92 protein-coding genes (1 of these 92 running past the window's edge) are annotated in these 115,343 nt (G+C 48.1%); 51 read left to right on the top strand and 41 right to left on the bottom strand.

Annotated elements, in window-relative coordinates; genetic code table 11:
- A protein-coding gene (locus tag G459_RS0115400) for a SusC/RagA family TonB-linked outer membrane protein (protein ID WP_026968437.1) crosses the window boundary here: on the bottom strand, positions 1-728 show its beginning. Its footprint begins 2,506 nt before the window's first position; 728 of the gene's 3,234 nt are visible here — the first part of the coding sequence; it begins with the start codon at positions 726-728; the stop codon falls past the left edge of the window.
- A gap of 352 nt (positions 729-1,080) precedes the next feature.
- On the bottom strand, positions 1,081-1,968 hold the full coding sequence (locus G459_RS0115395; protein WP_026968436.1) for a metallophosphoesterase family protein: 888 nt from the start codon (positions 1,966-1,968) through the stop codon (positions 1,081-1,083).
- Positions 1,969-2,315: 347 nt separating this feature from the next.
- On the opposite strand from G459_RS0115395, the gene G459_RS0115390 reads away from it, so the two are divergent.
- Positions 2,316-2,918 carry a TetR/AcrR family transcriptional regulator gene (locus tag G459_RS0115390; RefSeq protein WP_026968435.1) on the top strand — a complete coding sequence of 201 codons (603 nt, stop codon included), beginning with the start codon at positions 2,316-2,318 and terminating at the stop codon, positions 2,916-2,918.
- Here G459_RS0115390 and G459_RS0115385 read toward each other — a convergent pair.
- Positions 2,879-3,130, bottom strand: coding sequence for a CBU_0592 family membrane protein (locus tag G459_RS0115385; RefSeq protein WP_026968434.1), 252 nt, complete (start codon positions 3,128-3,130; stop codon positions 2,879-2,881). The two genes, G459_RS0115390 and G459_RS0115385, sit on opposite strands and share 40 nt — an antisense overlap.
- Positions 3,131-3,431: 301 nt before the next feature.
- Between G459_RS0115385 and nth the strand changes: the two genes are divergently transcribed.
- From nth to G459_RS27690, 3 genes are read left to right on the top strand one after another with little or no spacing between them, the layout of a single operon-like run.
- Positions 3,432-4,103: an endonuclease III gene (nth, locus tag G459_RS0115380; RefSeq protein ID WP_026968433.1), complete on the top strand. Its 672-nt coding sequence runs from the start codon at positions 3,432-3,434 to the stop codon at positions 4,101-4,103.
- Positions 4,103-5,878, top strand: coding sequence for an asparagine synthase (glutamine-hydrolyzing) (gene asnB / locus G459_RS0115375; RefSeq protein WP_026968432.1), 1,776 nt, complete (start codon positions 4,103-4,105; stop codon positions 5,876-5,878). Before nth ends, asnB begins: the two co-directional genes overlap by 1 nt.
- Entirely contained in the window at positions 5,875-7,095 is a 1,221-nt protein-coding gene (locus G459_RS27690) for a glycosyltransferase family 4 protein (protein ID WP_051315258.1), read from the top strand. Before asnB ends, G459_RS27690 begins: the two co-directional genes overlap by 4 nt.
- Here the strand turns inward: G459_RS27690 and gldB are convergent.
- Positions 7,058-8,062: a gliding motility lipoprotein GldB gene (gldB, locus tag G459_RS0115365; RefSeq protein WP_026968431.1), complete on the bottom strand. Its 1,005-nt coding sequence runs from the start codon at positions 8,060-8,062 to the stop codon at positions 7,058-7,060. The genes G459_RS27690 and gldB overlap by 38 nt on opposite strands.
- Positions 8,063-8,183: 121 nt before the next feature.
- Here gldB and G459_RS0115360 point away from each other — a divergent pair, with 121 nt between their 5' ends.
- The 13 genes from G459_RS0115360 to G459_RS0115295 all read left to right on the top strand — a co-directional run bounded on the left by G459_RS0115360 (position 8,184) and on the right by G459_RS0115295 (position 23,127).
- Positions 8,184-9,188 carry a radical SAM/SPASM domain-containing protein gene (locus G459_RS0115360; protein ID WP_026968430.1) on the top strand — a complete coding sequence of 335 codons (1,005 nt, stop codon included), beginning with the start codon at positions 8,184-8,186 and terminating at the stop codon, positions 9,186-9,188.
- Between the two features lie 119 nt (positions 9,189-9,307).
- Positions 9,308-11,893: an SLBB domain-containing protein gene (locus tag G459_RS0115355; protein WP_026968429.1), complete on the top strand. Its 2,586-nt coding sequence runs from the start codon at positions 9,308-9,310 to the stop codon at positions 11,891-11,893.
- Entirely contained in the window at positions 11,893-12,960 is a 1,068-nt protein-coding gene (locus G459_RS0115350; protein WP_026968428.1) for a hypothetical protein, read from the top strand. The genes G459_RS0115355 and G459_RS0115350 overlap by 1 nt, the downstream gene beginning before the upstream one ends.
- 13 nt (positions 12,961-12,973) lie before the next feature.
- A complete protein-coding gene (locus G459_RS0115345; RefSeq protein WP_026968427.1) occupies positions 12,974-14,272 on the top strand; it encodes a lipopolysaccharide biosynthesis protein in 1,299 nt (432 codons plus the stop codon).
- Between the two features lie 97 nt (positions 14,273-14,369).
- Complete coding sequence (locus G459_RS0115340) at positions 14,370-15,302, top strand: glycosyltransferase family 2 protein (protein ID WP_026968426.1); 933 nt, start codon at positions 14,370-14,372, stop codon at positions 15,300-15,302.
- Positions 15,295-16,074, top strand: coding sequence for a 2OG-Fe(II) oxygenase (locus G459_RS0115335; protein ID WP_051315257.1), 780 nt, complete (start codon positions 15,295-15,297; stop codon positions 16,072-16,074). Before G459_RS0115340 ends, G459_RS0115335 begins: the two co-directional genes overlap by 8 nt.
- Before the next feature lie 105 nt (positions 16,075-16,179).
- Complete coding sequence (locus tag G459_RS0115330) at positions 16,180-17,601, top strand: O-antigen ligase family protein (protein WP_026968424.1); 1,422 nt, start codon at positions 16,180-16,182, stop codon at positions 17,599-17,601.
- Between the two features lie 186 nt (positions 17,602-17,787).
- Entirely contained in the window at positions 17,788-18,180 is a 393-nt protein-coding gene (locus G459_RS30435) for a methyltransferase domain-containing protein (protein WP_026968423.1), read from the top strand.
- A gap of 132 nt (positions 18,181-18,312) precedes the next feature.
- Positions 18,313-19,440, top strand: coding sequence for a glycosyltransferase family 4 protein (locus tag G459_RS27685; RefSeq protein WP_051315256.1), 1,128 nt, complete (start codon positions 18,313-18,315; stop codon positions 19,438-19,440).
- A gap of 68 nt (positions 19,441-19,508) precedes the next feature.
- The gene (locus G459_RS0115310) at positions 19,509-20,336 is read left to right on the top strand and encodes a class I SAM-dependent methyltransferase (RefSeq protein ID WP_245588191.1); all 828 of its coding nucleotides are present in this window, start codon (positions 19,509-19,511) and stop codon (positions 20,334-20,336) included.
- Positions 20,329-21,477, top strand: coding sequence for a glycosyltransferase family 4 protein (locus tag G459_RS0115305; RefSeq protein WP_026968421.1), 1,149 nt, complete (start codon positions 20,329-20,331; stop codon positions 21,475-21,477). Before G459_RS0115310 ends, G459_RS0115305 begins: the two co-directional genes overlap by 8 nt.
- Entirely contained in the window at positions 21,464-22,639 is a 1,176-nt protein-coding gene (locus G459_RS0115300) for a DUF1972 domain-containing protein (RefSeq protein WP_051315255.1), read from the top strand. Before G459_RS0115305 ends, G459_RS0115300 begins: the two co-directional genes overlap by 14 nt.
- 74 nt (positions 22,640-22,713) lie before the next feature.
- Positions 22,714-23,127: an OsmC family protein gene (locus G459_RS0115295; protein WP_026968419.1), complete on the top strand. Its 414-nt coding sequence runs from the start codon at positions 22,714-22,716 to the stop codon at positions 23,125-23,127.
- An 84-nt stretch (positions 23,128-23,211) separates the two neighbouring features.
- On the opposite strand, the gene rlmF is transcribed toward G459_RS0115295, so the two are convergent.
- The 3 genes from rlmF to G459_RS0115280 all read right to left on the bottom strand — a co-directional run bounded on the left by rlmF (position 23,212) and on the right by G459_RS0115280 (position 26,499).
- The gene (gene rlmF, locus G459_RS0115290; RefSeq protein WP_026968418.1) at positions 23,212-24,165 is read right to left on the bottom strand and encodes a 23S rRNA (adenine(1618)-N(6))-methyltransferase RlmF; all 954 of its coding nucleotides are present in this window, start codon (positions 24,163-24,165) and stop codon (positions 23,212-23,214) included.
- A gap of 14 nt (positions 24,166-24,179) precedes the next feature.
- Positions 24,180-24,911, bottom strand: a complete 732-nt coding sequence (locus G459_RS0115285; protein WP_026968417.1) for an SIMPL domain-containing protein — start codon at positions 24,909-24,911, stop codon at positions 24,180-24,182.
- A gap of 106 nt (positions 24,912-25,017) precedes the next feature.
- Positions 25,018-26,499: a M14 family zinc carboxypeptidase gene (locus G459_RS0115280; RefSeq protein WP_084454529.1), complete on the bottom strand. Its 1,482-nt coding sequence runs from the start codon at positions 26,497-26,499 to the stop codon at positions 25,018-25,020.
- Between the two features lie 88 nt (positions 26,500-26,587).
- On the opposite strand from G459_RS0115280, the gene G459_RS0115275 reads away from it, so the two are divergent.
- The gene (locus G459_RS0115275; RefSeq protein WP_026968415.1) at positions 26,588-27,601 is read left to right on the top strand and encodes a dipeptide epimerase; all 1,014 of its coding nucleotides are present in this window, start codon (positions 26,588-26,590) and stop codon (positions 27,599-27,601) included.
- A 72-nt stretch (positions 27,602-27,673) separates the two neighbouring features.
- Here the strand turns inward: G459_RS0115275 and G459_RS0115270 are convergent, their stop codons facing one another.
- Positions 27,674-28,369 (bottom strand): response regulator transcription factor, encoded by a 696-nt coding sequence (locus G459_RS0115270; protein WP_026968414.1) that lies wholly within the window; start codon positions 28,367-28,369, stop codon positions 27,674-27,676.
- A complete protein-coding gene (locus tag G459_RS0115265) occupies positions 28,366-30,066 on the bottom strand; it encodes a sensor histidine kinase (RefSeq protein WP_026968413.1) in 1,701 nt (566 codons plus the stop codon). The genes G459_RS0115270 and G459_RS0115265 overlap by 4 nt, the downstream gene beginning before the upstream one ends.
- Before the next feature lie 223 nt (positions 30,067-30,289).
- On the opposite strand from G459_RS0115265, the gene lysA reads away from it, so the two are divergent.
- The 4 genes from lysA (at position 30,290) to G459_RS0115240 (ending at position 36,278) form a co-directional block, all read left to right on the top strand.
- Positions 30,290-31,513, top strand: coding sequence for a diaminopimelate decarboxylase (gene lysA / locus G459_RS0115260; RefSeq protein WP_026968412.1), 1,224 nt, complete (start codon positions 30,290-30,292; stop codon positions 31,511-31,513).
- 219 nt (positions 31,514-31,732) lie between these two features.
- A complete protein-coding gene (locus G459_RS0115255; protein ID WP_026968411.1) occupies positions 31,733-32,773 on the top strand; it encodes a PorP/SprF family type IX secretion system membrane protein in 1,041 nt (346 codons plus the stop codon).
- A 406-nt stretch (positions 32,774-33,179) separates the two neighbouring features.
- Entirely contained in the window at positions 33,180-35,234 is a 2,055-nt protein-coding gene (locus tag G459_RS27680; protein WP_169725040.1) for a T9SS type B sorting domain-containing protein, read from the top strand.
- A gap of 3 nt (positions 35,235-35,237) precedes the next feature.
- Positions 35,238-36,278, top strand: a complete 1,041-nt coding sequence (locus G459_RS0115240; RefSeq protein WP_026968410.1) for a PorP/SprF family type IX secretion system membrane protein — start codon at positions 35,238-35,240, stop codon at positions 36,276-36,278.
- Here the strand turns inward: G459_RS0115240 and G459_RS27675 are convergent.
- From G459_RS27675 to G459_RS0115225, 3 genes are all read right to left on the bottom strand, one after another.
- Positions 36,275-37,234 carry a mechanosensitive ion channel family protein gene (locus tag G459_RS27675; RefSeq protein ID WP_169725039.1) on the bottom strand — a complete coding sequence of 320 codons (960 nt, stop codon included), beginning with the start codon at positions 37,232-37,234 and terminating at the stop codon, positions 36,275-36,277. The genes G459_RS0115240 and G459_RS27675 overlap by 4 nt on opposite strands.
- A gap of 95 nt (positions 37,235-37,329) precedes the next feature.
- The gene (locus G459_RS29050) at positions 37,330-37,815 is read right to left on the bottom strand and encodes a hypothetical protein (RefSeq protein WP_051315253.1); all 486 of its coding nucleotides are present in this window, start codon (positions 37,813-37,815) and stop codon (positions 37,330-37,332) included.
- Positions 37,816-37,903: 88 nt separating this feature from the next.
- A complete protein-coding gene (locus tag G459_RS0115225) occupies positions 37,904-39,013 on the bottom strand; it encodes a TolB family protein (protein ID WP_035456104.1) in 1,110 nt (369 codons plus the stop codon).
- Between the two features lie 75 nt (positions 39,014-39,088).
- Here G459_RS0115225 and G459_RS0115220 point away from each other — a divergent pair, with 75 nt between their 5' ends.
- Positions 39,089-40,330 carry a M20/M25/M40 family metallo-hydrolase gene (locus G459_RS0115220; protein ID WP_026968408.1) on the top strand — a complete coding sequence of 414 codons (1,242 nt, stop codon included), beginning with the start codon at positions 39,089-39,091 and terminating at the stop codon, positions 40,328-40,330.
- A 118-nt stretch (positions 40,331-40,448) separates the two neighbouring features.
- Entirely contained in the window at positions 40,449-40,958 is a 510-nt protein-coding gene (locus G459_RS0115215) for a hypothetical protein (protein WP_026968407.1), read from the top strand.
- A 247-nt stretch (positions 40,959-41,205) separates the two neighbouring features.
- Here the strand turns inward: G459_RS0115215 and G459_RS0115210 are convergent, their stop codons facing one another.
- On the bottom strand, positions 41,206-41,688 hold the full coding sequence (locus G459_RS0115210) for a thermonuclease family protein (protein ID WP_026968406.1): 483 nt from the start codon (positions 41,686-41,688) through the stop codon (positions 41,206-41,208).
- A gap of 110 nt (positions 41,689-41,798) precedes the next feature.
- Positions 41,799-42,833 (bottom strand): glycoside hydrolase family 43 protein, encoded by a 1,035-nt coding sequence (locus G459_RS0115205; protein ID WP_026968405.1) that lies wholly within the window; start codon positions 42,831-42,833, stop codon positions 41,799-41,801.
- Positions 42,834-43,005: 172 nt separating this feature from the next.
- Between G459_RS0115205 and G459_RS0115195 the strand changes: the two genes are divergently transcribed.
- The 5 genes from G459_RS0115195 (at position 43,006) to G459_RS0115175 (ending at position 48,749) form a co-directional block, all read left to right on the top strand.
- Positions 43,006-45,165 carry a TonB-dependent receptor gene (locus G459_RS0115195; RefSeq protein ID WP_026968404.1) on the top strand — a complete coding sequence of 720 codons (2,160 nt, stop codon included), beginning with the start codon at positions 43,006-43,008 and terminating at the stop codon, positions 45,163-45,165.
- 10 nt (positions 45,166-45,175) lie between these two features.
- Positions 45,176-45,820, top strand: coding sequence for a hypothetical protein (locus G459_RS0115190; RefSeq protein ID WP_026968403.1), 645 nt, complete (start codon positions 45,176-45,178; stop codon positions 45,818-45,820).
- 109 nt (positions 45,821-45,929) lie between these two features.
- Positions 45,930-47,000: a sensor histidine kinase gene (locus tag G459_RS0115185; protein ID WP_026968402.1), complete on the top strand. Its 1,071-nt coding sequence runs from the start codon at positions 45,930-45,932 to the stop codon at positions 46,998-47,000.
- Positions 47,001-47,110: 110 nt separating this feature from the next.
- Positions 47,111-47,863, top strand: coding sequence for a LytR/AlgR family response regulator transcription factor (locus G459_RS0115180; protein ID WP_026968401.1), 753 nt, complete (start codon positions 47,111-47,113; stop codon positions 47,861-47,863).
- A 73-nt stretch (positions 47,864-47,936) separates the two neighbouring features.
- Complete coding sequence (locus tag G459_RS0115175) at positions 47,937-48,749, top strand: DUF4349 domain-containing protein (RefSeq protein WP_026968400.1); 813 nt, start codon at positions 47,937-47,939, stop codon at positions 48,747-48,749.
- A gap of 115 nt (positions 48,750-48,864) precedes the next feature.
- On the opposite strand, the gene G459_RS0115170 is transcribed toward G459_RS0115175, so the two are convergent.
- Entirely contained in the window at positions 48,865-49,764 is a 900-nt protein-coding gene (locus tag G459_RS0115170; RefSeq protein WP_026968399.1) for a sugar phosphate isomerase/epimerase family protein, read from the bottom strand.
- Between the two features lie 117 nt (positions 49,765-49,881).
- On the opposite strand from G459_RS0115170, the gene G459_RS0115165 reads away from it, so the two are divergent.
- Positions 49,882-50,790: a cation diffusion facilitator family transporter gene (locus G459_RS0115165; protein ID WP_026968398.1), complete on the top strand. Its 909-nt coding sequence runs from the start codon at positions 49,882-49,884 to the stop codon at positions 50,788-50,790.
- Positions 50,791-50,799: 9 nt separating this feature from the next.
- Here the strand turns inward: G459_RS0115165 and G459_RS27665 are convergent, their stop codons facing one another.
- On the bottom strand, positions 50,800-51,267 hold the full coding sequence (locus G459_RS27665; protein ID WP_051315252.1) for a DUF4251 domain-containing protein: 468 nt from the start codon (positions 51,265-51,267) through the stop codon (positions 50,800-50,802).
- A 226-nt stretch (positions 51,268-51,493) separates the two neighbouring features.
- On the opposite strand from G459_RS27665, the gene G459_RS0115155 reads away from it, so the two are divergent.
- The 3 genes from G459_RS0115155 to G459_RS27655 all read left to right on the top strand — a co-directional run bounded on the left by G459_RS0115155 (position 51,494) and on the right by G459_RS27655 (position 55,311).
- Positions 51,494-52,612 carry a hypothetical protein gene (locus G459_RS0115155; protein WP_026968397.1) on the top strand — a complete coding sequence of 373 codons (1,119 nt, stop codon included), beginning with the start codon at positions 51,494-51,496 and terminating at the stop codon, positions 52,610-52,612.
- Between the two features lie 216 nt (positions 52,613-52,828).
- The gene (locus tag G459_RS27660; RefSeq protein WP_035456101.1) at positions 52,829-53,929 is read left to right on the top strand and encodes a DUF3500 domain-containing protein; all 1,101 of its coding nucleotides are present in this window, start codon (positions 52,829-52,831) and stop codon (positions 53,927-53,929) included.
- A gap of 71 nt (positions 53,930-54,000) precedes the next feature.
- Positions 54,001-55,311 (top strand): APC family permease, encoded by a 1,311-nt coding sequence (locus tag G459_RS27655; protein WP_035456100.1) that lies wholly within the window; start codon positions 54,001-54,003, stop codon positions 55,309-55,311.
- Between the two features lie 122 nt (positions 55,312-55,433).
- Here G459_RS27655 and G459_RS27650 read toward each other — a convergent pair whose 3' ends face one another.
- From G459_RS27650 to G459_RS30430, 7 genes are all read right to left on the bottom strand, one after another.
- Positions 55,434-59,063 carry an amidohydrolase family protein gene (locus tag G459_RS27650; RefSeq protein WP_035456099.1) on the bottom strand — a complete coding sequence of 1,210 codons (3,630 nt, stop codon included), beginning with the start codon at positions 59,061-59,063 and terminating at the stop codon, positions 55,434-55,436.
- A gap of 345 nt (positions 59,064-59,408) precedes the next feature.
- Complete coding sequence (locus G459_RS0115135) at positions 59,409-60,449, bottom strand: adenylate/guanylate cyclase domain-containing protein (RefSeq protein WP_026968396.1); 1,041 nt, start codon at positions 60,447-60,449, stop codon at positions 59,409-59,411.
- A 1-nt stretch (position 60,450) separates the two neighbouring features.
- Entirely contained in the window at positions 60,451-60,831 is a 381-nt protein-coding gene (locus G459_RS0115130; RefSeq protein ID WP_026968395.1) for a response regulator, read from the bottom strand.
- Positions 60,832-61,233: 402 nt separating this feature from the next.
- Positions 61,234-61,614 carry a response regulator gene (locus G459_RS0115125; protein WP_026968394.1) on the bottom strand — a complete coding sequence of 127 codons (381 nt, stop codon included), beginning with the start codon at positions 61,612-61,614 and terminating at the stop codon, positions 61,234-61,236.
- A 115-nt stretch (positions 61,615-61,729) separates the two neighbouring features.
- Positions 61,730-63,094 carry a sensor histidine kinase gene (locus G459_RS0115120; protein WP_026968393.1) on the bottom strand — a complete coding sequence of 455 codons (1,365 nt, stop codon included), beginning with the start codon at positions 63,092-63,094 and terminating at the stop codon, positions 61,730-61,732.
- 59 nt (positions 63,095-63,153) lie between these two features.
- A complete protein-coding gene (locus G459_RS0115115) occupies positions 63,154-63,531 on the bottom strand; it encodes a response regulator (RefSeq protein ID WP_026968392.1) in 378 nt (125 codons plus the stop codon).
- Positions 63,532-63,550: 19 nt separating this feature from the next.
- On the bottom strand, positions 63,551-65,728 hold the full coding sequence (locus G459_RS30430) for a tetratricopeptide repeat-containing sensor histidine kinase (protein WP_051315251.1): 2,178 nt from the start codon (positions 65,726-65,728) through the stop codon (positions 63,551-63,553).
- Positions 65,729-65,967: 239 nt separating this feature from the next.
- Between G459_RS30430 and G459_RS0115100 the strand changes: the two genes are divergently transcribed.
- The 4 genes from G459_RS0115100 (at position 65,968) to G459_RS0115080 (ending at position 71,328) form a co-directional block, all read left to right on the top strand.
- Entirely contained in the window at positions 65,968-66,228 is a 261-nt protein-coding gene (locus G459_RS0115100) for a hypothetical protein (RefSeq protein WP_026968390.1), read from the top strand.
- Positions 66,229-66,666: 438 nt separating this feature from the next.
- A complete protein-coding gene (locus tag G459_RS0115090) occupies positions 66,667-68,469 on the top strand; it encodes an FAD-dependent oxidoreductase (protein ID WP_026968389.1) in 1,803 nt (600 codons plus the stop codon).
- The gene (locus G459_RS0115085) at positions 68,466-70,301 is read left to right on the top strand and encodes a 2-oxoacid:acceptor oxidoreductase subunit alpha (protein ID WP_026968388.1); all 1,836 of its coding nucleotides are present in this window, start codon (positions 68,466-68,468) and stop codon (positions 70,299-70,301) included. Before G459_RS0115090 ends, G459_RS0115085 begins: the two co-directional genes overlap by 4 nt.
- Entirely contained in the window at positions 70,276-71,328 is a 1,053-nt protein-coding gene (locus G459_RS0115080; RefSeq protein ID WP_026968387.1) for a 2-oxoacid:ferredoxin oxidoreductase subunit beta, read from the top strand. The genes G459_RS0115085 and G459_RS0115080 overlap by 26 nt, the downstream gene beginning before the upstream one ends.
- 76 nt (positions 71,329-71,404) lie before the next feature.
- Here the strand turns inward: G459_RS0115080 and G459_RS0115075 are convergent, their stop codons facing one another.
- The 11 genes from G459_RS0115075 to G459_RS0115010 form a co-directional block, all read right to left on the bottom strand.
- Entirely contained in the window at positions 71,405-73,534 is a 2,130-nt protein-coding gene (locus G459_RS0115075; RefSeq protein ID WP_026968386.1) for a tetratricopeptide repeat protein, read from the bottom strand.
- Between the two features lie 136 nt (positions 73,535-73,670).
- On the bottom strand, positions 73,671-79,577 hold the full coding sequence (locus G459_RS0115070) for a S8 family serine peptidase (RefSeq protein WP_026968385.1): 5,907 nt from the start codon (positions 79,575-79,577) through the stop codon (positions 73,671-73,673).
- Positions 79,578-79,789: 212 nt separating this feature from the next.
- On the bottom strand, positions 79,790-79,984 hold the full coding sequence (locus G459_RS30605; RefSeq protein WP_342664334.1) for an ATP-binding protein: 195 nt from the start codon (positions 79,982-79,984) through the stop codon (positions 79,790-79,792).
- 134 nt (positions 79,985-80,118) lie between these two features.
- The gene (locus G459_RS0115065) at positions 80,119-81,102 is read right to left on the bottom strand and encodes a pepsin/retropepsin-like aspartic protease family protein (protein WP_026968384.1); all 984 of its coding nucleotides are present in this window, start codon (positions 81,100-81,102) and stop codon (positions 80,119-80,121) included.
- Between the two features lie 388 nt (positions 81,103-81,490).
- Positions 81,491-86,032: a hybrid sensor histidine kinase/response regulator transcription factor gene (locus G459_RS0115055; RefSeq protein WP_084454525.1), complete on the bottom strand. Its 4,542-nt coding sequence runs from the start codon at positions 86,030-86,032 to the stop codon at positions 81,491-81,493.
- A gap of 123 nt (positions 86,033-86,155) precedes the next feature.
- On the bottom strand, positions 86,156-86,335 hold the full coding sequence (locus G459_RS0115050; RefSeq protein WP_026968382.1) for a hypothetical protein: 180 nt from the start codon (positions 86,333-86,335) through the stop codon (positions 86,156-86,158).
- A gap of 255 nt (positions 86,336-86,590) precedes the next feature.
- Positions 86,591-90,277, bottom strand: a complete 3,687-nt coding sequence (locus G459_RS0115040) for a sensor histidine kinase (protein ID WP_026968381.1) — start codon at positions 90,275-90,277, stop codon at positions 86,591-86,593.
- Positions 90,278-90,618: 341 nt separating this feature from the next.
- On the bottom strand, positions 90,619-93,153 hold the full coding sequence (locus tag G459_RS0115030) for a M14 family metallopeptidase (protein WP_026968380.1): 2,535 nt from the start codon (positions 93,151-93,153) through the stop codon (positions 90,619-90,621).
- A 136-nt stretch (positions 93,154-93,289) separates the two neighbouring features.
- Positions 93,290-93,730: a MarR family winged helix-turn-helix transcriptional regulator gene (locus tag G459_RS0115020; protein ID WP_026968379.1), complete on the bottom strand. Its 441-nt coding sequence runs from the start codon at positions 93,728-93,730 to the stop codon at positions 93,290-93,292.
- A 105-nt stretch (positions 93,731-93,835) separates the two neighbouring features.
- Positions 93,836-95,047, bottom strand: a complete 1,212-nt coding sequence (locus tag G459_RS0115015; RefSeq protein WP_026968378.1) for a redoxin domain-containing protein — start codon at positions 95,045-95,047, stop codon at positions 93,836-93,838.
- Positions 95,048-95,071: 24 nt separating this feature from the next.
- The gene (locus G459_RS0115010) at positions 95,072-96,379 is read right to left on the bottom strand and encodes a Gfo/Idh/MocA family protein (RefSeq protein WP_035456098.1); all 1,308 of its coding nucleotides are present in this window, start codon (positions 96,377-96,379) and stop codon (positions 95,072-95,074) included.
- Between the two features lie 267 nt (positions 96,380-96,646).
- On the opposite strand from G459_RS0115010, the gene G459_RS0115005 reads away from it, so the two are divergent.
- Positions 96,647-97,579 (top strand): hydrogen peroxide-inducible genes activator, encoded by a 933-nt coding sequence (locus G459_RS0115005; RefSeq protein WP_026968376.1) that lies wholly within the window; start codon positions 96,647-96,649, stop codon positions 97,577-97,579.
- 2 nt (positions 97,580-97,581) lie between these two features.
- Here the strand turns inward: G459_RS0115005 and G459_RS29040 are convergent, their stop codons facing one another.
- From G459_RS29040 to G459_RS0114990, 3 genes are read right to left on the bottom strand one after another with little or no spacing between them, the layout of a single operon-like run.
- Positions 97,582-98,082 carry a copper resistance protein NlpE gene (locus G459_RS29040; protein ID WP_169725038.1) on the bottom strand — a complete coding sequence of 167 codons (501 nt, stop codon included), beginning with the start codon at positions 98,080-98,082 and terminating at the stop codon, positions 97,582-97,584.
- Between the two features lie 52 nt (positions 98,083-98,134).
- Entirely contained in the window at positions 98,135-98,500 is a 366-nt protein-coding gene (locus G459_RS0114995) for a VOC family protein (RefSeq protein ID WP_026968375.1), read from the bottom strand.
- Positions 98,497-98,949 (bottom strand): DUF1569 domain-containing protein, encoded by a 453-nt coding sequence (locus G459_RS0114990; protein ID WP_026968374.1) that lies wholly within the window; start codon positions 98,947-98,949, stop codon positions 98,497-98,499. Before G459_RS0114990 ends, G459_RS0114995 begins: the two co-directional genes overlap by 4 nt.
- Before the next feature lie 130 nt (positions 98,950-99,079).
- On the opposite strand from G459_RS0114990, the gene G459_RS0114985 reads away from it, so the two are divergent.
- The 3 genes from G459_RS0114985 to G459_RS0114975 are packed head-to-tail and all read left to right on the top strand — an operon-like array spanning position 99,080 to position 100,497.
- On the top strand, positions 99,080-99,655 hold the full coding sequence (locus tag G459_RS0114985; RefSeq protein ID WP_026968373.1) for a hypothetical protein: 576 nt from the start codon (positions 99,080-99,082) through the stop codon (positions 99,653-99,655).
- A complete protein-coding gene (locus G459_RS0114980) occupies positions 99,648-99,929 on the top strand; it encodes a winged helix-turn-helix domain-containing protein (RefSeq protein WP_026968372.1) in 282 nt (93 codons plus the stop codon). The genes G459_RS0114985 and G459_RS0114980 overlap by 8 nt, the downstream gene beginning before the upstream one ends.
- A gap of 43 nt (positions 99,930-99,972) precedes the next feature.
- Positions 99,973-100,497 carry a hypothetical protein gene (locus tag G459_RS0114975; protein ID WP_026968371.1) on the top strand — a complete coding sequence of 175 codons (525 nt, stop codon included), beginning with the start codon at positions 99,973-99,975 and terminating at the stop codon, positions 100,495-100,497.
- 134 nt (positions 100,498-100,631) lie between these two features.
- Here the strand turns inward: G459_RS0114975 and G459_RS0114970 are convergent, their stop codons facing one another.
- Positions 100,632-102,518: a DUF4139 domain-containing protein gene (locus tag G459_RS0114970; RefSeq protein WP_026968370.1), complete on the bottom strand. Its 1,887-nt coding sequence runs from the start codon at positions 102,516-102,518 to the stop codon at positions 100,632-100,634.
- 139 nt (positions 102,519-102,657) lie between these two features.
- Here G459_RS0114970 and G459_RS0114965 point away from each other — a divergent pair, with 139 nt between their 5' ends.
- Together G459_RS0114965 and G459_RS0114955 are read left to right on the top strand one after the other, a co-directional pair.
- Positions 102,658-103,440 carry an undecaprenyl-diphosphate phosphatase gene (locus tag G459_RS0114965; protein ID WP_026968369.1) on the top strand — a complete coding sequence of 261 codons (783 nt, stop codon included), beginning with the start codon at positions 102,658-102,660 and terminating at the stop codon, positions 103,438-103,440.
- A 343-nt stretch (positions 103,441-103,783) separates the two neighbouring features.
- Positions 103,784-104,005, top strand: a complete 222-nt coding sequence (locus G459_RS0114955; RefSeq protein ID WP_026968367.1) for a hypothetical protein — start codon at positions 103,784-103,786, stop codon at positions 104,003-104,005.
- A gap of 153 nt (positions 104,006-104,158) precedes the next feature.
- On the opposite strand, the gene gldJ is transcribed toward G459_RS0114955, so the two are convergent.
- Positions 104,159-105,382, bottom strand: coding sequence for a gliding motility lipoprotein GldJ (gldJ, locus tag G459_RS0114950; RefSeq protein WP_026968366.1), 1,224 nt, complete (start codon positions 105,380-105,382; stop codon positions 104,159-104,161).
- A 177-nt stretch (positions 105,383-105,559) separates the two neighbouring features.
- A complete protein-coding gene (gene mfd / locus G459_RS0114945; protein WP_026968365.1) occupies positions 105,560-108,910 on the bottom strand; it encodes a transcription-repair coupling factor in 3,351 nt (1,116 codons plus the stop codon).
- 120 nt (positions 108,911-109,030) lie between these two features.
- On the opposite strand from mfd, the gene G459_RS0114940 reads away from it, so the two are divergent.
- Both G459_RS0114940 and G459_RS0114935 read left to right on the top strand, forming a co-directional pair.
- Complete coding sequence (locus tag G459_RS0114940; RefSeq protein ID WP_026968364.1) at positions 109,031-109,648, top strand: cytochrome c oxidase subunit 3; 618 nt, start codon at positions 109,031-109,033, stop codon at positions 109,646-109,648.
- Complete coding sequence (locus G459_RS0114935) at positions 109,645-110,094, top strand: SRPBCC family protein (RefSeq protein ID WP_026968363.1); 450 nt, start codon at positions 109,645-109,647, stop codon at positions 110,092-110,094. The genes G459_RS0114940 and G459_RS0114935 overlap by 4 nt, the downstream gene beginning before the upstream one ends.
- Here G459_RS0114935 and G459_RS0114930 read toward each other — a convergent pair.
- Positions 110,072-110,551: a Fur family transcriptional regulator gene (locus G459_RS0114930; RefSeq protein WP_026968362.1), complete on the bottom strand. Its 480-nt coding sequence runs from the start codon at positions 110,549-110,551 to the stop codon at positions 110,072-110,074. The genes G459_RS0114935 and G459_RS0114930 overlap by 23 nt on opposite strands.
- 208 nt (positions 110,552-110,759) lie before the next feature.
- On the opposite strand from G459_RS0114930, the gene G459_RS0114925 reads away from it, so the two are divergent.
- The 6 genes from G459_RS0114925 to G459_RS27635 all read left to right on the top strand — a co-directional run.
- On the top strand, positions 110,760-112,016 hold the full coding sequence (locus G459_RS0114925) for a pepsin/retropepsin-like aspartic protease family protein (protein ID WP_026968361.1): 1,257 nt from the start codon (positions 110,760-110,762) through the stop codon (positions 112,014-112,016).
- A 187-nt stretch (positions 112,017-112,203) separates the two neighbouring features.
- A complete protein-coding gene (locus G459_RS0114920) occupies positions 112,204-112,794 on the top strand; it encodes a LemA family protein (RefSeq protein ID WP_026968360.1) in 591 nt (196 codons plus the stop codon).
- A 2-nt stretch (positions 112,795-112,796) separates the two neighbouring features.
- Positions 112,797-113,231, top strand: a complete 435-nt coding sequence (locus tag G459_RS0114915) for a TPM domain-containing protein (protein WP_026968359.1) — start codon at positions 112,797-112,799, stop codon at positions 113,229-113,231.
- Positions 113,212-114,030, top strand: coding sequence for a TPM domain-containing protein (locus tag G459_RS0114910; protein WP_026968358.1), 819 nt, complete (start codon positions 113,212-113,214; stop codon positions 114,028-114,030). The genes G459_RS0114915 and G459_RS0114910 overlap by 20 nt, the downstream gene beginning before the upstream one ends.
- Before the next feature lie 176 nt (positions 114,031-114,206).
- On the top strand, positions 114,207-114,989 hold the full coding sequence (locus G459_RS0114905) for an RHS repeat domain-containing protein (protein WP_026968357.1): 783 nt from the start codon (positions 114,207-114,209) through the stop codon (positions 114,987-114,989).
- Between the two features lie 127 nt (positions 114,990-115,116).
- A partial coding sequence (locus tag G459_RS27635; protein WP_035456096.1) for an IS110 family transposase occupies positions 115,117-115,343 on the top strand: 227 nt, incomplete at its 3' end.

Here is a 115,343-nt window from a genome sequence, read left to right as displayed (position 1 = left end):
TGTCCCCTTTTGGTGGTAATTAAAATAACTCCAAATGCCGCCCTTGCACCATAGATGGCTGCCGATGCCGCATCTCTCAGTACAGAGTAGGATTCGATATCTGCAGGGTTCAATCTCAGGAGGTCATCATTGCTCCCCGCTACTCCGTCAATCACGATCAGCGGGCCGCCGCCATTGATAGAAGTGAATCCTCGGATGTTGATGTTGGGCACCGTGCCGGGCTTCCCGCCTAGGTAGGTGATGTTCAATCCCGGGCTGACTCCTTGAAGTCCCTGAACCAGGTTGGCAACGGGACGGTCGATCAACTGATCGCCCGAAATCTGGTCCACTGCGCCGGTTACATTGATCTTTTTCTGGGTTCCGTAGCCTACGACGACCACTTGCTCCAGCATCGTTTCCTCCTCGGACAGTTGAATCTCAAGGGAGGTTTGGCCGTCCAGTAAATATTCGAGCGTTTCGTAGCCGATAAATGAAAAAAGCAACGCCGAATTGGGGTTGGCTACCTGAATGGTGAATTCACCATTCACTCCTGTGATTACTCCATTTTGGGTGTTTTTTTCCAAAACGGACACTCCCGGAATTCCCATTCCAGAGGGGTCTGACACCACTCCTTTGACCACGGATTGTCCCATGGATTGAGTGGCAAAAAACATTGCCAACATCAGGAGAAGCCCAAGCCTCCTAAATCCAGAACCCGGCGGGCGCTGATCTTGTAGATTTTGTTTCATAGTGGTTAAGGTTAACACTTCCCAAAACCTCGGCAAGCGGAGAGTTGAGGGAGTATGGGTTGAAATTTATATTGAACATTCATTCAATATTAAATACTGTATTTGAATAAAAAAATAGATTTAAGGAATAAATAAGGATTTAACTGCCAGATAATATTCTCATAAAGTGGGCAGTAGCGAATTCACCAAAAAATAAAATGGACGTAACACGCTGGCTTTTTCAAGAAAAAAGGACGGGTGCAGGGGGAATTTTTAAGAACTTCACTTTTTGCAAGCCTTCCAGACCACCCTGCACCCGCCGTTTGTCTAAGATTTATAAAAAAAATTCCTAAACCAGTTCGTTTGACATTTATTAAGCGAGTGGGTAGTAGGTGTTTTTCACCTCTCCGTCTTCGAAAAGCTCAAGGATCGCATAACCCGGAGGGGTTTCCAGATAATATTGTTTTCCAGCCGATTGCTCGTCTCCCTCGCCCCACCAAAATCCACTCAACGAACCGTTGCAGAAATAGTCAACGCCGTTGTACCACGCGCGATCCAACATGTGCTGATGCCCGCTCAGACAGACCTTGACTTTATCTCTGTGGGTGTAGAACAAGGCCTTCAATTCTCTGTGATCCTTATGCTGTCCGCCTACCAGAGCATCTGTGACGGAAGTGATCGGGAAATGAGACATGATCAAAGTAGGAGTATTCGGCGCCAAAGCTTCCAAGTCATTTTTGAGCCATTCCATTTGCTCGGATCCGAGGCTGATTCCCTCGTGATTTCCGTCGATGATGACGAAGTGCCAATTGCCCTTGTCAAAACTGTAGTAGGTGGCGGGGATCTCCAATCTCTTGACAACGTAGGGCTTACCATACATTTCATCCGCCTTGTCAGCTACATCCCACCACGAATCATGGTTCCCGATGCAGCTATAGACCTCAAAGTCGGAGATCTGCCCACGAAACTCATCCCAAGCTTCCCATTGCTCGAGCGTCCGCTCCCTGCTCACCCCGTCATAGGAGGCATCGTTGATGGAGTCTCCGCCGTTCAGAAAGAAGTCCGGCTGGTGCGACTTTACCTTCTTCAGCCAGGCGATAGCTCTTGCGGGGACATTTTCTTCAGGGCGGATATGGACGTCAGTAATATGGGCGACTTTCAGCGGGGCTTTTCTCTCCTCGCTTTCAGCGAAAGTGGCTCCAGAGGCCAAAAAGGCACTTGTCGCCGCTCCGGCTTTGCCGAAAAATTCTCTTCTCTTCATGCTCTAATAGATGTTTTCAGATGAAAAATCAGGCGATTCGTAATTTTATTAGGTAAACCGATACTTTCCCGAGAAATAATTCTTTAAAAGAAAAGGAAAAGATTTGAATACCGGATTTCTGTAAATATATTGAACACTCATTCAATATTATATTTCGAAATATAGGGACGAAGCCCTAAAAAATACAAAAAATCAAGGTTAAACTTGTATTATCAAATCAAAAGAAATCGAGCATGTTGCAAGCGTCACACAATGGGATGAATCTTTGCCATGCGAGATTCTCCCGATCCGCGGCGGCGGACGGGACAGGCTATATGGCCTTTGAGAAAAAATTATAAACAGATGAAATGAAAGAGAGAATCTCCACTGCAAGGAAACGCGAGATCGTCGAAGGGTTTTATAACCTCTCCATTGTCAATGGATTGGAAAACACCTCGATTGCCAAGATTGGAAAACATCTCGATATGCCTCCCAGTTTGATCATGCATTATTTCCCGACCAGGGAAATTCTGATATCAAATTTGATTGATTACATCCTGGAGAAATACCTGCTGATCTATCAGCCCATCATCAAGGACCTGGAGCAAAACGAAAGCGTAGATGCCTCCCTGATTGTGGAGACGCTTTTCTCGAGGAATTGGAATCTACTTTTCGATGATGGGGTTTTCTACAGTTGCTATGCGTTGATTTTCAGAAATGATAAAATAAAAAAGGAATACCGGATCCTCCACGAGAAACTGAGAGAATCACTGAAGGAGATTCTGGACAAGAATAAGGAGATGGAGGGGAAAGACACTGCTGTACTTGCCGAGCAGATTTTTATAGTGGTCGAGGGCGCCTATTACTATCTATCGATGTTTGACGACGAGGCTGCGTACAGTCAAAAGGTGACCTACTTCAAAAACCAAGTCTACGACTTGTTGCGAAAAAAGGAGGCCCAGTTGTTGTAAATCGCCATGAGGGCAATCGCCGCCCATACCCCGTTTGCCAGAATATTGGCCGTGTCTCTGAAGTGTATCGCGTTGACGATCAGGCAAATCGCCCCACTCAGGTTAAAAGCGTGATACTTGATTTGATCTTGCTTTAATATTCCTCTGGATAGCAGATAGTAGGAAAGAATAAACAGGATAGCGCCGATCCAGCCGATTACTTCAAATACCATATTCAGTTGTTTAGTTTTTAGGGCTTGTCGATTTTAAGACAAAATTTCTTCGCTCCAATTTAACGGTAGATCAAGATCCTTGCATCCAAGTGATCTGCAAGGTTTTCAGCGACCTCCTTTTCCGGCTTGAAACAGATGGGATCTGACCCGCAGATTCCATATCGATAGTTCGCTCAAATCCATTTGGCAGATGGTATTTAGGAGTTAAGTTGGCGTAAACTTACACCGCGTTTGGCGTACACAGGAAAATAAAGGCATCAAAAATTAATTACTTTTCCGTTCCAATCAGTCTATTTGCAGCATGCTCAAAAAACAGCGATACGAAGCATTTATCAAACATTTTTCGGAGAATATGCCCGTCGCCGAGACGGAGCTGCACTATGAGAACCCCTTTCAGCTGTTGGTGGCTGTCGTTTTGTCGGCCCAATGCACCGACAAGCGCATCAATATCGTAACGCCTCCTTTGTTTCGGGATTTCCCGACAGCAGCGCATTTGGCAGCGTCCCATTTCGACGAGCTGTATCCCTACATCAAGTCGGTCTCCTATCCGAGTAACAAAACCAAGCACCTCCTGGGATTGGGAAAGATGCTTGTGGAGGATTTTGGCTCCGAGATTCCCGATACGGTCGATAAATTAATCAAGCTCCCTGGTGTCGGTCGCAAGACGGCAAATGTCATCACTTCAGTCGTGTGGAATCAGCCCAATATGGCCGTGGACACACACGTTTTCCGTGTTTCAAGAAGATTGGGGCTTGTCCCGATGACCGCCAAAACACCGCTGGAAGTCGAGAAGCAACTGGTGAAAAACATCCCAAAACAATATATCCATGTGGCGCATCACTGGCTGATTTTGCACGGCAGATATGTATGTGTCGCCCGCAGACCCAAATGCGAAGAATGTACACTGACCCATTTTTGTAAGTTTTTTGAAAAAACTCAGGGTAAGGTAACACTCGAAGACGCTGAATCCTGATGTGTGGCATTCATCTGATTTGGGGGAAAGGAGCAAATCGGGAAGCGATTCAAAAGCTGGTTGACGCTTCCCATCACCGGGGGCCGGATCAGTCCGCGATCTATTCCCCCTGGACCGGCCTCTGGATCGGTGTAAACCGTCTGAAGATTCTCCATCCGGGGCCTGATGCGGATCAGCCTCTTTGGGATGCTGAGGGAAACAGTCTGCTGATTTTTAACGGTGAGATTTACAATTTTCGCGAACTCAGGACATTGCTGTCCAAGATCGGAATTGAGTTTGTCACACAGTCTGACACAGAAGTTTTGCTTTATTACCTGAAGCATTTTGGGCAGGAGGGACTGAAGAAACTCAACGGGATGTTTGCGCTGATTTTTGTTGATTTGGTCAGCAAATCTGTCTTGGTAGCGGTGGACAGGAACGGCGAAAAGCCGCTTTACTATGCCCAAAACCAAGATGCTTTGGTTATTTCCTCTGAGATCAGGGGAATAGCAAGTCTTCAGGATTTCAGTCCGGATTGGGAGCAGATGGAGCACTATTTTTATTTCAGGACGCCCTTGCCCGGCAAGACGTTCCACCGTGGCATCCGTGCTTGGAAGCCGGGGCGATATAGCTTGATTTACAGACACAGTACATTTCGATGGGATACCATCGATGCTCCAAAAGAGCCCGAGGGAATTCCAAGCCAGGCAGTCTTCAAGCAACTTTTAGAAGACGCTGTGCTCAACCAGTTTCACGCGGACGTTCCGGTGGGAATACTCCTAAGTGGAGGTGCAGACAGCAGTTTGCTTTACGCACTTTGGCACCAAAAGACCGGCACAAGCCTAACTGCCTACACAATCCAAGTCGAGAAAAAATACCGTGCAAAGTACCGCGACGCCGACTCGGCCATCCGGCTGGTCCGGCAGATCCCGGCAGATCATCGACTCATCCAGATAGACCAACGGGTTTTTTTCGAAAATTGGGAAGAATACCTGCAGAGCGTCGATCTCCCGATCGGAGACTCAGCGGGTTTCCTGACGTGGATGATCGGTAAAGCAGCGAAGGCCGAGTTTAAAGTTCTGGTCTCAGGCGCCGGGGCAGATGAGCTCTGGGGAGGTTATCAGCGCCACGAGGCCTTTTCCAAGTATTGGGAGCAACATACCTTTTGGAACAATTGGGCTGGGTTTTTTGGGAAATTCACATTAGGAAGAGGATGGAGAAAATATATGTCAGCGATCAGTTCTGAGCCCAATCAAACCTTCCTCAACTTTTCTGCTTTGCAGAACCCTCCAGCCGACATGATCGCTGACTATGCCCGGATTTTCAACAACCAGCTGCCTGAATACAAGCGCATGTTGGACTTTGACAGGCAGGTGTACTTGGTTCAGGATGTGTTGAAAATTCACGATAACGCCCTGATGGCGCATGGAATCGAAGGCCGCTCTCCTTACCTCGATGCATCGATCCTGGGACTTTGGGGGAAAGTAAAAGATCCCGCGCTTCTCTCCGGGAAGCCTTGGATCAAAAATATCCTTCGGGAAAATGAGCTCGGCTGGGTCGCTGATCGACGAAAGTTTGGCTTTGGGCTCCCGCTCAAAGAGTGGCTGAGCGAGAAAGGAGAGTTTTCCAATCGGGTATTTTCCACGTTAAAAAGCTTTGACGGTAGCCATGGCGAGCACTTCTCTGCTCCGGTTCGACAGCTTTTGAAAAACCCGGAGCAAGCCGCCAAATCCCAATTCTTAACGCTCTACAATCTGTTTCTTTTGGCAGAATGGGCGAAATTGCACCGGCTATGAGACTCATCTACATCCATCAGTATTTCCGTACACCCGAGCAGGGCGGGGCTGTGAGATCCTATCACCTGGCCAGGGGGCTGGTGCAGGCGGGATTAGCGGTGGATATGATCACCGCTCATGACGGTCCGGGATATGATCAGCGCTGGATTGACGGGATCCGGGTGCATTATCTTCCGGTAGCTTATGACCAAAAGTTTGGCTTTTTGAAGCGGGTTTGGGCTTTTTGGATCTTTGTGATTGCAGCAAAAAGACTGGTGAAAAAGCTTCCCCGGCCGGATTTGCTGTACATCACCTCTACACCTTTGACGACAGGACTGGTTGGACTTTGGGCAAAAAGGCGACTGGCTTTGCCCTACATCTTCGAGGTCAGAGACCTATGGCCGGAGGCGCCGATCCAAGTGGGAGCGATCCGAAATCCGATTTTGAAAAAGCTGCTCTACTCGTTGGAAAAGCGAATCTACGACCAGGCTTTGAGTTTGGTTGCTCTTTCTCCCGGGATCGCATCGCATCTTCGTAAGACAAGTCCGGAACGGGCGATAGCTCTGATTCCAAATTTTTCTGACCTGGACACCTTTTTTCCAAAAGAGAAAAATCAGCTGCTTACTGCTCAATTCGGATTGAAAGGCGGACTTACAATTGCCTACACCGGAGCCTTGGGTCAGGTGAATGCCTTGGAGGAGCTCTTGGACTTGGCAGAAATGGCGCAAAAACGTCAGAAAAACTGGAACTTCCTGATCATGGGAGCGGGGAGTCATGCAGAAAAATTAAAGGAAATCGCACAAGCCAGAGCCCTCAACCGCGTCCGATTCATTCCTTTTGGGTCAAAAAATGAAGTCAATGACATCCTGAATCTTGCCGACTTAGCCTGGATTTCTTTTGCCCACCTTCCCGTATTGAAAACCAACAGCCCCAACAAGTTTTTTGATGCGTTGGCCGCCGGTAAGGCGATCCTCGTCAACCACAAAGGCTGGGTGTACGATCTGGTCAAGACGCATGAACTTGGGATCTCCTGCCTGCCCGGAAAGATGGAGGCGGCTTTCGCCAAACTTGAAAATCTGGAGCAAAATCCATCTGAATTGGATCGAATGGGGCGAAATTCCAGAAAGCTGGCTGAAAGTTATTTTTCGAGGGAACTTGCGGTGAGCAGACTGCTGGAAGTCGTCGACCCAAAGCCAAACGTTACTCCGGGCGGCGTGGCCGATATCCGGACTGCCTGAAGATCGTCTCCGCATTGGATTCCTTCATCAGATCCGGCAGTGGAATCGCATTGTTCATCTGATAATCGTCCACGATATTCCAGCCCAGCCATCTGCCCAATCGCCCGGGCGCCTTAGTCGAGATCGCATCCGTAAAGGGCGCCTCACCGATGTATTTGCGGATCTCGAAGGGATTGGTCTCGTACAGCAATTCATTTTCCACAAAGTGCGACCAGATAAATTCCTCGTTGTCGTAGCATTCTGCGATTTCGGCTGGGGTGTAGCCAATAATGTATTGCTCCGGTGTGCAGGGCATGATGGCCTTGACAAAGTGATAGGCCTTGCCGTAATAGATCATCTCCGACAGTAGCGTGTTTTCTTTGGGATTGACTGCATTGTACTGCGAAGAAATCGCTAGGACAATCATGGGGACCAAATAAGGCTTCTCATACCGCACAGCCATGTAGCGGGCGATATCCGGCTGAAAAGTATGGTCGGCCGGAAGGAAATAGTCGAGCCCAATCACGATGACGTCCTCTGTCACTACCAAATCGGAGTTGAGACCTGAGACAAACGTGTAAACCTTAGGCGCCTTGAAGTCTGGAAAATAATGTGTGATGTATTTAAAGGCATTTTCCAGGTCTTTTTCAATATCCGAAATGTCGGGATATTCGACTTTCACCGAATCGTACAGCTCTCGCATCGCAGAGTCCTGATGCACTTCCAACAGATTGGCGGCAAGCGAATCCTGGGATAGATAGTCGGCCGATTGAAAATACGCCTGGGTAAAGTCAGGGTACTTTTCCAGGAGAAAAGAGAAGTCTTGGCGGGTTTTTGCTGCGAAAAACTCATCCTCCAAGCGGGTGATTTTCACCTCAAGATCCTGATCCAAGATCTCCGGATCGAGTTCACAGGCTTCCTCTTTTTTGCCGCAGGCGAAAGCCGCCATTACTACTGGAATCAGAAATGCAAATCGGAATAGCCTCATGAGTTCTTAGGTTTCAGCTTCAAAAGTAAGAAATGAATTGTTAATCCATTGAAACGGCGTCAGTAGGAGCTTGGTATCTTTCGGGGTTGCTTCTTCTAGGCTTAATGCCGTATTTTCCGAAGTGAAAAACAAATGGATCACCGGGCTGGCATTTTTTCGATACCTGACTTTGCAAAAAGTCATCAACTACCTCCTGCTAAGATCCTCTTTTCATCTAAGCCAACTCCTCCAAAAGCCGCTGGTGTGGGGAAAACCCACGACCCTGAGCATCGAACCAACGACAAGCTGCAACCTGCGCTGTCCAGAGTGTCCCTCTGGACTGAGGTCTTTTACCCGGCCGACGGGAATGCTGCAGGAGCAGCTCTTTGAGCGGGTGATCGATCAGGTCAAAGGTCATCTTTCCTGGCTTCATCTGTATTTTCAAGGTGAGCCGTTCTTGAATCCCAGATTCATGGAGATGGTCAACTACGCCGATTCAAAGGGCATTTTCACCTCCACCTCGACCAACGCCCATTATCTTGGGGAAAAGCAAGTGACGGAAGTTTTGAAGAGCGGACTCAAGCAGTTGATCGTGTCGATGGACGGAATCACCCAAGAAGTGTATGAACAATATCGGGTCGGGGGAAATCTGGAGAAGGTGCAGGAAGGGTTGAAATTGCTGGTTTCCGAGCGAGGAAAAGCAAAGCAAAACTTTCCGAGAATCGTGCTTCAATTCCTGGTCACCGGACAAAACGAACATCAGCTTCACGCTCTGAAATCCTGGGCAAAAGAGATGGAAGTCGACGAACTCCAGCTTAAAACCACGCAGATCTACGACTTCGAAAGCGGCTCCGACCTGATTCCTTCTGACCTTGGCTACTCCAGATATATTCCGGTTGGGCAAGGCAAATGGGCGCTGAAAAAGAAGCCGGAAAACAAATGCTGGAGAATGTGGCAGGGAGCAGTGGCTACTTGGGACGGCAAAGTCGTGCCCTGCTGCTTTGACAAGGACGCTAGCCATGTGATGGGGGAACTGAAAAATCAGTCGCTGGCCGCCATCTGGGGTTCGATATCCTATTTCAACTTTAGAAAACAACTGCTTGCCGATCGGACTCAGATCGAGATTTGCAGGAATTGTACGGAGTAGCTGGAGTACAAACTGGGCTGAAGCCCAGTTTTTGGTTCTATATTTGGTAGAATTAAGAAATTCACGGATTTTTACCTCCAATAATTGCCCGACTTTCACCCGGAACAGCCATTTAAAACATGATTTTAAACACAAGAATCTGGTATTTTTTTGCCTTAATCGCCCTCCTGATAGGCTCCGTTCCACAGGCCAACGCCCAGCAAAATACTGATTTAACGACTATCAAGGTTGACGAACTCACAGACGATCAAGTAACGGAACTGGTCAAGCGCGCGAGTGACGCAGGGCTGGGAGCGGATGAGTTTCTGCAGATGGCTCAGCTTCGCGGGATGCCTGCCGGGGAAGTCGAAAAGCTTCGCGGCCGGATTCAGGACCTTGACACCACGGGCACCGCCAAGCGAAGCGCCAATGCGTCTAAGCGGGATCCGCGGCAGCAGGTGAATATGAACGAAATCACACGGGGACTGTATGAACCGCAGACGGAGATAGCTATGGCCGCTGGCGGAAATGAAATCTTCGGAACCTCACTTTTCTATCAAACCAACCGACGTCTGAGTTTTGAGCCCAGCTTAAATCAAGCCACCCCGAAAAGCTACATCTTGGGGCCCGGAGACGTTGTTTTTGTAGATATCTACGGTCAATCCGAGCAATATTACGAGGCGACTGTCAATCCCGATGGATTTGTGCTATTGGACAATATTGGCCCGGTGTCGGTATCCGGCAAAAGCATCGAATCGGCCACCGAAATCATCAAAAATCGGGTGAGCAAGTTCTACCCAGGATTAAGCGGGAGCAATCCCAACACCTTTCTTCAGGTGACGCTCGGCAACGTCCGAACGATCAAAGTACATATCCTTGGCGAAGTCAGACTGCCCGGGACATTTACCCTCAGCGCATTTTCTACTGCATTCAACGCGTTGTATGCCGCTGGTGGACCGAATGAAAATGGGACCATGCGCTCCATCAAACTGGTGAGGGACAACAAGCCCATCGCTGAGATCGACGTCTATGACCTACTGATCAACGGCACCGCAAACCTCGACCTACAACTCCAGGATCAGGATGTGATCTTGGTGTCGCCTTTCCAGTCCAGAGTCAAAGTAAAAGGTGAAGTGAAGCGTCCGATGACCTTTGAGATCGGCGCCGAAGATACTTTTGAGGATCTCCTAAGCTATGCAGGAGGTTTTACTGATGTGGCTTTCAAAGACCGCATTGCCATCTCCCGAATCACCGGGAATCAGCGCTCGGTATCCGACGTCTACCAAAATCAATTCAATCTATTTACGCTAAAAGGCGGCGACGAAATCACCGTGAGCAAGATCTTGGAGCGCTACAGCAACCGGGTTCAGATCAAAGGAGCTGTCTACCGCGAAGGTGTGTTTGCGCTGTCGGAAGGGCTGACTTTGTCCCAATTGGTGAAAAATGCCGAGGGCCTTCGCGGCGATGCTTACACCGAGCGGGCGAGCATCCTGCGGACCAAAGCTGATCTCAGCACCGAGATGATCGAAGTCAATCTAGGTGCAGTTCTTGCCGGATCGGCGCCCGATTTGGTATTGAAGCGGGAGGACGTGGTGCGGATCTCCAGTATCTACGACATCCAAAACGAGCACTACGTCCAGATCCTCGGTGAGGTGAAAAAGCCCGGCACCTATCCTTACTCCGAATCAATGAAGATCGAAGAGCTGATCATCCTGGCTGGAGGATTACAGGAATCTGCCAATTCCCAAGATATCGAGATAGCCAGAAGATTGGAAGATTCTGATCTGGGCACACTTTCGGACATCATTCCAAGCCGCGTCAATCCGAATCTTTCCATCAGTCCGGACTCTCCTTCACTCCAGCCGTTTGATCAGGTGATCGTGAGAAAGCGGGCTAATTTCACGATGCAGAGACTGGTGGCTGTGGAAGGTCAGGTAAATGCTCCGGGCATGTTTGCCATCCAAAATAGCGTCGAGCGGATCTCTGATCTGGTCAAAAGAGCCGGCGGCCTCAATCAATTTGCCTATCCTAAGGGCGCGTCGCTGATCCGTCGCACCGAGTTTTTCAACACCGAATCAGAACAGATCCGGAGACAGCGCAACCTCGAAGCTTTGAGACTGAAGCTCATCGAAGACCCCAACAATTCCGAAGCTCAGGAGGAATTGCTCCAGCGGCTCTTCAGAGATCTGCCCGCAGAAAAAGTAAATGCGGTGGACACCCTGCTGGCCAATACCAAGAAGGAATCGCTCGATCAAGTCGCCGCAAGTACACCGGGATTTGCGGTGAAGATCAAGGAATCGGAAGCCGTCGCCATCGATTTGGAAAAAATCCTCCAAAACCCCGGCTCTGACGATGACCTGATCCTGGAAGTCGGCGATATTCTGTCGGTGCCAAAGCTGCTTCAAACCGTCCGGATGCGTGGCGATGTCGTCTATCCGACTACACTCCGCTACGAAAATGGGCGAAGTCTCAAACATTACATTAACGGTGCCGGTGGGTTTGAGCGTCGTGCAAACAAAAAACAGACCTATGTAGTCTATGCCAACGGAGCGGTAAAGCGCACCAAAGGACTTATCGGAATCAGAGATTTCCCTCCCGTCGAACCGGGCGCCGAGGTGATCGTGCCAACGAAAGGGCCTAAGATGCCGCTACGATTGGGAGATATTGTCGGCATCACCACTGGATTGGCCACATTGGCCTTAGTCATGTCCCAAATCAACTGGTAATGGCAGGATCCAAGCATTTTTCTGAAAGCCAGTTTACGCTCAAGGAGGTCTTTCAAAACCTCGGCGAATGGTTTGCTTTTTTTCTTTCGAAGTGGAAAATTCTGGTCATGGCCGGAATGATAGGAATAGTCCTCGGAGTTTTGGTTTCGGTGTTTAAAAAGCCGGTATTCCACGCCGAAACGTCCTTTGTGCTCGAAGAAGGCGAAGGCGGTGGTATCGGCCAGATGTCCGGCTTGGCCTCGCTGGTAGGAGTCAATCTCGGCTCTCTGGGTGGTACCAGTGGACTGTTTCAGGGAGATAACATCATGGAGCTCTATCGCTCTGATCGAATGCTTGGAGAGACTTTGCTGAGTCCGTTCAGTGATTCGCAGCTGCTAATCGACCGATACGTGGAGTTCGAAAAGTTGGACAAAAAGTGGGCGTCCAAGGTCGATTTTGAGGCGATGGACTTCTCCGTTCCGAGGGAGCAATTCTCCGTGACGCAGGACTCAGTGATCATGGAGGTCTCTGAGCTGATCCGCGAAAATCAACTCGGTGTCGCAAAACCCGACCGTAAGCTCAGCATCATTCAGGTTACTATCTCATCGAAGGATGAGTCGTTCGCGAAGACTTTCAACGAAGCGCTGGTGGAGAAAGTAAATACCTTCTACTTCGAGACCAAAACCAAGAAGACCGGGGAAAACCTGGCGATTTTGCAGACTCAGGCAGATAGTGTCAGAACAATCTTGGATGAAAGTATCGGAGCATATGCCAGTGCCACTGACCGGGTACCCAACGCCAACCCGCTCTTGAGCTCGGCGACCGTGGAGAGTAAAAAGCGCCAAATCGACGTTCAGGCCACCGGTGCGGTGTATCAAGAGATTGTCAAAAACTTGGAGATTGCCAAAGTCAATCACCGCAACAATTCCCCGCTGATCCAGATTATTGATTCGCCGAGACTTCCGCTGAAGCGCTCCGAGATTCGCTTAGTGAAAGGGATGGTTTTGGGAGCCGTGATCACCGGACTCTTGGTGATCTTTGGCCTTTATTTTCGCAGGCTTTACCACAAGCATGTGCAGGAAAGCTAAGCCCTGAGTTGCGATGTTTGAGAAACTAAATCTGCTATTCCCGCTCGGAAACTACATCCGAAATAAGTCGATACAGAATTTCTTTTTTCTGGCCTTTATCCAGTCGTCGAACGTCCTGATCACCATTATCTCAATGCCGCTGCTGATCCAGCGCATTGGCGTAGACCAGTTTGGATTGGTCAATCTGGCGCTTTCGGTGATCGTGATGCTCAATATATTGGTAGGATTTGGTTACAATCTCAGCGCGCCCAGAGAGGTGGCAATCAATCAACAGGACAAAGACGCCCTGTCGCATATTCTTTCCAATGTTTTTTCCGCGAAAATCCTTTTGGCAATAATTTCAAGCCTCGCCATTTTTATCGGGGTGTTTGGGCTGGATCTATTCAGAGAATATCAGCTAGTGCTCGTCTTTTCCGTCTTGCTCTTGTTTTCCGAGGCCACCTTGCCACTTTGGTTTTTTCAGGGGATGGAGAAGATGAAGCTAGTGTCGATCGCCAACGTGTTCTCCAAGCTGCTTTTCCTGATGGGCATCGTGCTGTTCATCCACGTTCCCACGCAAAGTCAGTGGGTCAATTTCCTAATGGGATTCTTTGGACTGGGGATCAATCTCTTCCTGCTCGTCTACATTCATATTTTCTTGAAAATTAAGTTTTACTGGCCCGAGTTTTCCGCGATCTGGAAAAGTCTCACGACCAATATTCTCCTGTTTTTTTCCAATCTGGGAAGCCATATCGCAATCAATGGTGGATTGATTATTCTAAGTTTCTTTTCTACAGCGGAGATTTTGGGAATGTATAGCCTTGCCGAGCGGGTGATCATGGTGATGAGAATGGTTCCGTCACTGATTGTGCAGGCAACTTTTCCCAATGCCGCCAGATTGTATCTGATGGACCGTACCAGATTCCTGACGTTTTCGACCAAGGTGGCGCTACTGTCCATGGGGGCCAGTGCGATCTTGTCTATCGGCGCTTATCTTGGAGCAGATCTTATTATTCAGATCCTCTCTGGAAGATCACTCCCCCAGTCGGTTCAGGTTTTGGAAATCTTGGCCTTTATCCCATTTCTGGCCTGCATCAATATTTGGAACGTCATCGTTTTTCTGATCAACGATCAAAAACAACTGTTGTTCAGGACTTCTTGGCTGATTTGCGGATACATGCTCGTTGCCTCAGTTTTTGCGACGGCGTATTATGGAGAACAAGGCCTTGCCATTGCGCTACTTTCTACGGAAGTGGCCTCCTTTTTGATTTCAAGTTTTTTCAATTGGAAGTACAATCGTACGCTAGTGAACGAGTTTTTTTCCACCAGATAAACAAGAAAATGAAGGCATGTCTTTGCTTGGGCAGTATATTTGAGCCTAGATAGATCATGCTTACCCTTTTTGCATACCAAGCGAATAATATTCCCGAATGAGTTTCCCATCTTTTCCCTCTGTAGCGGTAGTACTGATCAACTGGAAAAACTACGACGATTCCCAAAAATGCCTTATCTCTCTCCAGGCCTGTAGCTATCCCAATTTCAAACCTGTAGTCGTGGACAATCACTCTGGCGATGGATCTGGCGAAAGACTCGATCAGGAATTTGGGGATTTTGCCCATTTCTTATTCACGGACAGAAATCTCGGGTTTTCCGGAGGCAACAATGTTGGATTTCGGTACGCGTTGGCCGAAGGGTTTGACTATATCCTAGAGCTGAACAACGACACGGAGGTCGACCCGGATTTTTTGGACAAATTGGTCTTTTCCATTCATGGTAGACCCCAATTCGGGGCAGCGCAGCCTTTGATCTTTTACAACGGAGATCGAAGGAACGTTATCTGGAATGCTGGAGGGAAGCTTATCCCCTCGCTGGGTCTTTCTCTGACGATAAAAGAAGGGTCGACAGATCTGACTAATGTCGTGCCTACGGAAACGGACTGGACTACAGGCTGCGCCACATTGATAAAAACAGCCGTATTGCGGGAAACGGGTTTGCTGAAAGAGTTTTTCTTTTTTGGCTCATTCGAGGACGTGGATCTCTCCATGCGGATTCGCGAAAGGGGATACAAGCTGTGGTTTGAGCCCGAAGCCAAGATTTACCATTCGGTAGGAAACTCATCCAAATCCAAGACCAAAGGAAAAGAGGGCTTTGTGAATCCCATGGTACACTATTTGGCACAGCGGAACCAGATGATCTTCATCAAACATCACACTAAAAATATTTTTATACCTTTGGCCGTTGCCGTCCAATTTGGAAAAATGATCCTCTACACGGGGTATTTTGTCGCCAGATGGAGGCCACAAAAATTGCGGATGGCCTGGAGTGGCTTCGCGGATGGCCTATTAAAAACCTACCATGATTAAGATTGAGGAGATTAAGAAAAGAGTCGGGGAGTTTCACTCGGCAGCACCATTTCCGCATTTAGTGATCGATGATTTTGTAGATACAGACTTTGCAAAGTCACTCGCGGGGGAGTTTCCGGTGATCGATGACAGCAGCCTATTTACTTATTCCAACCCGCTGGAAAAAAAATCTGCCCTGAATGACTGGAACAGATTCCCTGCGTTCACTTACAAGTTTTTTGAATACCTCTGCTCAGAGGCTTTTGTAAGTGAGCTCGGTCAGCTGTTGGGCATCAAACTGTATCCCGACTTTGGCCTGCACGGCGGTGGCTGGCACATGCACCCGGATGGAGGCAAGCTCAACCCGCACCTGGACTATAACATTCACCCCAAACTGGGTTTGCAGCGAAGGATCAATCTGATCTTATACCTGTCCCAAGATTGGCAGGCTGAGTTTGGTGGCCATTTTGGTCTCTGGAGCAATGACCCAGTCAGCAGTCGTCCGCTTAAACTGGAGAAAGAAGTAGAAATCAGGTTTAACCGTGCGGTGATCTTTGACACGACCTATCAGTCATGGCATGGGCTGAGCAGACAGGTAAGTTCAGGAGGTACGAACGTCCGAAAATCCCTCGCCATCTACTACCTCTGCGATCCACCGGCGAATACGGAAAATCGGCAGCGGGCGCTCTATGCTCCCACCGAAGACCAGATTTCCAATCCTGATATTGAAGAGCTAATCCGAAAGCGAGCCGACAATCAGCTCTACAAGGATCAATACATCACAAAAGATTGAGTTTATTATCGACCTGCCAGGTTTATCCGGTATTTACATACTCGATTCGTTTTTAATAAAACTGTTTCTTTGTAAAACACTGACAGCCCCGACTATGGGAAGCCCATGGCTATAATATTCTTGGTACTTATCGCGCTTGCCGTAGCTGTAGGATTTCTTTGGACAGTGCAGCAGATGGTATTTGCGGGAAAGTGGGCCTATTTTGTCTTCTTTCTGGCGGCATTTCTTCCCTTTTATATCACCACCCTGAGCGTGGCCTATCTGGCCACGGGATCCGCCGAGATCGTCGGACTCTTTCAGGTCATCAAAGAAGTGATCGTCTTGATCGCTGTCTTGGTGTGGCTTTTTTATCAAAAGAGACCCTTCGACTATCCGTTTCGGCTTCAGTCTACCGACTGGCTGATGCTGGGTTTCTTGAGTTTGGCGTTTTTGTTTCTACTCTTGCCGGTTGGAGAGGCATCTTTTGTCAACAAAGCTCTCTATTTCAAAAGCATCCTGATCCCCGGATTTGTCTATTTTCTGGGGAGAAATACGCGCTTTAATGGCCGCGAGATTCATTGGCTCTTCCAGATCATCTTTGTGGTCACTATCGCAGCCTTTCTGGTCAATTGTCTGGAGAGTTTTGTCTTGGACGCCCATCTGCAGCAATTCTCCGGTTATGGACTGTATAACCTTCACATCAACGACATTGAGCCCTCGGGACATTATGGCTTGACTTGGACCTTTGAATCTACGGGAGCACTGAAGCGACTGGCGAGCTTTTTTTCAGATCCGCTGGAGCTTGCGAGCTCAGTTTTGATGGGCTTTTCGGCAGGTTTGATCTGGTTTCTCACCAGCAAGAAAGAATACAGCTGGCCGTATCTGATCGTCATGGTGTGTGGGATGGGCAGTCTGGTATTCGCCTCTTCCAGAGCATCCTTTGCGGCGTTTTTCTTGATGCTGGGCTTTATCGCGCTTGTGTTCCAACTGTATCGGTTAATCGGCTTGGGGATCGCGTCTTTCCTGCTGTTTGTGATGTATGTCGTCTTTTTTGCCCCGGAGGATTTTTACTTTTTTGTCATTGACACGCTTCGCTTCGCGGATCCATCCAGCGCCGGGCACGTGGTCGAATGGCTTTTGGCACTCGACTCGATGGTGGCCTCGCCGCAAGGTATCGGGCTGGCGATGAGCGGTAACTTTGGAAGCGTTACCGAGGATCTCAAGACAGGAGGCGAAAACCAGTTTCTGATCTACGGGGTTCAATTGGGCTGGCTCGGTATGCTCCTGTATATTGGCGCCCTATTTACGGGCGTTTACCTGTCGATCTTTGCCTTCCGTCATTCTGACAATCTGCAGATGGCCCGGCTCGCCTTTTTGGGAGCGACGGTGAAGATGGGGCTTCTACTACCTCTTTTTACTGCAAATGTGGAAATATACACCTTTGTATCCTGGATCTCCTGGTGGATGATCGGAACAAGTGTCAATGAATATTCAAGAATAAAGCAATCCAGACTAAATGATCCTACATCGTCACTGCCCACTTTGTAAGTCTTCCGATCTAAGCGGTCTTGCGCTGGATACGCGGCGAAGGGGCCCGCATATTTCTAGGGTAAAATGCGAAAATTGTGGGTTGGTATTTGCCAATCCAATGGCGGATGCCCAAGAGCTGGAGAAATACTACACCGAGTACTATGAAAAAGACCACTATCAAGCGGTGGATTATAAAGACTTGATTTGATCCATATCTCCCACGTGATCGAGCTCGTTCTGGATCCCAGAGGCTACATACAACAGCTGAAGCGCGTCCTGAAGCCGGACGGGTATCTGGCCATCGGGACTCCCAATATGTCCAGCAACCTCTACCGAATGCATCGATGGACGAAATTGCTCCGACTCCAGCTTCCCGATGTGATCGACGGTCTGGAGCATACCTTTATCTTTCCTAAAAGATTGCTGGCTGATCTCTGCCTTGAAGAGGGATTGGCAATCGAGGACCGCTACACCCATGTACTTCGGGAAAAAATAGGAAACCTGCTCCGATACAAGACGCCGCTTAAGAAGAAACTCAACCGTCTGGTGCAGAACTTCTTTCAGGTCAATCAGTGGATTGTGTGTAGGAAGAATTAAGCACGAATGAAAAGGGATTTCAACACTTTCGGATTGCCTTACTACATCAGCAATTTCAAGAACAACTTTCTCTAGATACTGGGTATAAAAGCAGTTGCTTGAATCTGATTATATTTGGACAAATTCCCTCTCTTGAAAGTCCTCCTCGACCTCCAATACCTCAACGTCGCCACTACCGGGATCAAAACCTACATGCAGGAGCTCGCTCACGCCGCCCGGAGATTTCCCCATCCGGAGATTGAGTGGATTTTTACCCATGACCCCGATGTGCAGACAAGTGATGAGACCTACAAAGGTCCTCAGTCCAAGATTCAGAAGCTGAACTTTCACCTGGACTATTTTCGATGGAAGGAATTTCAGCTGCCCGACCTAGTCAAAAAACACCAACCCGACGTCTTGATTTGCCCGGACTTCGTATCTCCTGTCGCATCTCTGCCCTGCAGAAGGCTGACGGTGATCCACGATGCTTTTTTCTGGCAGATGCCCAATAACTATCCCAAGTGGTGGCGCACCTATTTCCTGAGTTTGATCAAAAAAGGCCTGAAGGAAAGGACCGAGATTATCACCACGACGGAATATGCGAAGGCTTCGCTTTTGGACCATTTGGGCTCCACTTGGCCGATTTCGGTGATTTATCAAGCCCCTAAGAGCTTGGTGACTGAAACCGATCCGCAGTTTCTGGCCGAGAATAACCTGGAAAAGGGCAACTATTTTCTCCATATCGGGACCTTTGAGATGCGGAAAAACCTTCCGTCGCTGGTCAGAGCTTTTGCGGATTTTCTTGCCAGAACTCAGTCAGAAAAGAAACTTGTGCTCGCCGGTGGACCCGGTCAGAGCAAAGTGATGAATGATTTCCCGACTGTCCGGGACCTAGTAGCTGAGTTGGAATTGGAGGAAAAAGTTTTGCTGCCGGGATACTTGACCGACGGGCAGGTCAAGGCGCTGTATGCCGGAGCGTTTGCCTATGTTTTTCCGTCTCAAAATGAGGGGTTTGGCATTCCCATCCTAGAGGCAATGGGCTTTGGTGTGCCAGTCATCCACTCCGATCAGCCAGCCTTGCTGGAAGTGGCAGGAGGAGCCGGACTTGCCTTTACCACAGGTTTGCAGTCCGATTTGACGGAAAAAATGATACTTTTGGATCGTGAAAGTGAGCTGAGATCCAGATTGATCCGATCCGGAGCGAACCGATCCAAAGACTTTTCGGCAGAGAAATTTATCACAGCTTTTCAAGAAATCATACTCCGTTCGCCACTTGTTTGATGAGGCAAATTACCTGTCCAGTTTGTAGCACCGATCCTTTAAACCCACCGGAATCATACTCGATTCACGTGTGTGCTTCGTGCGGACTCCGCTGGACTTACCTCCCTGAGGAGGTCAATACAGAGGCATTGTATGCCGACGAAGTCTACGCGGTGGTGGACAACAGGAAATCGGTCTTTGAGCGGATCATTTTTTCAGAAGCGAAGAAGGTACTAGCCAAAGCGCGAAAAATCCATCCCAAGACCAAATCTCTACTGGACTTTGGGTCTGGAAAAGGGCAATTTCTTGCCGTCGCAAAGGATGCTGGCTGGCAGGGCGTGGGGATCGAAACTGCCGCTGAAAGAGCTGACTTCGCAAGGAAAAATTATCAGGTGGATGTTCGGCAGGAGTTCTACGCCGGAGGCAAGATCGGAGATGGAAGCTTTGACTTGATCACGCTCAACCATGTATTGGAGCATCTGCCGGAACCCTTGACATTGGTCTCCGAACTGTTGGATAAAAATCTGGCACCCGGCGGACTGGTTTACATTGAAGTGCCTCGGGCGAACTCCTGGCAAGCCATTATTGCAGGTAAGAAATGGATGCATTGGGATATTCCCAAGCATCTGACTCACTGGACAAAGTCGGGCTTGGAGAAAGAGTTTTCCAAGATAGGATACAGGGAAGTCGCTTCGCGAGGGCTGTCCGTTCATTTGGGGATTTTGGGAATGGTACAGGCCTTGCTGTTCACATTTGGGTATAAGAAGAACCTAATCCTACAATTGAAGCAGAGAAAATCTCCGAAGCTTTTATTTTTGATAGGAATTGTTTTGCCGTTTGCCTCAACCATTGAGCTAGTCTCTACCGTATTTGATAAATCTGGGGTATTTGGTGTGTATCTAAAGAAAAATGGCTAAACAGCGCAACGTACTTTTACTCCAAAGCTCTTCCGACCTCTATGGCACCGGTAAGATCATCCTACAGGTGCTCCGCCTGTATCAGCGCGAAGGCATCAATGTGGTGGTGTTACTCACCGGACCCGGACCTCTTGAGGAGATTTTGAAGGCGGAGGGTTTTACTGTCTTCATCCAAAATCTCGGCATTCTTCGCCGAAAGTATGTCAACCCTTCTGGCTTACTCAATAGACTGAGCAAGAATGTAAAAGCTTATCGGTTTTTGAATGACCTGCATTCCAAGTATGATTTTGAACTGGTATATTCCAATACCCTCGCGGTCATAGTCGGTGCCTATTGGGCCAAGCAGCGAAACATTCCCCACCAATGGCATATCCATGAGATCTTTGGGGGGCCAAAGCCGCTGGTGAAGTTTATTTGTAGCCTGATGGACAGTACTACGCCCCGCCCGATAGCCGTTTCCCATGCCGTGTCTAATCATTGGCAGCCTCTGTTAAAAAAATCAAAAATTCAGGTTGTCCATAATGGTATTCCATACGATGAGTTCCTGCTGGAGCTGCCACAGGCAAAAAGAAAAGTAGGCCTGCCTGAAGATCGGTTAATCGTGGGAATGGTTGGCCGTGTCAATCCACATAAGGGACAGGCTTTTTTCCTGGAAATCGCTGAACGCATAATCCAAAAGAAATTAAAAGTCCATTTTATTCTAGTTGGGGATCCGTTTTCGGGATATGAGTCTATCCTGGAAGACTTGAAACAAAAGATAGTAGACAAAAATCTGGAAGACCATGTCTCCTACTTGGGATACCGGACGGACGTCCCAGATCTGATGAAAGCGATGGATATCTTCGTGTTACCCTCTATATTTCAAGATCCTTTCCCAACGGTGGTGCTGGAGGCGATGGCCGCCGCCCTGCCAGTAGTGGCGACAGACTCCGGAGGTTCTGTCGAGATGGTGATTGACGGGGAAACTGGATTTTTGATACCCGTTGGAAATGTTGAACTTGCGGCCGAAGTGCTGGAGAAATTGATAATAAACCCTGAATTGCGCTTGGAATTCGGAAAGGCTGGAAGAAAAAGAGTGCTTGCGGAATACAGCCTGGAAGCTTTCGAAGACAAAATGAAATCCGTTTATGGCAAAATCTAAGAAGAAGCTGAAAGTAGCCATAATGGGTGCAAAGGGCTACCCGTATGTATATGGGGGATACGATACGATGGTGAGGGAACTGGGGGAAAGACTGGTTCACCGGGGTGTGCATGTGAGAGTTTACAACCACCGCGCGCTTTTTCCGCAAAGACCTCGATACGTAAACGGAATCGAGTGTATCTACACTCCGGCAATAGAGACCAAAAGCCTTACCCAGCTTTCGCACACCTTTTTTTCGATGATTCATGCCTGTCTTTCGGACGTGGATGTGATTTTAGTGGTCAACAGCGCAAACGGCCCGTTTGGCCTGATTTCAAAAATCTTCAGAAAACCTACCGCGATCAATGTGGATGGGTTAGAGTGGCTCAGACCCAAATGGAAGGGGTTTGGATCGAAGTATTTCTTCTGGGCATCCAGAATGGCTACCAAATTCTACGACCAGATTATCAATGATTCGGTGGAAATGGAAAGGGTATACAAGCAACTCTTTAATGCCAGCTCCAAGGTCATTGCCTATGGTGCCAACCCAGTGGAAGAAGCGGATCCGGGATACGTGGAAAAATGGGGAATCAGCGCCCAGGAATATTTCTTGATTGTAGGCAGGCTGATCCCAGACAATAATGCAGATATTATTATCAAGGGCTTTCTCCAATCTGACTCCAAGAGAAAGTTAGTCATCGTAGGCGATGTGCCTTACTTGGACGATTACGCTACGCTTCTGAAAAATATTGACGATGATCGGTTACTTTTCCTGGGATATATCACCGACGGAAATGAGTTGGCGGCGTGGTATACGCACTGTTACGCCTATTTCCATGGCCACGAATTTGGAGGCACTAACCCAGCGATGTTGAAGGCACTCGGTTATGGTTGTGCGATATTGGCTTTGGATACCCCTTTCAATCAAGAAATGCTGCAAAACGGAAAGCACGGATGGTACTTTCAGAGAAGTGCCCAATCGATCAAAGATATCACCGAGGCGGCAGAAAGCACGCCGAAAAGGATGGACTATTTCCGTTCCATCGCACGCAGTGGGTTAGTAAAGAAATACACTTGGGATTATGTCGCCGAACAATACCTTGAGGTCTTCCAAGATTTGGCTGGCTTCAAAGTGGAAGTTCCCTCGGGGGAAGCAGACAAGGTGGAAAAAATGATTCCCTGAGATTACTTTCTTCAGAATTTGTATTTTGGTAGGAAATTGACTGCTATCTTTTAACCTCTAAACTCTTTAATACTATGATCAGAAAAGCAACCGCCGTATGGAATGGAAGCGGCAAGGAGGGCTCAGGCCACCTGACTACCGCCAGCACAGTCCTGGACAAAACTCAATACTCTTTCAAGACCCGATTTGAAGACGGGGTAGGCACCAATCCCGAGGAATTGGTCGCAGCAGCACACGCAGGCTGCTTCGCAATGAAACTCAGCTTCAACCTGTCCGGTGCCGAGTTCCCACCAAAGGAACTGGATGTGACTGCGAATATCACCTTTGAGGACGGAACCTTGAAAAAATCCCACTTGGTAATAAAGGCAACCGTGGATGGTATTGCCGAAGATAAGTTTGCCGAATTGGTGAAGGACGCGGAGGAAAACTGCCCGATCTCCAAGGCTCTCAAGATGGAAATCAGCTCAGAATACACGCTGAACGCTTGATTTAAGTGATCTTATACGTTCTGTGAGGACACGCGACCAAAGCTTAAGAAACGCTCCAAGGGATTTGAAACCCGTGGAGCGTTTTTATTTATCCCAGCGAGATTTTTTCCAGGCCAGTTGCTGAGATTCATTGAGAAAAGTCCAAGCCACAAATCGGCTTTGCTTGTTGCCCTGTGCCATTGAGATAGTTTTTCGAGCGGCTACTCCGGCACTTTTGAGTAGGAATTCAATCGGTTTGAGATTTTCGGACTTCGAGATCAGGGTCGTAAACCAAAAAACCTGATTCTTGAAATTGGTGCTTTCCAGGATCATCTTCTGGATGAATTCTAGTTCTCCGCCTTCAGTCCAGAGTTCCGCTGCCTGACCGCCAAAATTCAGTTTCGCTTTGGTGACGGTCTTCCCGGTCAGATTTCTAATCTTTCTTTGGCTTCCCGCTTGAGCCGCTTGAGCCGACTCGTGAAAAGGAGGATTGCATAGCGTGAGGTCAAAAAAATCTTCCGGCCGGATAATTCCGGCAAAGATTTTTGAAGAATTAGTCTGTGGTCTTATCTCAATCTTGCTGTGTAGCGAAGGGTTTTGCCCGAGGATATTTTGCGCAGCGACGGTAGCCTGCGGATTCAGTTCCGAACCGACAAAGCTCCATTGATAACTTGAATTCCCCAGGATCGGATAGATCAGATTGGCTCCCGTGCCGATGTCCAACACGTTGATTCTGTCGTCGGCTGGGATCTTGCCGGAGTTGGAGTGCGCCAGCAAATCCGCCAGATAATGGATGTAATCCGCCCGGCCGGGTATCGGGGGACAAAGGAATCCGTCTGGAATGTCCCAAAATTCGATCTGGTAAAAATGCTTCAGCAGCGCCTGATTAAGCGCTTTGACGGCCTTGGAATCGGAGAAGTCGATGCTGAGATTTCGGAATTCATTCTGAAAGACAAAAGGACGAAGTTCTGGTGAAGTCTCTGAAAGAGCCTCCAGATCATACCTGCCTTGGTGGAGGTTGCGGGGATGGAGACCTTGTGGTAGTTGCTTACCTTTCATCCATCAAAGTTAACTCACTCCACCCCAAAACTCAGCTTCATCGTAATAGAGGCAGTTTTGTTCTTGGCGGCGGTATTGAAGGTGCCTCCCCAAGAATAATCTTCCCCGGAGTTTTGCCCCGTAATCTGGAAGATTCCCATGTTGGCGGTGATCAAGTCGCTAAGACTTGAATTGGAATTTTCGGCAATCCGCTCAGCACGGATTCGGCCGTCCTCTGTCGCTTTGGCGATCATCTCCAGTTTCAAAGACTCCAGCTGCGTGTAGTAGTAGCGGGGAGGCTGAGAGTAGAACGTGATCCCTTGATTGAGCAGCTCGGTGATCTCGCGGCTGATCTTCTCCACTTTCTCGACCTCCGTGGATTCGATGACAAGCGTCTGGCTCAGCTGATATCCGGTAAAAGTCTGCCCGGCATAAGTGCCGTTTGCAGTATAGTTTTGCTGATAGGTTGGGTTGGTCGAGACGGCGTTGAAGACTAGCTGATCCTGCGGAATTCCTTTGGACTTCAGGTAGTTGATCACCGCGGTTTTATCGCTTTCCAGACTTGCGTAGGCTCCTTTCAGATCGCTGCTTTCTCTCGAAAAGTTTCCTTCCCAAACCACCAAGTCGGATGTGAAATTAGTTTCCCCCAATCCCGTAACATTCACTGTTCCTTGGGGTCGGTTGCGATTGATCACGGCATTGCCCAAGACAAAAGCTGCGATGACAATCGCAATTCCAAAAACGATAGAAGAGATGTTATTTGCCATAGTTAAAAATTGAGTACGGTGGAAGTTACCTGATTTTGCCTATGAAGCCAAATGCAAAAAACCCGCCCAAAAGACAGGTTTTCAAAGTTTTTAGCAGATTTAACACTTACAGAATCCTATTCTTAAACTCCTGTTTTTTAGGATTTTCCAGATCAATGAGGTATCCGTTAACCACGGCATATTTCAGCTTTCCGTCTTTTGCCAGAAAGAAGTTTGGAGAGGAACCGGTCATCCATCCTCCGGAGAATTTTTCGGTGGTCTTCAGCACCAAAACCGGCAGTTCGTGAAGTTGTCGCGCTTCTCCGGTTTTCACTTTTACGGCCAAAAAGCCCTGTCTTAGCAGTTCAAGTGCTTTGTCTTCAGAGATGTCTTTCACACTTTCGAACGCTGTAGGATAGACCTTGCCGGACGTGTACACCAAGCCTGTGGCATCCAATGTCTCAAAGGCAAAGAACACCTGCATATCTCCCAAATCTTCCACAGATCCAGCCATATAGTATGCGCCATTGGCCTCGGATTCTCTCCTGCGGATGGCGATGTCAATGGGATAAAGTTTGTCCTTCACCTTCACCTGCATCTCGTTGATGATCAAATCCATGAGCTGGGAACCGTTGTCAGGAATGGAGAAATACTGCTCCGTCGTGTATTGTTCGTAGCCTTTGGTGGCGATCTGATGGAGCGCATTCAGGATGATCAGGAAGTTCAGCTTTCTGATAAACTGCTTTTCGGGGTCTCCCACGTATCCTCCGGATTCAATGAGGATCGTGCTCGTTCCCCACTTTTGGATATTATCGCCAAAAGCTCTTGGCTCAAACGCATCGTCGTATTTTCCAACTTGGCCGGGAATCAATTGCTGCAGGACTTCATTCATCCCGACGATGGTTTTCATCGCATTGCCACGCACTTCATTGATCTCAGTCTCCAGATTATAGGCTGGTGCCAAAACTGAGATCGTTGCCTGCTTCGGGGTATTCACCACGTTGTAATAGATCTGCTGATCGTGGAGATTGAATCCAAAATCCGGCTCGAATGAATCCCGGGCTGATTTCAAGATCACGGCTTCGGGTGAAATCTGCGCGATTGCGTCCCTGTTTAAGTCGATGTCCAGAGAGTTTCTTCGCTTAAAAGCCTCGGCTCCGTCGGGATTGATCATGGGGATAAACTTCAGATTCAGCTGAGTATGCAGCAGAGTTCTCAAGTCATCAAATCCGTCTCCTTTTCCCTCCAGAAAATTGAACAAATCGAACAAGGCCATCGTGGCGGTACTTTCATTTCCATGCATCTGAGACCAAAGCATCACCTTGGTTTTTCCTTTCCCCCAATCCATAGATGACACGCTTCTGCCATCGACAGACTCGCCGAGTTTTTCTACCCGAAAAGCAGCGGAATGCTTCTGAATCAAAGGCTGGAGATCCGCGTGTTTAAACCGGCGATGGGTGATAGCAGGTTCTTTGTACTGTTCAAAAGCAGATTCAAGTTTGTCGAGCGGAATCTTGGAATAGGATGCCTGCGCCAAACTCTGGCAGGCAGTGAGCAGGACGAGAAAGAAAATCTGGGCGAAAACTCTGTTGATGAAAGGCAAATTCATGGGATGTCGATTCGGTCAATTCTGATAAAACTAGGCATTCGAAAGAAATTATCCTGTGTATTTTTGCCTTTCCCTGAAAAATCGTGCCGTGCAATTAAGCTACCAAGTCTTCGACCTTCCGCTCAAGCATACCTTCACCATCGCCCACCAAAGCCGGGACGTCCAGGACACGCTGATCGTCAAGCTGGAGGGTGATGACATATATGGTTTGGGAGAGTCTACCACGAATCCATTCTACGGCATGACCATTGAGAATATGACGGCATGTTTGGAGGAGTTTCGTTCTGTGGTTGAAACTGGCAATTGGAAGACGCCCGAAGAACTTTGGGAGTTGGGTGGAGACGTGTTCAGAAACAATCCCTTTGCACAATGCGCGCTGGATTTGGCAGCATGGGATTGGTTTACAAAGAAAAAAGGTAAAAAGCTCTACGAATACCTACAGCTCGATCCCAAAAATATCCCGCTGACCAATTTTACCATCGGCATCGATACCGTGGAAAAGATGGTCGCCAAGATGAAGGAAGTGGATTGGCCGATCTACAAGATTAAACTCGGAACGGAACATGATCTGGAAATCGTCCGGGAGCTTCGCAAGCATACTGATTCTATTTTTCGCATCGACGCCAATTGCGCCTGGACAGCGGAACAGGCAATTCGCAATTCAGAGGAGCTCGCCAAACTCGGAGTGGAATTCATGGAGCAGCCGCTGGGCAAAGATGATCTGGAAGGCATGAAGGAAGTGTACAAATATTCCAAGCTGCCGGTAATGGCTGACGAAAGCTGTATCGTAGAAAGTGACGTGAAGAAATGTCACGGGCTTTTCCATGCGGTCAACGTTAAGCTGGTCAAAGCTGGCGGAATCACTCCTGGACTCCGGATGATCCACGAAGCCAAATCTTTGGGCATGAAAACGATGGTCGGCTGCATGACGGAGTCGTCTGTGGGAATTACCGCCATCGCCCATATCGCTCCGCTGCTGGACTATGTGGACATGGACGGTGCGATGCTCTTGGCCAAAGACCCGGCAAGAGGCGTGAGGATTACTCCTGAAAAAGTGACATTCCCAGACGGGCCCGGGATCGGGGCGGAGCTGCTAGGATGAAAAAAATCCCGCAGCATTTTCGCCACGGGATTTCCAAATCTTGATACTTAAGTCTAGATACTTGATACTCAATCACCCTTCTCCCACGATCAACTTAAATCCTTCGCCGTGCACGGTGATGATCTGAACCTTCGGATCGTCCTTGAGAATTTTTCGGATCTTGCTGAGGTACACGTCCATACTTCGGGCGTTAAAATACGAGTCGTCCCCCCAGATCTGCTTCAGGGCATGACTGCGGTTGACCAATTTGTTGATCTCAGAGGCGAGCAGACGGATCAGCTCGTTTTCCTTGGAGGTGAGTTTGTGTTTTCCCTCCGGCCCCTGGATAAACTGCTCGTCGTAGTGCAGCACAAAATCTCCAAAGGTGTAGGTTTTGAGCGCATTGACCTCCGTTGATTTTTGGGTTCGACGGAGGATTGCCGTGATTCTCAACAGCAATTCTTCCATGCTGAAAGGCTTGGTGAGGTAGTCGTCCGCCCCGATTTTGAGGCCTTCTATGATATCGTCTTTTTGGTTTTTTGCTGTCAGAAAAAGAACCGGCAAGTCTTCCTGCACTTTCTTGATTTCCTTGGCCAGGGTGAAGCCGTCTTTCTTGGGCATCATGATGTCCAGCAGACAGAGATCATACTTGTCCTTTTTGAATTTGTTCCAGCCCTCTTCCCCATCCCGGCAGAGGGTCGGCTCGTAGCCTTTCATTTCCAGGTATTCCTTCAGGATATCGCCCAGATTTGGGTCATCCTCTACTACTAACAGTTTGGCCTTGCTCATTGTTTTTTGGGTAGGTTGATGGTAAAGGTACTTCCTTTTCCGAGTTCTGATTGTACGTGAATTTCGCCTTTATGGGCCTCTAGCATGGTTTTTACATAAGAAAGCCCGAGTCCGAAGCCCTTCACGTCATGCACATTGCCCGTGGGTACACGGTAGAATTTATCAAAAATCTTCTTGACTGCGTCTTTAGACATCCCAATTCCCTGGTCACGGATGGTCACCACGAATTGATCTGTCTCATCCCAAGCTTCCACGCGGATCACCGGGCTTTCGCCGGAATACTTGTTGGCGTTATCCATGAGATTGTTGAAGATATGGGTCAGGTGAAAGGCGTCTCCTTCAATCTCGGGATTTCGCAGCTTGTTGACAAAATCGATCTTTCCGCCACGCTTTTCGATCTGTAGCGTGATGTGATCTACTGTGCTTTCGAGGAGCTCGGTGAGATTGAGGGTTTCCACGTTTAGCTGGAAGTCTTTTTTATCCAAAGCAGCAGCCTGAAGGACTTTTTCGACCTGCGAGACCAGTCGCTTGTTTTCATCCTTGATGATGCCCAGATATCGCGTGCGGAATTTGTCCTGGTTCGATAGGTCCGGATCCTGAAGCGCCTCCACCGCCAAGCTTACCGTCGCGAGCGGAGTCTTGAACTCGTGGGTCATGTTGTTGATGAAGTCATTCTTGATGTCGGAGAGGGCCTTCTGCCGAATGATCACCTGAATGGCGTAGATGAAACAAAAGATGATTACCAGGATAAAGATGATCGAGCTCGAGATCGGCAGCCACACCTGGCTGATTACGTGACTGTTTTTTTCCGGGAAAAAGATGAAAAGAAAGTTGTCTTTGCCCAAGATATCGTTGGGGAAAAGCTTTGCCTGGACGCCGTTGTTCTTTAGCCGAACGGCATCTGACACTACCCCGATGGGCACGAGCTCTGCCTTGTCATTCATCAGTCCCAGCTCAAAATCCTCCGAGATTCCTTTCGCGACGAGCTGGCTTTTGAGTAGTCTTTTGACAAAAGCGGTATCCAACCGATCCAGAATAGCCTGCTGGCCTTCTGCCAGTTCGGCGAAAGCTTGATTCCACAGTTCGATCTTCAGGTTGGTTTTCTGGATTTTCTCAATCGCGTCATCCGAGATGTTGACTTCCGTGCGCATCGTAGGTATCAATCGTCTGGTTTGGCCGCCTGAGTTCACGTACCCCGGGTTTTTGCTCAAATAGTCCAGTAAGCGTTCTTTCTCCTGGAGCAAGATCTGCATCTCGTCCGGAGTAAACATGGTCGAGGCTACTTCTGGGGTCATGTAAGCAAAGAAGTTTTCCAATTCGGACATGTCTACCCCACGGGAAGCAAGCATCCTCCGAAATGTAGGACTCACTTGAGGGACCGGCGTGAGCATCGTATCGACCATCGAAGGCCGACTGTAAGTTGGGGTCGATTGGATATCCAGCTCGATCGGATCTATTCTCTTAAAAACTGTCTCCTGCAGCGCAGAGTCTTGGATCAGTTTGCTGAGCACGATATCACTGGCTTCTCCCTTTTCGAGTTCAGCGATGGCGCCGGAGAGTGCTTGAAGCACGTTTTGATCAAATCGCTCCTGATTGATCCGGATGGCATTCCTGATCCAATAGGATTGAAAACCCATCAAGCCAAAGCTTGCCAGGGACATCAGGACTACGATCAGGGTGATGCTTCCTTTGGTCATGGCACAAATTTATGCTGATTCAGAAGTGGGACGCAGCCCTTAACATGATTTAACTCAGAGGCCTTTTTCTACGTTTTTCTATGTAGAACAATCCTAGTATTCTTGCCGTTACATTTGATACGTTTTCTTAATTACACCATATCCGAAAAAAGGGGAAGTTTGTAGCTTCCCTTTTTTATTGAATAGGTACCTTTGCGGCCGTAACTACTTAAACCTATCCGCAGTGCCAAATCCAACGCACATCCAGGGAGTATCGATCGCTTCACTAGCCGACGAATTCGGAACGCCACTCTATATCTATGACGGTGAGAAGATCACCGCACAGGTAAAAACCTTGCAAGCCGCTTTTGCTGCCGTTCCGTTGAAGATCAAATATGCCACCAAGGCACTTTCCAATATTAATATTCTCAAAGTGATCCGAAAGGCCGGTGCCGGCGTAGACGCGGTATCGATCGAGGAGGTCAGGCTGTGTATGATGGCTGGATATACTCCGTCTGAAATCATGTACACGCCCAGCGGAGTTTCTTTCGACGAAATCCAGGAGGCCGTCGGTATGGGCATCATGATCAATCTGGACAGCTTGCCGCTGATGGAGCAGTTTGGGCAGACCTACGGAGGTTCGATTCCTGCTTGTATCCGCATCAATCCGCACATCATGGCGGGCGGGAATATCAAGATCTCCACCGGCCACAGCGAAAGCAAGTTTGGGATTTCCATTGAGCAATTACCTTTGATTCTGGAGGCTGTCGCAAAATACAAGCTTCAGATCGTCGGTCTACATATCCACACTGGTTCGGATATCTTGGATGCGGAAGTGTTTTTGAGAGGTGGAAATGTGCTGTTCGAAGCAGCGATGCAATTTTCGAATCTGAAGTTCCTGGATTTTGGAGGAGGGTTCAAAGTGGCCTACAAGCCCAATGACGTCTCCACGGATGTGATAGAAGTCGGAAGAAAAGTAGGAGAGGCCTTTCAGGAGTTTTGCAAGAAGTACGGACGGCAGCTGGAGTTGTGGCTAGAGCCGGGGAAATTCCTCGTGAGCGAGGCTGGATACCTTTTGGTCAAAGCAAATGTCGTCAAGCAATCGCCTACGGCGGCCTTTGTCGGAGTTGATACCGGGCTCAACCACCTAATCCGGCCGATGATGTACGACGCCTACCATAGCTTGTATAACTTGAGCAATCCGGAGGGAAAGAAAGTAAAATACAACGTCGTTGGCTATATCTGTGAGACAGATACCATCGCGTCACATCGGGAATTGGACGAAGTGAAGATCGGTGATTTGTTGGTCATCAAAAACGCCGGAGCCTATGGCTATAGCATGGCTTCCAATTACAATTCAAGGCTGCGACCTCCGGAAGTACTCATTTGGGACGGAAAACCTCAGCTCATCCGCAAGCGGGAAGACTTTGAAGATCTGATCCGAAATCAGCAAATATTGGAATTTTAAGACGAAGGCGCCTAGAACGGCGCCTTTGGTATAATTATTGAGTTTCCACGCGTATCAAGTAGCGAAATGCCGATTTGGTACGTTTTAAAGTAAGTTTTGAAACCATTTGATTGCTAACCCCAATCCTAAGCCCTAGTAGTTTCATCTTCTTATTTAATAAAAATCAATTTCCGGATAAAGTATTGATTATAACTTTGTTCCGTGATTGAGGATTGGTTTATGCTGCGGAAATTAACTGGGATTTTGGTTGTGTTGTTAGGGCTCTTGAGTGGTAGACACTTGAGTGCTCAAGACGTACAATACTCCCAATTCTACGCCGCCCCGCTCTATCTGAACCCCGCGCTGACCGGCGCGTCCGAGCTCACCCGAGTGGGTGTCAACTACCGAAACCAATGGCCGGGTCTTGACCACAGCTTCAATTCCTACTCCGCCTACATCGATCACTACATCTTTGACTATAACAGTGGGATCGGCTTGATCTTCAATGGTAATCAGGAAAGTATGGCCAATCTCTCCACCAACGAGATCGGGCTGAGCTATTCCTACCGACTTCGCCTGAGCGAAAAGTTCTTTTTTCGGGTCGGAGGCCAAGTCAGCTACATGCAGAGAGATGCCTTTTTCTCAGATTTGGTTTTTGGGTCCATGATCGATATCGTCAACGGGAGTGTGGGGGGTATTACAGATGAGCTCAACGGCATTCCGCTTGACAGTCGGTATTCATTTATGGACTATGCGGTCGGGGGGATGTTTTACAATGATAAGTTTTGGTTGGGCGGCTCTGCACATCACCTCACCGAGCCGAATGTCTCTTTCGTAGACGACCAAACGAGCGTGCTGCCCATGAAGCTTTCCCTGCAGGGCGGGTACAAGATTGACTTAGCTCCGGGTAGGAGGGATTATTTCACGCACAATTATCAGGAGAGATCTCTCGCATTTGCCTTCAACTACAAGCAACAGGAGCCATTTAGCCAGTTGGACGTTGGCGCTCAGTTGTTTCTGCAACCGCTCGTATTGGGTCTCTGGTATCGGGGGCTTCCAATGAAAAATAGCCTGCCCAACAACGAAGCTTTCATCGCCCTTGTGGGCGTTGCGCTGGATACCGGACTGGATATTGGCTATTCCTACGACGTCACCACATCTAAACTTGGACAGAAAAACAGTGGTGGAGCCCATGAGATTTCCATCCGTTACACCTTTTTGTGGGGAGATCCCGGTTCACGAAACCAGCGATCAAGGATAATTCCGTGCTTTAGGTATTGATTTTCAGGGTAAATTCCCATCACCCGATAAAATAATCCAAGAAATTTTGACTTTTTTTTGAAGGCCTGTCTAGCAGGCCTTTTTTCATTTCACATCGTGAAAAAAGCATCACCCGATCAGTTTTTTAAAGTATAAGACATTTTGAAGAAAAATTAGACTTTTCTAAGCCATGCAATTCATTTACATCTCATTACCGCCCTCTTGCAAAAGAGAATTTTTAGCTACTATTTTCAAGAAATCGGCCAATTGATAGAATATCATTTTGCTGTATGTGATTTACAAAAAATATTATTCTTAAAAATCAAATACACAAAAAGGTTTTTGTAAAACAAAATTCTATAGCCAAAATGGCTGAATACTGTGAGGAAATACAAAAATGAGAATGTTAAATAAAATGTCCGGCGCCATGATTCTTCTGCTGATGCTCAGCATGGGGATTAATTATGCTGCTTTGGGACAGTTTGCCTTTAACATTCCAAGTCGGGAAAACGACAGAATCGAAAGCTATTCTGCGATCCAGGTAGAAGTCGACGGGAAATTGGCTCTCTGCTCTCACAGCGATAGGGGCACCATCCTCCTCACCGTGACTGGCGGTGTAGCTCCATATACCTACAAGTGGAACACCAACGAGACAAGTCAAAACCGAACAAACCTTAATGCGGGTACCTACACGGTAATCATCACAGATTCGGAAGGCACCCATTTCACGCAGCGAATCATCATTCAGCCGCCATTTCCATTGATCCTGAATCCTATCGAAAAGAAGGACGCTTCCTGTGGCTCCGATAACGACGGCTACGCCAAGATCAGTGTAAAACTAGGTCGCAACGACTACGAAGAAGACAGCCCACCATATAAAGTAAGATGGAGTAATGGTCTCAAGGACGTGTGGGAAGCTCACGATCTCGCTCCCGGCTCCTACACAGTAGTCGTCTCAGATAAATACAACTGTGACGTGAGCATCTCCTTTGACATCAAAGCGGCAGCCGAGGGCATTAATGTATCCGAGACGATCCAAGCGCCAAGCTGCCAATCTGCCAACTCGGGCAAAATAGCCCTGAATGTATCGGGCGGCGTTGCTCCCTATACTTACTCTTGGAGCAACGGAGTGAGCACAAAGGACTTGGCTGATGTTGCAGCCGGGACTTACGAGGTTTTGATCAGCGACAGCAAGGGGTGCAGTTTTCAGGCTTCCTATACGCTAAAGGCTACTGCACCGATGTCGCTTGACGCTCTGGTCAAAAGTCCGGGATGTCAAGGTGCTGCCGAGGGAGAGATCGCTGTGACCGTAAAAGGCGGAACAGCTCCTTTTACTTATCTCTGGACCTCTGGCCAAACCAACTCAAAAGCAACTGGTCTTTCCGCGGGAAATCATTCCGTTAGGGTTACCGACGCTTCTGGATGTAGTGTCGAGCAACAGTTTTCGCTTTCAAATCAGTCCAGCCTAGCGCTGGAGGTTGTGGACACTCGTCCGGTTTCCTGTTCAGGTGAAGCTAATGGCGGGATTTCTCTGAACATTTTCGGTGCCAAAGGGGGTTATCAACTGACTTGGTCTGACGGAGTGAAAGATCTTCTGCAACGCAGAGACCTGAAAGTGGGAAGCTACACGATCACTGCTGTCGATGAAAGCGGATGCACCGCCTCTATTACAGTGGCCGTGGAGGAAGCATCTGCGATCAATGCCAAGATCGAAACGGCACTGGACATGGACTGTGCCACTGGAAAGGCTACCGGCGTAGCATGGGTCTCGATCCAAGGCGGCGAAGCTCCCTACGCAATCGAGTGGAATCCGGGCGCATCCAATTCAAGAGAGATCAGCTTCAACAAGGCTGGCGTCCTCAAAGTCATCGTGACAGATGCCCGTGGTTGCTCAGTGACTTCGGAGGCCAAGGTCGATTTCCCAAGTCAAAGCAGCGATGGTGCAAGACTGGACTTCAACTATCGGAAACTCGTCATCACCAGCGAACCTGAAGTGATGGCGAAGGAAGAGATTCTCTTCGAAAGTGAAATAGCTCCGGAAATTATCGCCTGGGAATGGGAATTTGGCGATGGAAGCAAATCCACCGACAAAGATCCCATCCACATCTTCGACAAGGCGGGAGAATTTGAAGTCAAACTCACGGGATACGATCTGTTCGGTTGCTCCACCTTGGAGGCAAATCGAGTACTAGTCACTTCGCCCACAGAAATGATCGTGATACCCAACGCCTTCTCTCCAAACGGGGATGGGCTCAATGATACCTTTAAGCCCAAACTAAGAGGAATCTCCTCCTTCCAACTGGAAATCTTCAACACCTGGGGAGAAAAACTCTACTCCACCGACAGTCCCGACAGCAATGGCTGGGACGGCACCTACAAGGGCCAGCTGGCTCCCGCCGGCAATTTCCTTTATCAAATCACCTACATTACCCTGGACGGACAATCGGTCAATCGTACAGGTGGTATCACTCTCATCAGATAGATTATGAGATCAAGATTTAAGTTTGCCGCCCTTTTGTTTATCCCCCTGTATTGCGCATCCCTGAGCCTGCGGGCTCAGGATGTTCAATACTCCCAGTTTTACGCAAACCCGCTGTATCTCAATCCTGCCATGGCCGGATCCTCCGAGATGACCCGAGTCGGTGTGAATTATCGCAACCAGTGGCCTTCTCTGGACCAGTCCTTTACCTCCTATGCTGCTTCCATTGATCACTACCTGTTCAATATCAACAGTGGCATCGGACTGGTATTCAACCGCTCTGAGCAGAGCATGGCCAATTTGAGCGTCACGGAGATTGGGGCGACCTACTCCTATCGCGCACGATTGGGCTTCCGGTCCTTTCTCCGGGTGGGCGGGCAAGTCAGCTACATGGATCGGGACGCGTATTTTGGCAATCTGGTCTTTGGCAGTCAGATCGACGATCAAACAGGCTCTATCGGGGATTTTTCGGGAGAAAATCTTGGCGAAGACTTCAACCACCAATTTGTGGATTACAGCTTCGGGATGCTTTTCAACAATGAAAACGCCTGGTTTGGCATCTCCGCACACCACATTACTCAGCCAAATATGTCTTTTGTCGATGGCCAGATCAGCGAACTGCCGGTGAAGCTTTCTGCACATGGCGGGTACAAAATCGATCTTTCGGGAGGTTCTGAGACTAACTTTATGAACAAGCGAACCGGAACGCGTGATTTGACTTTGGCCTTCAATTACAAAAATCAGGAGCCATTTTCGCAGTTGGATTTAGGCGCTCAAATTAATCTGCAGCCTTTGGTGCTAGGAGTTTGGTATCGTGGAATTCCCGTCTCCGAGGTTACCCAATCCAATCATGAATCAGTGATTGCTTTGCTGGGAATTTCTCTCGGAAATGGTCTTGATGTAGGTTACAGCCACGATTTCACGATTTCTTCTCTGGGAAATGGCAATACCGGTGGAGCCAACGAGATTTCGATTCGTTACAGCTTCATGGCAGGATCTGCGAAAGGCGCCGGAAGGAAGTCTTCCATGCCTTGCTTTAAGTACTAAGCCGGCGGGTTTTCCTTGCTAAAAGGTTGCTCTTCTGCAGGCAAATCATCCATCATAATGCGCGTTTTGGGAAGTGCGTCGGGATAATTTTTCTGCAGAAACTCCACCATTTTTTCCCTCACATGCACTCGGAGATCCCAAGCGGTCGGTGAGTTTCTGGCGGACACTAAGATGCGGCTTTCGACTGTCCGCTCCTTAGCGTCTGTCACCTGGAGTACCTTGACCCTCCGATCCCAAAGAGTGGTGTTTTCCAGAATCCGGTCCAATTCGGTCCGCATAGCATCAAATGAAACCGAGTAGTCCGTGTGGATAAACACCGAGCCGATGATTTCGGAGGAGGTGCGGGTCCAGTTTTGAAAAGGCTTTTCCAAAAAGTAGGTAGACGGCAAAACGAGTCTTCTTTGATCCCAGATTTTGATCACCACGTAGTTGAGGTTGATCTCTTCAATCCAGCCCCATTCCCCCTCCACGACCACGGCATCATCGAGGCGAAAGGGTTGGGTAAATGCAATCTGAATCCCTGCGATCAGGGTCCCGATGGCCTTTTGGGCGGAGAAACCAATGATAATGCCGGCGACCCCAGCCGAAGCAAACAAGCCGACTCCAATCTGCCGCACTGCTTCAAACGAAACCAGAATCACGCCCAGGCCGATGACGATAATCAGGAAATTGGCAATTTTAGCGAGGATGTTGATCTGCGTGTAGACCTTTCTTGCGCGGAGGTTGTTTTCCTGAGTGAGATCAAAGTGCCTCAGAAAGACCCGTTTTAGAATCTGGATAAGTTCTAGGAGGCACCAGGTAAATCCACAGATAATCAGGATGGTATTCAGGTGCGGAAGATAGGAGAACGGAGCCTCCCAGTGTTTGGCTTGGTCGCCAAAGTAGATCTTGGAAAAACCGAGAAGCAAGGTGACCAACAGCGGAAGAACCAAACGGTTGTATTTCTTAATATTCATCGGATTTGACAGGTTTAAAAAAGCAGGAAGACTGCAAATCAGTCGATTTTGGGCGTCGGAATAATCGGAATAAGAAAGTAGGCAATTAGGTCCACCTAGTCAAGCTTGGAGTAGAATTGATCGCAGGGGATCGGCACCAGATTGACGTCGTGGCTGTAGTCCAGAGAGTCAATGTTTTTATAGACCACGACTCCGTCGACTTCGTTGATTTCGCCATAGCCCTCTTTCCATCCTTCCCGAAACCGCTTGAAAACCACCTGTCTGGTGGAGGTGTCCCCTTCGGAGAGAAAGGTATATTCTGCATTCAACAGCGAGTCTTGCAGCGTCCCCTCGATCGTGCCCCAACTTTTGTCTTTTTCATAAAACAGATAGGCAAGTTCTCCCGTCACATTGACCTCTTCTGGCTGGATCCTCAGACGGATGGTATCATTTCCCTTCACGAATTGAAAACAGTCCTCCATAATCTCAGCGGTCGCTACACTGTCTGGGGAAAAATGGGCATCAACTGGGGAATCTTCCTTTGGACCCTTGCAGGCGATAGTGGCAAAAGCCGCTACTACGAGTAGATTAAGCGCTTTCATAAACTTTTATCGGTTGGTTGTCCCGATAAGGGCACAAAAAAACCGCCAAAGTGGCGGTCCTTATTAGTTCGTCTGCAATTACATCCGTTTAATCTCCGATCCACTCAGCTACAAAAAGGTTGGTATCCCGTGTGCCGCCGTTGTTTCTGTTGGAGGAAAAGACCAGATATTTCCCATCGTTGGAGAAGACCGGAAAGGCGTCAAACGTCCCGTCATGGGTGATTCGGGTGAGGCCGGTCCCGTCGAGATTGATCATGAAAAGATTGAAGGGATAGCCGCGCTCGGTCTGGTAATTGGAGGCGAAGATCAACTTTTCGCCAGAAGGGTGAAAAAACGGTGCCCAGTTGGCTTTGCCCAGGCTGGTGATCTTTTTCACATCGGTTCCATCCGCATTGGCTACGTATAGCTCCATTTCGGTTGGCTTGACCAGGCCTTCTTTTAGCAAGTCTTTGTATTCGGCGATTTGTTCTTCGGACTGTGGTCGGGAAGCTCTCCAGACAAGTTTGCTGCCATCCGGGGAGAAAAAAGCTCCGCCGTCGTAGCCCAGTTCGGTGGTGATTTGCTTCACATCCGACCCGTCGATATTCATGGTGTAAAGCTCCAAGTCTCCGGTGCGCATGGAGGTGAAGACGATCTTGTCGCCTTTTGGTGAGACCGTCGCCTCAGCATCATAGCCAGGTTCGTTGGTCAATTGGGAGAGAATCGTTCCGTTCAAATCCGCTGTGAAAATATCGAAAGAATCGTAGATCGGCCATACGTACTTGCCATCGTCTCTTCTTTCCGGCACGGGAGGACAAGCATCTCCAGCCAGATGGGTGGAAGCATAGACAAAGGTTTTGTCTTCTGGAAGGAAATACGAGCAAGTCGTGCGACCCAAGCCGGTGCTGATTTTTTTAGGCGCATTAGTTTTCAGATTGTCGGTTTGCCAGTTGACAAAAAACACCTGATCGCATTCATTGTCCCAGCCGGCATAATCCGACTGAAATACCAGCATGGAATCGTCAAAAGACCAATAAGCCTCGGCGTTGTTTCCGCCAAAGGTAATCTGCTTGATGTTTTTGAGGTACCTCATCTCCTCGGGATGGAGAAGCAGCGAATCGGAAGCAGAATGTGCCTCAGGAGTGGAAACTTCGGATTTCTCGGCCTTGGAACTGCAGGCAAAAGCCGCGAATAGAGCCACCACAAGCAATGATCTCATTTGTCTAATTAGATTGGTTATAAATTGCAGCACGAAGATACCAATTCTTATCTTTGAGCCGAATTTAACTAAGTCATGCAAAACAACTTAAAATATTACGCCGCTCTGGTCGTTTTCGGGGCGCTTTCTTTCAGCTGTGACACGGCGCCGACGGATGAGTCTTTGCTGGCAGACCTGAAAACCGACGTAACTTTCCTTGCTGCCAATGACTTGGGTGGACGGGCCATCGGAACCGAAGGCGAGCAAAAAGCATCAGAATATCTTGCCAGCGAATTCGAGAAAATCGGACTGGAGCCAAAAGGAACCGAAGGCTTTTTCCAGCCATTCACGGTCTCCAAACCGACCAATCCGCACGAAGAAGCGGTAATCGGCACAGACGGCGAGGGCGTTACCGGCCGAAATGTGGTTGCCTTCTTAGATAAAAAATCCGACAAAACCATCGTGATCGGAGCGCACTTTGACCATCTGGGAATGGGCGGACAGGGTTCGCTTCACCGGGGTGACTCGGCCGTCCACAACGGTGCCGACGACAACGCCTCGGGCACCGCTGCGCTTTTGGCTTTGGCTAAAATCCTCAAACATGACGAATTGAAAAGCAACGTTCTCTTTATAGCTTTCTCGGGTGAGGAAAACGGCCTTTGGGGATCTAACTACTATGTGAAAAATCCTACGATAGACCTGAAAACGGTCAATTACATGATCAACATGGACATGGTCGGCCGACTGAAAGAGGACAATTCATTGGCGATCAACGGTGTGGGCACCAGCCCGAGTTTTCCTCCGGTTTTTGATTCGATCAATACAGATAGTCTGAAGCTTGTGACTTCCGAGTCGGGCACCGGACCGTCGGATCATACTTCTTTTTACCTTCAGGACCTGCCGGTTCTACACTTTTTCACAGGACAGCATGAAGATTACCACAAGCCGAGCGATGACTCCGAGCTGATCAACTATGAAGGATTGGTGAAAGTCGTGCGATACATTTCCCGGGTGGTTTTGGCGCTGAATGCCGAGGAGAAATTGGCTTTCACGAAGACAAAAGACTCGAGTGACAATCCAAGATTTACCGTTTCGCTGGGTGTAGTGCCGGACTACATGTTTGATGGCAAAGGGATGCGGATCGATGGTGTGTCTGAAGACAAGCCCGCCAAAGCCGCCGGCCTGCTCAAGGGTGACGTGGTGGTCCAACTAGGAGACTCCACCGTCTATGACATGATGAGCTACATGCGCGCTTTGAGTGCTTTCCAAAAAGGAGATTCTGCCCAAGTAGTGATCGAACGCGAAGGCCAAAAAGTGGAAGCGCAAGTGAAATTCTAACTTTCGAAGAAAAAGAATCAGGTGAAAATGCCTCGGGAATCTCCGGGGCATTTTGCTTTGTAACGAATTATCCGTTGTGTACGTCCTAGAAATAATTGTTTGCCAAAACCCTCTTCCCATGAAAAACTCTTTGTATTTCCTGCTTTTCGCATTCATTTTATTCGCTTCATGTAAAGACGGGGACGATGCCGTTCCGCAAAGCTTTCTGGATGGAACCTATGAGGTTGCCGGTGAAAACACCGATACGGGCATTTGGTATGTCCAGCAGTACACTTTTAAAGCAGACGGCACTTATGAATTTGTTATCCTTTTGAGAGAGAGTCAAAACGGAAGTGACCTGGGATACACATACTACGCGAAAGGTACCTATATCTTGAGGGGAGAGGATTTTGTTGCGAAAGTGACCGAAACCTACCAGTTGGATTATGAGGAATATCCAGACGGCTACGCCGAAAGTCTGGAGGATCTTGAAGCGCAGGAATTGTCAGCGGAGTTCAGCGAGTCCAAAGGCGTGCTCAAAAGAATGGATGATGGCGATAAAATTTCTCTCGTCTTTGAATGCAACGATATGCTTACTGGAATGATGTCCATGTGTATCGGAGAGTTAGTGTATGATCGAGTGGATTGATTTGTACTCGATTTACTTTGAAAAATGCCTCCGGAAGACTCCAGAGGCATTTTTCAAATTAGCTCGAGGTGAAAATTCACTTATTTTATCCTATGCATTCAAAGTAAAATAAAGAAAATCTTATTTTACTTTTTTGGCTCAATGCTCGAAGGCTTTCAGGTAATCTTTGAAAACGAAAAGTCGATTCCGAGCTTGGCCTGAGTTGAGAAGCTACCAAGTCCAAGTTTTTAAAAGCACGATAAATCACCTACTGCGCTGCCCAGAGCCCTTTTTGCCCGGATCTGGCTTTTCTTTCCAGTTCCTGAAACTTTGACGCATACTTGACATTCGGTGGATAAGTCGCCACGGTGGCATAGCCTTTTTCCACCAGATGCGCGTTCAAAAATGTCCCATCCTCGAGATAGATGTATGCTAACGTTCGCTTGTACCGATCCAGGCGCTGCACATCATACTCCAGCCTAACTTTCTTGCCCGTTAAGAAATTCTTCACATACGCGGATGCTTCTTTTCCAAAATACTCGACCTGCGTCCTGCCTGTTTTTCTAGCCTCCGGTGTATTCACTCCGATCAGACGGATTTTTTCCTCAGAGCCGTTGGCATACTTTACCCAAAAAGTGTCCCCATCCACAAACTTGGAGATCTCCAAAAACTCCTTTTGCTTCTGGAACGACGAGGAGAGGATGAGAAAAAAGGAAAGAACTAGAAGCGGGAAGGCCTTTTTGAGGTTCATAATTGGTTTTTTAGGACAGGCAATCCCCGTCTTTCCAAAGATTCGGAGAGACTTGCGGGGCCAAATCCAAGAAAGAGCTTGATCAGAAGGGGATTTTTTCGATAGGGGGACTAGCGAATCGGATTAGCAGCGACTCCCTCAAAGGTCATCTTGACCGGCTTGATTGTACCGTCTTCATTGAACTCCAGAATATCAATGCTTGTCACACGATGATCTCTTCCTTCATTCGGAATGGGCCTGCGGTGATAGACCATGTACCAATCGTCGCTGTCGGGCTTTCGGATGACCGAGTTATGGCCAGCACCAGTTGCTACAGTAGTATCGTTTTCCAAGATGGTTCCGATTCGCTCCCATGGGCCGGTGATCTTGTCCGAAATGGCGTAGGCTACTTTGTAGCTGCTGTTTGTCCAGCCGCCCTCGGACCACATGAAGTAATACTTGCCGTCTCTGATAAATACAAAGGGTCCTTCGACGTAGCCTTCCGGCGTGATTTCATGGAAAAGCTGTCCGTCTTCCCAAGGCTCAAATCCTGTAAAATCTGCGTTTAGCTTACCAATGTTGCAGTGGCTCCAACCCCCATAGAGCATGTAATAGGTGCCGTCGGTGTCTTTGAAGACAAATTGATCAATCGGCTGGGCATCGTTGTGAAACTCGGACAGCAGCGGTTTTCCCAACAAATCTTTGAAAGGACCTCCTGGATTATCGGATACAGCCACGCCGATTCCACCAAAATGGTTGATATCGTTATTGGGATCGTAGCCTTCACGGCTTGGTCGCTGGATATCATTGGCGGAGAAAAAAAGATAATATTTCCCGTCTTTTTCGATGGCGGCGGGAGCCCACATCGCCTGTCTTGCCCATTTGACCGACGCCGTGTCAAGGATACGTTCGTGCTTTTCCCAAGTCACGAGATCTTTGGATGAGAATGCATCAAAGTGAAGTTGGTCGGTATAGCCTGCCGAAAAAGTCGGATAGATCCAATATTCATCCCCGAAGACAATCCCTTCGGGATCCGCATACCAACCTTCAAAAATCGGATTGCCGGAAAGCTTGGTTTCGACGATTTCAGTAGTTTCTTCCTTTTGAGGAGAGGAGCAAGCAAAGCCGACACATGCGGCGGCAAGTAAAAGTTGGTGGATCTTCATGTGGAAATATTCTTTGGGGGATAAAAATGACAATTTTTACCCCAATAAGCCTAACACTTCTCCCACTTCAGCTGAAATTCCCCGCATTTCAGTCCCACTTTTCGACACTTCAGTCAGCTTCAATTTTCGGACTGAAGTTGCCGCTGCACTTTTGATTCAAATCTGAATCAAAATGAATATCCGACTGATACTTTTAAGCTACTTTTTCCTCAGCCAAACCCAAGCTTTTGCCCAGACCACCTTAAGCGGCAGAGTCCTTGACGAAAAGAATCACCCGCTTCCCGGAGTGAATGTCTTTGTCAAGGGAAGTTTTGATGGTAGCAGTACCGACGTTGCCGGAGCATTTCAATTTGAAACAACCGAGTCCGGCTTACAAATCCTCGTATTCAGCATGCTCGGTTTTGAGTCTCAGGAATTGAAGATCGAACTCGTTGGCCGCACGATAAATCTTCCTGCCGTTTCCCTTCGAGAAGAATTCAACGAGCTAAACACAGTGACTATTTCCGCCGGATCTATGGAAGCTTCGGATGAAAAGAAGTCGGTAATTCTCCGTCCCTTGGACATCGTGACCACTCCCTCTGCCAACGGCGATATCATTGGCGCTTTCCAGACATTGCCCGGCACGAGCACAGTGGGAAATGACGGGCGGCTCTTCGTTCGTGGCGGGGATGCCAGTGAAGTGGGGATCTATATCGACGGACTGAAAGTCGCCAACTCCTACGGCACCACAGCCGCTAACGTGCCTACCCGCAACCGTTTCAACCCAAATCTTTTCAAGGGAACGTTTTTTTCTACCGGCGGCTATTCTGCAGAATATGGGCAGGCACTTTCCTCAGCTTTGGCGATGAACACCAAGGATGTCGCTGTCCGTAGCCAGGTCGATCTTTCGGTTCTTTCCGTCGGCGCTGGCTATTCCCACACGCTCGCAAACGACAATCGGAGCATTTCGCTCAGCGGAAATATCCTGGATCTGACTCCCTATCAAGCTCTGGTCAAGCAGAACTTTGACTGGGAGCGCGCTCCGCATGGCTGGGATTTGGAATTGGCTGCCCAGTCCAAACTGAAAAAAGGAGGGATACTGAAAGTCCTCGCCCGTACAGAATCCGGAGGAATGGAACTCTGGCAAGCGATGCCTGGCATCTCAGGGAAGGGCGTGCTCGTCAATCTAAAAAACAACTACTCCTATGCTCAGACCAACTGGAGAAAGGCCTATGAAAACGGCTGGACGCTATTTGCCGGTGCTTCTTACTCTCACAACCGGGATCAGGTGAGCTACGACTCCATGGAAATCGACCGGGCCAATGACCTGACACATTTGAAATTTACAGCAGTCAAAGATTTCTCAGGTCGTATTTCTGCCAAAAGCGGAGTGGAGTTCTTTATCCATTCCTACGCCGAAAAATTGGTAAGATCAGCTCTCAGCCGATCCTTTGACGAGCAGGAAGGCTACCTCTTCACCGAGTGGGACTGGTATCTTAGCCGCAAGCTCGTCTTGAGAGGAGGTCTCCGAGCCGGCCATTCCAAGCTGGCAGATCAAAGCTGGGCCGATCCCAGAGCTTCCTTCGCATATCAGGTTTCAGAAAATGGAACGCTGTCGCTTGCCGCCGGGCGATTCCATCAATTGCCTGTGGATAACTTCCGCGTTTTAAATCCAAACCTCCAAAATTCACAGGCTAATCATCTAATTCTGAACTATCTCCTGCAAACAGACGGGATAACTTTCCGCGCGGAAACTTTCTACAAATCCTACGATGAGTTGGCACTTTTAGAAGGAAATCCGCAGAGCCCAAGCCTCTTGAAAAACGGCGGATCGGGCTATGCCAAAGGCTTTGATGTGTTCTTCCGTGATCGGCAAAGCATCAAGAATACCGACTACTGGATCACCTACAGCTTTGTGGACAGCAAGCGCAGCTACAACCAATACGAGACGCAAGTGCAACCGGACTTTGCGCCGAAACACAACTTCTCAGTCGTGATCAAGCACTTTGTCCCTTCTCTGAAGTCGCAGATTGGAGCGTCCTTTTCCTTCAACGACGGCTACACCTACACCGATCCTAACTTTTCGGGAGAGATGAACTCCAAGACACGATCCTATCAAAACCTCAGTCTAAGCTGGAGCTATCTGCCAAAACCAAATCTGATCATCCATGGAGCAGTCACGAACGTGCTGGGCAGCGAAAATATTTTCGGATACAACTACACGGTCGCTCCCGATGAATCCGGCAGCTACGCATCGCTGCCCATCAAGCAGTCCGCCCCGAGATTTATCGTGATCGGAGTCTTCCTGACCCTATCCAAAGACAAAAACGCAAACATGTTAAACAACCTCTAATACTCATTCTATGAAAAAGTTATCCACAACACTCGCCCTGGCTTTCGCCTTTATTTTCTCTGCCTTTTGCGCAGATCCCGCTTATGAAAACGCGATGAAAAAGCAAGTGACGGCCATGAAAACCATCCAGACGCTGGAGGAATCCCAAGCGGTGACCAATGCCTTTCTTCGGATGGCCGAAGCCAAGCCCGAAGAGTGGCTTCCGCTCTACTATGCGGCCTATTTGCAGACTACGGCAGTCTTCCGATTTGAAGTTGACAAAGATCAATACCTCGATCAGGCGATGACTTTGGTCGAAAAAGCCGAGAAAATCAGTGTGGATAACTCTGAAATCACAGCCATGAAAGGCTATGTGGTGATGGGAAAAATCTCTCTGGATCCAGCATCGAGAGGTCAGAGTCTAAGTCCTCAAGCCATGCAACTCTTCGGGAAAGCGATCAGTCTGGATCGCGAAAATCCGCGCGCGTTGATGCTCATGTCCCAGATGGAGCAAGGGATGGCGCAGTTTTTCGGGTCAGGCCCAGAGAAAGCCTGCGGACTTGCTAGAAACGCAATCGCGCTCTATTCCAAAGAGGAAGCCAAAGTGAGCGACGACTATCTGCTGCCCACCTGGGGAAAAGCTCAGGCTGAGCAAGTGGCAAATGCCTGCAATTAAACAGCTTTCGAAAACTAAGCCAACCTTCCAATCTCCGGACAGGCGCCGGAGATTGGCTATTTGCCTGCCCAGCTGATCATTCGAAAACCCTTTTTGATTATCTTCCGCCATGCCCCAGACCCCGTTAACCCCGAGACATCAAAGCCCATTATGGTACAACCTCCGGCAATTCATCTTGATCAATCTCGCCATTGCGCTGTCTATTCAGGTAGTTTTCTGCTTTCCATGCTTCTTTAGCTGGGATGGGATCAAAAGCATGATTCCGGATTTTGTCTTTTCGTTTTTGGTATCGTCGGCACTTAGCTGGGGAGGAAGCCGGGTTGAGTGCTTTTTGGATCCCAGAGTATCATGGGTTTATTCTCCGGTGAAACGGCTTCTTTTGACCGTTTCCCTGTTTATGAGTTACTCTTTTGTGGTGAGTTTTGCCATTGTCTTCGGCTATCATTTAGTGCTCGATGGGCTTTCATCCCCAGAAATCCCCTGGAAAGACCTGCTCGGGTTTACAAAATATCCGCTAGGCATTTCTCTGGTATTTTTGGCCATTTTCACAACCCGATCCTGGCTGATGGAGTGGAGAAAATCAGCTATCGAAGCGGAGCAGCTTCGCTCCGAAAAACTCGCGAGCCAGTACCAAAGCCTCAAAAATCAGCTCAATCCCCATTTCCTGTTCAACTCGCTCAATGCCCTCTCCAACCTCGTGTATGAGGATGCGGACCGCTCGGCGGCTTTTATCCAAAAGCTGTCCCGAATCTACCGCTATGTGCTAGAAGTGCAGCAGGAAGAGTTGGTTTCGCTACAGCGGGAACTCGATTTTGCACAGAATTTTTTGGAGCTGCAAAAGATCCGCTTCGAGGAAAATCTGAATTTTTCGGTCAAAGTCTCCGATCCGAAAGGATTGTTTTTACCGCCACTTTCTTTACAGCTTTTGCTTGAAAATGCTATCAAACACAACGTCGCTTCTGCCGAAGATCCGCTGTTTATCCACATCATCCAGAAGGAAAAAGAGCTGTGGATAAGTAATACCTTTCAACCCAAATCCAGCCAAACCGAACCCTCAACCGGAGTTGGTCTGAATAATATCAAGTCCCGCTATCTCATCCTCAGCAAGGCACAGCCCGAGGTAGTTCAGACCGAGCACGAATATTTGGTCAAGCTGCCCCTACTGACAATTCAACAATGAAATCGAGCATGACGAGGAACGTCACACACCGGTATAACTATATAAGCGAGATTCTCCCGAGTTAAGCTCGGGACAGGCTATATGGCCGTTAAAAGACAAAACACAATCATATGAAAATCCTGATCATAGAAGATGAAAGACCGGCGGCAAACCGGCTGGAAAAGCTTCTGAGACCACATTTTCCAGCGGCAAGATTTCCGGAAAACCTGGATACAGTCAGCAAGGCTGTGCGTTGGTTTGCGGATAATGCCGCCCCGGATTTGATCTTTTGCGACATCCAGCTTGCAGACGGGATCAGCTTCGAGATCTTCGAAAAAGTGAAAATTAACAGTCCGGTGATCTTCACGACGGCCTTTGACCAATATGCGATCCGAGCCTTTCAGGTCAATGCGATAGATTATCTGTTGAAGCCCATCGATCCCGCGGATCTCGCCCGGGCTGTGGATAAGTTCAAAGCCAGCCAGATCAGGCCTGTGTTGGATTTGGAGCTTTTGAAAGGTCTGCTCCAGCCGGAGAAGAAGACCTTTAAAAACCGGTTTCTGGTTCGATTTGGTGAAAAGATCCAAAGCGTCGCCGTGGAAGAGATCGCCTTCTTTTTCAGTGAGGAGCGGGTGACTTTTTTGCAGACTTTCACCGGGAAGAAGTTTGTGCTGGATGCTACGCTGGAGCAGGTGGAAAGTCAGGTCGACCCGGCAGTTTTCTTTCGCCTCAACCGGAAATATCTCTGCCGGGTCGATGCTGTCGATGAAGTCTTGGCCTACTCCAACAGCCGACTGAAAGTGAAGCTGAAAAACTGCTCGGACACCGACATCCTGATCAGCCGGGAGAAAGTCGGAGAGTTCAAAGGCTGGCTGGATCGGTAGATGTTAAATTTTCCTTGATTTGCGGCATAATGTCTAATCTTGACGTTTTAACTTTCATCCAGATCCAAGCTCCATGAAACTCTTTTTGATCAAACTCCCTATCCTGATGGGATTTATCGTCGCGGCCTGCAACACACAGACTTCCCCGGACTTGGCAGGAGATTCCGCAACCTCCTATGAAATGTTGGCGGACGTGCCAGCGACCGAGCAAGCCGCTCCGGATACTGAATTTGCGGAGCGAAAAATCATCCGGGAAGGAGACCTCTACTTTGAATGCAGAGACATCACGGAGACGGATGCTTTTCTAAAGAATGAAATTAAAAATCTGAAAGGCTTCGTCTCCAATGAATCGTCCAGCAGCTACGGCGAGTGTACCGAAAAGCGAATTACCATTCGAATGCCGACGGCACAATTAGATCCTTTGATCCAAAAAATCCAAGAACACGCGGTCAAAATCGAAAATATCAACATCCGGAGTGAGGATGTTACGGAGCAGTTTATCGACGTAGAAGCACGGCTGAAAACCAAAAAAGAATTGGAAATCCGCTATACCGAACTCCTCAAAGTTGCTCGGACAGTTGATGAAATATTGGGCTTGGAGCGGGAGCTCGCTAATGTACGCGGAGAAATCGAATCGATGCAGGGGCGACTCAATTACCTCAGCGATAGAGTGGCGCTCAGCACGCTCAATGTTTCGTTTTATGTGGAGGGTGAAAACTCTTTTCGCTTCTTGGATAAGGCCCGCAAAGGAATCGGAGCAGGCTGGGAAAATCTGCAGTGGTTTCTGGTTTTTTTGATCAACCTCTGGCCTTTTGTACTGATTTTTGGAGCACTGCTACTCTGGTTATTGAAAAGAAAAAAAACACCGCCTCCGCCGATGAATTAGAAGAAAGCTATTTCGAAGCGCACAGGTCTAATCGAACCTAAAAACTAAACTTCGCCCTAAAATCAAAAACTCTCCAAGGATTACAAACCCCTGGAGAATTAGGTATTTCCCTCTTTTAACCAAACAAATCAATCAGGTTCTTTTTGAAATAGTCTGCGCTGTCCTTGACGCTTTGGATGGGGTTCTGGGCAAAGTTTCCACCTTGCTCGATGTAGTAATATTCCATGCCGGCGAGTGAAGCGTCCGGGAGAATTTTCGTGTAGTCGATGGAGCCATTCCCCATCTCAGTGTAGTCGCGAGTGACTTTGTCCATGTCTTTGATATGCCACATCGGGAAGCGGCCCGGAGCTTTCTTGAATAGCTCATGCGCGGAGAGCGGAGAGCTGTGCGCCACCCAATAGAGATCGATCTGCAGCTTGACCAATTTCGGATCGGTGTTTTGCAGGATGAGGTCAAATCCGTTTTCCCCGTCGTGATCGATGAATTCAAAGTCATGGTTGTGGTAGGCGAAACCAAGCTTGGCTTTGTTGACACGTTCGCCGATCAGGTTTAGCTTGTCGGTCAGCAGTTTGAACTTTTCGATCGATCGGGACTCTGGATCGAGCCAGGGCCAAGTGATGTACTTTTGTCCCAGGGCATGAGCCCCTACGATACACTGATCGGTATAGCGCATGAGCTCGTCATCCGACCCCTTGAAGTACTTGATAAAATCGTAGTGTCCGCTGGTACTTTCGAGCGAATTGTCCTCGAGGACTTTTTTGAAATCAGCAGCGGGCATTCCATAATACTTGTTGGCCGGACCGTCATAGCCGTAAATTTCCGTGTCCTGATAGCCGAAGCCGGCGATGATTTTTAGCGTTTTCACCGGATCCTCGGCCATGGGCTGCCGGATGGTGAAGAGCTGCAAGCCCATCTTGTAGGGTTTTGCTTTTGAAAAATCGAAGGAAGAAAGGCCGAGGCCGGCAGCGGAAAGAACAAGTCCGCTTTGCTTGATGAAATCACGTCTTGAGGACATTAGGATAGGTTAGGTTTGGGTTAGTGTTTTTAAATATACGACTCAAACCCACAATCCTACACTTGCAATGAATGTGCATAAATCCATCGTTTTCGAAAAGCCGCTATCTTTAAAGCAATGGCACACGATCACCACCACCACCATGCTCACGATTCGGGAGGCGGCCTGAAAGCCGCATTTTTCCTCAATCTCACTTTTACGATCCTGGAACTCATCGGAGGCTGGTATGTGAATAGCGTCTCGATCGTGTCCGATGCGGTGCACGACCTGGGAGACACGATTTCTCTGGGGACATCCTGGCGGCTGGATAGCCTTTCGAAGAGGAAGGCAACAGAGAGATATTCCTTTGGCTACCGCCGATTTTCACTTTTAGGTGCGCTGATCAATGCCATCGTCCTGATCTTGGGGTCAGTTTTTGTGATCCGGGAGGCAATCCTGCGACTCCTTCATCCCGAACCCTCTGATGCCAAGGGGATGCTCTACTTTGCCATTCTTGGTGTGGCTGTGAACGGCTATGCGGCCTGGAAAGTAAGTCATGGCAAAACCCTCAATGAACGGGTGATATCCTGGCATCTGATCGAGGACGTGCTGGGTTGGGCTGCCGTGATGCTCGTTTCGATTGTGATGCTTTTTTACCCAAGTCCATATTTGGATCCGGCGCTTTCGCTGCTGATCTCGCTCTATATCCTGTGGAATGTATTGAAGCGACTGCAGGAGACGGTTTTTCTATTTCTTCAGGGCAAGCCAGCGGATGTGGATAAGTCTGCCATCGAAGCTGAAATAAGGGAGATCACCAATGTGGAATCTACTCACCATACCCACATTTGGTCATTGGACGGAGAGCATCACGTGTTTACCACCCATGTGAAACTCAAGCCTGTCAGCTCTATCAACGAGATTTTGGAAGTAAAAAATAAGCTCAAAGAGATCATGAAGAAACATCCCTTTGAGCATTATACAATTGAGACGGAGATAGACGAGGAAGACTGCGTTTTGCTTCACGAGCAAGAATGTAGCGACTCATGAAGCTAGCGCCTACTCTTCCAACTGCAGGATACCGGTGTAAGACATACCCTCCCGGCTGTTGCTGGTGATTCGAAGCGACGCGTTGCCCGTCTCTTGGATCGTCAGGAAGATGGATCGGATGTCGTTCTGCTGAGTAGGCTCAATGGTGATATCCCAGCCGCCTTTCTTGCGGGGTTTGACCTCGTAGGTATACTCGCTAAAATCAAATTTCAATCCGCCGTCGGTGGAGCCGGGAGTAGATGAGTAGGCTCTTCCGAAGAAAGGCAAATCGGCTACGACTTTTTCCGGACTCACATTGAGTGTGTATCCCGGATCTAGTTGGATGGACCTCCCGCGCATTCCGGTCGCCTGGCGCCCTAGAAAGACGAAGGTTTTGGAGTCGACAGCTGCCTTTACTTTTTCGGGATCGACCTTCTGAGCTTTAGTCAGGAAGCTAAAGCAAAGGCAGAGCATAAGGAGAATAGCCAGTTTTTTCATACTTTTTGGACAGTTTGAATAGGCGATTAATTTAATCAGATTTTTATTGAAATAATTCCTTTGCGTTCCAGATCTTCCCTAGCCGTAAGGTCGTTGCCAAAGATAAAAGCGCTTTTGAAAGCGGTGGTTTACAAACCTGACTTTCGTCATGTTTATTGGCAAGTAGCCCCTATACCTTTGATTGGATCAATAATTTTATCTAGTTCCTTTTTACCGTACCACTATTATGAGACGAATACTTCTACTGGGATGTGCTCTTGTTTTATCTCTAGGATTGACTGAGGCCCAGGTTTTCTCCAACAAGCCAGTTGGGGAAAAACAGAAAAGGGTCATTGACAGCGTCAAGATGGCTGAATATCCGTATGCGCTTCCTATTTTGGGAGATAAGGCGGCCGGGGCAGGATTTGAGTTGCCTTATTCTGCCGGTGTGAGTGTTCAGTATTTTGGTCAGCAATCTGACATTATCATCGAAAACATAATGATTGGATTCAATGGTGGTCAAATGTACGACGTGGACGAACTCATTCGCTTCAACAAAGCGGTAGCCTCTGCCGGGGCGATAACAGTGAGGCCTGATATCTGGCTGCTGCCGTTCTTGAATATTTACGGGATTTTGGGAAAATCTCAGGCAAGCACAGACATCGGTTTCGGTCTTTGGCTACCTGACGGGGACAATAATTTTACGGAAGTACTGACTGCCGGCTCTACGGTTGAATTCAATGCAACCACGTTTGGCTTGGGTATGACCCCGACGATCGGTATCGGAGGAGGATTTATGGCCTTGGATATGAATGTGGCCTGGACGGATGTGCCACAGCTTGCCAAGCCCGCCAAAACCTTTGTGTTTGGGCCCCGCTTTGGAAAGAATTTCAGGCTAAAAGATGAAAAAGCCGTGACTGTGTGGGTTGGGGGATTTAGAGTACACTTAAGTTCGGAAACCAACGGTTCGATTCCTCTGAGTGACGTGTTTCCCGACGGATCCCTTGGAGGAAGAATTGATGACGGTATTGAAAAAGTCGAAAGCGCACAAATAAAGGTGGACACCTGGTGGGACGGCCTCAGTCCGGTAGAACAAAACAATCCGATTAATAAAGCCAAGTACAGCAAAGCAAATGATATCTTGGAAAGAGCCAGTAATATATTGGTGGCTGCAGATGGAGCGGTCAGCACTATCGAAAGTTCAACGGTCCAATACTCCATGGACAAGCGCCCGGCGGATATGTGGAACTTCATTGTGGGAGGCCAATATCAGTTCAGCAAGCATTTTATGGTGCGTGGAGAAGGTGGGTTTTTGGGCTCCCGAACGCAGGTCATCGCGGGAGTTCAGTATCGATTTGGACTCTGATCAAACGGTCGACTTCAGCAAATCATTTAGGGATTTCAATATTACATCAAGCCAATGGACTGCCTCCATTGGCTTTTTTACATTAGCGCCGACCCCTCGAAAACAGGAAAATAGATTTGGCATTTTTTCATATCTTCCCAATAGCCAACTTCTGGAACTTGACACGTTCAATTACCCCTCTGCTCTTCACTGATTCTAAAATATTCCAAATCAACTATGACTCGGTTGGCTCTGTATTTTCCGTTCTTCAAAAAGGTCTGCCTCTCAGCCTTTTTATTTTTCCTTGTCAGCTACCAAAACATCCATGCACAGGAGGTTTCTGACCTGAAAAGGGCCACAGTAAATTTTTGGGAGACTCTAAGTCCGGAAGAAAGATCCCTGGCGGAGATCTCCTTTATGGATTCGGCCCGGACCGAATGGACAAATCTGCCCATCGGCTTGGCGCCAAGAACCGGCCTTCGCTTCGGCGACCTCAGCGACCAGAGCAAGATCGCTTTTCACAAAGTCCTAAGTTCAATATTCAGCTCTCAGGGTTACTTGAAAACCTTCGCAATCATGCAAGTGGACGATATCCTTCATGAACTTTTTGAAATTCAGTTTCAGCAGGGCAAAGTCAGTGAGGAAAGCATGGGATTTATCAGAAAACTCAATTGGGACTATGGGAATTATTTTATCGCCCTTGCAGGGAATCCCGAAACCGATGACATCTGGGGCCTCAAGTTGGAAGGCCATCACATCTCGGTCAATCTTACTGTGACGGGCGATACCTTTTCGATGACGCCGCTGTTTTTGGGCTCCGATCCCGCAGTGGTCGAGGCAACTCAATATGCCGGACTCAGACCACTGAGTAAAGAGGAAGACTATGGTTTTCTACTGATTAATTCTCTGGATGAAGACCAAAAACGCAAGGCAACCGTGAGTGAAAAAGTCCCGGGAGACATCATCACCAGTCCGGATCGCCCCCAATGGCTGGAGGAGTATCAGGGGATTAAAGGATCTGAACTCAACGAAAAGCAACTAAAGATCTTACACTACCTGATTGAGGAATTTATCGGAAATCTGGAGCACGAGAAGGCCGAAGAATACCTCGCCAAATTCCACGCGCGTGGAGTGCAGGAAGTGTACTTTGCCTGGATAGGAAGCTATGAGCCGATGAAGGCGCACTACTATGTGGTCCACAGTCCCGACTTCCTGATCGAATACGACAATGTCGGCTTTCAGGACAATGCCAACCACATTCATACCATTTGGCGGGAAAAAGGAAACGATTTTGGCGAGGACATCCTGAAAAAGCACAGGATGGAGCATAAGCACTGAATCGCTGCAGAAGCTTATTTTTTTGACCAACAAGAGACCGATCAAAATCTCATGAAACGCATGCCGATTCGATGATAAAAAAAAATGAAGAGCTAGTACGGGAAATCGGTGTCTGGGGACTCTCAGCCAATATTGTCAACATTATCGTGGGCGCGGGAATTTTTGTCTTGCCGGCGATCATTGCCGAAACGATGGGCGCGTCTGGCATTACGGTTTATTTGTTTTGTGGATTTCTGATTGCCTTGGTGATGCTTTGCTTTGCGGAAGCAGGGAGTAAAGTCACCAAATCTGGGGGTGGTTATGCCTACGTGGAAACGGCCTTTGGGCCTTTTGCGGGATTTTTGGCCGCGGTTTTTCTGGTTTTGGGGTCTGCCTTTTCCGACGCGGCGGTTGCCAATGCCTTGGTGGACTTAATCGGACTGGCATTCCCGCTTTTCAAAAATGCCTATGGGCGTTTCGTATTACTATTTCTGATTTTTTCGGGATTAGCCACACTGAATGTCCTTGGGGTAAAACAGGGAATTGGCTTGGTCAAAATCAACACAGTCGCCAAGTTGACCCCGATATTGCTCCTGATTTTCTTTGGTTGGAAAGATGTTTCTTTTGCTGATTTAAGCTGGGATACTACGCCGACTTTGGAGCAGTTTGGCACGGCCTCGCTGATTTTGTTCTTCGCGTTTCAGGGAGGAGATACGGGATTGATCGTGGGAGGAGAGATCAAAAACCCGCAGAAAACGGTGCCTAAAGCCATATTCATCGGGATTTCCTTTGTCTTACTGCTTTACATTCTGATTCAGACCGTTGCCCAAGGGATATTGGGAAGCGAACTGCCACTGTTCAAGGAAGCTCCTTTGGCTCAGGCCGCAAATATTGTCTTTGGCCCAATCGGCTATACAATTCTGATCCTCGGTGCAGGGATCTCCATGTTCGGAATGCTGAGCGGAGAAATCCTGAATCTTCCGCGGGTGATTTTTGGTCTGGCCAGTGATCGGGTGATTCCAATCGACAAGCTGGCAATCGTCCATCACAAGTTTAAGACCCCGCATCTGGCCATTCTGGTTTACGCAGGCATTGGTTTCATCACCGCTGCAACCGGCGGATTTAAGCAATTGGCGGTGATCGCCTCAGCAAGTATGCTATTGGTTTACTTTGGTGTTTCGCTGGCTGTGATCAAACTTCGGAGAAAACATGGGCACACTCCAGGGGAGTTCAAGCTGCCTTTTGGATATACGATCCCGGTCCTTTCTGCGGGGATTATTCTTTTTTTCCTATCCAACTTGAGTGGGTTTGAAAAGATTGGAATACTTGTTTTCATCGGAGTGTTGGCTGTGATCTATTTCCTGCTCTCCTATTTTCGCCCAAAGAAAGACTCAGTTTTTTAGGAGCCGGCAAATAGCACCTGGCGGGAAGATTTACCTTTTTATGATAAAGTGATTCGATTCTCAAGAAAGAAAAACCCAGTCAAGGGAATCCTGACTGGGTTTTGAATAGAAAGTGAGCAAAATCAATCGATCACCGTCGTAGTCACTTTTGGTGCCTCTTTGGTCCAGGAGCTGACATCGAGTTTTCTTGGAGTGGGAAGGATTTCATCGAGCGTGTTTCCGTCGTACACCCGTCCGTTTTTCACGACGTGTGAGATGGTATTGGTGTTTCGGATGCTTTCCAAAGGATTTTTGTCCATAATCACCAGATCGGCAAGCTTTCCGGCTTCGATACTTCCAAGATCCTGATCAAGCCCGAGCGCTTCCGCTCCGAGGATAGTCGCCACCTTGATTGCTTCGAGGTTGCTCATGCCTCCACTGGCCACAGACCAAAGCTCCCAATGGTAGCCAAGTCCCTGCAACTGTCCGTGAGATCCTATGCCTGCAAGGCCACCCTGCGATACGACGGAATTTACCGCTTTTGCGTGCTTTGTGAACACGTGATCTTCCGGGGCAAACCAGCCTCCCAGTCCTCCTACTCTTCTCCGAGCTTTGGAGTTCATTTCATCGTACGGCGTGAATCTGTTCAGCTTTGGATCGTGCAGCGGGCTTTCTGTCGTGTAGTAGAAGTTTTCAGCCCAAGGACCACCGTAGGCTACCAGTAAAGTAGGCGTGTAGGCCATCTTGCTTTCCGCAATGGTTTTGGTCACATCACTGTACAATGGATAGATCGGAATCGCATGCTCATGACCGGGGTATCCGTCAAAGAGCTGCGTCATATTCAATTTGTAATCCAAGCCGCCTTCGGTCGTCGGCATCAGTTCCTGCTCCTTGGCAGCCATGATCACCCACTGACGTGCCTGTCTATTTCCGACCAGGTACATCTTGATGTACTGGGTGTTGTAATATTTGCTATACTGCTTGAGCACACTTTTGGTTTGCTCGAGGGACTTCATGTTGTACATCCAATAGCCAACCCCCGGTCCTGTGGAATAGACCCTTGGTCCCGGTACCATGCCTGCCTCGACCATATCTCCATACGTCAGGACATCTGTGGTGGCGGTTTGAGGATCACGGGTGGTCGTGACTCCGTAGGCGAGGTTTGCTGCATAGATCCATACGGTGTTCTTGTGCAGCCCCCAAGTAGGCCACATGTGTGCGTGAGTATCGATGAATCCGGGGGTGATTGTTTTGCCCGATGCGTCGATGACTTCCGCATCTCCTGCGTCCAGAGTTCCAGTAGCGCCCACTGCCTTGATTCGGTTGTTTTCGATCAGGATATCACCGTTTTCGATGACCTCTGAGCCTTTCATGGTGAGGATCCTGGCGTTTTTCAACAGGATACTTCCCTTTGGAGTGTCTTTGGCGAAATATACTTTGACCTGATTTTCGGCGGGTTTGTAGGATTCTTTTTCTTTCAGCTGGGCTTTGTGAAGGCTGTCTGCTTTAGCCAATGTCTTGTCTGCTTTAAACAGAGAATCGATTCGTTTTTTATCTGCCTTTGCCAAAGAGTCCGCAAGCTTTACTGCATCTTCTCCACGCGCTTTGAGCGCTGAGACGCTGTCTGCGTCTGCCAACGTTTTTGATTTCTTCGCAGCTTTGACAGAATCTTCTACCGCCTCAGCCCGATCCAAATCATAGATCCAATGCCCGTTGCCGAGAGACCAGTGGACCTTTTTTCCGCTAGCCTCCCAAGCCGGCCATTCGCCGCCTATTTCTGTCAGTTGACGAGAAGGGAAATTGCTGCTTGCTGGCTCGGCCACATTGATCGTAGGCACTTTGCCTGCCTTGGGAATGGTCACCACATACACATTGTTGTTCACTTGAGCCAAGGCCTTGTCGCCGACGGGAGCCATGAGGATGGTGCTGGCACTGGCGGGCATCATCTGAGGTTCGCGGGAATTGGCTCCCTCTGGAAGCATGCAGTAGTTGACCGCGTCTGCATTGGAGATCGGTTTGCCCATCACATAGCGGACAGTTGATGCTTCCTCCAGGCTGGCATGCTCATGGTCTGCGTGCGGATCGGCGGCAGAGCCAAAAGGCGTGATGCCGGTGATCTTGGCGTAGACTTTTTCATCCGTGCCATCCCACTTGACGCTCAGCAAGGCGCCTCCGGAACCATTGAGGAAGATTCTGCTGGTATCTTGAGTGAAATGCGGATTGCCGTAGTTTCCCGCATCCATGATTTTTCGGAATGGTCCACCGGATGCAGGTATCCAAACCAAAAGTGCTTCGGCACCACTGACTCCGGGGCCTTCTGATTCCTGAAGAAGTCGGTTGGAGCCTTTGTAGACCACGATCTTGTTGTTTGGTCCCCAGACTGGAGAGTAGTATAGGGCTGATTCTGTAGTCAATTGGCTGACTCCGCCTCTACCGCCCACAGAGGCTTTGTAGAGCTGGCCGCCCTTCTTTTCGTCCCAGGTCGTGAAGACCAACTGCGTACCATCTGGACTCCAGGAAGGCATCGCTTCGGTGAATTCGTTGGTGCTGACTCGGGTGGGGTTACCGCCTGGATAGTCCATGACATACAATCTGTCGAGTACGGTGAAGGCGAGCTTTTTCCCGTCAGGAGAAGGAGTTGCGTCGCGAATCTGGGTGGCAAGCTTTGCGGTCGTATCTTTGACGGCGTAGTTGAAATAGAGCCGTGGTCCCATGGCCAGCTTCACATCTGCCTCAAAAGGAATCTCCACAGCAGGGCTACCGTCAACGGCAAGTTTCCAGATTTTGCCCCCATAGGATGCAATAACGGACTTGCTGTCAGGAGTGAAAGCCATCGCCGGAAGCACTCCCTGTGGAGCGATGGATTCCTGCTCATCGCGTTGGACGGGATAGGCGAGCCATTTTTCATCGCCCGTTTTCAGATTTCTGAGTACCAGGCCGGTCTTATCTTCCCAGCGGGTGCCATACACCATCCACTGGCCGTCTTTGCTGAGCGTCGGGGTGAAAGCAGAACCGTATCGGGAAGTAATGCTGGCCATTTCTCCCTTTTCAAAGTCGTAGGTGCCGATTTGGTATTGAGGCAGGAGGGCGTTGTAGTTCCAAGAACCGAATCGCTGCGAAAAGTAGATCTTTTTACCGTCCGGGCTTACGACCGGGTCGATGGTCTTCATCGTGGCGGGATTTTCATTGAGTTGAATCCCTCCACCGCCGTCTTTGTGATACATCCAGAGCTTGGTAATTCTCCGGCCTTTTGCCACGATGATGTATTCTCCATCCGGTGTCCAATAGGCGCTCGGTACATCGCCGTTTTTGTCTTTGGTGATCTGGGCGGTATCTTTTTTTGCTGTATCGATATACCAGAGGTTGTCACTTCCGGCGCGGTCGGAAGTGAACAGGATTTTGTCTCCATCCGGGGAAAACCGAGGATGTGTTTCGTAGGCAATTCCTGAAGTGAGTGGAATTGCCTTACCTCCTTCGATCGGAAGGGTGTAGATGTCGCCCATGAGATCAAAGGCGATGGTTCGGCCGTCTGGGCTCACATCGACACTCATCCAAGTGCCTTCCGTGGCGGTGAATTTGACCTCTCGCTCTGGATTGAGTGGTAGGTCTTTAAATTTTGGATAGTTTAGGCTGTCTTTTTTGACCGAATCAGCTGGGGCATTGGTATCTTTTTTCAGGGAAAGAAGCTCTCCTTCTGACTTAGGAACCATCGCCGCGACGCTGAAGGAAACACCAAGAGCAACCAAAAATGCGGGTTGGGTAAGTTTTCTCATATCATTTGGATTTGGGCAATTAATCTAATGGGAATCTTTTGTTTTTTGCAATATCCACTGACGGTATGGAGAAAATAGATCGAATTCGGACGTTTTTCGAAATTATATTTTTCGGCGGAGGAAGGAGGATTTGCTGGACTAGAAGTTCTTCCGCTAGTCCGAAGACCAAACCGTCGAGTCGGAGTAGCTAATTCTATTGATCCTGAGGGTTTAGAATTATGCTGGAAATGGTGACGATTTCCAGTTTTTCCGGATGGGAATCCCACTCTCTAGATTGGATCGGCTTCGGGATTGATATAAAAGCTCAAGGGTTTTTGCGGAAGAGTGACATTAATCCAGGGCGATCTAGGCCAAGACTTCAAAAACCGTCACCGCGTTCGCTTTATTTTTCAGATTCATCTCTCCCACGGGACGCAACTCAAACTTGTCCTTCACCATCTCTGCACAACGATCCAAGATCAGGATTTGGCTGGGGTTGGCGGCACTTTGCAGGCGCGACGCGATATTGACTGCGTCACCGATGACGGTGTAGTCGAGGCGTTTCAGAGATTTGGAGCCGATGTTGCCAGAGACCATCTCTCCGGCATTGATGCCGATGGATACCTGTGGCTTGAAATGGGTCTTTGTGGAATATTCCGGGATTGCGTCCATTTTTTGCCGAATCGCCAGGCAGGCATTGATTGCCCGGCTGAGATGATCCGGGCCGAGGAATACCGCCATGACCGCGTCTCCGATGAACTTGTCCACACTTCCTTTTTGGTCAATGATCTCCCTGACCATCAGGTCAAAGTATTCGTTGAGTAGTCCGACGACGGTGTTTGGGTCTTCGTTTTCTGAGATTTTGGTAAATCCAACCAGGTCGATAAATGCTACCGTGGCGTCTATGGTCTCATTTTCCATAAGGGCAGATTCGATTTCTTTGCCTCCCATGAAGTTGAGTACAGTCTCGTCCACGTACATTCTCAGGATGTTGTTTTCCCTCATGGCCTGTAGCGTGTCTTTGATCTGGCTGATGTAGCTGAGGGTTTTTTCGATGGTGATCTCCAGGTCCTGAAAGTCCACCGGCTTGGTCACAAAGTCAAATGCACCGAGATTCATTGCCTTGCGGATATTTTCCATGTCCCCGTAGGCAGATATGATGATTGTTTTGACCAGCGGATTTTTTTCCTTGGTGTTGGACAGGAGGGTGAGTCCATCCATCACAGGCATATTGATGTCACTCAGGATCATGTCCACGTCGGGGTGGTCTCTGAGTGTGTCCATTGCGAGTTGTCCATTGAGCGCAAATAGCATTTCGTATTCTCCGGCCCGGATTTTTTGGCGATACTTTTGCCTGAAAAGCATCTCCAAATCCTCTTCGTCATCGACTACCAGTATTTTTGCCATATTATTTATTGGTTAGCAATTCTGCTATTTCATTTTTAAGGGACTCGAAGTCGACCGGTTTGGTAAAAAATCCCTTCGCACCCGAGTTGATTGCTTTGTTGTAATTTTCTTTGTCGCCATAGGCCGATATCATGCTGACCAAGATGTGGGGAAATCGGTCTTTGATGCTGGAGAGAAGCTCGAGTCCGCTCATTCCGGGCATGTTGATATCTGAAAAGACGTAGACGACGTCCGGCGAGCCGGATTTGCCCAAGATATCCAGCGCCTGTTGGCCGGAAAAGGCAAATTCAACCTCCAGAAGTTTGCTCTTGATTTCTCTTCGGAATTTTTGGAGAAACATGATCTCTACATCCTGCTCATCGTCGACTATTAAGATCTTCATAAGAAAAAAGCTAAGGTGTTTCGTTGGGTAATAAACTCCTGAATCTGGATGGCTTGCCGCTGACGGTATGCTGCAGCGCTAGCTTGGAGATATCTCGAACTAAGATAAAAATGCTCAGGGATCCTTTCCTTTTTCCTCGGGCATGCCGATTCTGCTATCTTCAGCGTCTAATTTTACCTCACTCCAAGATCCAGGGTCTAGTCCACTAATTTAAACCTATATTCCGATCCTACAGCAGATATTTTGTCGAGTACACTACCAAAAGCGGTTTTTGCCAAAATTTTATAAAGCGGGGTAGATCTCGTGGTTCTTTTTACAGTTGATGATCACGCCTCGATTCTGCCCTCGTCGAGTATTAAAACTTGCCGAATTTATATGACAAGTTCCTCACACAACGTCCAATCAACTGCCTTCATTCAAAGCGGCAATCTCTTCCTTGAGTCGCTCAAAATCTACCGGCTTCGTGAAGAATCCTTTTGCTCCGGAGCTTATTGCCTTGTCATAGTTTTCACTGTCGCCATAAGCCGAGATCATACTTACCCGCATCATTGGAAACCGCGATTTAATTTCCTCCAACAACTGCAATCCGCTCATGCCGGGCATATTGATGTCGGAGAATACGTAGACGAATTTCGGTGGATTTTCCGCTCCAAGTATTTCTAGGGCTTCCTTTCCAGAAAAGGCGAAAGCCAGCTCCAATTCGCCGCTTTTGATCTCCTTTCTGAATTTCTGCCGAAATAGTGCCTCCACATCCCGCTCGTCGTCAACAAATAGAATCTTCATAGTCAATTTGGTTTTCTTTTAATGGAAAAAATCGGAACAAGTACTTCATTGAGAAAAATCCTTCGATTTTCAAACAAACCAGCCAGCCGACGGTAGGCAAGGTTCGAGTTCGGAACTACTCAGTCGACTTGGGTATCAAGATCCTGAAGATGGTAAACTTGCCTTCCTCGGAGATTATTTCCAAGGTTCCCTCATGCGACTTGATGATGTCGTGTGTGATGCTGAGTCCCAGTCCGGTACCTTCTGTTCCTTTTTTGGTGGTGAAGAATGGCATCAGCAGCTTGTCCCGGATTTGTTCCGGCACCCCGGGGCCGTTGTCCTCCACTTCGATCAGAACGTCGTCTCCCTGTTCTTTGGTGCGGATTTGGACTTTCGCATGGTATTCACTTCCGCTCACGCTGATCTTGTCCCGCATTGCATCGAATGCGTTTTTGACGAGATTGAGGATGACCCGACTGAAATCTTCCGCATTGAGTCTGACCTTGGGAAGTGTCTCATCGAGCGCCAGCTGAATGTCCACATTGATCGGATTGGGATTGGCTCGCATCCCGTGAAAGGCGAGATTGGAGTACTCGCGGATCAGCCCATTGAGGTCGGTAGGCTCCAAGGAACCCGTCCCTCCCCTCGAATGCATGAGCATGGATTTGACAATGCTGTCGGCCCTAGAGCCGTGATGTCTTATTTTTTCAAGGTTTGACTTGACATTTTCCAACAGGTCCAGGATGTTTTCTTTTTCGGGACTGTCTGCGATTTTCGGCATTTCTTCGCCGATTTCTTGGAGGAAGTCCACGCTGAGCTCTGAGAAATTGTTGACAAAGTTGAGCGGGTTTTTGATCTCGTGAGCGATTCCGGCGGTGAGCTGTCCGAGTGAGGCGAGTTTTTCCTGCTGGATGAGCTGCTCCTGCGTGGAGCGCAGGTGGTCAAGTGCATGCTGGAGTTCCTCTTTTTGGTTGAGAATCTCCGAGGTTCTCTCGGCTACAAGCATTTCCAGCTGGATTTTTTGTTCGGCAGTACTGCGAAGTTGCCTTTCCTGCTCTTTGGAGATGATGCGCTCGATCTCCACTTCCTTCATCTGCTTGCGATGATTGAGCCACATCGTCACCGCCCATATCAGTGCAAAAAAGCCGGCCGCATCAAGGTAATTTTCGATAACCTCGTGAATACCGGGACTGAGCGTTTTGATCAGATAATCCAACAGCTGCACGCCCACTATCGGAAGAGGGGTGATTGCAAGTGCCCTTTGGTACTGCAGCTCGGGGGTATTCAGGATCAGGTAGATGATGCCTCCGACGAGCACAAATGACAGCAACTGAAACAAGATTACCGGAGGTGCCGCGGCAACGCCCAAGGCGATCAGGACGGCAGCTGCGATCATCCCATACTTAAAATACCGATGCAAATGTGCCGGAAATCCCTGTGGGCCGGAGCTTTTCTTAAGGTAGTAGAGGAGAAAAAGAGAGATCAGGTTGACCAGGATCATACGACTCGGTGGCTTTTCTTAGCGTTAGATTGGGAGGAAAAATGGGGCAAGCGCAGGACTCAACTTCTTAGAATTTCGCCTATTTCCCTTCTCAGAGATTCAAAGTCCACAGGCTTGGTGAAGAATCCCTTTGCTCCAGAGCTCATGGCTCGCGTGTAGTTGTCCGTGTCGCCGTAGGCAGAGATCATGTTGACCTGGAGCTGGGGAAAACGGCTTTTGATGATGCCCAGCATTTCGAGCCCGCTCATTCCAGGCATGTTGATATCTGAGAAGACACTGGCAACTTGGGGGGGATTAGTGGTTTCCAGGATTTCAAGGGCTTCTTTTCCTGAAAAAGCAAAGACGAGCTCAAGGCCTTCATTTCGAATTTCTTTACGGAACTTCTGACGAAAGAGGTCTTCTACATCTCGCTCATCATCGACAACAAGGATTTTCATAGGCTAAAAGTTAGGTTTTTTATACGGGTAAAAAAATGGTGAAGGTGGTTAACTCCCCAGGCTTTGATTTTAATTTCAACTCCCCTCCGTGGGCTTTGACGATGTCGTAGCTCAGAGAGAGTCCCAAGCCAGTGCCTTGCCCACTCGGCTTGGTGGTGAAAAACGGCTGAAAGACCTTGTCAGCAATCGCACTGGGGATGCCGGGACCATTGTCCGAGACGGTGATCTGGATCTGGCGTCGATCCGTGTCTCCGACGAGTTTGGTGGAGAGCTCGACCATTGGTTTTACGTCGGGATTCTCCTTTCTGAATTCAGCGTTGGCGCAGGCGTAGAAGGCATTGTTGAACAGGTTGATCAATACCCGCGAAATATCCTGCGCGACGATCTCTGCCTTTGGAAGATTGGGATCCAAATCGGTGTGAAAGTCTGCTGAAAAAGTCTTGTCCTTGGCCCTCAAACCGTGGAAGGAAAGACGGAGGTATTCGTTGGCTAGCGCATTGATATCTGTCGGCAACTTCTCGCCGGAGCTGGTGCGGCTGTGTTGGAGCATGCCTTTGACGATCGAATCCGCCCGCTTGCCGTGATGATTGATCTTGTCCAGATTTACTTGGATGTCGGCGAGGATTTCATCCTGCAAGCTTTGATCTTGTTCTTCCGGCTTTCGGGCCCGCTCTTCCCGGAGCTCCTGCACCATGTCCGAACCCAGTTCTGAGAAGTTGGTGACGAAGTTCAATGGATTCTGAATTTCATGTGCAATTCCCGCAGTAAGCTCACCGAGTGAAGCCATTTTTTCGGCATGGATCAGCTGGACCTGTGTGGCTTTCAGTTGATCGAGCGCCTTCTCTAGCTTTTCATTTTTGATTTCGATTTCAGCTGTCTTTTCCTGCAGCGCATGATAGGCCTTGTTTAGACGGTTTTTGTTTTGGTTTCCAACAAATAGGATGATTAGAAAAGCGATCAGCCCGGCAATGGTGGAGAAGATGATCCACTTCTGACGCAGACTTGCTTTTTCGTATTCGAGCTCCCTCTTCGAAAACTCGTATTCCGCTTCCAAAGAGGCAGTCAATCGCTGTGCCTGCGAGGTGTTGATGCTGTCGTTGAATAATTTGAACAGTTTGAAGCTTTGCAATGCCTCCGCAAAATTGCCCTCCTCCTCGTAAATCCTGGAGAGAAGTTCGTTTGCATTCCGGATCAGCATCGGTTGAGCCATGGATTCCGCCTGCTGTAGTCCCTCTTTTGCAAAGCCAGACGCTTCAGCCAGCTTTCCTTTTTTATAGTAAAGGTCTGCCAGACCGATCAGGGAATGGGCCTGGGGCACGCCGTAGCCATTTTCCCGGGACATGGAGATCGACTCTCGAAATAAGGCCTCCGCTTTGTCTAAACTGTCGAGTGCCGAATAAATATCCGCGAGAGTTCTGGAGGTCATTTCGATAAACTCGGGGCTCTTCAGCTCCAAAGCCGCACGGTATCCGATTTTCAGCGTGTTAAGCGCTTCCAAGGGGTTGTTTTGCCTGAGTTCCACGTCCCCGATGTTGTTGTACGCTAGGATGACGCGTCCGGGGTTGTTGATGGCTTGGTAGATCGCCAGCGTCTCCCGGTACTTTTCTTTCGCCTCCGTCAGTTTTCCCTGTTCAAAATAGATCATTGCCACATTGTTGATCGCGGCGGCTTTGACATTGGCATTATTTGTCAGATCGGCGCGTTTGATCGCGTCATAGAAGTTATTGAGGGCCTGGGTGTGGTTCCCGAGATAATAATTCACCAAGCCGATGTTGTTCAAAATCCCAGGGACTTGCTTCTCGCCCGGAATCTCGCTAGCAATCGCCAGAGCGGTATTGTAATGCTCAATGGAACCCTTGAAGTCTCCCGTGTTTTGCAGTGCGTTGCCGTAGATCTTCAACGCCTCGGCCTCGCCTTTTTTGTAGCTGGCCTCCCGGCAAAGGAGGATAGTTGAGTTCAAAAAAACCAAAGAGCTGTCTGGATTGCTCTCTGCAAGCAAAAATCCCAGTTCATTTGCTTTGTTGAGATAGGTAGTATCAGATTCAAAACCCGGTGAGTTTTCGAATTTCCGTAGCTCTGAAGTCAGACCTTCTGCGGTTTGGGCAGGGCTCACCAACACGGTCAGGAGGTTGAAAAATGCCGCTAAAAAACCAACCCTCCGACTTAGCCTCATCTGAAATCCACGGTGACCTTTCATCTGTTTTATAATTTGTTTTCATAAAGTCCAGATAGGCTGTCCCGATTGTTTTTTGGGAGAGCCTTCACGCGGTTTATTGCTCTGTGTGTCGCTTGCGCTATACTCGATTTCATAATTTTACTGGTATCGCTTTTCGTCGAAAAAGTGGGGTGGATGAACTCAAATTCGAGGTAATATAATTTGGATTTATAAGTAAAAAAATTATATTTAGCATATAAAATTTGCATTTTATGTATTGTATGAGAGAGAATTCCGATCTGCTAAATCAGCTTGCCAAGCAGTATTTACTTGTGGCGGCACTTGTCCTTGCATCACGGTCTGACGGAGAGGAGGACAGCGGGGATGAAGAGTCTGCCGAAGAGCCAACAGAGGAAGAGCAAAGAGAGGATTCGGACGCTTCCGAAAGCTCGACTCGGGGAGGAATGATCGAAGTGGATCCTGCCAGAACGCAGGTGGTAGATCCGGCTCGTACCAGAAGCGTAGATCCCGCCAGAACGTAAAAACAGGCCTTCAATTCAGAGATTCGCTCGCTCATCGGATTGTTAAGAGACAGTTAGCGATATGCGTAGCATTTTAGATTTTTTGAAGTCTTTTTTATATACACCCATACTTGTTGCTTCATATCGCTGGGGCTGGGCTACTTTTTAGAAAAGCACCAAAAATCCTTGTCGGCGGCCAAAGCGCAAGTGTCTCAGCAAAACCGGATTTCCGCTCTTATCAAAAAGCGAGATTCTTTTCCAGAAAAATGGCTTGAGTTCTTGTTGGATTTTTCAGCTTTCATCAATTCTGGAAAAGTCTCGTCTCCGACATCAGCCGGCGCCAATTTGTTCATAAATAGCTGTCTGTTACCATTTTTGCAGAATTAATAATTATATTAATTATCGAATACCCGCATTAAATTTCGATTTTTTCTAAAATAATAGTAACCCAAAATAACTATGAAGCCCACCGATACCCGGAATCCGGAATATTATCACAAGGTCGTGGACTGCCAGTACGCCTGTCCCGCCCATACACCCGTGCCGGAATACATCCGGCTGATTGCAGCCGAGAAGTATACCGAAGCCTACATGGTCAACTGGGAGTCAAATGTCTTCCCCGGTATCTTGGGAAGAACCTGCGACCGACCCTGTGAACCCGCCTGTAGGAGGGTGCGGGTCGAAGAGGAGCCCGTCGCCATCTGCAGGTTGAAAAGAGTCGCTGCCGACCAAAAAGGCGAAGTAAAGCAACTCATGCCTCAGGCACCTTTTCCCCCAAACGGAAAGAAAATTGCCCTAATCGGCGGAGGTCCCGCTTCGCTGACTGTGGCCAGAGATCTTGCGCCGTTAGGTTATGAGGTACACCTTTTTGATGAGCAGATTGCCGGCGGTGGGATGATGCGAAGCCAGATTCCTTCCTTTCGGCTACCGGAGACTGTCCTGAATGAGGAGGTAGATTATATCTTGGATTTGGGAATTCATACGCAGTTTCTGACCTACGTCAAAAGCCTCAGAGACCTCGTTTCGAAGGACTATGATGCGGTGTTTGTCGGTACCGGCGCGCCGAGAGGCAAAGATCTACCCAAGCTTCCGGGCAGAAAAGAAGGAGCTGCTCACATTCATATTGGCATCGAGTGGTTAGCGAGTGTGGCCTTTGAGCACACCCAGTCGATTTCCCAAAAGGTCATTGTCCTCGGTGGAGGAAATACAGCGATGGATTGCTGCAGGACTGCTCGAAGATTAGGAGGCAAGGACGTCAAAGTGGTCGTGCGGAGTCCTTTTGGCGAAATGAAAGCATCTCCGTGGGAAAAAGAGGACGCGGCTCATGAGGATGTGCAAATCTTGGATAACCATGTGCCGGTAAGTTTCGAAGTCTCCGACGGTGTGCTGACCGGGATGAAGTTTCAAAAGGTACGGGCCGTGTATGACGAGAAGGGGAAACGGCAGCTGATTCCGACCGAGGAGCCGGAGGTATTTATAGAGGCGGACACGGTGCTTCTTGCCATTGGGCAGCAAAATAGCTTTCCCTGGATCGAGCGTGATTTAGGTTTGGAGTTTGATGAGTGGGATATGCCCGTGGTGGATCGCACGACTTTTCAATCCACGCTACCGACCGTTTTTTTTGGAGGAGATGCGGCCTTTGGGCCGGAAAATGTCATCACCGCGGTAGCTCATGGACATCAGGCCGCCGTGTCGATCCATTTATTTTGCGAGGGAAAAGACCTCCAAGACAGACCCTCTCCCTACACTAATCTGGTCAGCCAAAAAATGGGCATCCACGAGTGGAGCTATGACAGTCAGATCGCCATAGACCAACGATATATCGTGCCACAGGCCAAAAAGTCTCTGACACTGAAGGATCGAAAGCAAGAGGTCGAGTTGGGTTTTGACATTCGTACGGCCTATAAGGAAACCCAGCGATGCCTCAATTGCGATGCGCAGACGGTTTTTTCTGAAGATCGCTGCATCGAGTGCGATGCTTGCATGGACGTGTGTCCGACTTCCTGCATCACTTTTACTGTCAACGAGGACGAGGAACAGCTCCGGCAGAATTTGCTTGTGCCTGCCGAAAATACGTCTCAGGACATCCTGGTCTCTGACATCTTGAAAACCGGGCGGGTGATGGTCAAAGACGAGGACGTATGCCTTCACTGTGGGCTTTGCGCCGAACGGTGTCCGACTTCTGCCTGGGACATGCAAAAGTACTTCTACAGCGTCACCAAAGCGTATCAGATTCCACCCCTTCCCTCCATCAGCAAATGAACCATCGAATCAATGATTTTATCGTCCGTTTTGCGAATGTGAACGGGACAGGGTCCGCAAGTGCCAACTACCTGTTTGCCAAGACCATCTTCCGAATGGGAATTCCGGTCACTCCCAAGAATATTTTTCCCTCCAACATCCAGGGACTGCCTACCTGGTACGAGGTCCGGGTGAGCGAAAAGTGCTACCTGGGTCGTCGGGAAGGGATCGATCTCATGGTGAGTGTCAATCCTCAAAGTATGGCCAAGGATGTGCAGAGCGTGAAGGAGGGCGGATATTTTATCTACGACAGCACCAAAAAACTAAGCCCGGAATACTACAGGGAGGGTATCAATTACCTTGGCATTCCCATGATGGAGATGGCCAATGTAGCTTTTGAAGACCCGCGTAAACGGCAATTGCTGAAAAACATCATCTATGTCGGGGCGCTGGTCAGGCTGCTGGCGATGGATGATGCCGTCATTCGGACGCTGATCGAGGAGCAATTTGAAGGGAAAAAGGCCCTCGTTGAAGCCAATTTTGCGGCGCTAAGCCTTGGGATGAAGTATGTGGAGGAGCACTTTGATTACCCGCTGGACTTTAGCCTGGAAAAGCGGGAATTGCTGAATGGGAAGATTCTGGTGGACGGAAATACAGCTTGCGGTCTGGGGGCCGTCTTCGGCGGCGCCACCGTCATGGCTTGGTATCCGATCACCCCATCGACTTCGGTGGCTGAAGCATTTGAAAAGTATTGCAAGCAATACCGAAAGGACGAAAGCGGTGAAAATAAGTTTGCGATCGTGCAGGCAGAGGACGAGCTGGCAGCAATGGGCATGGTGATCGGAGGGAATTGGAATGGAGCAAGAGCCTTTACCGCGACCTCCGGCCCGGGCATTTCGCTCATGAGCGAGTTTTTGGGATTGGCCTACTTTGCAGAGGTGCCCGCTGTGCTGATAGATGTCCAGCGGGCTGGCCCAAGCACCGGGATGCCGACCCGAACACAGCAATCCGATCTCTTGGCAGCTGCTTTCGCCTCCCACGGAGACACCAAGCATATCCTGCTTTTTCCGGCAAGTCCCAGTGAATGCTTTGAGATGACTGCCGCCAGTTTTGATCTGGCGGAGCAATTGCAAACTCCGGTGATCATCATGACGGATCTGGATTTGGGGATGAACGACCATGTCAGCGAGCCCTTCGAATGGAATGCAGGCCGCAAATACAAGAGGGGGAAGGTTTTGACCGCGGACGATCTGGAGGAAATAGGGAAATTTGGCAGGTACTTGGATTCGGACGGGGACGGGATTCCCTATCGAACCTATCCGGGGACGCATCCGACCAAGGGCGCTTTTTTTACACGGGGTACTTCCAAAGATGAGTACGCCGCCTACACCGAAGACGGGGCAGCTTATAAGAGAAATATGGATCGGTTGATCAAGAAATGGGAAACTGCCAAAACGATGGTTCCTGCTGCTGAGATCAACATCTCGGGAAGCTCAAATGCTATCGGCATCTTGTTCTTCGGCACATCCAGCTTTTCGTCCGAGGAAGCCAGAGATTTGCTGGCAGAGGAAGAAATTGCCGTCGACTCGATCCGAATCAAAGCTTTCCCCTTTGGAAGCGACGTGGTTGAGTTTGTGGAAAACCACGGGACTCTTTTTGTCATCGAGCAAAACAGAGATGCCCAGATGCGAAAGATGCTGCTCATGGAGCTCGACTGCAATCCCAAAAAACTGGTGCCTGTGCTCAATTACGACGGCATGCCGATCACCGCTGACGCCATCAAAAAGCAAATCACCAATTACCTAAACCAAAAAAACAGCACCAGCCATGAGCTATCTCAAACCACAGTTTAGTCATCCCCGGCTTCCCAAAAACAAATTGGGATACACGCTCAAGGAATACGAAGGAAGTTTATCGACACTTTGTGCCGGATGTGGACATGACAGCATCAGCGCCGCGATCGTGCGGGCATGTTATGAGCTGGATATCGAGCCGCATCTCGTTGCCAAAATCTCCGGAATCGGGTGTTCTTCCAAGACTCCCACCTATTTTTTGGGCAATTCGCACGGCTTCAATTCTGTGCATGGGCGAATGCCCTCCGTGGCTACTGGCGCGAATATGGCGAATAAAGACCTGGTTTATTTTGGCGTTTCCGGAGATGGGGATTCCGCTTCGATTGGGATGGGGCAGCTCGTCCATGTCATTCGTAGAAATCTTAATATGGTCTATGTCGTGATGAACAATGGTTGCTACGGACTGACGAAAGGGCAGGACTCGGCGACTGCTGACTTGGGATCGAAAAACAAGTCCGGAGCCATCAACCCTTTTCAGGCCATCGATCTCGCCAGTTTGGCGATTGAGTTGGGGGCGTCTTTTGTGGGACAAAGCTTCAGCGGCGACAAACAGCAACTCATTCCTCTGCTCAAGGCTGCGATCCGACATCAGGGATTTGCCTTCTTGAATGTGATCTCGCCCTGTGTTACGTTTAACAACAATCCCGGGTCTACCAAATCCTATGATTATGTGCGTGAACACATAGAAGCGACTTCGGCAAAGGATCTGGTTCCGATGAAAAATGAGATCAGCGTTGACTATGAGGCGGGAACATCGACCCCTGTGGCAATGCACGATGATTCGGAGATCCAGCTGAACAAACTGGCGCGGGACTGGGATCCCGAAGATCGGCTCTCTGCTGTGAATGCCTTGCAAAAGGCCAGAATGGAGGAGGAGATTTTGACTGGATTGCTGTATGTCAATTCAGACTGGAAGGATCTTCATCGAACTCTGAATACGGCTAAAACTCCGCTAAATCAATTGAAGGAAGAAGACTTAAATCCGGGGACGAAAGTGCTTGATCAGATCAATGAGAGCTTCAGGTAAGGAAAAGTGGTCTGCGTCAGATCTGCAACGGAGGATTTTAGGAACTCAACGCGCCTTCATTACAAGGAGGAAAATTTTAGAATAAAGGCAAATGGATAATAAATTCGCTTCCTTCTCCTACTTTTGATTCAACCACTATTTCGCCCCCGTGGGCATTGACGAGATCATAGGCCAATGACAATCCCAAGCCAGTTCCTTCTTTGGTTGGCTTAGTGGTAAAAAAGGGCTGGAAGATCTTGTCTTTGATTTCATCGGGAATGCCGACGCCGTTGTCTCTGATGGAGATTTCTACCGCTTTTTCAAGATTTTTAGTGGAGACAGTCACAAGGGGATGCCTATCCGCCGGAGTATTTTTTGTGCAAGCATAGAAAGCATTATTGATAATGTTCAAAAGGACTCTTCCGATATCTTGCGGTACCACACTGATGTTCGGTAGACTGGGATCGAAATCGGTCAAAAAGTGGGCTGCAAAGTTTTTGTCTCTTGCTTGTATACCGAGGTGAGAAAGTCTTAAATACTCGTCTGCCAGGGCGTTGATATCTATCGATACCTTCTCGCCAGTTTTTGACCGACTATGTTCCAGCATCCTTTGTACAATGGAGTTCGCCCTTTCACCATGCTGGTGGATTTTTTCCAGACTTATCTTTATATCGTCAGCGATCTCGACGGCGCCTTGTTGATTTCCCTCAACGAGTTCTACTTTCATTTCCTCGATCAATTCGGTGCAGACTTCGGAAAAGTTATTTACAAAATTCAGCGGATTTTTAATCTCGTGTGCGATGCCGGCGGTGAGTTCCCCAAGACTTGCCATCTTCTCGGATTGTATCAATTGGGTTTGGGTAGATTTCAGCTGTTCGTAAGCTGATTCTACTTGTTCCCGCTGGGCGTGGATCTCCGCTTTTTGCCCTTGGAGCAGTCGGTTTGCCTTTTGCTTACTCAGATTGTTGCGAAAGAGAGAAATGCTGATTACCACGAACATAAGCAACCCTCCCAAAGATGCAAATATGATTATCCGCTGATTAAAAACTGCCGCATTTTTCAACTCTGTATCCTTCTGAAGGAGCTCTATTTCAGCTTCTTTTTTGTTCAATTCAAATTCAAACTGAAGCTGCTGAATCATCTGTTCTGTACTGGATTTTGCGATTTCTTCCTTGACAGATTTCGCGCTGATTTCATTTTCATAAGCCGCTTTGAAATTACCGACGAGCGCCTGTATTTCAGCTAAATTTAGATAAGCATCCAGCATTTCATCTTTAGCATCGATGTCGCTCGCCAGCGATCTGGCTTTTTCCAAAGAGATGATGGCATCCGCAAAATTCTTCTGTTTTCTCTGGGTTTTTGCAAGACCGATCAAGCCCTGTGTCTGCTCAAACTTGGCATCCAATCTCTCGGAGATTTCCAATGCACGCCTGTGAAAATCAAACGCTTTTGGGAAATTGCCCATTGCCGCATGAATCTCTCCCAACTGGGTGAGAGGAAATGTGGCGTCGAGGGTGCCGTCGCAAAGTTCCAAAGCCATTTGATGAAAATAGATGGCTGAATCATAGTTCGATTCCAGAAAATACACTTCCCCGATATTCATGGATGCAGTGGCGATTCCTTGCTGCTGTTGTATGCCCTCAAATACCCCCAGCGATTTCTTAAAATAAGCCAACGCTTCATCGATCGTTTTTCGGTTTTCGAGATAAACCGTTCCGATGTTATTGAAGGAAGTTCCTATTCTTAGCTTGTTGTCGAGCTCTTCGGAAATCTTGAGAGACTCAAAATGCAGCTCCAACGCTTTGGTGCTGTTTCCTAACATAAAGTAAATAGAGCCGAGGTTGCTGAGGATATTGGCTTCACCCGTCCTGTCATTTATCTCGCGGAAATTCTTTAATGATTCTTGAAAGTTCAAGATTGCTTCCTGAAAATTTCCCTGTTGGGCGTATGCCCTCCCTTTGGCGTTGTATGCCTTCGCCAGACCCACTTTGTAGTTTATTTCGGTCCCTAATTGCACGGCTGCATCCAAATTACCAAGGCCACGATTGATATCTGAACCAAGAAGTTCCAAGCCCAAATCCACATACAGATCAACTTTTAAACTATCGTCATCCAGTTGGGCAATGCTACGTGATAAGCTGTCCGCTCTTGTAGTTTGGGCGCTACTTCCATTTGTAAGAATAAAAGATAATAGAGTTACAAAGAGGACGTACTTAAAAATATTCATATACCTGCTTAACACGGGGCTAAAGTGCGGAAGAATTAAATTTAACAAAATGCGACAACATCCCTTGGATCAAATTGTATAAAGCAAAAAAGAATGGAAAGGACTTCCATTCTTTTTTTTACCCCAAGATCCGACTTTACTGTTTGATCACCCGTACGGTTTTCACGCCTTGTAAGGTGCTGATGGTGATGGAGTAGAAGCCGATATGCAATTGCGAGAAGTCCAATTCTAAGCGGCTTTCTCTTTCATTCCATTCACCTTTCCATGGAAGTGTTCTGCCCATAGCATCCGAGAGGACTAGTGAGGATTCATTGGGTATTTCTTTGACAAGACCCCTGAGGCTGAGATTCAGTCTATCTTTTACCGGATTGGGGTATGCTTTTAGTTTGCCTGACACTTCGTCCCCTTCCGTCGAAACTCCTTCCGATACGGATATTTGAATCGCGCTTTCACTTGGCAACGGCTTTGTCCTAGCAGATTCCAGGTCGTTTACAACAGGCCTAATGGCTATGGCTTGGGCTACCCAACTTTCACTCAACGAGGCAATGGCATTTAAATCCCCGGTGTCGCCCGGTTTATATTGCGTGTAGTGAGACATCATATTGGAGGTTAAACCCTGCTGATTATTTGGGTCGTCGTAGATCTCAATTGTTCCTACAGGTGGAGTCCAAGTAGCATTTTTCTTGTTGGAGTAGAAAAGCATGATCAAGGTATTGCAATCAGTGGTAGTCAACGAAGGCGCAGTGGCAATGAAGCCCTGAGCCCCTGATAGCCCGGTAAATTCCACGATAGGTCCGTCTGGATGATGGATGTCAGCGCCACTTACTCTGGATATTCCCATAGTCCATTTCGGACTTTGGTTGATCCGGAATCCATAGGTTTCCGGTTCATTGTTGCTTTTCACAATTTTGTAATAAGTGGCCATGGCGACTTGGTTCAGCTGGTTGACTCTTTGGATCAGTATCCAATCCTTGTCATGAGGAGTAATGGATGGTGACTGTCCTTTTTCAAACATCAAACCGACAATCAACAAATCTCCGATTTGGGTATTGGCAGGCCTTTTTATTATTGCAGGATTACTGGTATTTCCTGCTCCCATCGCTGTCTCAAATTCCCCAACAATTGATGCCTCATTGATACAGCCTGTAACAGTAAGGCTTCCCAAAGTGGAGTTTTCCAAATCGACCGTATAATTGGCTGGAGTAAAGAATGTTACTTGAGGACGGATGCTATAAGTGCCAATGTCAATAGTCCCAGTGCTAGGATAGACTATCTCGTCTTTGATGAGCGAATACTCTATTTTCTCCACAACGGAGGCCTCATCTTCTTTAATTTCCACTTCATTTCCTTCGCTGTCCAACAAATTGCTACTGTAAGCAAATCCTTCTAATTCAGAAGAATATTGAGGCGCAGGATCTCCAAAATCAATTTCCGAGGGATCTGCAGAAGTAGTTATTGTTAATGCAGCCGGGGTAATTTCCAAGTTGGCGGGTAAATAGGAAACATTCAAGTTTCTTTCTTCAAAACTACCAGGGACAATGAAGTGGTTTCCGACTCCGGTACCACTTACAAGGGTTATAGAGAAGAATTCCAGATTGGCATCCTCGGGGTTATTTTCATCTGCCTCACCAAAGTCGTAGTATTTAATGGAATTAACTTCGACTTCACTAGCTTCCTCAAGGTCACTTTCTTTGAAGATGATTAGTACATTGTCAAGTTCTTCAATTTCATCTTCGTTACCTTCCGCATTGATCAGGGTTCGACCATTAATTAGGGTCCGGCCATTAATCATTGTACGGGCATTGATCAGTGTGCGACCGTTGATGATAGTACGGCCATTTATCAATGTGCGTCCATTTATAAGTGTTCTAGCGTTTATAAGTGTCCTACCGTTTATTTCTGCACCCATTAAATTCTGATCTTCGGGATTTTCCAGATAATCCAGGAAAGAACCCGTTGGAACATCAATGATTGAATTGATTAATGGCCGTCCGTTGATGAGGGTTCTACCATTGATAAGGACTCTACCATTGATAATAGGACGACCGTTTATCAAGGTCCGCCCACTCACCATAAAGCTGAGATTGATCAGTTCGGAATTGATAAGAGGTCTTCCATTAGTATCAAAAAGGCCTAGTGGAAGACTATCGTCACCCTCTTGTTTGGCCTTTTCCAGATCCTGTAGATAATTAGTTTGAATCGAAGCTTTCAATCCGCCCACATCCAGGATTTTGGCAGCGTCCTCATCAGAGATGATGACTTCATATTGGATGGCATCGCTGATCGATTCACCATATTCCAAAGCAGTTTCACCTGTCAGGTCAATCGGTTTGATGGTAACCGGTAAAGGATCTACGGTGATGATGCCCGGACCGTAGTTTCCCAAGGCATTATTTATTCCATCATATAATAGATTTCCATCTTCCTGAAGCAGGCCTACATAGTTATAGAAGTCTGAGAAAGCAAAACCGGTTGGCGCATGAGATGCTGTTATGATATAGGTGCCGACTTCGGCTAAGTCTCCATTGATTGGACTGGCTAGTGTCAACGCCTGCAAAGTATCGTTTTCATTTTCGGGATTCAATGTGAGCCCAACCTCTTCGAGAGTCAGTTCACTTGGTACCCAATTATTGTCAACCAATTCATATACATTGGCAGTAAAAGGCTCTAGAGCCTGAGCATATTTTTTACTCTGATCATCTGCGCGGATGGCAATGGTTTTTTTATTGACATCAAAGAAAAATTCCGGATCGGCAATTCCACCGTCTGTCTGACTATCCGAAATAGCCTTGTTTACGACCGTGACTCCCGGATTTCCTACGAATGGTGGGACAGTAATCTCCAGATAACCATTTCCAAGCTCATCAATTCCGTAGGTTGAATTCAACAGCTCTTCCCTCAAATAGACATTTGAACCTTCATATAGATTTGTTCCCCTGACAATCAGCTTAAACTCAACTTCACCGGGATTTATATTCTCATCATAAACCAGCTCAATGTTGTCAGGGTTGGGTGCGGCAAGTGAAAGCAACGCCCGGTCTGCCCGAACAAGTCCCGAACCCGACTTGAGATCTTCGCCGGGCTCATGCATATCCTGTGCTGTTGATTTAAGTAAGTTTCGGATATCGGCGGGCAGACTCGTGCCCGGCTCTCCTAGCCAGCCGGTTGGAATTGTTGTTGGGTAATACTTAACACGGGCCTGCTTGACTAACGCGGCAACTGCAGCAGCATGGGGTGCTGCTGCAGAAGTCCCGAAGAAATTTGGAAAGTTATCATCTTCCAAGTCCGGTGCACCAAGACTAACCGTGGTGTTCCCGCCATTTGGTGCCGTGAAATCAGGCTTACTGCGGAGCGCTTCATTGGTCAATGTTCCTCCTCTGGAAGAGAATGCAGCGACCGTGAATGCATCTGTCCCACTGGGAACTAGTGCTGGGTCAAATCCATAAACCGAAGTATTGGCATAGAGCACCGCACCCACTGTCATTGCTCCCGTTGCATTGGCATGACCAACAATAGTAGAAGCATTTATCCCATTTTGATCGTTTGGATCAAGCTCACCTCTGAAAACTACATATTTGAAGTCGATGCCTGTATTGGAATCCAAGTCAGTACAGCTTTCGCACTCCCGAGCTATTACAAGATCGACGTTGGTTTCTTCGATGATAGTAAATGAAAGGATTTCGATAGGATCACCATTTGCATTGTTTCGGTTAAAACCAAATAGGGGTACGCCAAAGTCTTTTAGATAAATATCCAGATCGTACAAACTTCCAATCTGGTCAACGGAATAAAGTGGGTCATCCCATTGAAGAACTATCATATACACGGCAGGGCCATTTTGCCCGGGAAAGACTTTGATGGATTGCGTTGGATTGCCGCTGCTAAATTGGTGTACACGGCCGCGCTCAGTCCATTCGCCGCCATTCAGCGGTAAGTCAATCGTTGGATCATCGACTGGAGCAAATACACCTTCAAAGGATTTGGTTCCAAAGTTCCCGGCAGAAGTAAAATATGAAACGCCGTTGGCGGTAACCTCGTTAACTGCTTTTGCCACTTTTCCATCGCTAAAAAAGGGTTCCGTGATGTGGTTGATATCATCCACGATAATATCACTGCCGGCAGCTGCTAAGTCGCGGATCCCTTGTGCGAAATCTCCCGCGGTTACTACGCCTGTTCGGAAGCCAAGTTGTGCGCCTGGAGCTACGTCATGAACAATCTGAAGCATCGCGCGGCCTTCATCCGTCCCGATTCCAAATCTACTTGGAAGATCGCTGGTAAAATAAAGGCTTTCCGGCAAGTCGCCGTTGGCTACATCGGCTGCCAATGTGTTGACTCCTGGATCCGTTCGTGTGGCATAGCTGTCAGAAAGCACCCCGATTTTAATTCCAGTTCCGTCTATCGGCGTGTCTCCTTCAAAATGGGAATATCCTGCTCTCACAAGGTTAGAGCGCATGACTCGGTCACCTTGAGTTGTCGTCGCCCCTTTATTGGTAAAAGGAGGGATCGCGGGACGTACGTAGTTTATTTCATCTCGGTATTGGTTCAGTTCCAATAACCTTTCTATGGGAAGAAATCCGGCAATTATCAGTGAGTTGGGATCTTGTTTAAGTTCGTCTTCGGTTGGGGTCACAAAACCTAAGCTTTCCAAGATTGCCTTAGCCTGTCCAAACTTATCCTTGATGTATATGACCTCAATCAGTACCTCGTGTCCGACGATATAGAAGACTTCGTTGGTTTCCACTGTTTGACCCCGATTAAAAATTTCATTGAGAGCAGTCAATTCCGAACCGATAATTTCATATACTTTGCCTTGGGAGCAGATACCGAAAATCTGGCGATCGTTGACTGTAATTGTAAATGTTTCCCCACTGCCACAACTACCTGCTGTCGAGACCTCAATCACATCTCCGTCGGTAAGCAGAATCGATTCAGAATTTTCTATTATTTGGCCATTCCGTTCAAAAATCAGCTCTCCAGAACTGACAGTGGCATAATCGTTCAAGTTTCCAATAGCAGTATCCCCACCATTTTCCGTGCTGCACAATATCGCATCCGTTACAGACAAGACAGGAGGGGTGGTAAGGGTCACATCTAGGCTACATTGAGTAGGGAAGCAAGCCCGCTCATCGTCTATTTCCACTGATACAGTTCCCGAGTTTAACCATTTCACTGTGATGGAATTGGTACCATGTCCGGAAGTTATTTCTCCGCCCTCAGTAACTGACCATGTGTAGGTGGATGCTCCGGCAGGTACAGTATAGGATGCTGGAGAACCTTCACAAACTTCGCTTTCACCCTGTATATCACAATCCGTATCAAGATTAATGGCATCGGAAACAGCCTGCACCGAGCGGTCCTGGCCTCCCAGGGATTTCCCATCTAGGGAAAAGACCCTGGTATGATAGGGGGATCCTGTGATACTCGAAGCTGACTGTCCTTCACCCCAATCCGTTGCGCTGGCGATATGACCCCCCCAGGCTATTACAACTGTGTTAGTTGGTCCGTTGCTGCCGCTGACAGTAAAAGATATGCTTAGTCTGGTGACCGCGGTGGTTGCAGCATTATTTTCCTGCAGGACGTACTTAGTTTCGCCCAATGAACCTCCATAAATGGCAATTTTTCTTTCATCATCTGTCAGTTTACTGAAACTCGAAGAAGGGTGGGGAGACCCATTTGGGGTGGGAATTGAACCAAAATTTGGAGTGCCGGAATTTGGGATTACGTTCTCACAGATTCTGTTAAAACTCGTGATATAGTCTATCGCACTTTTGTCTTTTGCCCGCGTATCCCATTCAATTTCTACGGTATGGTTTCCGGCCCGCAACTTTGAAATGGTCAAACGATAGGGAATGGATTGCCCTTCATAGAAATGGCTGTTGGCTGAATTGGAATTTCCGGTTGCCCAGGCTATTGGGCTCAGAGGATCTTTGCCAACCCCGCCATTCTGGCCTTGTTCCAGTTTAACTGTTTGGGCATAAGAAAAATTAGCCGCTAGTAGCAATACTACCAACAGCATGTTACCGAGTGTGAGGAGTCTACTCATTGGATACCTGTTAAATTTTCAAAGAATTTAAATACGTCAAAAAGTGAAAGGATTCTGATAAAATCTAAAATCCAACCCTCTAAGCAAAAAACATAGTTTTTGGCGAGTAAAATGCAAATTACCTTTTGTAAAAGGATTTTTCTAAGGTATCAAATTATTTTAAGAATAACATGCTGTTCAACCTATTGCGAAGATAGGAATACAGGTAATCTTTAGTAAGAAGTCGGTAATTGAATGATAAACTCACTTCCTTCCCCTTCTTTGGTTTCCACTCTCAATTCCCCTCCATGCGCTTTCACTATATAGTAACTCAAGCTCAATTCTGTTCCCTGTCCTGTGGGTTTAGTAATAAAGAAGGGCAGGAAGATTTGGGGATGCCGGAACCGTAGTCTATTTGGATATATCACCAAGGTTTTGGTGGCGATAGTCACATGGCGCCTTTTACCTGCGAGGTTTTCAACGCGTTGGTAATAAGGGCTAAGCAGGTCTTTTCTCCTGCAGGCTTAAAAAGCATTGTTGATGATCCTGTTTTGTGTTAGAACTAATTGTCAAAACGATTTAAATCACCCTCCCAATTTGGTCTATTAACCTTATTGTTTCTCAAATTCTTATTTGCAACAGCCCACTGTAGTTCCACAGATTCCCGATCCCAAAGATAAATTTCCCTTTTTCGGAAGTTGATAGCCACTCGGAAGTTGCTAAGAAATTCATACCCCAATATGCCATCGACACTTATTCCCCATTGGTTTTTATTTAGTTGATTCAATGGGACAAAAAGTGTTTTCATAGAAGGACAGGGAAGGTCGCCTATCTTCAATTCATTTACTTTTAAAGATTTTACTGGAACTAGGTCTTGTCCGAAACTTGTAATTGAATCCGCTCTCGCCCGTAATAAATCTGAATTCAGGTGGTTGATTTGCCGGCTGTCCATGACATTAGCACTGGCACCTGTGTCCAGAATCATTTTTAGCTGTTTTCCATTTGCATCTACTATTATGATGGGAAAGCCTCGTCCGACAAAAGTGGGTATGGTGGCCTGTGGTTTCTGATGGATACTCTTCGAAGACAGGCGGTTTCCATCTTTATCGAGTTGATAGATGGTCACTTCCTTAAAGGTATAGTCTAAGACAATTTCACAATATTTAAATAAACTATTGCCGATCACCCCAAATAGTTGCAAACCAGTTATTTTCTCCAAAGCAGTGAAATCAGCCACGTGTGCGACTATATTCTTTTCAAATCCTTCGAGGTTAAACTCTATGTATTTAATTTCATTTTCGATCTCATTTCCGTGAATTCCATAGAATTTCTTTTCTGTTGGCTTGCCCTTGAAAATGCGGCTATTCAAGATCATATCCGAAGCACCGGTGTCCAGAATAAAAAGACCTTCTCTGCCATCCACTGATCCTTTGACTAGGATTAGATTACGGATGAGTTGAAATGAAACGCTGGTGACAGGTGCGTTTTTAGGACTGAGAAAAGGCAGCATGACACCAAGAGCAATAGAAAATAGGAGCGCTTTCATCTTGTTTATTTTTAGTTAAAAAATTTCTTTAGAAAAACGGAGTTGCGTATGGAGACAACTCCGAATCAATTGGTAGTCAAAAATGGATGGGATGTTTTTGATTCTATTGGACTTGAATTGCGCGGATAGGACAGAGGGCGCGGTCCTTAGACTGAGAGTGTATCAGTAGGATAGGGATTGCATTTTTCGCAGGATATCTTCGGAAAGCCCTAAAAGAAAGACTCAATTTCACCTTTAAAGGCGAAAGGGAATTAGAAAAGTGACGCAAAAAAAGAGAGTGCGATGGCTCGGACCGCTCCTGATCGTTCTGAGGATCAGCTTTGAAATAGTCTCAAACGTGATAACGGTGGGCAGTGGTAAGAAAGAGAATAATCACGAAAGCGTTTTCTCAATCAGAATTTTTTTCTCTCCAAGTCTGAGGAGTCAGGCCAAACTCCTGTTTGAAAACCCGGCTGAAATAAGCGGGATCATTGAAGCCACAATCGTAGGCCACCGATGCAATAGTCAATTCGGGCCGGAGGAGTGATTCTTTTGCTTTGACCAATCGGACAAATCGAATGAAATAGGTAGCAGAAAGGCCCGTTAAAGCTGAAAGTTTGCGGTGAACTTGTGAGTGACTCAAGGCCATGGCCTGGCAAAGCTTTTCGACGTCAAAGCTGCTGTCGTCCAAATGCGCTTCGATCTCTTTTCTGACTTTCATAACGAATCGGTTTTCCAAGCTTTTGGACGATAGCATATGTGGAGTAGGGATACTACTCGTAGGAATTTGTTGAGTTATGGCAGGTGGGTTTTTGGAATAGTCGAACGCTATCGAAGAGCGGAAATACTGTTGTAATTGTTGTTGCAATTTAAGTAGGTTCCTGATGCGCAGAAGCAGTTCTTTCTTGTAGAAGGGCTTGATCAAGTAGTCATCAGCGCCTTGTTCCAGCCCTTCGATCTTGCTGTCGAAATCAGCTTTTGCAGTTAACAGGATGATGGGAATATGACTGGTGCGTTCGTCGGTCTTCAGAGCCTTGCATACTTCAAAACCGTCTTTGAAAGGCATCATCACATCCATTAAAATCAGATCTGGAATCAGTTCAAAAGCCATTTGTTCACATTCCTGTCCGTTTTTTGCAATTTCAAAATCGTATTCATCCTTCAGACACGAAGCAAGATAGACTGCGATATCCTCATTGTCATCTGCCGCCAATATTGTGGGGCGATGATTTCGATGGCCGTTTTCTTTGTGGGTTTCTGAGATCGAAGCCGGAACAGGACTCTCATAGTCTGGAACAATGTTTTCCAACGAGAAATTGCCTGGCAGAACAGAAACTCCTTCAACGTTTTCTATTCCATTCAAAATAGCCTGTATGGGTAAGGCCACCTCAAATTCAGCTCCATTGCCCTTATAGCTTTTGACAGTTATGCTTCCTTCCATCAACTTTACCAATTCGCTGGTTATTGCTAGACCTATTCCGGTACCTTCTCTCTGCCTGGTATGAGAACTATCTGCTTGATAAAACCGGTCAAAAATATTAGGAAGGTCAGCTTCGTCTATGCCAATTCCGGTGTCTTTGATCTTTAGGACAAACGTGTCATTTGTCGTATTAATGGACACATAGACGTTGCCTCCTTTTGGAGTGAATTTGATGGCGTTTGAAATAAGGTTGGATACAATTTGCTGCAATCTCACCCCGTCAAATGGCATATTAAACTGGTCTGTATCTGAGAGGAAGTGAAGCCTGACTCCCTTATTTTCAGCAAAGGAGTGGAAGTTGTTAACCATAAGTTCCAAAAAAGCCACGACATCAGCCTGGTGATAGTGCAGGGTTAACTTTCCGTCTTCAAGTTTGCTGAGGTCGAGCATCTGATTGACGAGTGTCAACAGATTTTGCCCGTTACGGATAATCGTCTTCAAATCCTCCCTATAATTCTCACTCGGTTTATCCAATTCCTGATCCGCAATCCCTAAAATAACCATCAGAGGAGTTCGGAATTCATGGGTGATATTGGTGTAAAGTTTGGTTTTGAGAGCATCCAATTCACTCAGGCGGAGTTGGCCGAGGGAAGCTATCTTCTCTGATTCTATGAGTTGAGCCTGGGTGGATTTGAGGTCTTGTAATGAATTTTTCAATTCGGTGGTGCGTTCTGATACTTTAACTTCCAGTAATTCTTTTTCATCCTTCAGTGCTTTCGTGCGCCAGCGAATGAATAGATAGACACCGGATACAAAACTTAGTATGTATAACGCAATAGCCCACCAGGTCCGCCACCACGGTGGTAATACTTTGAAAGTATAAGTAATGGGGTCAGACCATACCCCGTTGCCTCCCTGTGCTTTAAGTTTAAAAGTATAAGTTCCTTCGTGCATATTACCAAAGCTGGCACTGCTGCGTTTGGTCACAGGGCTCCAGTATTGGTCATACCCTTCAAGCATATATTGATAGTTAACCAAAAATGGTTTGCTTGTTTCAATGGCGGCAAACTCAAAAGATATTTGATTAAATTCATAAGGCAGCATCAGGTTTTCAGGCAGGGGATAAAATTCAGTGATGCCATCAAACCGAAGTCTGGCAAAACTTTTTTCCAGTGAATCCTTTTTGGATGGAGACATACCTTTTCCATAGGCAAAAAATTCCTGCAATAAGACTGTTGCACTGTCGTAGTTGTTTTTTCCTTCCTGTTTTGATAGCAGATTGTACCAGCAAACAGGCTGATCCTTCACTTTTACAGCTTGTACCACCACTGTTGGAGGCTCAGTATTTCTGAGCAATGCTGTATAATCAAACCGGACTAAAGCTGTTTTTTCGCTGTTTGTACCTATCCATAGCATGCCCTTGCTGTCTACAAACATAGCGCTTACATCCTTTACCGGGTAGCCTGTATTGGTATTGTATATTTCTATATCGGTCAGTTTGGTAAAGTCATCAGAAGGGTTAAAAAGGGTGATCCCCAGGTTGGTGCCAATCGCCATTTTACCATCGGGCATTTGCAAAACCTGCTTCACCTCATCGTCGGGTAGGCCATCGGCTATTCTATAACTTTTGAACAGTGAAGAAATCATTTCCTTTTTCTTCTCTTTGTCCTCACCCTCGACTTCGCTCAGGACAGGATTTTCTGTTAAGTTCCTGACTTCGTCAGCAGGAAACACGCTCAGCCCTTCGGATGTTCCGAGCCAAAGATTTCCCGTTTTATCTTCAATGATACTATGGACATAACGGCCTGCAATCCCCTGAGCAGTGGTAAACGTGGTGAATGATTTGCCGTCATACCGGCTTACACCTCCTGCAGTGCCGAACCAGAGATTTCCCGTTTTATCTTCGATGATGCTGCCAACCCTATTGTGTGCAAGCCCCTGAGCGGTGGTAAACGTGGTGAATGATTTACCGTCATAACGGCTTGCTCCTCCGCCAAGAGTGCCGAACCAGAGATTTCCCGTTTTATCTTCAATGATACTACGGACATAACCGTCTGCAAGACCCTGAGCAGTGGTAAACGTGGTGAATGATTTGCCGTCATACCGGCTTACACCTCCTGCAGTGCCGAACCAGAGATTTCCCGTTTTATCTTCGATGATGCTACCAACACTATTGTGTGCAAGCCCCTGAGCGGTGGTAAACGTGGTGAATGATTTGCCATCATAACGGCTGGCACCTTCGCCTCCAGTGAACCAGAGATTTCCCGTTTTATCTTCGGCCATGCTGAAAACAAAATTATCTGCAAGGCCCTGAGCGGTGGTAAACGTGGTGAATGATTGGCCGTCATAACGGCTTACTCCTCCGCCTCGTGTGCTGAACCAGAGATTTCCCGCTCTATCCTCAGTAGCTCCCATGACAATATTACCTGAAAGCCCCTGTGCGGTGGTAAACGTGGTGAATGATTTGCCATCATAACGGCTGAGACCGCCGCCAAGAGTAACGAACCAGAGATTTCCCGTTTTATCCCCGGTGATGTAAATGACATTGTTATGTGCCAGCCCCTGAGCAGTGGTAAACGTGGTGAATGATTTACCGTCATAACGACTTACACCTTCTCTAGTGCCGAACCAGAGATTTCCTGTTTTATCCTCGGTGATACTCTGAACAAAATTATTTACAAGCCCCTGAGCGGTAGTAAAGGTGCTGAATGATTTGCCATCATAACGGCTTACACCTCCGCCAAGAGTACCGAACCATACATTCCCCGTTTTATCCCCGGTGATGTAAATGACATTGTTATTTGCCAGCCCCTGAGCGGTGGTAAACGTGCTAAATGATTTTCCGTCATAGCGGCTGACACCTCCGTCAACCGTGCCTATCCAGAGATTCCCGGTTTTATCTTCAGTGATCCATTGAACATAATTACTTGCAAGCCCATGAGTGGTGTTAAACGTGGTGAATGATTTGCCATCATAGCGGCTTACACCCCCATGATCTGTGCCGAACCAAAGATTCCCCTTTCTATCCGTGGTGATGATATAAACATTATTATTTGCAAGCCCCTGATCGGTGGTGAACGTAGTGAATGATTTACCGTCATAACGAGTGGCGCCTCCCCCTGCAGTGGCAAACCAGAGATTTCCGAACTTGTCCAGCGCCGACCAATAAACGTCATCCAAAGGGAGGCCGTTGTCGGTCGTAAGGTTGTTGAAATTTGATATGCCACCATCACCCAGGATAAAGGGCTTGCCTTCAGAATCCAAAATAGTTTCGCCTTTTTCGTTTTTTAAAACGGGAAGCATTCTTGTTACGCCCCCGCTATTCAAACGTACTATCCTGGGTGCAGGCATTTTATCTGAGAGTACAGTTTTTGGTTTCAGGCTGTCTGGCAGGTTGTTTAGGGATGTAAACTCTATTGGAACAAGGGTGTCTTGTTTTACTTTATTTTCAATTACATAAACCTCCTGTTTTGTAGTACAGGAAAATCCTATTAGTACGATGAACACGCAAAAAAATTGGTTAGCCTTCATGATTTTAAATTTTGAGCTTTGTTTAGAACCATCTATTTACGTAAGACGTTAGTTAACAGAATAATAAACTCACTCTCTTCTCCTTCCTTCAACTCTCCCCATGCGCTTTCACAATATGATAACTCATGCCATGCCGCATTCCCCCCAAAGGTTTGGTAGTAAAGAAAGGTTGAGGGAATTTGTCACGGATTTGGTCGGGAATGCCTGGACCATAGCAGTGACGCCTTTGGTCTGCAAGAACTTCTCCTGACTCTCACTTGAGCCAGAGCCTTCCAAATCATGATATTTGGTACTGTCCTTCATAGAAAAGGGATTTGGGATTATAAACTCCTAAAACTCAATTCTAGCCCCTTGGCCATGTTTTGGCAGAAATTCCACGATTGGAATTTTCAAAACCCAGACTTGTACGCTAGATTTAATACTGATCAACAGGGACTTTGTAATCGAAAAAACAATCACTCCCATGAGATTTCTGAAAGCCTAAGACACGTTAAAAATAGTGGCTACGTTAATTTAAGGTAATTTTTGACTATTAACAGATAAGGGGAACTTAGAAAATCAGGAAACTTTCGGGATTGTAATGCTAAACCTAGTCCACTCCCCGACCACCGAAGTGATGTCCAACGAGCCATTGTGCGCTTTAATGATATCGTGGGTGATCGAGAGACCGAGACCCGTTCCCTCTGTTCCTTTTTTGGTGGTGAAGAAGGGCATCAACAGCTTGTCTTTGATCTCATCTGGTACACCGGGACCGTTGTCCTCGACTTCGATCAGGATGCTGTCGCCGAGATCCTTGGTACGGACTTCGATGATGGCTTTGTACTCCGGCCCGACTTTGACGATTTTTTCACGCATGGCGTCGAAGGCATTTTTGGTCAGATTCAAGATCACACGGCTAAAATCCTCAACGTTGAGAGGAATCTTTGGAATGCTTTGATCCAACTTGAGACTGACGTCGACGTTGATCGGATTTTTATTGGCCCGCATGCCATGGAAGGACAGGTTGACGTATTCGGTGATGACCTCATTGAGATCGGCCGGTTCCATGGCGCCGCTGCCGCCCCTGGAGTGCATCAGCATGGACTTGACGATGCCGTCTGCCCGCCCGCCATGATGTTTGATTTTGGTCAGGTTGGTTTTGATGTCAGACAGGAGATCCTTGACATTGTCCAAGGCATCGGCTGGTGGCATTTTCTCGAGTTCTTCTTCGATCTCTTCCAAAAACTCCAAACTCAGCCCGGAGAAGTTGTTGACAAAGTTCAGCGGGTTTTTGATTTCGTGGGCGATCCCCGCGGTTAGCTGGCCGAGAGACGCGAGTTTTTCCTGCTGGATCAGCTGCGCTTGGGTTGATTTGAGGTTTTCATGAGCTGACTCCAGCTTCGTGTAGGCTTTTTCGATCTCACGTGCTTGCTCCAGCTCCCGTTCCCGGGCCTTTTCCTGCTCTTGTTGGATGGCTTTGTTTCGCTGATAGCGGTGCATTGGGTAGATCAGCGACAAGAACAGCATCGTGTAGATCAGAAACGCCCACCAAGTGCGGTACCAGGGCGGAAGTACGGTGAAAGACAGGCTGATCGGCTCCGTCCACTCCCCGGCCTCTCCCTCGCTCGGGCCGGTGAACCTCGCGCGGACCTTAAAGACATAGTCGCCCTCCTCAATGTTGCCAAATGTGGCGCTGGTCTTTTTCAACACAGGACTCCACTCCTGATCGTAGCCTTCGAGAATGTACTGGTATTCCACCAAAAAGGGCTTGGCCAACTCGTTGGAGCCAAAATCAACGTTGATGTGGTTGTGTCTAAAGGGTAAAACGAGATTCTGGGGAATCGGAAAAAAAGGCGCGATGCTGTCGAAGGTGATATTCTTAAACCGATCTTGCAGTCTGATTCGCTCCTCGCTGTTCAGGACTTTTCCCAAGGTAGAGGCCTCTTCCACCTCGGCCGATTGGTCGGATTCACCAGCAGATTCGAGTGAGCTCCAGGGGATCACTTCTTCGTTCAGTCGTAGCTGCTTCAAGAAAACCTTTGGGACGTTTTTATTTCGGATCAGCGCATCATAGTCAAAGCGAACCAAGGCTGATTTGTTACTTCCAGTCCCTGCCCAGAGGATCCCATTTCGATCCTGAAACATCCCGTTTTGCCCGTCAGTGAGATCTTTGACAGGATAGCCGGTATTGGAATTGAAGATCTCAAGATTCTCCAGTTGTGAGAAGTCTTCCCCTTTTGGCACGTCAAAAAAAGCAATCCCCAGGTTGGTTCCCACGGCCACTTTTTGATTGCTCATCGGCAGGATCTGTTGGATCACATCATCGGGGAGGCCATTGCTTGTGGTGAAATTGTGGAAAAGTGGTTTTTGCTCCGCATTATCCGAGATAGCGATCGCTTTAGAGTCTTTGGAAAGAAAGCTGATCCCTTCCTCGGTGCCCACCCAGACATTTTGCTGCTCGTCCAACTTAACCTGAATCACACCATTGTTGGCCAAGCCCTGGTCTTGGGTGAAGGTGACGAATTTTTCACCGTCAAAATGACTCAAGCCTCCATCCACAGCTCCCACCCAGATTGACCCGTCCGGCTCAGCCTGCATGCCAAGGATAATATATCCAGCGAGCCCCTGCTCCGGCCCAAATCGGGTGAAACTTGCACCGTCAAACCGGCTGATTCCGTCTTCTGTGCCTACCCAAAGCGCTCCGTTGGCATCCTCGATGACTGAGTAGACCTCATTGGAGGGTAGTCCGTGTGCGGTCGTATACGAGGTCACATCCTTACCGTCAAATTTGCTCAGCCCGCCACCGGTGCCAAACCAAATGTTTCCACCCCGATCCTGCACCATGGAATAAACGATGTCTCCGGCCAGTCCCTGCGAAAGTGAGTAGGTCGTGAAGCCGCTGCCGTCGAATTTGCTGGCTCCGCCACCCGAGGTTCCAAACCAAAGATTGCCTTCCCGGTCTTCCAGCGAGCTCATGATGATGTTGGCGCCGAGCCCCTGATTCATCGTGAAGCTGGTAAAGGAAGAGCCGTCAAACCGGGTGATTCCTCCTCCGTCTGTACAAAACCAGATCTTTCCCGAGTCATCCAGGACAATGTCCAGAACGCTGTTGGCTGACATGCCCTGATCTCGGGTATAGCTGGTAAATTTTTTTCCGTCAAAACGACTCGCCCCTCTTTCCGTCCCAAACCATATTTGACCTTGTCGGTCTTCTTGGATCGCACGAACGATGTTGTCGGCGAGACCGTCATGGATATCGAAGTTTTGAAAGGTACTCCCGTCAAATCTGCTGATGCCCGAGCCGATGGTCCCGATCCACAGTGATCCGTCCGAGGCGACCCCAAAGCTCCTTACCCGATTGCCCGCCAGTCCGTCCGCTTCGGAGTAGTTGGTGAAGGTCTTTCCGTCAAACCTACTCATGCCTCCGCCGTTGGTGCCGAAGTAGAGGTTGCCTTGCAGATCTTTCCCGACGGCCATCACAAAGTCGTCTGCCAGACCATCCTCTGCGGTGTAGTTGGTAAATTTCGTTCCGTCAAATTTTAGAATCCCCCCGCCGCCGGTGCCCATCCAGATATTTCCCTCTTGGTCCTCAGTGATGCCAAAGATCACCTCATTGGCAAGCCCATCTTCCAGCGTGTAGCTGGTGAAAGTGTGTCCGTCAAAGCTGCTGACTCCGGTGATTGTTCCGATCCAGATCAGCCCTTTGCTGTCTTCCCAGATACTCCGCACGGTGTTACCCGCCAGCCCCTGGGATGTGGTGTAATTGGTGAAGCTGCTGCCGTCATACTGACTCAGTCCGCCTCCGTTAGTCCCAAACCAAATATGCCCCCTGCGATCTAAAATTGCGCAGTTGACGCCGTCAAGCGGAAGTCCATCGTCCGAGGTATAGGCTCTGAACTGTGATACTCCGCCTTCTCCCAAGAGGAAGGGCTGACCGTTTTCGTCGGTGGTGACCACTCCATTTGGGTCTGTCGAGACGAGCAGGTTTTGTCTTTTGGGTACCATCAGCTCGTAGGTGACCAGATCGCCTGCGTCGTCCCGATAGGAATAGCTTCCTCCGTCTTTGGTCGGCAGCGCGATGACTCGTGGAGGTGGAGAATCCTTCAGGTAGACAGACTGAGGTTTGAGCGAGTCTGGCAAGCTGGACAGCAATGTGACTTCCGGAGCTTGCTTCGTCGAACCCGCTGTCGCTTCAGGAGTTTTTTCTCCCTGTTGACATGAAAAAAGTAAAATGAAAATTCCGAAATATCGGAGCTGTTGTTTCATGGACTTCGTTCCAAAGATTCAGAGGAAAGGGTGGATGAAAATAGCCCTTCCAGAATTTTTTGAAAAAGATAGCCAAATTATATAGGATAAAAAATGGTTTTGAATCCTCCTATTTTGACATCTATTTCCAATGGGAGGGTGAAAACTAAGCGCTGGATCGGCTTTTTGCGCGCAAAAAAGACTATGAAACGAATTCTACGACCTACACAGATTGGAGAAATGATCTATAGACGTGAACCATATACCGGAATTCCACCGTAGAGTAATGCAACGATCAAGAATCCGGCAAAAAAAAACCGGCTCTTTATGGGAGTCGGTCTAGATGTTTCCTCAGGGGTTGCTTACTGTCCCACCATAAAGATGGCGTTGCTTAGGACGAGTTTTCCACTTTCCCAGAACCCTCGGAAGATCGGGTTGTCCACGAAGTAGACGATCTGTCCGCGACCCTGCTGTTCCGCTCCGATTGCGAGGGATTCACCCATCTTCGATTTGATCTTGTAGCCGATGTAGCCCGTACGATAGGAATCGTTGGTAGCGATTACTCCGGCATTTGCGCCTCCCGTGAGGTAGGTAAATCGGTTGGAATTGTTTTTCAGCGTGTAGAATTTGCCGCCTGTGCCATAGCCCAGCGGATGGGTTTGATCCATCTTGATTTCATAGATCGCACCGGCGGTGCCAGAAGCCGTCTCCAGGCGTTCCATGCCCAAGTAAGGTTCCAGTCTTTCTTGTTTCGAAAGTGCCGCGTCAGCTTTTTCAGCTGCTTTTTTGTCATCCTCTGAATCAAAGTTTTTTAAAGCAAACCCCTCCTTGTTGGCAAAAAGGTTGAGCGCTCCATCCAGTGCGATCAACTTGCCGCCGGCTTTGACCCAGTCAGTAATCTTCTGCTGAGCAGCTGCATTGAGCGCCGGACCATAGGTTGCGGGCAGGATCAGCACGTCATACTTGCTGAGGTCATAGCCGCCCATCGAGGCAGCATCCAGATTGCTCAGTGGATAGTTGAGATCCTTTTCGAAAAAGTGCCAGATCTCTCCAAAGCTCAAGGAAGATGTGCCATTTCCGCCAACCAGTGCAACTTTCGGCGCCTGGATTACTTTGACGTTCGGCGAGCCAAAGTCCTTGCCTTTGTCTACATATCCAGTCTGGGTCGTGGCCAACTTTACACCAAATTTATTGGCTGCGTCGGAGACTTTTTTATCAAAGTCGGCTACATATTCATTTCCTCCTTTGGTGATAATGAGCGAACCCGCTGGGTAGCTTTTGCCCTCTACTTCAAAGGGATATTCTGCATATTTCACCCGAATCTTGGCGTTGAGTAGCGCGGACAAGAAAGCCACGTCTCTGGTTCCCTGCCAGGAGGCAAGATAGGCGACGGGAGTTTGACCGACTGGGTTTGGTGTAAATTCCGGTTTTTGGTAGTCTCCGGCGGCATCCAATCGGCTCTCAAGCGCAAAAGCCTGAAGTCCATAGGCATAGGGCATCGCCCAGCTTGTGATGTCGTAGGTGATCGAGTCGTTCAGGGTAGGATTTGGTTCGAAAAGCACCTGAGCCAAAACCGATTTGGGCTGGTAGGCGTTGATGACGATGTCATTTTCATCGGTAGAAAAGGACACTCCGGCTTTTCCGCTTTGGTATTCAAAACCTTTCAGACCGGCTTTTGATCCGGCTTTTCCGTATTTGATTCCATTTTTGTCGAGGAGCTCGAGCAACTTTGCCACCTGAGATGGATTGCTTCCACCTTTGATCACAAAGCTCTTATACTTGCCTTTCGGGCTGCTGGAGTTGTTTTTGAAATACGTCGCAAACTCATCTACCAAGCGCTTCGAGTTTTTGCTTGTCACTTCGGCCGCTGACATTGCCGCGGTATAGTGCCCGGCAATTCGGCTGCTCAAGGTCACGGTATCGCCCACGGAATTGTATCCGCCGATGCCGCCTCTGCCGCCGCCGCCCTGCTCGATCGTCATCCCGATGGCACCGTTGTACATCGGATACGTATCGCCATAGGATGGATAAAGCAGGTCAAAGCGTTCCTTGGTGAAGTAAAACCTTCCCATTTCGTCGAAATACTTGGCGGTGTTTCGTCCGAAGATATCCTGAAACTCATGCTGGAAAGGAGTCAGCTGCTCATGCAAAGGCTCGGCAGCGGGAGCCATGTAAAACGGCTGATCGATGCCTTGCTCGTGGAAATCGAGGTGCAACTGTGGCATCCACTGCTGGTATACTTTCATTCGCTGCTGGGATTCCACCTGTACCTGCCAAGCCCAGTCACGATTGAGATCAAAGAGGTAGTGATTGGCGCGGCCTCCTGGCCAAGGTTCGTTGTGCTCCTGAGACTGAAGATCTGGCTGGAGTGTGGTGTTCATCTTCTGATTGTACCAGTTGGAGTAGCGATCCCGGCCGTCAGGATTGATACACGGATCAATGATCACGATCTGGTTTTTCAGCCACTCCTGCGATTTCGCATTGTTCGGATCAGCAAGGGTATAGAAAGACGAAATAGCAGCTTCCATCCCGACAGACTCGTTTCCGTGGACGTTGAAGGACATCCAGTTGATGGGGATCTCGCTGCTCGGCGTTCCTTCCATCAGCCCTGCCCGCTTCAGGTTGTCGGTGCGGATCTGCTCCAGTTTCGCCATGTTTTCCGGGCTGGAAAGGATCGCAATGATCAGTGGGCGTTTTTCATTGGTTTCGCCGTATTGGATCAGTTTGATGTTTGGATTTTGCGAAGCCACATATTCGAAGTAATCGACCATGCGATGATGCGGCGTGAATCGATCACCGGGCTGGTAGCCCAAAAACTGCTCAGGGGTTTGAAGCTGGGCGAAAGCTCCCAGATAAAAGACAAATGCAAAAGCGAATGAGAGTAAGGTTTTTTTCATAGGGTAAGTGAATTCGGTTGGAAGATAGATGCTTTTCGGACTTGGTTATTCACTGTTCGGAGAAAATTGGTTGTCAAAGGACTCCAATTCACCGATTTTTCCGGTGAATCTATCCTTTCCAGTTCGATTTGGGAATTCAACTTTTAATCGACTTGAGTTTTTCCAAATACTCCCCCGCTGCGGATAAGAGCTCGTCGGTTTGCTTTCCCATTCTGGAGGCAAAGTCCTCTTCCATCGTGCTTATTGATCCCATTACCTTGGACTGAAGCGATTTTCCCGGATAGGTAAGATTGATCGTCACGGTTCGCTCGTCTGCCTCGCCCCGTTTCCGCTTGAGGAGATTTTGGCTTTCCAGTTTTTTCAGCAGCGGGGTTAAGGTGCCGGAATCTAAACTCATCCTATTGCCGAGTTCGTGGACCTTGAGACCGTCTTCTTCCCAAAGAATCGACAAAGCCAGGAACTGTGGATAAGTCAGTCCAAATTCATTCAAATGAGTCTGAATCTGCTGGATAAGTAGACGGGATGAAGTATAGAGTGCCTTTGACAGCTGGATGGTGGGATGTTTTGAATTTGCCATAAAATCAAAATAGGATTGGATACAATCTACTTGTTTCCAATCCTAATACCAAGTGATCAGTCGCAGTTTTCAGTGATCAGCGAAAACGAAATTGCATAACAGCAATCAATAATATCTTCCGATCATCGGGTGATCCACGATCGCTTTTTTCAATGCCAACGCATCGATGGTTCCCGGCACGCGGTAAGCTACTTTGCCTCCGGGCTCAATGAGGAGTGTGATTGGCAGGCTACCATCCCAATCTTCACCGACGACCTTGATCACTTCATATTTGTCTTCCGTGTCCATGATGTAATTCGGAACAGCAGATGCTTTTCCCTTTAGGAATTTCAGCGCTTTGTCGATTTGATCAGGCGTGTCCATGCTGACCGAGACAAACTGAAAATCCCGTTCGCCATACATTCGCTGGATCGTGACAAATTCCGGGTACTCGACGATGCAGGGGCCGCACCAGGTTGCCCAGAAATTGACTAGAAGCAATTCATCGGTTTCGTTTTTCAGTAGATCGGAAAGGCCGACTGGAGAGAGTTTTTCCAGTGTCACCTCTTTCGCAGCCCAGTCCTTGTTGGTTTTGATGGTATACTCGTTTTTCCAAGCCCATTTCATCGAGCAGCCAAATGCCGGAGTTTGCGCTAATTCCGCAGGAAGGGCTTCGCCTTTGAGGGTTGCTTCAATGGCATTTCTTAAGTCTTCAGCGTTTCCCGTCCCCGGTTTTTCCTTAGCATCGATCCGTCCCGAGTAGCTCAGTTTTCTGTCCTTATCAAACACGAAGACATGTGGTGTCGCAGTCGGGCCGTAAGCGAGCGAGAATTCATGGGTATCGCCGTCGTAGAGGTACGGAAAATTGTACGACTTATCCACAGCCCTGAGTTTCATCTCTTCGTGATAGTCGCCCAAGTCAGTATAGCCAAGTTCTTCCGGTAAAACCGCAATAGGGCTGTTGGTAGAAATGGCGACAAAAGCCACGGATTTCCCGTCGTATTCTTTGACCAAATCGATGAATCTGTCCTCGTATGCCTGAGCGGTCGGACAGTGATTGCAGGTGAAATTGACCACCAAAACATCCGAATCGGCGTAGTCATCCAGGCTGTGGAAAACTCCGTCTACATCGGGAAGATTGAAGGGTGGTGCCTGATCGCCAATGACAAGTTTTGCGATGGGCTGCTCGGTGACGACCTGCGGATTGGGCACGAAGACCGCCGCATTATCAGCGCTTTCAACGGATTTCGTCTCGGTACTTTTACCACATTGGAAAAAGAGCAAGGCTGTGGATAAGTACAGCCCGCCCAACTTGATGTTTTTCTGGAAACAGCTCATAAGCAATGTGGATAAGTCTGGATTTTACGTCAGAGAATAACCGTTTTGATAATCATAATGCAGCTTGGTATTGGCTTCAGCGTCTTCGAAAAGCTGTGTCATCGGGTTCCATTTTAATGGTTTCCCAACTTCGTGGGCGATGTTGCCAATCGTACAGACTGTGCAGGTACTATGACCCACTTCAACTGGTACAATGGGATCTTTCCTTTTTCTCACGCAATCAATGAAGTCAATGTGGTGAGCTCCGAATGTGAAATTTTCGGGTTCCTTACCGATTTGCAATTCTTTGATGGACGTATCATAGTTTCCCCTGGAGACGTTAATCCAACCGTTTTCTCCTACGAATTTCACTCCCGCTCTGGCCTCATCAAATTTGGTTAGCAGCATCTCCGTGCCGGTAGCATACTTGTAGGTGAGCGGCGAATCGCCCGAAGCCGGAATGATTTCCACCGGACCATTTCTATCCATGCTCAGTCCCCATTGCGCAATGTCAAACATGTGGGCGCCCCAGTCGGTCATCAATCCGCCACCGGTTTCCTTGTACCAGCGCCAAGCTCCCCAAGCCGCTTCGTTTTTTTCCGGATCCAAAGAGATTCCCGGATCGAGCAGGTCGTTGAAATGGAGTTTTGGAAGTGGACCCAGCCATTTTTGCCAATCCAAGCCTGCGGGTACTGCTTCTTCCGCCAGATCGTAAGGCTTTGGATGTGGGTTTTCGCCGACATAGACCAGGACCTGGGAGATTTTGCCCAGCCGACCTTTTTGTACATGCATCGCAGCGGTTTGGAAGTTAACAGCGGCTCGCTGCATGCTCCCAACTGCCAAAACGACTCCGCTGGCGCGGACAGCTTTGACCAATTCCTGGCCTTCCTTGACGGTAAAAGTTAGCGGCTTTTCCAGATAAATGTCCTTTTTGGCCTTGCATGCGTCAATCGCCATGAGCGCATGCCAATGATCCGGGGACGCGATGACTACGGCGTCTACTTCTGGATTGGCCAGGAGTTCCTTGTAGTCTGCGTATAGTTTCGGCGCAGACGTCGGCGTACCGGCAGTTGATTGGTTTTTCTGAACCCGAAGTGCGAATCGCTCCCGCTTGATAGCATAGACATCGGCTCCCGCCACAACTTCTACTCCGGGGATTTTCATGAAATTATTCAGCAAGCCCATGGCTTGTCGGCCTACTCCGATGAAGCCCAAGCGAACCCGCTCATGGGCAGTTTTGAATAAAGGCTGGGCGGTGGAGGCGAAACTTAATTCGGAAAGAAGGCTCAATCCGGCGGTGGTCAGTAGACTTGCGCTAAGAAATTTTCTTCTTGAAAAGGAGGAGTTACTCATGGTTAGGTTTTGGGATATTGTGTTTTTTGAGAAGTAGATGGAATAAATTAGGCTTTTTAAGCAGGGAAGTAAAATTTCCTGAAGGTTATTTGATCAAAGGCAAGGAGTGGAAACAAATTCGAAATTTTCCTGAACTCATTTTCCCGTTTCGTGGGTTAACATCATAGATAATTTCTATTGAAATGTCCATACAAAAGTTTTCTAGCCCTGGAGATGATTACCTAGGGCATTCAATATGGAAATGAAAAACAAATTTTAATCGCCGAAATGACCATTCAGCAACTCGAATATTTGATCGCGGTAGATAAGCACCGACATTTTGGGAATGCAGCCGAGTCCTGCTTTGTGACGCAGCCGACGCTGAGTGCCCAGCTGGGAAAATTGGAAAAAGGATTGGGGGTCATTCTTTTTGACCGGAGCAAGATGCCGGTAATTCCTACAGAAATCGGCGTGCAGATCATCGCCCAGGCTAAAAAGGTGGTTTCTGAAAGCAAGGGAATCATGGAGTTGGTCGCGCAGCTGAAAGGAGATATCTCCGGCACGATCAAGCTCGCGATCATCCCAACTTTGGCACCCTATCTATTGCATCTGTTTATTAGGAGGTTTTTGGAAAAATATCCCAATGTCAAGCTGGAAGTGCAGGAAATGGTCACGGAAGAAATCATCCGAAGGCTGAAAAACGACGAGCTGGATTTGGGTGTCGTGGTCACACCATTGGAGGAATCTGGAATTGTGGAAAAGCCGATGTTTTATGAGAAGTTTTACGCGTACCTGTCTAAAAACCATCCTCTGCTGAAAGAGAAAGAGATCAATGCCAGCCAAGTCAAGGCGGAAGATCTGTGGGTTTTGCAACAAGGCCACTGTTTTCGCGACCAAGTGCTCAACTTCTGCGATCAGACGAGCAGCGGTCACAAAAATTTCCATTACGAAAGCGGGTCGTTGGAAGGCTTAAAAAATATGGTCAACCGGTACCAGGGAATGACCTTACTGCCAGAACTGGCCACGCATGAGCTTTCGGACGAGGAAAAAGGTCGACTCAGGCCTTTTGCCGGATCTGTGCCCACGCGTGAGGTGAGTATTATCCTAAACCGCAGCTTTCTGAAGCAAAAACTGGTGGAGCTGCTGTATCGGGAAATCACGGAAGCGATTCCTGCGGAGATGACATCTAAGGCACACGGGAAGATCGTGCGCTTCAAGTAGGTTTATTTCTTCGTGAGGATATACCGATCGGCGAGATCTCCTTTGATCTGGTTTCCATCCCTGTCCAGATGCCAGATTCGGTTTTCGCCGACTTTGTATTTGCCGGGAGCGCCGCCGATCAGTCCGTTGAGGGTGACAATTGATCCGGTCTCGTCCCAAGTGAATTTCCCGGTGAAGATCTCTTCGCGATCGTCGTTGAGTCCCATGTGATGTGTTTTGAGCACAAAAGTGCCGTCTGGATTGAGAGTGACCCAAGTTTCGATTCCCTCGCAGCTTGCGCACGGTAGTGTCGCAAAATAGGTCCCCGGCCAATCTACCGAGTTCATCGAATTGTCACCCGCAGTAACGGGCATTTCCATAGTTTCTGGGACTGTCTCGACCACGGTGTCTTGCTCAGGCTGAGCGACGATCTCTGACTCGGAAACAGTTTCGGTGGAAGGAGCAGTGCAGGCAATACTTAAGTTTAGAAGTGCAAAACCGGCTAACAGCGAAATATTTTTCATGAAAGGCGTTTGTCCAAATTTTGCACCAAAGCGGGCATTGGCAGACATTTTTTCACTTGAAGCAGCCAATATGCCACAATACCCCGGCAGGCTCGATGATAAAAAACTCACTTCCCCAGTCCTGCTGCTTGATCGGCATGACTTTGACCCCCGGGAATTTGGAGGGAAGGTCCAGCGCATTTATTCGCTCAAAATAGGCTGGCAAATCCTCAACCTCGAGAAATAGCATCATGTTTTCGCACCAGTCTTTTACATAGGCATCTTGTAGGTAAAATCCGATTCCAGGCGAGATCTGGATATAAGCGAAGCCCTTTCCGTGGTGACGGATTTCGAATTCAAGGGCTTCATAGAATCGACAGCTTTCGGCAAAGTCTTTAGAACCGATAAAAGTCCGGATGGATTTTCCTGGCTGAATCATACGCCAAATTGGTTTAGGTGGTGATCAAGATGTTTGTAAAACTGGTTGTTCCATTCATCGGCGGTCATCTTGCCGAAGGAAAGCGATTCCTTGCCCTCGAAATGATCCCTTCCCAGCGACAGGGTGTGCTCCAAATACTTGATGAGGCGGGCCTTTTCTTCCTCAAAATTCTTGCGGTCGGGAATGATGAAAGCGGGTGCTGTGCGGATATTTTTTGGGTAGGGCACTTCGTTGATCACTCCATTTTTTACAAAAGTCTTCAACAAAAAACGCATCAGCATATTCGGCTTGGGATGCTTGTTGGTAAAGGCCATCTCATACGCGATCGAACAGTGGGCGAGCATCTGATCGACCTTCATTTTTCCCCATAGTGCCGGCGTTTCCGGTTTGAGCGCATTGATTCGGGAGATGAGTTCGGCGGTGACCAGCGGGTCAAAAATGTTTTTCATAGGATTGGTTTTGAAGCTGTTCCAAGATAAGCATCATTTTCTGGGAGAATAAAAAATTTGACTTTAAAATAGTTTATATCATAAACCTATTTACATTTGTCTCGTTGGATCTTGAAAAATTCATTCGACTATGGAAAAAGAATTGAGTAGCAAAGAGTCCCTCGCGCTGATCACAGAGATGATCACCAGGGCAAAAAGAGAAACTGCCGGGGACGGCGGGTTTCAGTTGCTCCTTTGGGGCTGGGTGATTGCAGTATGCAATTTTGGACATTTTACCTTAGAAAAGATCGGGTACGCGCATCCTTACTATGTGTGGATCTTGGTAGTGCCCGCTTCGATCATCAGCTTTTGGAAGGGATTTCAGATCGCCAAAAAAGCCAGGGTCAGATCGCACATCAGCGAAGTGATCAATCAGGTTTGGATTATGGTCTTTGCGGGAATTATTATTACTCTGGCCTTTATGCCGATCATTGGCTACAACCAAAATCCTGTTATTCTGATCCTCGCGGGAATCGGTATCTGGACGACGGGTTCGCTGATTCGGGTCAACTTTGTCCGGGGAGGCGGGGTCTTACTCCTCGTAGCAGCGGTGATCGGATTTATGCTGCCTGTATCTGCCCAATACCTATTGTCGGGTGTAGCAATGGTTTTGGGCTATCTTTTGCCTGGTTATTATTTGAAAGAAAACTGTCGTGAGCGTGTTTAAACCACTCGATCCCCTTCTCCATTCCCAATTGCGTCTGGCGGTGATGTCGTTACTCATCGGCGTGGAAGAAGCGGAGTTTACTTTCCTGCGGGAAAAGACCGAATCCACAGCCGGTAATCTCAGCGTCCAACTGGACAAGCTGGAAAAGGCGGGTTATATCGGGATTGAGAAGTCATTTAAGGGAAAGCGTCCTTTGACCACCTGCAAGATCACCAAGGTCGGATTGAAGGCTTTTGAAGAATACGTGGAAAATCTCAGGAACTACATCGAGTAAAAAAATTTGAATTTAAAGTTTATAATATAAACCAATTTATAAAATGAAAAATCTAATCAAACTGATTTGTTTTGCCGCTTTGGTTCTGGGAATGAAAGCAAATGCCTGGGGGCAGCCTTCATACGGTCTCAATGAAGCCGCCCAGAAGAAGATGTCGGAGCTCGCCTTCTTGGAAGGAAAATGGAAGGGAAACGGCTGGATGATGGGTCAGGATCGGGTCCGCTCAACTTTCGAATCTGAGGAGACCATCCAGTTCAAGCTCAGCGGCACTTTGCTGGAAGTAGAAGGCATCGGAAAGTCGGATGGAAAGGTCGTTCATCATGCTTTGGCAGTGATCTCTCCGGCTGAGGGAGAAGGAAAGTTTGACTTTACGTCCTTTCTTCAGAGCGGAGAAAAAGGAACCTACCCTGCCGAACTGATCGACGGAAAGCTCTATTGGTATCCGGTGAAGGAGGTTCGCTATGTGATTGAGATCAACGAGAAAGGGCAGTGGTTTGAGATCGGCGAATATAACGCCGGAACGCAATGGTATAAGTTTCTGGAAATGACGCTGGATAAGGTTGATTAGTCAACAGACCACAGTCGACGGTCGACCGCAAAGCGTCACTACAAAGGTAACGGCGGCTCATTTAGGCCGCCGTTTTTATAGCTGTTGGGATGTTTCGTGCTGTGGACGGTTGACCGTCGTCCGTTGACAAGTCTTTAATCCAAGATCACCCGTTCACTTTTCGGATACTTGACTTCGTATTGGAGCGAAAGTTTCTTCTGCTCTCCCGGAGCGAGCGTGATCTCCCAAGTGACCTTGCCGGTTTGCGGATCGAGCGAACCTGCGGACAGCTGAATCGGACTGACGGAGATGGCGGAATTGACGGAAACTGGAATTTGGTCTTCCACTTTGAGGGTAACCGGCTGGGACTTATTGTTTCTTAGAGAGATTTCATAGCCTCTGGTTTCAGTGACATTGGATCCGATGGTTCGCTTCTTGGAATACTCCTCGATCTTTTCCCGCTGGATGGCGATGGATCGGTCACGGCCCATGGAGACCAGGAGCGTGTCTTCCAGTGCGGAGGCATTCAGGATCGATCTGCCGACAAAGCCGTCCTCGAAGTACAGGTTGCTTTCACCCTCCAGCAAGCTATACTGGCTCCAGTCGGGAATCTCTGCGATGAGGAAGGCGTCATTGTCCAGCTTGGGAATGACCGAATAGCGGTAGGAAGCTGGAATCTCATAGGCTTTAAGATCTACCAGCGTCTTTTCTCCATTGGACTTGATGCTGTAAGGCTCGGAAACTTCGATCTCGACGGTGGTTTGGTTTTCGATGACTTCTGTAGCCAAAGGTGCTGCAGGGGGCGGCGGTGCCATCGATTTTTTGGCTCTTGAATCTGCTTGTACCCCAGCAACTCTGCCTTGTAACGCGTTTTCAGCTCCATATCCGACTACCATAACCTCATTCAAAGCTTGGGTGTCTTCATGTAAGATAATGTTGAGTTGCGAGGAGTTGATCGGGACGGATCTGGATTGGTAGCCGATGAATGAAGCCAGGATCTGACTAGCCCCGTTTGGCAAGGTGAGCGAGTAGTTTCCATTCGTATCGGTTACGGTTCCAATCGTGGTTCCCGCTACCAAAACTGAGGCTCCGGGAATCGGAGTGCCGTCCATCGCGCTGGTGACTTGACCTGCCACGGAGCCGAATACTTGTGTTCTGGGATTGAAAGTCGTCAGTCTCGCGTAGTTTAACTCCCACTTTTCGAGCTGAGGAGCCTGTCCGCTCTGGTTGGGATTGGCGTTGGAGAAGCGGAGTTTGACATTTTTCCAGTCCACACCGGTGTTTTGATAGACTTCTGCTTTGTAGTTCAGAGACAAGGGAGAGCTTACATTTTTCACGCGCACATCGTATTTGGGATACCAGCCCGCATTGGCGACGAGGTAGTTCAGTTCAAAGCTGGCTTGACCGGCCGCTGGAGCCTTGACCCGGATGCGGATCTCGGAGGTGGATTTGTTTTCGCTTTCAAGCATGGCCCAGATCTGATTTCGCAGACGGTCGACTTCTTGATTTTCTTTTTGGATGCTGGTGTTGATCTGAGCCCGTTCGGTGGAGATCTTTGTCAGTTCCGCCTCGTAGAAGTCCATCGCCTGTTTTAATTCCGTCACGTTGGTTCCCCCCTCTGTTCCTCCGAGTTTTTTGTTGGCGTCGAGCAGACTTGCCTTTTCGCCAAGGATCTCCAGCCGCGTAGTTTCCTTGGTTTGGTTGGATTGGATCTCCAGGATTTTGTCTTCGAGTGCTTTCACTTTTTCATTGACTTCTTTTTCGCTGAGGAAGTCAAGACGCTTGTTCACCGCCTGAATGGTGAAATTTCCCATTCCCTTGGCTTGAATGCTTTTTTCATCCACATAGGGCGAAAGTCCTTTGATCAGGATGAGTGATTCTCCGGCAGGGATAGTTCCCTGTGCTTTTTCAAAAATCTGAGCCCCGGATAGAAACAAGGTAACTTCCTGGATACTACTCGTAAACGGGGTTTCTCTGATCTCCTGGGCATTTGCGAAGCCGGAAAAAAAAAGGCCGAGGAATAAAATAAATAGTGGTTTCATATCGATAAGGGTTTAGGTGAAGAAAGTAAATATTGCCAGCATGTCAAAGCGTGATGTTAAAATCTCTTTTGCAGAGACGTTTTTGGACTTGTCTTCCGCTACCAAATGCTAGTTTTGCAGGAGTTAAAAAATCTTATCCATGACCCTTTTTCAAAGTATCCTCATTGCCATCGTCGAAGGTTTAACCGAATTTTTGCCAATCTCGTCCACCGGACACATGATTCTCGCCTCGGCAGCGATGGGAATCCACGAGGATGAATTTGTGAAGACGTTCGAGGTTTTCATCCAGCTTGGGGCAATTTTGGCGATTGCGCTGATGTACATCAAGCGGTTTTTCAAAAGTCTTGATATCTATTTCAAACTCATTACGGCATTTATTCCAACTGCGATAGTCGGACTTTTGGCCTATGATTTTATCAAAGGCTATCTATTTAACCCGATTGTAGTTTCGGTTTCGTTGATTTTGGGAGGAATTGTATTGATTCTGATCGATAAAAAAGTGATCGCACAAAAGTCTGATTTGGAAGAAGTGGAGGATATGACTTACAAAAGCGCCTTTTTCATCGGACTCTGTCAGTGTCTCTCGATGATACCCGGGACTTCACGCGCGGCGGCGACGATTATCGGCGGGGTGTTCAACGGACTGGACAAGAAGCAAGCGACGGAGTTTTCCTTTCTTTTGGCTGTGCCAACGATGATGGCGGCGGGAGGCTATGACTTGCTCAAGTCGGATTTGGCCTTTGACCAAGCTCAGCTGATTATGCTTGCGGTTGGCTTTGTGGTGGCTTTTGTCTCGGCCTGGATTGCCGTGAAGCTTTTTTTGAAATACGTCTCCAACCATGGTTTCACAGCATTTGGCTGGTATAGAATAGCGTTGGGGATTCTGTTTTTGATCTTTATGTGGGGAGCTGATCTGGCTTAGCTCCAAAATAGATTTTACAGTTTTAGGTCTATTTTGTTAAATGAATTTGACGTTTCCAGTCCCCTCAGGTTTTTGAAAACCTGAGGGGAATTTGGTTTTTTTAAGGAGTTCTTGTGTCCTACGTTTGAAATGATTTTCTCGAGATAAACCACCCAAATCCCTCCAAAACAACACATCCACATTTTTTCTGCTCGCATTCTGACGACTTTACTTCTCTTGAAATTCAAATCAAACCAGTCATTCTGGAGAATTTGAGCTGATTTTCGAGTGTCCTCTGCGCTCTGAGTAATACGTCCTATTCTTACTGAGTAACAAGATTTATGTTGGGATCAAATATGGAGTCATGAAGAATAACATCCTCCTTACTATTCTCGGAACGATTGGATTGTGGGAGGCCATTCCTCCAATCCTTATTTTCGTTCTCTATTTTCTAAAATGGGGATATCCCTATTTTGAGACGACGCTTGACTTCATCTTGGACTGGAGAAGGGAGGAAAATGCTTTGAAAAAATGGGAAGGGGAATCGGTGAATTACTCCAAGAAAAAGAGAAAACCTCCTTCCTGACATTTTTCCTTTAATTTCCAAGGTAGTTCAAGAGATGCAAAATAGAACGACTAGTCCTAACAGGTAAGAAATAACCCTCAACTGCTTAATCGCAGGTTTGAACCAAAAAAAGCCCGACATCGCTGCCGGGCTTTTTGAATTTCAATGAATGGATTACTTCCCTTTCTCTCCAATAGAGATCATTGCGCAGCGGAAGCCAATGTTGTTGGTAGCTGAATCCTGGTGCATAAAACGTCTGGTACCCGGAGCAAGCCAGTACGCTACGTCTTTCCAAGACCCACCTTTGTACACCCTGATTTCGTCGGTGAACATCGAGGTTTCGTAATTCTCTTCCTCATCGTAGACACCGTCTTTTCTCAACGGGTTCAGATCGTCCGCGTCTTGGAAAGTCATCGGTCTATAGATATCATACACCCACTCGTTCATGTTTCCAGCCATGTGGTACAATCCGAAATCATTTGGAGCCATGTCATAAACGTTGGTAGGGAGGATTTCACCGTCATTTCGCTGATTGCCGGAGATCCCGCCGTAGTCACCACGTCCTCTTTTGAAGTTGGCGAGGAAGTCCCCTTGCTTGCCTTTTCTCTTCACATTGTATGGGTTACGGACGCCGCGACCATCCCACGGATAGATTCTTCCGTATTCCTGATTTTCATCCAGATATTGGGTTCCGATCATCGCCTTAGCTGCATACTCCCATTCAGCTTCGTTTGGAAGTCTGAAATCGGCCATGGCTACACCACGCTCGATCAGTTGGGTTTTGGTGAAAGTAGAGTCGATCTCACGCTCTTTTCTTACCAAATCCTGAACAAACTCTGTCCTCCACTTGGCATAGACGTTGGCTTGAGTCCAAGACACACCAGCAACGGGGTAAAAGTTGAAGCCCGGGAATCTGAAGTAGTAAGACTGGTAGAGGTCGTTGAAAGACATCGCTCCCGACCAGACGTCTTCAGAAGGTTCTAATTTCAAAAGTGAATCTGCGCTCACTTTTTTCTTCATGTCAAAAAGAAATTCACGGTAATCGTTGTTGGTGATTTCCGTTTCATCCATGTAAAAATTCGCTAGGGAGACCGTTCTTTCCAAGTTGTCGCGGAAAGCCATCACATCCTCTTCCTGAGAGCCCAAGACAGTCCGTCCGCCTTGGATAAACTTCAAGTTCGGGCCCGGAATCTGTTCAGCTCTTTTGGAAACAAAGAAATTGGTTGAATCATTTTCCTCAAAAGAGAAATCTTGGCCGGTAGTGGCACTTTTTTTCCCAGGATCGTTGGCAGTGCGACGGCCATAGCCCGGAGTTTTGTTACAAGACGACAAAACAGACGCAGAAGCCAGCACCAATGCTGTCGCCCACATTCCCCAGGATTTGTTGTTCAGACTCATATTGTAATGTTTTGGTCTATTTCAGAATGCTAATATAGAGGCATTGGAATCTACTTCCAATGAAATTCATTTTTTGGAAATTTGCAAAACGCCCTCAAATGAAGTGGTTAAGGCAAATTCGGCAAAATTCGTAATCGAAAACGCAATTTTTATGCCAGTTAAATTTTCTGAATTTTTTTACGAATTCATCTCCAAAAGCACCTTTTGCGCCTTATACACCGTTGGCACTCCTTCTATAGTAAGTATCAAACGATTCTTGTGCTCCTTTATTTTACACTCCTTGGAATGTGCCTGTGTGTACTTCATAATTTTGCCAAAAACCGGAGAGGAATAGAAGTCGTCCCGATTCGAGGGCAAAAGATAGCACTTCATTTGCCTTCCTTTCAAGACAAGCTTCTCAATTCCAAGCTTTTCTGCCAGCCAACGTAAACGAACTGTCTCCATCAAGTCGCTGACTGCCTTCGGAAACGGTCCAAATCGATCTTGTAACATCGCAGAGAATTTCTCCAAGTCGACTTCGTCTTTGATCCCATCCAGCTTGGAGTAAAGCCCGAGACGCTCACTGATGTTGGTCACATATTCTTCCGGAATCAGTAGCTCCAGATCCGTCTCAATGGTGCAGTCCTGCACGAGGACTTTGACTTTTTCGGCGAGGTCTGTCTCAAAGAGTGCCGCAAACTCATTTTCCTTCAGTTCCTGAACTGCCTCGTCGAGGATCTTGTGGTACATCTCAAATCCGAGATCGGTGATGAATCCGCTCTGCTCCGCACCGAGCAAGTTGCCCGCCCCGCGAATGTCCAGGTCTTTCATTGCCACCTTGAAGCCGTCTCCCAGATCAGAGAATTCTTCCAAAGTCTGGAGCCGCTTCCTGGCTTCGGCAGTCAGCCCGGATAGGGGACTCGTCAACAGAAAACAAAAGGCCTTTTTATTGCTTCGACCGACTCTACCGCGCATCTGATGGAGATCACTCAAGCCAAACATGTGTGCCCGGTTGATGATAATGGTGTTGGCGTTGGGAATGTCGAGACCTGATTCGATGATGTTGGTAGAGACCAGCACGTCGTATTCATGATCGATGAAGTCGACCATGATCTTCTCCAACTTTTTCCCATCCATCTGTCCGTGCGCGCCGACGACTCGGGCGTCAGGCACCAGCTTCATGATCAGATTGGCGATACTGTCGATTTCTCCGACTCTGTTGTGGACAAAAAATACCTGTCCGCCACGTCTCAGTTCGTACGATACGGCATCGCGGATCACTTCTTCTGTGAAGGTCTGAATCTCTGTCGTGACCGGCTGGCGGTTGGGTGGCGGCGTGGCGATCACGGATAGATCCCGCGCTCCCATCAGCGAAAAGTGCAGCGTCCTCGGAATCGGTGTGGCAGTAAGTGTCAGTACATCGACATTCACACGGAGGTTCTTGAGCTGGTCTTTGACCTTGACACCAAATTTTTGCTCCTCGTCTATGACCAATAAGCCGAGATCCCGGAACACAATGTCTTTGTTGACGATCTTGTGCGTACCGACTAAGATGTCGATCTCGCCGGTCTTGACTTGGGAGACGATTTCCTTGATCTCTTTCGCAGAGCGAAAGCGGTTGATGTACTCGACCTTGACGGGAAAATTTTCGAGCCGCTCGCTGAAGGTCTGGTAATGTTGCATCGCCAAGATGGTGGTCGGCACCAGAATGGCCACCTGCTTTCGGTCATTGACAGCTTTGAAAGCTGCACGGATTGCGACTTCAGTTTTGCCAAAGCCCACATCTCCGCAGACCAGGCGATCCATCGGGTAGGATTTTTCCATATCGGACTTCACGTCCGCTGTTGCCAAAGCTTGGTCTGGCGTATCCTCATAGATGAAAGAGGACTCCAGCTCCACCTGCAAGACCGAATCTCTCGAAAAAGTAAACCCTGCCGCGGTTCTCCGCTTCGCGTAAAGATTGATCAGGTCTTTAGCAATGTCCTTGACCTGCTTTTTGACCCGTGATTTTTTGTTTTCCCACTCAGGGGATCCCAACTTGGACATGGAGGGCATGTGTCCTTCTTGCCCCGAGTATTTGGAGATCTTGTGCAGGGAGTGGATGTTGACATAGAGGAGGTCGTCGTCGCGGAAGATCAGCCGAATGGCTTCCTGCATCTTGCCGTTGATGTCCACTTTTTCCAAACCGGCAAATCGGCCGACCCCATAATCCACGTGGACGACAAAGTCTCCAGGATGAAGCGACTTGAGCTCCTTGATGGTTAGAGCTTTCGATTTGCTAGCTTTTGCGCGGGTCTTGTATCGGTGGTATCGCTCAAAGAGCTGGTGATCGGTATAGCAGACAATCTTTCCCTGCTTGTCCACAAATCCTTCTCTGAGTCCCAAGAGCACGCTTTGGACCTGAAGTGTTGGATCCAGTTCTTGGAAAATACCCAGCAGGCGGTCGATTTGCTTTTCGTTTTCGGCGGTGATCAGGTTCGTGAATCCCTGCTTTTCGTTGTCCGAAAGATTGGTGACTAACAGGTCAAAATTCTTGTTGAATGAAGGCTGGGGCTGGCTTTCCCAGGATATCTTAGTGTCGGTCTTGAGGTAGAATTGCCTGCCGAATTCTACGGTCGAAAAGCCGCCGATCAGCTGCGCAAAGTCTTTTCCGTTATCAAAAAGATCGCTCGGCTTCAGGAGAAGTTTTTCCGTGTTGCTTTGGGAGACGATCTGGGTAAATGCCTGCTCCGCTTTGTGAAAGGACTCGTCCATCACGTCCGCAGTCAGCTGGTAATCTTTCAGCCAGAGCGTGGTTTTTTCAGGAAGAAAGCCCAGAAAAGACTGACGTACTTCCTGAAGCAACTTGGTCTGCACATTAGGAATCAGTGAAATCAGCTCCACGTTGGCGATCGAAAGCTGGGTTTCAGGATCAAAGGTCCGGATGCTCTCGATCTCTTTCCCAAAAAGCTCCAACCGATAGGGGTGCTCGTTGCTGAAGGAGAACACATCCAAAATCCCACCTCGAATGGCAAACTGCCCAGGCTCGTAGACAAAATCCGTCCGCTCAAAATCGTAGCTGCTGAGGACTTCCGTCACAAATTCCATATCGACGGACTCGCCGACACGGGCTGTGAAGGTATTCTCCACGAGGGACCGTTTATTGATGACCTTTTCATACAAGGCCTCGGGATAGGTGATCACGATGCGGGATTCGCCTTTCGTTTCCAGAAGGTGATTCAGGATCTCAGCGCGGGTCAGGACGTTGGCATTGTCCACCTCGTCATATTGATAGGGCCGCTTGAAGCTGCCTGGAAAGATCAGATGTTCTTCGGTATTCAGCAGGTTTTGCAGGTCCGAATTCAGATAGCTGGCCTCCTCCTTGTCTTGGGCGATGATCAGATGAAATCCACCCTTTTTCTCAAAATAGGAAGCAAAAAGCACCATGTCCAAACTGCCGGACAGCCCCCGAAGCTGAAGTCGGAATTTTTCTCCCGAATCAAGCTGATGTGCCAGCGTCTGAAAAACCGGGTCGGATTGGTAGATGGTAAGGAGGGACTGACGATCCAAAACAGAAGGGTTAATAGGAAAGAGAAGTGCCAAATTTAGTTTTTTTTGGCCTTTCTCTGGATCAATTTTGAGGAATTGGTATTTTTCTGAACCAAGCACCCCGCTGTGTGTTTTCACATTATGAACCCAACGAAGGAACACCATACTTGGCTTCAACGCCTCGAAAGCCTGCATCCATATGAAACAATGCTCTATCTGGGGATGCTGGGAAGCGGATTTATTTTTTTGTATTTGACGGCTGCTTTTCTTCTCACAGACCAAAATCGCCCCGAGTCGGCGAGTCTTCAGATGCCCGTGGCATTCTTGATTTCCACCGCCGTGCTGGTTCTTTCGGGCTTTACTGCATCCAAGATGCGGCTTCATTGCCAGGAAGAGGACATTTCCAGGCTCGAGAGTTCGCTCCGCGCCACGTTTTTGTTGGGAGTCGTCTTCGCGGTACTTCAGTTTGCAGGTTGGAAGGAGCTGACTGCAATGGGGATCAAGTTTACCGGACTGCCGAGCGGGAGCTACCTCTACGTCCTCAGCGGTATCCATATTTTTCACTTAGTCGGAGCGATGGTTTTCGCGGTGATTTTACTGGCGAAGTTGCGCAAAACGCAAGAAGACGGCGTTCAGAAGTTGATTTGGATGACCAATCCTTTTGAAAAAATGCGGATTCGCCTTTTTACCGTCTATTGGCATTTTATGGACTTGGTGTGGATCGTTTTGTTCCTTGTTTTTGTCCTCCGAATTCGATGAAGCTGGTGATCCAAACCCCAGTCGAGCAGCCCTATCTGGCCGTGAAGGCGGGCTTTGGTGAGTCGCTTTTCAAAAGACTCAGTCCGCCATTTCCTCCTGTCCGGCTACTGACTTTTGATGGGTCAGAGAAAGGAGACTATGTGTCGTTGGAGTTGAATTTTATTTTTTTCAGACAGCGCTGGGTCAGCAAAGTGGTCGAAGATTTGACAACCGATCGGGAGTTTTATTTTATAGACGAAGGAGTGGAATTGCCTTTTTTCCTTAAAAAGTGGCAGCACAAGCACCGGGTGATTGCTGTTGATTCAGGATCGCTGATCCGCGATGAAATCGACTTTGAGGCGCCTTTTTGGGGAATGTCCCTTCTGCTTTTTCCGGTCTTATGGGCGCAGTTTGCCTACAGAAAACCGATCTATCGCAAGTATTTCAAAAATCCTGTTGGCCAATGAGGCTTTCACAGTTTTCGATCTTGCAGTCACCGTATAACACAAGCGAATGGCTGGTGATGCCGGACTGAAACACTTTGCCCATCGATTCTTTGATCTCGTTGATTTTCGGATCGGAGAATTCGCGGATCTTCCGGCACTGGTTGCAGACGTGGTGATCGTGGTGCTTATAGGTCAGCGCCTGTTCGTAGAGCGCGACTTTGTCCTTGAACTGATGCTTGACCGCCAAGCCGCTTTCCACCAGCAGGTCGAGCGTATTGTAGATGGTGGCCCGGCTGATGGTATAGCCCTTGTTCCTCATCTTCAAAAACAGCCCCTCAACATCTATGTGTTCATCCTCAGGTAAGATATACAGTTCGTCGATGACTGAAAACCGCTCAGGGGTCTTCCGGCTTCCTTGTTTGACAAGGAAATTTTCAAAAATCTTCTTTGCTTTTTCTATCAGGGCTGTATCTGCCATGTGGTTCACATGATTAGAAATTAAAGATGACGCATTCCAGATTTGTTGACAAACAAGCGCAGGCAATCTGAGGTAATTTGGGTTTAATCTAAATTACCTGAATAGAATTTGGACTTGGCTTCCGGCCCTTTATATTGATTTTGAGTTAAAGAAATTGAAAGGATAACATAAATCTGTTTAACTTTTAAAAGAGATCATCCCTGCTCAAATGACATACAGAAAGGTACTCGTCCTTCTCGTTTTACTGTTTCATTTTGCGGCCTCCGGCTGGGCACAGGTGCCGGGCTTTTTCATGAAGGACGACGTCCGGAAAGTCAAGATGCCGTTCTACTCCGCCAATAGCCTGATCATCATGCCGGTGTCCATCAATGGCTCCGAGCCGATCAATTTTCTGGTGGACACGGGAGTTCGCTCCAATATTTTGTTCAGCAAGGCGCTTGGTGACGCACTGGGTCTGAAGTATACGCGCAGGCTAAGCATCGCCGGAGCCGATGGATCCACCGTGATTATGGCGCAAGTGTCGCCGGTCAATAGCTTGGATTTCGGAGAGGTGGAGGGAAATTTGCAGAGTTTGCTGGTGCTGGAGGAGAATTTTCTCGAACTGGAATCGGTGATCGGTGTGCCGGTCTATGGGATTATCGGATACGAGTTTTTCAAATTCAATCCGGTGAAAATCAACTACGATAGTGGTATCCTGGAGTTCTACAGGGGGAGCGCAATGAAATGGAAGCCGTTGTTTTACCGCAAATTTGACATGGCGATAGAGGATAGTAAAGCTTATGTAACGGCGAAGGTGACCCAGAAAGACGGGTCAAAGCTGGAGGCCAAATTGCTCATTGACACCGGGGCAAATCATGGCTTGCTGCTCAATCCGGAGACCACCGATGAGATCACGATGCCTCCGGTCTTTATTGAGTCTCAGCTCGGACAGTCCTTGGGTGGGATCCTCTATGGGTTCATCGGCAGGGTCAATAGCCTCAATATCCACGGCTTGGTGATGAAGGATGTACTCACGTCCTACCCGGACAAGACGTCTTTCAGTAATCTAATCCTTGCGACAGGGAGACAGGGCAGTTTGGGAGCTGAAGTCCTCGGCCGAACCACGCTGGTGCTGGACTACCCGCGAAATCGGGCTATGCTCCGCAAAGGGGAAAATTTTTATGCGCCCTTTGAATTTGACATGAGTGGTTTGATCATCAAAAAAGTCCCAAATGACGATAACCGATTTTTTATAAGCGAGGTCCGCGAAGGCTCTCCGGCTTACAAGACAGGCGTTTTGGCATTTGACGAGATCCTCTCCATCAACCGAGTGCCTACTTTCCTTTGGGAACTGTCGGAGATTTTCAAGCTCCTCCGCTCCGAAGAAGGTCGGGAAATCGAGCTGGAGATGAGAAGGTACATAGACAATGACCTGGCAAAATTCTCCGATTACAAGGTGAGTATTTTTCTGAAAAAGCAGATTTAAGATTGTCCACAGACGACCATCAACGGTCCGCAGCAAGCGAAAGATCTTCGATGCCCGTGTCATTTTGATGTTGCCGCTGTATCGGAGATTCTCTCGGGATAAATTATTTGGGTAACTTTGATCTGGGATTTAAACACATTGTCGGCAATTCCGTGTAACAATTCGTTTTTAACACAACAAACTCACTATGAAAAAATTTCTCATCCCCGTTGGTATCGTGCTTGTATTGGGTATCTATCTCTATACAAAAGCTGTCGGTAGTTACAACCAGTTTGTCCAGACCGAAGAGCAGGTCAATGGCCAATGGGCGGAAGTAGAAACACAGTATCAGCGTCGCGCCGATCTGATCCCTAACTTGGTAAACACAGTTAAAGGTTATGCGGAATTTGAGCAGGAGACGCTTACGGGCGTCGTAGAGGCACGTGCCAAAGCTACTTCGATGACCATCGATCCCACCAATCTGACTCCCGAGAAGCTGCAGCAATTCCAGCAGGCTCAGGATCAGCTTTCCGGTGCATTGAGCAGACTCTTGGTGACGGTGGAGAAATATCCTGACCTGAAAGCAAATCAAAACTTTCTGGAGCTACAAGCTCAGCTGGAAGGTACAGAAAACAGAATCGCGGTCGCGAGAAGGAACTTCAACGAATCGGTGGTCGGCTATAACTCACTCATCCGAACCTTCCCCAACAACCTCTTCGCGGGCTGGTATGGCTTTGAAACCAAAGGAACGTTCCAAGCTTCTGAAGGAGCTGAAAACGCCCCAACTGTACAATTCTAATTATGGCTGAAAAATTATTTTCTCCGGAAGAAAAGGAACAGATCAAGACTGCGATCCAGTCGGCTGAGACCCGGACTTCCGGAGAGATCCAAGTTCACATCGAAAACAACTGCAAAGGCAACGTCCTGGACAGAGCGGCGGAGGTATTCGAGACCTTGAAGATGTACCAAACCAAAGACCGAAACGGCGTATTGATCTATCTGGCGGTCTTGGATCACAAGTTTGCCATCCTGGGCGACGCGGGCATCAATTCGGCGGTTCCAGCGGATTTTTGGGAGAGCACCAAGGAGTTGATGGCTTCCAATTTCCGCCAGGGAAAATTTACACAAGGCCTCATCGCGGGCATTCACCTCGCGGGTGATCAACTGGGGGCTCACTTCCCCTTTGACAAGACCGGCGACACAAACGAACTTTCGGATGACGTATCTTTCGGCTAAGAAGCCACTATTCCTCGTGTTTTTTGCCCTTTTCATCGGACAGATCTACGCGCAGGATTTTCCACCTGTTCCCAATCCTCCACGCTTGGTGACTGACTTTACAGGATCTCTTTCCGCGGACGAAGTCGCTCGCCTCGAGCAAAAACTGGTGGCTTATAATGACAGTACCTCCACCCAGATTGCCATCGTCATGATGCGGTCGACGGGTGATTATGAGATCGCAGACTACAGTCAGCGGCTTGCGCAGGCTTGGGGAATCGGCGGTGCCAACAACGACAACGGGATCTTAATCTTGGCGGCGATGGACGACCGGAACGTCTTCATCGCTACCGGATACGGCATGGAAGGTGCGGTGCCTGATGCACTTGCCAAGCGGATCGTCACCAATCTCATCATCCCAAACTTCAAGATGGAGGCCTACTACCAAGGCTTGGATCAGGCCACAGACATGATCTTCAAGCTGGCTTCCGGTGAGTACAAGGCAGAAGACGTCGAGTCAGAAGGAAACCACGGCGGAGCAATCTTCTTTATCCTGCTCTTTATCGTCCTGTTTGTGATCCTTCCCTTGATCAAAAACCGAAAAGACAACGACAACCACATGGGCGGAAGAGGCGGAGGGGTCGACCTCTGGACGACGATCATGCTGGCCAATATGCTGGGAGGAGGACGCGGCGGCAAGTTTGGCGACTTCTCCTCGGGCCGCGGATCATTCGGTGGTGGAGGCTTCGGTGGTGGCGGTGGATTTGGTGGCTTCGGCGGCGGTGGATTTGGCGGCGGCGGAGCTGGCGGGAGTTGGTAACCATCGAAGCAAATCAATAATTCAATAAGAGAAAAGCACTTCGTAAGAGGTGCTTTTTTGTTTTCTGGCATTCACAAGTACCAGGACACTCATCAAAACTTGCTTTTTAAGTGTATATCAGATAATTTGTTGATATCGTATGCGTTAAGGCTTTAATTCACTTTTAAATTGAAAGAATGAGACATCTCATCGTCTTTGTGATCGGCTTGATTTTCCTTGCGGGTTGTGACGAGACCGAAGCTCCAATGTCCGAGCCGCTCACCTTGGAGGAGCAGCTCCTGGAAGTGATGAAAATGCCACTGGCCACGGGCACGGGAAAGGTAGTGCGGACAGTCAATTATTGCTGTGAGCCGCGGAGACCATCTGCGATTTTAGATTCTTATTATCCAGTTGGGGGAGGTGTTAGATATCTTGTTCGCAAAAGCGCTGGAGGAGATACCTTGGAGATCTCCTTGCAGAATTATAAGGACGAAAAGCTGCAGTCCAGCCATGCCTTCAGGTATCGAAGCGGGATGTCGCCGGAGTGGACGCAGACAGCTGAGTATAGCTATGACTTGGAAGGGAAGTTGATAGAAAGGCATACTGTCTCACCAGAAAGTCCGCGCACTTTAACTCTTACCTACCGATATGATGCCAACGGCAGATTGACTGGTATAGAAAGTCCTGCTGGAAATGGAGTAGAAATACTCAGGTATGCCTATGACGAAGAGGGGAGGATTGCGCGTGAGTGGCGGCATATTAAAACCCAGGAGGAGTTTGAAACCGACTACATGTTTTATCGCTATGAGGGAGAGCGATTAGTGGCGAAAGAGGCGACTCAATATGGGAGGTTGGAAGGGCAAAGGCAGGATTGGCATCGATATATCTACGATGAGCAGGGCAGGCTCGTCGCTCAGTTTGAGTTTGATCCCTATCTTTTCTTTCAGCGGAAAAATTATGCGGAGTTTTTTTATGAATAGGACGTGGAGTGTATAATTTGACAAAAGGCAAAAAATCATGGACATACCAATAAAACTTATATGAATTAGGGAAATTCACCCACAGCCATGAAAGTCGTAAAAGGAGTTACCACAACTTATTTACGATATGGACATGATAGAATTTCCCCAACTCATTGAACGAGGCTGCGGCCTTGATGTTCATCGCGACACGGTAGTTGCCACCGTTTCAGGAAAAGATCTGCCAGAGCAGACGTTAACCTTTGCCACCCATACCCAGGATCTGGAGAAGCTGATCGGTTGGCTTCAAAACCAAGGAGTAACCCATGTTGCTATGGAAAGCACAGGCGTTTATTGGAAACCTGTGTATTATGT

It is taken from the genome of Algoriphagus terrigena DSM 22685 (genome assembly GCF_000429445.1).
Lineage (GTDB): Bacteria > Bacteroidota > Bacteroidia > Cytophagales > Cyclobacteriaceae > Algoriphagus > Algoriphagus terrigena.
This window is presented reverse-complemented; position numbering and strand designations above follow the sequence as displayed.

Excerpts from the sequence above, each read along its gene's own strand:
- G459_RS0114925 (WP_026968361.1), top strand. The coding sequence starts at position 110,760 with ATGACATACAGAAAGGTACTCGTCCTTCTCGTTTTACTGTTTCATTTT.
- G459_RS27675 (WP_169725039.1), bottom strand. The coding sequence starts at position 37,234 with ATGAATATTAAGAAATACAACCGTTTGGTTCTTCCGCTGTTGGTCACC.
- G459_RS0115345 (WP_026968427.1), top strand. The coding sequence starts at position 12,974 with ATGTTTGAGAAACTAAATCTGCTATTCCCGCTCGGAAACTACATCCGA.
- G459_RS0115215 (WP_026968407.1), top strand. The coding sequence starts at position 40,449 with ATGAAAAACTCTTTGTATTTCCTGCTTTTCGCATTCATTTTATTCGCT.
- G459_RS0114910 (WP_026968358.1), top strand. The coding sequence starts at position 113,212 with ATGACGTATCTTTCGGCTAAGAAGCCACTATTCCTCGTGTTTTTTGCC.
- G459_RS29050 (WP_051315253.1), bottom strand. The coding sequence starts at position 37,815 with ATGAAAGCGCTTAATCTACTCGTAGTAGCGGCTTTTGCCACTATCGCC.
- G459_RS0115005 (WP_026968376.1), top strand. The coding sequence starts at position 96,647 with ATGACCATTCAGCAACTCGAATATTTGATCGCGGTAGATAAGCACCGA.
- G459_RS0115180 (WP_026968401.1), top strand. The coding sequence starts at position 47,111 with ATGAAAATCCTGATCATAGAAGATGAAAGACCGGCGGCAAACCGGCTG.
- G459_RS0114940 (WP_026968364.1), top strand. The coding sequence starts at position 109,031 with ATGAACCCAACGAAGGAACACCATACTTGGCTTCAACGCCTCGAAAGC.
- G459_RS0115040 (WP_026968381.1), bottom strand. The coding sequence starts at position 90,277 with ATGAAACAACAGCTCCGATATTTCGGAATTTTCATTTTACTTTTTTCA.
- G459_RS0114955 (WP_026968367.1), top strand. The coding sequence starts at position 103,784 with ATGAAGAATAACATCCTCCTTACTATTCTCGGAACGATTGGATTGTGG.
- G459_RS0115010 (WP_035456098.1), bottom strand. The coding sequence starts at position 96,379 with ATGAGTAACTCCTCCTTTTCAAGAAGAAAATTTCTTAGCGCAAGTCTA.
- G459_RS0114930 (WP_026968362.1), bottom strand. The coding sequence starts at position 110,551 with ATGGCAGATACAGCCCTGATAGAAAAAGCAAAGAAGATTTTTGAAAAT.
- G459_RS0114970 (WP_026968370.1), bottom strand. The coding sequence starts at position 102,518 with ATGAAACCACTATTTATTTTATTCCTCGGCCTTTTTTTTTCCGGCTTC.
- G459_RS27655 (WP_035456100.1), top strand. The coding sequence starts at position 54,001 with ATGATAAAAAAAAATGAAGAGCTAGTACGGGAAATCGGTGTCTGGGGA.
- G459_RS0115225 (WP_035456104.1), bottom strand. The coding sequence starts at position 39,013 with ATGAGATCATTGCTTGTGGTGGCTCTATTCGCGGCTTTTGCCTGCAGT.
- G459_RS0114935 (WP_026968363.1), top strand. The coding sequence starts at position 109,645 with ATGAAGCTGGTGATCCAAACCCCAGTCGAGCAGCCCTATCTGGCCGTG.
- G459_RS0115195 (WP_026968404.1), top strand. The coding sequence starts at position 43,006 with ATGAATATCCGACTGATACTTTTAAGCTACTTTTTCCTCAGCCAAACC.
- G459_RS0115175 (WP_026968400.1), top strand. The coding sequence starts at position 47,937 with ATGAAACTCTTTTTGATCAAACTCCCTATCCTGATGGGATTTATCGTC.
- G459_RS0115185 (WP_026968402.1), top strand. The coding sequence starts at position 45,930 with ATGCCCCAGACCCCGTTAACCCCGAGACATCAAAGCCCATTATGGTAC.
- G459_RS0115300 (WP_051315255.1), top strand. The coding sequence starts at position 21,464 with ATGGCAAAATCTAAGAAGAAGCTGAAAGTAGCCATAATGGGTGCAAAG.
- G459_RS0114975 (WP_026968371.1), top strand. The coding sequence starts at position 99,973 with ATGAAAAATCTAATCAAACTGATTTGTTTTGCCGCTTTGGTTCTGGGA.
- G459_RS0115120 (WP_026968393.1), bottom strand. The coding sequence starts at position 63,094 with ATGATCCTGGTCAACCTGATCTCTCTTTTTCTCCTCTACTACCTTAAG.
- G459_RS0114920 (WP_026968360.1), top strand. The coding sequence starts at position 112,204 with ATGAAAAAATTTCTCATCCCCGTTGGTATCGTGCTTGTATTGGGTATC.
- G459_RS0115190 (WP_026968403.1), top strand. The coding sequence starts at position 45,176 with ATGAAAAAGTTATCCACAACACTCGCCCTGGCTTTCGCCTTTATTTTC.
- G459_RS0115100 (WP_026968390.1), top strand. The coding sequence starts at position 65,968 with ATGAGAGAGAATTCCGATCTGCTAAATCAGCTTGCCAAGCAGTATTTA.
- G459_RS0115050 (WP_026968382.1), bottom strand. The coding sequence starts at position 86,335 with ATGAAGGACAGTACCAAATATCATGATTTGGAAGGCTCTGGCTCAAGT.
- G459_RS0115065 (WP_026968384.1), bottom strand. The coding sequence starts at position 81,102 with ATGAAAGCGCTCCTATTTTCTATTGCTCTTGGTGTCATGCTGCCTTTT.
- G459_RS0115335 (WP_051315257.1), top strand. The coding sequence starts at position 15,295 with ATGATTAAGATTGAGGAGATTAAGAAAAGAGTCGGGGAGTTTCACTCG.
- G459_RS0115210 (WP_026968406.1), bottom strand. The coding sequence starts at position 41,688 with ATGAACCTCAAAAAGGCCTTCCCGCTTCTAGTTCTTTCCTTTTTTCTC.
- G459_RS0114915 (WP_026968359.1), top strand. The coding sequence starts at position 112,797 with ATGGCTGAAAAATTATTTTCTCCGGAAGAAAAGGAACAGATCAAGACT.
- G459_RS0115285 (WP_026968417.1), bottom strand. The coding sequence starts at position 24,911 with ATGGCAAATAACATCTCTTCTATCGTTTTTGGAATTGCGATTGTCATC.
- G459_RS27665 (WP_051315252.1), bottom strand. The coding sequence starts at position 51,267 with ATGAAAAAACTGGCTATTCTCCTTATGCTCTGCCTTTGCTTTAGCTTC.
- G459_RS0115135 (WP_026968396.1), bottom strand. The coding sequence starts at position 60,449 with ATGGCAAAAATACTGGTAGTCGATGACGAAGAGGATTTGGAGATGCTT.
- rlmF (WP_026968418.1), bottom strand. The coding sequence starts at position 24,165 with ATGAAAGGTAAGCAACTACCACAAGGTCTCCATCCCCGCAACCTCCAC.
- G459_RS0115070 (WP_026968385.1), bottom strand. The coding sequence starts at position 79,577 with ATGAGTAGACTCCTCACACTCGGTAACATGCTGTTGGTAGTATTGCTA.
- G459_RS0114995 (WP_026968375.1), bottom strand. The coding sequence starts at position 98,500 with ATGATTCAGCCAGGAAAATCCATCCGGACTTTTATCGGTTCTAAAGAC.
- G459_RS0115020 (WP_026968379.1), bottom strand. The coding sequence starts at position 93,730 with ATGGCAAATTCAAAACATCCCACCATCCAGCTGTCAAAGGCACTCTAT.
- G459_RS0115255 (WP_026968411.1), top strand. The coding sequence starts at position 31,733 with ATGCTGCGGAAATTAACTGGGATTTTGGTTGTGTTGTTAGGGCTCTTG.
- G459_RS0115340 (WP_026968426.1), top strand. The coding sequence starts at position 14,370 with ATGAGTTTCCCATCTTTTCCCTCTGTAGCGGTAGTACTGATCAACTGG.
- G459_RS27650 (WP_035456099.1), bottom strand. The coding sequence starts at position 59,063 with ATGAGAAAACTTACCCAACCCGCATTTTTGGTTGCTCTTGGTGTTTCC.
- G459_RS0115355 (WP_026968429.1), top strand. The coding sequence starts at position 9,308 with ATGATTTTAAACACAAGAATCTGGTATTTTTTTGCCTTAATCGCCCTC.
- G459_RS0115130 (WP_026968395.1), bottom strand. The coding sequence starts at position 60,831 with ATGAAGATCTTAATAGTCGACGATGAGCAGGATGTAGAGATCATGTTT.
- G459_RS0114990 (WP_026968374.1), bottom strand. The coding sequence starts at position 98,949 with ATGAAAAACATTTTTGACCCGCTGGTCACCGCCGAACTCATCTCCCGA.
- G459_RS0115055 (WP_084454525.1), bottom strand. The coding sequence starts at position 86,032 with ATGAAGGCTAACCAATTTTTTTGCGTGTTCATCGTACTAATAGGATTT.
- G459_RS0115390 (WP_026968435.1), top strand. The coding sequence starts at position 2,316 with ATGAAAGAGAGAATCTCCACTGCAAGGAAACGCGAGATCGTCGAAGGG.
- G459_RS0114985 (WP_026968373.1), top strand. The coding sequence starts at position 99,080 with ATGGAAAAAGAATTGAGTAGCAAAGAGTCCCTCGCGCTGATCACAGAG.
- G459_RS0114965 (WP_026968369.1), top strand. The coding sequence starts at position 102,658 with ATGACCCTTTTTCAAAGTATCCTCATTGCCATCGTCGAAGGTTTAACC.
- G459_RS0115170 (WP_026968399.1), bottom strand. The coding sequence starts at position 49,764 with ATGTCCTCAAGACGTGATTTCATCAAGCAAAGCGGACTTGTTCTTTCC.
- G459_RS0115165 (WP_026968398.1), top strand. The coding sequence starts at position 49,882 with ATGGCACACGATCACCACCACCACCATGCTCACGATTCGGGAGGCGGC.
- G459_RS0115205 (WP_026968405.1), bottom strand. The coding sequence starts at position 42,833 with ATGAAGATCCACCAACTTTTACTTGCCGCCGCATGTGTCGGCTTTGCT.
- G459_RS0115395 (WP_026968436.1), bottom strand. The coding sequence starts at position 1,968 with ATGAAGAGAAGAGAATTTTTCGGCAAAGCCGGAGCGGCGACAAGTGCC.
- G459_RS27660 (WP_035456101.1), top strand. The coding sequence starts at position 52,829 with ATGACTCGGTTGGCTCTGTATTTTCCGTTCTTCAAAAAGGTCTGCCTC.
- G459_RS0115090 (WP_026968389.1), top strand. The coding sequence starts at position 66,667 with ATGAAGCCCACCGATACCCGGAATCCGGAATATTATCACAAGGTCGTG.
- gldB (WP_026968431.1), bottom strand. The coding sequence starts at position 8,062 with ATGAGGCTATTCCGATTTGCATTTCTGATTCCAGTAGTAATGGCGGCT.
- G459_RS0115075 (WP_026968386.1), bottom strand. The coding sequence starts at position 73,534 with ATGAATATTTTTAAGTACGTCCTCTTTGTAACTCTATTATCTTTTATT.
- asnB (WP_026968432.1), top strand. The coding sequence starts at position 4,103 with ATGTGTGGCATTCATCTGATTTGGGGGAAAGGAGCAAATCGGGAAGCG.
- G459_RS0115305 (WP_026968421.1), top strand. The coding sequence starts at position 20,329 with ATGGCTAAACAGCGCAACGTACTTTTACTCCAAAGCTCTTCCGACCTC.
- G459_RS0115385 (WP_026968434.1), bottom strand. The coding sequence starts at position 3,130 with ATGGTATTTGAAGTAATCGGCTGGATCGGCGCTATCCTGTTTATTCTT.
- nth (WP_026968433.1), top strand. The coding sequence starts at position 3,432 with ATGCTCAAAAAACAGCGATACGAAGCATTTATCAAACATTTTTCGGAG.
- G459_RS0115015 (WP_026968378.1), bottom strand. The coding sequence starts at position 95,047 with ATGAGCTGTTTCCAGAAAAACATCAAGTTGGGCGGGCTGTACTTATCC.
- G459_RS0115030 (WP_026968380.1), bottom strand. The coding sequence starts at position 93,153 with ATGAAAAAAACCTTACTCTCATTCGCTTTTGCATTTGTCTTTTATCTG.
- G459_RS0115080 (WP_026968387.1), top strand. The coding sequence starts at position 70,276 with ATGAGCTATCTCAAACCACAGTTTAGTCATCCCCGGCTTCCCAAAAAC.
- G459_RS0115240 (WP_026968410.1), top strand. The coding sequence starts at position 35,238 with ATGAGATCAAGATTTAAGTTTGCCGCCCTTTTGTTTATCCCCCTGTAT.
- G459_RS0115220 (WP_026968408.1), top strand. The coding sequence starts at position 39,089 with ATGCAAAACAACTTAAAATATTACGCCGCTCTGGTCGTTTTCGGGGCG.
- G459_RS0115330 (WP_026968424.1), top strand. The coding sequence starts at position 16,180 with ATGGCTATAATATTCTTGGTACTTATCGCGCTTGCCGTAGCTGTAGGA.
- G459_RS27680 (WP_169725040.1), top strand. The coding sequence starts at position 33,180 with ATGATTCTTCTGCTGATGCTCAGCATGGGGATTAATTATGCTGCTTTG.
- G459_RS0115280 (WP_084454529.1), bottom strand. The coding sequence starts at position 26,499 with ATGAATTTGCCTTTCATCAACAGAGTTTTCGCCCAGATTTTCTTTCTC.
- G459_RS0115155 (WP_026968397.1), top strand. The coding sequence starts at position 51,494 with ATGAGACGAATACTTCTACTGGGATGTGCTCTTGTTTTATCTCTAGGA.
- G459_RS29040 (WP_169725038.1), bottom strand. The coding sequence starts at position 98,082 with ATGAAAAATATTTCGCTGTTAGCCGGTTTTGCACTTCTAAACTTAAGT.
- G459_RS0115270 (WP_026968414.1), bottom strand. The coding sequence starts at position 28,369 with ATGAGCAAGGCCAAACTGTTAGTAGTAGAGGATGACCCAAATCTGGGC.
- G459_RS27690 (WP_051315258.1), top strand. The coding sequence starts at position 5,875 with ATGAGACTCATCTACATCCATCAGTATTTCCGTACACCCGAGCAGGGC.
- G459_RS0115350 (WP_026968428.1), top strand. The coding sequence starts at position 11,893 with ATGGCAGGATCCAAGCATTTTTCTGAAAGCCAGTTTACGCTCAAGGAG.
- G459_RS0115295 (WP_026968419.1), top strand. The coding sequence starts at position 22,714 with ATGATCAGAAAAGCAACCGCCGTATGGAATGGAAGCGGCAAGGAGGGC.
- G459_RS30430 (WP_051315251.1), bottom strand. The coding sequence starts at position 65,728 with ATGAAAGGTCACCGTGGATTTCAGATGAGGCTAAGTCGGAGGGTTGGT.
- G459_RS0114905 (WP_026968357.1), top strand. The coding sequence starts at position 114,207 with ATGAGACATCTCATCGTCTTTGTGATCGGCTTGATTTTCCTTGCGGGT.
- G459_RS0115115 (WP_026968392.1), bottom strand. The coding sequence starts at position 63,531 with ATGAAAATCCTTGTTGTCGATGATGAGCGAGATGTAGAAGACCTCTTT.
- G459_RS0115265 (WP_026968413.1), bottom strand. The coding sequence starts at position 30,066 with ATGACCAAAGGAAGCATCACCCTGATCGTAGTCCTGATGTCCCTGGCA.
- G459_RS0115125 (WP_026968394.1), bottom strand. The coding sequence starts at position 61,614 with ATGAAGATTCTATTTGTTGACGACGAGCGGGATGTGGAGGCACTATTT.
- G459_RS0115085 (WP_026968388.1), top strand. The coding sequence starts at position 68,466 with ATGAACCATCGAATCAATGATTTTATCGTCCGTTTTGCGAATGTGAAC.
- gldJ (WP_026968366.1), bottom strand. The coding sequence starts at position 105,382 with ATGAGTCTGAACAACAAATCCTGGGGAATGTGGGCGACAGCATTGGTG.